At 42.9% G+C, this 115,343-nt stretch carries 93 protein-coding genes (2 of these 93 only partly in view); 38 read left to right on the top strand and 55 right to left on the bottom strand.

The window, feature by feature from the left end; translation table 11 throughout:
- Positions 1–1,599, bottom strand: partial view of a UvrD-helicase domain-containing protein gene (locus tag ACK1U4_RS01850; protein WP_419401492.1) — the 5' portion only. 3,372 nt of this gene lie to the left of the window's left edge; only the first 1,599 of its 4,971 coding nucleotides appear in the window; the start codon lies at positions 1,597–1,599; the stop codon falls past the left edge of the window.
- 49 nt (positions 1,600–1,648) lie between these two features.
- On the bottom strand, positions 1,649–6,151 hold the full coding sequence (locus ACK1U4_RS01845) for an exodeoxyribonuclease V subunit gamma (protein ID WP_419401493.1): 4,503 nt from the start codon (positions 6,149–6,151) through the stop codon (positions 1,649–1,651).
- 206 nt (positions 6,152–6,357) lie between these two features.
- Between ACK1U4_RS01845 and ACK1U4_RS01840 the strand changes: the two genes are divergently transcribed.
- Positions 6,358–6,948 (top strand): hypothetical protein, encoded by a 591-nt coding sequence (locus ACK1U4_RS01840; protein ID WP_419401494.1) that lies wholly within the window; start codon positions 6,358–6,360, stop codon positions 6,946–6,948.
- 134 nt (positions 6,949–7,082) lie between these two features.
- Entirely contained in the window at positions 7,083–7,265 is a 183-nt protein-coding gene (locus tag ACK1U4_RS01835) for a hypothetical protein (protein WP_419401495.1), read from the top strand.
- Between the two features lie 74 nt (positions 7,266–7,339).
- Here ACK1U4_RS01835 and ACK1U4_RS01830 read toward each other — a convergent pair whose 3' ends face one another.
- The 4 genes from ACK1U4_RS01830 to ACK1U4_RS01815 form a co-directional block, all read right to left on the bottom strand.
- Entirely contained in the window at positions 7,340–9,211 is a 1,872-nt protein-coding gene (locus tag ACK1U4_RS01830) for a M48 family metallopeptidase (protein WP_419401496.1), read from the bottom strand.
- A gap of 97 nt (positions 9,212–9,308) precedes the next feature.
- Positions 9,309–9,971, bottom strand: a complete 663-nt coding sequence (locus ACK1U4_RS01825) for a YoaK family protein (protein ID WP_419401497.1) — start codon at positions 9,969–9,971, stop codon at positions 9,309–9,311.
- A gap of 142 nt (positions 9,972–10,113) precedes the next feature.
- Positions 10,114–10,929: an enoyl-ACP reductase FabI gene (locus ACK1U4_RS01820; protein WP_419401498.1), complete on the bottom strand. Its 816-nt coding sequence runs from the start codon at positions 10,927–10,929 to the stop codon at positions 10,114–10,116.
- A 77-nt stretch (positions 10,930–11,006) separates the two neighbouring features.
- Positions 11,007–14,129 (bottom strand): Eco57I restriction-modification methylase domain-containing protein, encoded by a 3,123-nt coding sequence (locus tag ACK1U4_RS01815; protein ID WP_419401499.1) that lies wholly within the window; start codon positions 14,127–14,129, stop codon positions 11,007–11,009.
- A gap of 208 nt (positions 14,130–14,337) precedes the next feature.
- On the opposite strand from ACK1U4_RS01815, the gene folE reads away from it, so the two are divergent.
- On the top strand, positions 14,338–14,922 hold the full coding sequence (folE, locus tag ACK1U4_RS01810; protein ID WP_419401523.1) for a GTP cyclohydrolase I FolE: 585 nt from the start codon (positions 14,338–14,340) through the stop codon (positions 14,920–14,922).
- Between the two features lie 70 nt (positions 14,923–14,992).
- On the opposite strand, the gene ACK1U4_RS01805 is transcribed toward folE, so the two are convergent.
- Both ACK1U4_RS01805 and ACK1U4_RS01800 read right to left on the bottom strand, forming a co-directional pair.
- Positions 14,993–17,041 (bottom strand): peptidylprolyl isomerase, encoded by a 2,049-nt coding sequence (locus ACK1U4_RS01805; protein ID WP_419401500.1) that lies wholly within the window; start codon positions 17,039–17,041, stop codon positions 14,993–14,995.
- Between the two features lie 106 nt (positions 17,042–17,147).
- Positions 17,148–20,060, bottom strand: coding sequence for an LPS-assembly protein LptD (locus ACK1U4_RS01800; RefSeq protein WP_419401501.1), 2,913 nt, complete (start codon positions 20,058–20,060; stop codon positions 17,148–17,150).
- A gap of 120 nt (positions 20,061–20,180) precedes the next feature.
- On the opposite strand from ACK1U4_RS01800, the gene ACK1U4_RS01795 reads away from it, so the two are divergent.
- Together ACK1U4_RS01795 and murU are read left to right on the top strand one after the other, a co-directional pair.
- On the top strand, positions 20,181–21,224 hold the full coding sequence (locus ACK1U4_RS01795; RefSeq protein WP_419401502.1) for an aminoglycoside phosphotransferase family protein: 1,044 nt from the start codon (positions 20,181–20,183) through the stop codon (positions 21,222–21,224).
- 112 nt (positions 21,225–21,336) lie between these two features.
- The gene (gene murU, locus ACK1U4_RS01790; RefSeq protein WP_419401503.1) at positions 21,337–22,026 is read left to right on the top strand and encodes an N-acetylmuramate alpha-1-phosphate uridylyltransferase MurU; all 690 of its coding nucleotides are present in this window, start codon (positions 21,337–21,339) and stop codon (positions 22,024–22,026) included.
- Here the strand turns inward: murU and ACK1U4_RS01785 are convergent.
- Together ACK1U4_RS01785 and ACK1U4_RS01780 are read right to left on the bottom strand one after the other, a co-directional pair.
- Positions 22,018–22,785, bottom strand: a complete 768-nt coding sequence (locus tag ACK1U4_RS01785; protein ID WP_419401504.1) for a tRNA(His) guanylyltransferase Thg1 family protein — start codon at positions 22,783–22,785, stop codon at positions 22,018–22,020. The two genes, murU and ACK1U4_RS01785, sit on opposite strands and share 9 nt — an antisense overlap.
- Entirely contained in the window at positions 22,775–23,233 is a 459-nt protein-coding gene (locus tag ACK1U4_RS01780) for an AAA family ATPase (RefSeq protein WP_419401505.1), read from the bottom strand. The genes ACK1U4_RS01785 and ACK1U4_RS01780 overlap by 11 nt, the downstream gene beginning before the upstream one ends.
- Positions 23,234–23,349: 116 nt before the next feature.
- Between ACK1U4_RS01780 and uvrB the strand changes: the two genes are divergently transcribed.
- Genes uvrB through ACK1U4_RS01755 form a run of 5 tightly spaced genes read left to right on the top strand, consistent with a single transcriptional unit; the run spans position 23,350 to position 26,769 of the window.
- The gene (gene uvrB, locus ACK1U4_RS01775) at positions 23,350–25,467 is read left to right on the top strand and encodes an excinuclease ABC subunit UvrB (protein ID WP_419401506.1); all 2,118 of its coding nucleotides are present in this window, start codon (positions 23,350–23,352) and stop codon (positions 25,465–25,467) included.
- A gap of 13 nt (positions 25,468–25,480) precedes the next feature.
- Entirely contained in the window at positions 25,481–26,065 is a 585-nt protein-coding gene (locus tag ACK1U4_RS01770) for a DUF6714 family protein (protein WP_419401507.1), read from the top strand.
- A 14-nt stretch (positions 26,066–26,079) separates the two neighbouring features.
- Positions 26,080–26,370, top strand: a complete 291-nt coding sequence (locus tag ACK1U4_RS01765; RefSeq protein WP_419401508.1) for a hypothetical protein — start codon at positions 26,080–26,082, stop codon at positions 26,368–26,370.
- A gap of 2 nt (positions 26,371–26,372) precedes the next feature.
- A complete protein-coding gene (locus tag ACK1U4_RS01760) occupies positions 26,373–26,576 on the top strand; it encodes a hypothetical protein (RefSeq protein ID WP_419401509.1) in 204 nt (67 codons plus the stop codon).
- 10 nt (positions 26,577–26,586) lie between these two features.
- Positions 26,587–26,769 carry a hypothetical protein gene (locus ACK1U4_RS01755; protein WP_419401510.1) on the top strand — a complete coding sequence of 61 codons (183 nt, stop codon included), beginning with the start codon at positions 26,587–26,589 and terminating at the stop codon, positions 26,767–26,769.
- Here ACK1U4_RS01755 and ACK1U4_RS01750 read toward each other — a convergent pair.
- Positions 26,766–27,233, bottom strand: coding sequence for an MgtC/SapB family protein (locus ACK1U4_RS01750; RefSeq protein ID WP_419401511.1), 468 nt, complete (start codon positions 27,231–27,233; stop codon positions 26,766–26,768). The two genes, ACK1U4_RS01755 and ACK1U4_RS01750, sit on opposite strands and share 4 nt — an antisense overlap.
- Positions 27,234–27,565: 332 nt before the next feature.
- On the opposite strand from ACK1U4_RS01750, the gene pepN reads away from it, so the two are divergent.
- The gene (gene pepN, locus ACK1U4_RS01745; protein ID WP_419401524.1) at positions 27,566–30,175 is read left to right on the top strand and encodes an aminopeptidase N; all 2,610 of its coding nucleotides are present in this window, start codon (positions 27,566–27,568) and stop codon (positions 30,173–30,175) included.
- Positions 30,176–30,258: 83 nt separating this feature from the next.
- Here the strand turns inward: pepN and ACK1U4_RS01740 are convergent, their stop codons facing one another.
- The 12 genes from ACK1U4_RS01740 to prmB form a co-directional block, all read right to left on the bottom strand.
- Positions 30,259–31,278: an ABC transporter permease gene (locus tag ACK1U4_RS01740; protein ID WP_419401512.1), complete on the bottom strand. Its 1,020-nt coding sequence runs from the start codon at positions 31,276–31,278 to the stop codon at positions 30,259–30,261.
- Entirely contained in the window at positions 31,278–32,339 is a 1,062-nt protein-coding gene (locus ACK1U4_RS01735) for a microcin C ABC transporter permease YejB (RefSeq protein WP_419401513.1), read from the bottom strand. The genes ACK1U4_RS01740 and ACK1U4_RS01735 overlap by 1 nt, the downstream gene beginning before the upstream one ends.
- A gap of 2 nt (positions 32,340–32,341) precedes the next feature.
- On the bottom strand, positions 32,342–33,166 hold the full coding sequence (gloB, locus tag ACK1U4_RS01730) for a hydroxyacylglutathione hydrolase (protein ID WP_419401514.1): 825 nt from the start codon (positions 33,164–33,166) through the stop codon (positions 32,342–32,344).
- 20 nt (positions 33,167–33,186) lie between these two features.
- Positions 33,187–33,804 carry a hypothetical protein gene (locus ACK1U4_RS01725; protein WP_419401515.1) on the bottom strand — a complete coding sequence of 206 codons (618 nt, stop codon included), beginning with the start codon at positions 33,802–33,804 and terminating at the stop codon, positions 33,187–33,189.
- Position 33,805: 1 nt separating this feature from the next.
- Entirely contained in the window at positions 33,806–35,596 is a 1,791-nt protein-coding gene (locus tag ACK1U4_RS01720) for an extracellular solute-binding protein (RefSeq protein WP_419401516.1), read from the bottom strand.
- 225 nt (positions 35,597–35,821) lie between these two features.
- Positions 35,822–36,826, bottom strand: coding sequence for a LysM peptidoglycan-binding domain-containing protein (locus ACK1U4_RS01715; RefSeq protein WP_419401517.1), 1,005 nt, complete (start codon positions 36,824–36,826; stop codon positions 35,822–35,824).
- 71 nt (positions 36,827–36,897) lie between these two features.
- A complete protein-coding gene (gene serC, locus ACK1U4_RS01710; RefSeq protein WP_419401518.1) occupies positions 36,898–38,022 on the bottom strand; it encodes a 3-phosphoserine/phosphohydroxythreonine transaminase in 1,125 nt (374 codons plus the stop codon).
- Positions 38,023–38,168: 146 nt separating this feature from the next.
- On the bottom strand, positions 38,169–38,966 hold the full coding sequence (locus ACK1U4_RS01705) for a hypothetical protein (protein ID WP_419401519.1): 798 nt from the start codon (positions 38,964–38,966) through the stop codon (positions 38,169–38,171).
- Positions 38,967–39,005: 39 nt separating this feature from the next.
- Positions 39,006–40,109: a chorismate synthase gene (gene aroC, locus ACK1U4_RS01700; RefSeq protein WP_419401520.1), complete on the bottom strand. Its 1,104-nt coding sequence runs from the start codon at positions 40,107–40,109 to the stop codon at positions 39,006–39,008.
- Between the two features lie 18 nt (positions 40,110–40,127).
- Positions 40,128–40,544 (bottom strand): type II toxin-antitoxin system VapC family toxin, encoded by a 417-nt coding sequence (locus tag ACK1U4_RS01695; protein ID WP_419401521.1) that lies wholly within the window; start codon positions 40,542–40,544, stop codon positions 40,128–40,130.
- Positions 40,544–40,807, bottom strand: coding sequence for a hypothetical protein (locus ACK1U4_RS01690; RefSeq protein WP_419401522.1), 264 nt, complete (start codon positions 40,805–40,807; stop codon positions 40,544–40,546). The genes ACK1U4_RS01695 and ACK1U4_RS01690 overlap by 1 nt, the downstream gene beginning before the upstream one ends.
- A 61-nt stretch (positions 40,808–40,868) precedes the next feature.
- A complete protein-coding gene (gene prmB / locus ACK1U4_RS01685) occupies positions 40,869–41,876 on the bottom strand; it encodes a 50S ribosomal protein L3 N(5)-glutamine methyltransferase (protein WP_419401525.1) in 1,008 nt (335 codons plus the stop codon).
- Positions 41,877–42,487: 611 nt separating this feature from the next.
- On the opposite strand from prmB, the gene ACK1U4_RS01680 reads away from it, so the two are divergent.
- Both ACK1U4_RS01680 and ACK1U4_RS01675 read left to right on the top strand, forming a co-directional pair.
- A complete protein-coding gene (locus ACK1U4_RS01680) occupies positions 42,488–43,684 on the top strand; it encodes a L,D-transpeptidase family protein (protein ID WP_419401566.1) in 1,197 nt (398 codons plus the stop codon).
- 183 nt (positions 43,685–43,867) lie between these two features.
- The gene (locus tag ACK1U4_RS01675; RefSeq protein WP_419401565.1) at positions 43,868–44,920 is read left to right on the top strand and encodes an RDD family protein; all 1,053 of its coding nucleotides are present in this window, start codon (positions 43,868–43,870) and stop codon (positions 44,918–44,920) included.
- Positions 44,921–45,006: 86 nt separating this feature from the next.
- Here the strand turns inward: ACK1U4_RS01675 and ACK1U4_RS01670 are convergent, their stop codons facing one another.
- The 3 genes from ACK1U4_RS01670 to ACK1U4_RS01660 all read right to left on the bottom strand — a co-directional run bounded on the left by ACK1U4_RS01670 (position 45,007) and on the right by ACK1U4_RS01660 (position 48,827).
- Positions 45,007–46,563, bottom strand: a complete 1,557-nt coding sequence (locus tag ACK1U4_RS01670; RefSeq protein WP_419401564.1) for an NAD(P)H-hydrate dehydratase — start codon at positions 46,561–46,563, stop codon at positions 45,007–45,009.
- Positions 46,564–46,638: 75 nt separating this feature from the next.
- On the bottom strand, positions 46,639–47,817 hold the full coding sequence (gene prpF / locus ACK1U4_RS01665) for a 2-methylaconitate cis-trans isomerase PrpF (RefSeq protein WP_419401563.1): 1,179 nt from the start codon (positions 47,815–47,817) through the stop codon (positions 46,639–46,641).
- A gap of 32 nt (positions 47,818–47,849) precedes the next feature.
- Positions 47,850–48,827 carry a hypothetical protein gene (locus ACK1U4_RS01660; protein ID WP_419401562.1) on the bottom strand — a complete coding sequence of 326 codons (978 nt, stop codon included), beginning with the start codon at positions 48,825–48,827 and terminating at the stop codon, positions 47,850–47,852.
- A gap of 188 nt (positions 48,828–49,015) precedes the next feature.
- Here ACK1U4_RS01660 and ACK1U4_RS01655 point away from each other — a divergent pair, with 188 nt between their 5' ends.
- Positions 49,016–49,867, top strand: a complete 852-nt coding sequence (locus tag ACK1U4_RS01655) for a glycerophosphodiester phosphodiesterase (protein WP_419401561.1) — start codon at positions 49,016–49,018, stop codon at positions 49,865–49,867.
- On the opposite strand, the gene ACK1U4_RS01650 is transcribed toward ACK1U4_RS01655, so the two are convergent.
- A complete protein-coding gene (locus ACK1U4_RS01650; RefSeq protein WP_419401560.1) occupies positions 49,830–50,555 on the bottom strand; it encodes a ribonuclease HII in 726 nt (241 codons plus the stop codon). The two genes, ACK1U4_RS01655 and ACK1U4_RS01650, sit on opposite strands and share 38 nt — an antisense overlap.
- Positions 50,556–50,668: 113 nt before the next feature.
- On the opposite strand from ACK1U4_RS01650, the gene purD reads away from it, so the two are divergent.
- The 3 genes from purD (at position 50,669) to ACK1U4_RS01635 (ending at position 54,645) form a co-directional block, all read left to right on the top strand.
- A complete protein-coding gene (purD, locus tag ACK1U4_RS01645; RefSeq protein WP_419401559.1) occupies positions 50,669–51,964 on the top strand; it encodes a phosphoribosylamine--glycine ligase in 1,296 nt (431 codons plus the stop codon).
- Positions 51,965–52,303: 339 nt separating this feature from the next.
- Entirely contained in the window at positions 52,304–53,557 is a 1,254-nt protein-coding gene (sat, locus tag ACK1U4_RS01640) for a sulfate adenylyltransferase (RefSeq protein ID WP_419401558.1), read from the top strand.
- Between the two features lie 287 nt (positions 53,558–53,844).
- Positions 53,845–54,645, top strand: coding sequence for a peptidoglycan DD-metalloendopeptidase family protein (locus tag ACK1U4_RS01635; RefSeq protein WP_419401557.1), 801 nt, complete (start codon positions 53,845–53,847; stop codon positions 54,643–54,645).
- 60 nt (positions 54,646–54,705) lie between these two features.
- Here ACK1U4_RS01635 and ACK1U4_RS01630 read toward each other — a convergent pair whose 3' ends face one another.
- Both ACK1U4_RS01630 and ACK1U4_RS01625 read right to left on the bottom strand, forming a co-directional pair.
- The gene (locus tag ACK1U4_RS01630) at positions 54,706–59,409 is read right to left on the bottom strand and encodes a translocation/assembly module TamB domain-containing protein (protein ID WP_419401556.1); all 4,704 of its coding nucleotides are present in this window, start codon (positions 59,407–59,409) and stop codon (positions 54,706–54,708) included.
- 93 nt (positions 59,410–59,502) lie between these two features.
- Positions 59,503–62,532 (bottom strand): autotransporter assembly complex protein TamA, encoded by a 3,030-nt coding sequence (locus tag ACK1U4_RS01625; RefSeq protein ID WP_419401555.1) that lies wholly within the window; start codon positions 62,530–62,532, stop codon positions 59,503–59,505.
- Between the two features lie 157 nt (positions 62,533–62,689).
- On the opposite strand from ACK1U4_RS01625, the gene ACK1U4_RS01620 reads away from it, so the two are divergent.
- Both ACK1U4_RS01620 and ACK1U4_RS01615 read left to right on the top strand, forming a co-directional pair.
- Positions 62,690–63,985 carry an MFS transporter gene (locus tag ACK1U4_RS01620; RefSeq protein WP_419401554.1) on the top strand — a complete coding sequence of 432 codons (1,296 nt, stop codon included), beginning with the start codon at positions 62,690–62,692 and terminating at the stop codon, positions 63,983–63,985.
- A 349-nt stretch (positions 63,986–64,334) separates the two neighbouring features.
- Positions 64,335–64,622 carry an HU family DNA-binding protein gene (locus tag ACK1U4_RS01615; RefSeq protein ID WP_419401553.1) on the top strand — a complete coding sequence of 96 codons (288 nt, stop codon included), beginning with the start codon at positions 64,335–64,337 and terminating at the stop codon, positions 64,620–64,622.
- Between the two features lie 161 nt (positions 64,623–64,783).
- Here the strand turns inward: ACK1U4_RS01615 and ACK1U4_RS01610 are convergent, their stop codons facing one another.
- Positions 64,784–67,627, bottom strand: coding sequence for a LysM peptidoglycan-binding domain-containing protein (locus ACK1U4_RS01610; RefSeq protein ID WP_419401552.1), 2,844 nt, complete (start codon positions 67,625–67,627; stop codon positions 64,784–64,786).
- 211 nt (positions 67,628–67,838) lie between these two features.
- Complete coding sequence (locus ACK1U4_RS01605; protein WP_419401551.1) at positions 67,839–68,312, bottom strand: hypothetical protein; 474 nt, start codon at positions 68,310–68,312, stop codon at positions 67,839–67,841.
- A gap of 372 nt (positions 68,313–68,684) precedes the next feature.
- Here ACK1U4_RS01605 and yajC point away from each other — a divergent pair, with 372 nt between their 5' ends.
- The 5 genes from yajC (at position 68,685) to ACK1U4_RS01580 (ending at position 73,518) form a co-directional block, all read left to right on the top strand.
- Complete coding sequence (gene yajC, locus ACK1U4_RS01600; RefSeq protein WP_419401567.1) at positions 68,685–69,023, top strand: preprotein translocase subunit YajC; 339 nt, start codon at positions 68,685–68,687, stop codon at positions 69,021–69,023.
- A 158-nt stretch (positions 69,024–69,181) separates the two neighbouring features.
- Complete coding sequence (secD, locus tag ACK1U4_RS01595; protein ID WP_419401550.1) at positions 69,182–71,077, top strand: protein translocase subunit SecD; 1,896 nt, start codon at positions 69,182–69,184, stop codon at positions 71,075–71,077.
- Positions 71,078–71,087: 10 nt separating this feature from the next.
- Positions 71,088–72,395 (top strand): protein translocase subunit SecF, encoded by a 1,308-nt coding sequence (secF, locus tag ACK1U4_RS01590; RefSeq protein ID WP_419401549.1) that lies wholly within the window; start codon positions 71,088–71,090, stop codon positions 72,393–72,395.
- A gap of 76 nt (positions 72,396–72,471) precedes the next feature.
- Positions 72,472–73,173 carry an AzlC family ABC transporter permease gene (locus ACK1U4_RS01585; RefSeq protein ID WP_419401548.1) on the top strand — a complete coding sequence of 234 codons (702 nt, stop codon included), beginning with the start codon at positions 72,472–72,474 and terminating at the stop codon, positions 73,171–73,173.
- Positions 73,174–73,179: 6 nt separating this feature from the next.
- Positions 73,180–73,518: an AzlD domain-containing protein gene (locus ACK1U4_RS01580; RefSeq protein WP_419401547.1), complete on the top strand. Its 339-nt coding sequence runs from the start codon at positions 73,180–73,182 to the stop codon at positions 73,516–73,518.
- Positions 73,519–73,575: 57 nt separating this feature from the next.
- Here the strand turns inward: ACK1U4_RS01580 and ACK1U4_RS01575 are convergent, their stop codons facing one another.
- The 19 genes from ACK1U4_RS01575 to ACK1U4_RS01485 all read right to left on the bottom strand — a co-directional run bounded on the left by ACK1U4_RS01575 (position 73,576) and on the right by ACK1U4_RS01485 (position 95,515).
- Complete coding sequence (locus ACK1U4_RS01575) at positions 73,576–74,751, bottom strand: iron-containing alcohol dehydrogenase (protein WP_419401546.1); 1,176 nt, start codon at positions 74,749–74,751, stop codon at positions 73,576–73,578.
- A gap of 92 nt (positions 74,752–74,843) precedes the next feature.
- On the bottom strand, positions 74,844–76,379 hold the full coding sequence (gene purF / locus ACK1U4_RS01570) for an amidophosphoribosyltransferase (protein WP_419401545.1): 1,536 nt from the start codon (positions 76,377–76,379) through the stop codon (positions 74,844–74,846).
- Between the two features lie 67 nt (positions 76,380–76,446).
- Entirely contained in the window at positions 76,447–76,974 is a 528-nt protein-coding gene (locus ACK1U4_RS01565; protein ID WP_419401544.1) for a CvpA family protein, read from the bottom strand.
- A 9-nt stretch (positions 76,975–76,983) separates the two neighbouring features.
- Complete coding sequence (locus tag ACK1U4_RS01560) at positions 76,984–78,024, bottom strand: quinone-dependent dihydroorotate dehydrogenase (protein ID WP_419401543.1); 1,041 nt, start codon at positions 78,022–78,024, stop codon at positions 76,984–76,986.
- Positions 78,025–78,125: 101 nt separating this feature from the next.
- A complete protein-coding gene (locus tag ACK1U4_RS01555) occupies positions 78,126–78,647 on the bottom strand; it encodes a DUF4870 family protein (protein ID WP_419401542.1) in 522 nt (173 codons plus the stop codon).
- Between the two features lie 202 nt (positions 78,648–78,849).
- Positions 78,850–79,992 carry a hypothetical protein gene (locus ACK1U4_RS01550; RefSeq protein ID WP_419401541.1) on the bottom strand — a complete coding sequence of 381 codons (1,143 nt, stop codon included), beginning with the start codon at positions 79,990–79,992 and terminating at the stop codon, positions 78,850–78,852.
- Between the two features lie 159 nt (positions 79,993–80,151).
- A complete protein-coding gene (locus tag ACK1U4_RS01545) occupies positions 80,152–81,468 on the bottom strand; it encodes a TolB periplasmic receptor (protein ID WP_419401540.1) in 1,317 nt (438 codons plus the stop codon).
- Between the two features lie 22 nt (positions 81,469–81,490).
- The gene (locus ACK1U4_RS01540) at positions 81,491–82,417 is read right to left on the bottom strand and encodes a cell envelope integrity protein TolA (protein ID WP_419401539.1); all 927 of its coding nucleotides are present in this window, start codon (positions 82,415–82,417) and stop codon (positions 81,491–81,493) included.
- Between the two features lie 83 nt (positions 82,418–82,500).
- Positions 82,501–82,965: a protein TolR gene (tolR, locus tag ACK1U4_RS01535; protein ID WP_419401538.1), complete on the bottom strand. Its 465-nt coding sequence runs from the start codon at positions 82,963–82,965 to the stop codon at positions 82,501–82,503.
- A complete protein-coding gene (gene tolQ / locus ACK1U4_RS01530) occupies positions 82,965–83,672 on the bottom strand; it encodes a protein TolQ (RefSeq protein WP_419401537.1) in 708 nt (235 codons plus the stop codon). The genes tolR and tolQ overlap by 1 nt, the downstream gene beginning before the upstream one ends.
- A 97-nt stretch (positions 83,673–83,769) precedes the next feature.
- Complete coding sequence (locus ACK1U4_RS01525; RefSeq protein ID WP_419401536.1) at positions 83,770–84,507, bottom strand: hypothetical protein; 738 nt, start codon at positions 84,505–84,507, stop codon at positions 83,770–83,772.
- Positions 84,508–84,624: 117 nt separating this feature from the next.
- On the bottom strand, positions 84,625–84,918 hold the full coding sequence (locus tag ACK1U4_RS01520; protein ID WP_419401535.1) for a hypothetical protein: 294 nt from the start codon (positions 84,916–84,918) through the stop codon (positions 84,625–84,627).
- A 153-nt stretch (positions 84,919–85,071) separates the two neighbouring features.
- A complete protein-coding gene (locus tag ACK1U4_RS01515; RefSeq protein ID WP_419401534.1) occupies positions 85,072–87,120 on the bottom strand; it encodes a KUP/HAK/KT family potassium transporter in 2,049 nt (682 codons plus the stop codon).
- A gap of 153 nt (positions 87,121–87,273) precedes the next feature.
- Positions 87,274–88,863 (bottom strand): DHA2 family efflux MFS transporter permease subunit, encoded by a 1,590-nt coding sequence (locus ACK1U4_RS01510; protein ID WP_419401533.1) that lies wholly within the window; start codon positions 88,861–88,863, stop codon positions 87,274–87,276.
- Between the two features lie 9 nt (positions 88,864–88,872).
- On the bottom strand, positions 88,873–90,138 hold the full coding sequence (locus tag ACK1U4_RS01505) for an HlyD family efflux transporter periplasmic adaptor subunit (protein WP_419401532.1): 1,266 nt from the start codon (positions 90,136–90,138) through the stop codon (positions 88,873–88,875).
- Positions 90,139–90,303: 165 nt separating this feature from the next.
- A complete protein-coding gene (locus ACK1U4_RS01500; protein WP_419401531.1) occupies positions 90,304–91,410 on the bottom strand; it encodes a metallophosphoesterase in 1,107 nt (368 codons plus the stop codon).
- A 239-nt stretch (positions 91,411–91,649) separates the two neighbouring features.
- A complete protein-coding gene (locus ACK1U4_RS01495) occupies positions 91,650–93,086 on the bottom strand; it encodes a coniferyl aldehyde dehydrogenase (protein ID WP_419401530.1) in 1,437 nt (478 codons plus the stop codon).
- Positions 93,087–93,158: 72 nt separating this feature from the next.
- Positions 93,159–94,739, bottom strand: a complete 1,581-nt coding sequence (locus ACK1U4_RS01490; protein WP_419401529.1) for an ATP-binding cassette domain-containing protein — start codon at positions 94,737–94,739, stop codon at positions 93,159–93,161.
- A complete protein-coding gene (locus tag ACK1U4_RS01485) occupies positions 94,736–95,515 on the bottom strand; it encodes a hypothetical protein (protein WP_419401528.1) in 780 nt (259 codons plus the stop codon). Before ACK1U4_RS01485 ends, ACK1U4_RS01490 begins: the two co-directional genes overlap by 4 nt.
- Before the next feature lie 215 nt (positions 95,516–95,730).
- Here ACK1U4_RS01485 and ACK1U4_RS01480 point away from each other — a divergent pair, with 215 nt between their 5' ends.
- The 4 genes from ACK1U4_RS01480 to ACK1U4_RS01465 all read left to right on the top strand — a co-directional run bounded on the left by ACK1U4_RS01480 (position 95,731) and on the right by ACK1U4_RS01465 (position 99,807).
- The gene (locus tag ACK1U4_RS01480; protein WP_419401527.1) at positions 95,731–96,471 is read left to right on the top strand and encodes a hypothetical protein; all 741 of its coding nucleotides are present in this window, start codon (positions 95,731–95,733) and stop codon (positions 96,469–96,471) included.
- Positions 96,472–96,518: 47 nt separating this feature from the next.
- Positions 96,519–97,070, top strand: a complete 552-nt coding sequence (locus tag ACK1U4_RS01475) for an acyl-CoA thioesterase (RefSeq protein ID WP_419401526.1) — start codon at positions 96,519–96,521, stop codon at positions 97,068–97,070.
- A gap of 200 nt (positions 97,071–97,270) precedes the next feature.
- Complete coding sequence (gene queA / locus ACK1U4_RS01470; protein WP_419399914.1) at positions 97,271–98,335, top strand: tRNA preQ1(34) S-adenosylmethionine ribosyltransferase-isomerase QueA; 1,065 nt, start codon at positions 97,271–97,273, stop codon at positions 98,333–98,335.
- 104 nt (positions 98,336–98,439) lie between these two features.
- Positions 98,440–99,807: an MATE family efflux transporter gene (locus ACK1U4_RS01465; RefSeq protein WP_419399913.1), complete on the top strand. Its 1,368-nt coding sequence runs from the start codon at positions 98,440–98,442 to the stop codon at positions 99,805–99,807.
- Positions 99,808–99,954: 147 nt separating this feature from the next.
- Here the strand turns inward: ACK1U4_RS01465 and cysK are convergent, their stop codons facing one another.
- Positions 99,955–100,977, bottom strand: coding sequence for a cysteine synthase A (gene cysK, locus ACK1U4_RS01460; RefSeq protein ID WP_419399912.1), 1,023 nt, complete (start codon positions 100,975–100,977; stop codon positions 99,955–99,957).
- 191 nt (positions 100,978–101,168) lie between these two features.
- Between cysK and dapD the strand changes: the two genes are divergently transcribed.
- A complete protein-coding gene (gene dapD / locus ACK1U4_RS01455) occupies positions 101,169–102,002 on the top strand; it encodes a 2,3,4,5-tetrahydropyridine-2,6-dicarboxylate N-succinyltransferase (RefSeq protein WP_419399911.1) in 834 nt (277 codons plus the stop codon).
- 103 nt (positions 102,003–102,105) lie between these two features.
- Here dapD and ACK1U4_RS01450 read toward each other — a convergent pair whose 3' ends face one another.
- A complete protein-coding gene (locus ACK1U4_RS01450; protein ID WP_419399910.1) occupies positions 102,106–102,942 on the bottom strand; it encodes a hypothetical protein in 837 nt (278 codons plus the stop codon).
- Between the two features lie 123 nt (positions 102,943–103,065).
- On the opposite strand from ACK1U4_RS01450, the gene ACK1U4_RS01445 reads away from it, so the two are divergent.
- The 5 genes from ACK1U4_RS01445 to purB all read left to right on the top strand — a co-directional run bounded on the left by ACK1U4_RS01445 (position 103,066) and on the right by purB (position 107,365).
- A complete protein-coding gene (locus ACK1U4_RS01445; protein WP_419399909.1) occupies positions 103,066–104,283 on the top strand; it encodes an ATP-binding protein in 1,218 nt (405 codons plus the stop codon).
- A 95-nt stretch (positions 104,284–104,378) separates the two neighbouring features.
- Entirely contained in the window at positions 104,379–104,654 is a 276-nt protein-coding gene (locus ACK1U4_RS01440; protein WP_419399908.1) for a DUF333 domain-containing protein, read from the top strand.
- 2 nt (positions 104,655–104,656) lie between these two features.
- Complete coding sequence (locus ACK1U4_RS01435; protein WP_419399907.1) at positions 104,657–105,052, top strand: carboxymuconolactone decarboxylase family protein; 396 nt, start codon at positions 104,657–104,659, stop codon at positions 105,050–105,052.
- A 113-nt stretch (positions 105,053–105,165) separates the two neighbouring features.
- Positions 105,166–105,894 carry a 7-carboxy-7-deazaguanine synthase QueE gene (gene queE, locus ACK1U4_RS01430; protein WP_419399906.1) on the top strand — a complete coding sequence of 243 codons (729 nt, stop codon included), beginning with the start codon at positions 105,166–105,168 and terminating at the stop codon, positions 105,892–105,894.
- A 79-nt stretch (positions 105,895–105,973) separates the two neighbouring features.
- Positions 105,974–107,365: an adenylosuccinate lyase gene (gene purB / locus ACK1U4_RS01425; protein ID WP_419399905.1), complete on the top strand. Its 1,392-nt coding sequence runs from the start codon at positions 105,974–105,976 to the stop codon at positions 107,363–107,365.
- A 136-nt stretch (positions 107,366–107,501) separates the two neighbouring features.
- Here purB and ACK1U4_RS01420 read toward each other — a convergent pair whose 3' ends face one another.
- Complete coding sequence (locus ACK1U4_RS01420; protein WP_419399904.1) at positions 107,502–107,711, bottom strand: hypothetical protein; 210 nt, start codon at positions 107,709–107,711, stop codon at positions 107,502–107,504.
- A gap of 339 nt (positions 107,712–108,050) precedes the next feature.
- Here ACK1U4_RS01420 and alaS point away from each other — a divergent pair, with 339 nt between their 5' ends.
- Positions 108,051–110,756, top strand: coding sequence for an alanine--tRNA ligase (gene alaS, locus ACK1U4_RS01415; RefSeq protein WP_419399903.1), 2,706 nt, complete (start codon positions 108,051–108,053; stop codon positions 110,754–110,756).
- Between the two features lie 139 nt (positions 110,757–110,895).
- Entirely contained in the window at positions 110,896–111,270 is a 375-nt protein-coding gene (locus tag ACK1U4_RS01410; RefSeq protein ID WP_419399902.1) for a hypothetical protein, read from the top strand.
- 193 nt (positions 111,271–111,463) lie between these two features.
- Here the strand turns inward: ACK1U4_RS01410 and ACK1U4_RS01405 are convergent, their stop codons facing one another.
- Positions 111,464–111,697, bottom strand: a complete 234-nt coding sequence (locus ACK1U4_RS01405) for a SlyX family protein (RefSeq protein ID WP_419399901.1) — start codon at positions 111,695–111,697, stop codon at positions 111,464–111,466.
- Between the two features lie 224 nt (positions 111,698–111,921).
- Here ACK1U4_RS01405 and ACK1U4_RS01400 point away from each other — a divergent pair, with 224 nt between their 5' ends.
- Both ACK1U4_RS01400 and ACK1U4_RS01395 read left to right on the top strand, forming a co-directional pair.
- Positions 111,922–113,898 (top strand): ATP-binding cassette domain-containing protein, encoded by a 1,977-nt coding sequence (locus tag ACK1U4_RS01400; RefSeq protein ID WP_419399900.1) that lies wholly within the window; start codon positions 111,922–111,924, stop codon positions 113,896–113,898.
- A 7-nt stretch (positions 113,899–113,905) separates the two neighbouring features.
- Positions 113,906–114,040, top strand: a complete 135-nt coding sequence (locus ACK1U4_RS01395) for a hypothetical protein (protein WP_419399899.1) — start codon at positions 113,906–113,908, stop codon at positions 114,038–114,040.
- On the opposite strand, the gene ACK1U4_RS01390 is transcribed toward ACK1U4_RS01395, so the two are convergent.
- Positions 114,037–115,343 carry the 3' portion of a mechanosensitive ion channel family protein gene (locus ACK1U4_RS01390; RefSeq protein WP_419399898.1) on the bottom strand. Its footprint extends 343 nt past the window's final position, so 1,307 of the gene's 1,650 nt are visible here — the last part of the coding sequence; its start codon lies off the right edge, out of view; it ends in the stop codon at positions 114,037–114,039. The genes ACK1U4_RS01395 and ACK1U4_RS01390 overlap by 4 nt on opposite strands.

The following is a 115,343-nucleotide window of genomic DNA, read 5'->3' as shown; positions in this document are numbered from 1 at the left end:
ATCCGTTTTATCCTTATCTACCTTTTTACCCAACTCGCTTACCGCCACGGCTTCATCCAAATAAATCCGTTTAATCAACAACGCCTGTTCGGTATTGATATCTTGTGATTCATCAATCAACGCCACAGGGTATTGGTGGCGAATATAACGAGCCAACGCTTCGCCTTGTTGACTGGCAAGGGCTTGATTAAGGCGTGCCAACTGTAAGGAAAAAGTCGTCAAACGTTGGGCTTCTAGCACTTGAGGCAGTTGCTCACGCACATAGCGACCGATAAACTGGGTAAAATATTGATTAAGCTGGGTAATATGCTGTTCGATTTGCAATTTGGCTTTGGCAAGTTTTACCAAATCCTGCACCATCGGCACAGCTCGAAACGCCTCAACTTGGGCTTGTTTTTTACTGTTAAAACCGTCATCGTTTTTATCAAATTCATGGATGGCTAGTAGCAGTTTGAGCGGGTCATCGGCTAATTTTAGCAAATCCAACACATCGCCACTGGCAAGCTGTTGTTGTAATTGGGCAAAACTCGCCAGCCCTTTGTGTAGCCATTTGGCTTTTGCCATGCCTTGATTAATACGAAAATCAGCGTCCAAATACGGCTTAAATGCCTCATCGTGGCGATTGGCAATACGTTGCATTAGGGCAGGTATCGCTGATAAATCCACAGGGTGAATGCGGAGTGTGTCAATCGGTGCGGTGTAGAACGTCAACGCCTTTTCGACCACTTTGACATAGCTTGCGGTGTCGTATAGCTTGCCTGTGGCTTGCATCAGGCGATAAACTTGAGGCTCAAGCTCATCAATATGCGACCAAAACGCTCGCAACTGGTCATGTATCATGCCTGTCACCACGGCTTGCACATCATTGCTAATCTGCACCTCTGGCGAAAAGCCCGTTTCACTGCTAAACTCTCGTAGCCACTTTTGGCACAGACTATCCAAGGTACTGACAAACAGCCTATCAAGCTGATTAAGGGCAAGGCTCGTGCGTTGCAAAGCGATACGAAAATCCACAGTCGGCGGACGATTCGGCTTGTTTGATTTGCTCGATTTGGCTGATTTTTCCGTTGTATCCGTATCGGTACTTTCGGTTTGGCTTTGGTCTTGTTGGGTTTGAAGTTGCTTTTGGGGTTGCTCACTGTCGCCAATCTGAAACACCTGTTTAGCAACCCAGTCAATCAAATGATGATTAATGGGGTCATCAAGGCTTTCGGTAAGGTTCATACGTTTAGCACGTTCATTTAACCACGCCCAAAATGCCTGATAACGTGCGTCATTGCTTGTGGAATTAGTGGCGTTATCAGTGTCATCCGTTGCTTTAGCCGTGGGAGCAATAAAACCCTCGCTATGAATCAAGCGAAGCAACCGATAAAACGACTGCAATCGCTCTCGGATACGCTGACGCATTTCGGCGGCCGCACTGCGTGTAAAGGTGGTGGCGATAATTTTATCGCAAGGATAACCTGCCTCCACCAATAAGCGTAGCACCACACCAGTCAGCGTCCATGTCTTGCCCGTCCCTGCGGAGGCTTCAATCAAGTGTTGCCCTGTCAATGGTAAACTAATGGCAGGGGGTAAAACTGTGGTTTGGGTCGTCATGTATATTCCCAATCAAAAAAATATAATCGTTTAAATTTTGGTTTTGATATTATTCCGCAAAAACATCCACCAAATTATCCAATAACGGCTGATACAGCCATTCCCCTAAAATCTGCAAAAATGGCAAAATCACCGTGGGTTTTTTATCACCCAATAACGTCTGCCAAATCACATAATCGGCATTTTCGACTGTCGGTGACTGGTTATAAGCCGTGTTAAACCATGTGCTAATGGACTTAGTTAAATCGTTTAATGGTGTTGTACTGGATTTAGTATTTTGTGCTTTATCCTGTATCTCACGTTGCCCTTGTAGAAACGCCATACTGGTGCTGGGTGGCAATATCACCACTTGTTGTTGGAGCAGTTGCCACACCATCAGCCAATCTTGAAGCAGGGCTTCGGCAGTTTGCCACTCGATGGCAGGTAAATACAGCGTTTTTTGCCGACTAAACTGCCATAGCGAAAAGCCATCATCTTCCGCCACTTGTGCCAAGGTGGTGCGTCTAGCGACTTGCCATGCCAAATGATTGAGCCAAAACTGCACCCAATATTTCTCTCGCCCACTATACGGCAAATACTGAAACCAATAACTCGCCTGTTCATCCGCCACAGGCAATACCGCCGTTAATACCAGACGTTGTTGGCAATATGATTGGCTAGGCGTTGTGGTGTTAGCATCTTGTGCGTCCAACGCCAAGATATTCACCGCCAAGCGTTGTTCATGGCAAGGGGTGATAAACTCCATAAAACGCTCAAGTTGCAATTCTTCAGTCACACCGACAAACTGTGACCGCAAACGTTGTTTTAGCACGCTTAAATCATGCTGATGGTTTTCGTTAGCCTCACCATCCGTATTATCCGCACTGGCAAATTCGGCAAAACGACTGACCAACTGACGTAAATGCCCTGTCAATTGCTGTTGTTCATGGATAAGGCTTTGGTAACGATTGACCCCAGCAGGCAACACTTGACTAAATGCCAAGCTATTGACTGGCGAAGATTGGGCATCATCCACTTGGCTATCATGGCGACTGTCCAACAACTGTTCGAGTAGCAATTTATTCAACTGATAGCGAGATAAATGGTCTAACACCACAGGCTCTAATGCCGTTTCTTTGTCGATACTATTTTGATAACCGCCATCTTGAGCAGTCGGTGGAATAAAAATCTGTTGGGCTTGCACAAAGGCTTTGGCAGGGTCTTGCAAGGCTCTGACCACACGCCCCAAATGCTCATAGTGAGTCGTGACTTCTACCGTATTTGGCATATTTGATTCAGTTGAAACAGTTGACATCGCCGTCATGGACAAACGAGCCTGTTGCCAAATCGCCAGCCAATGTTTCAGAGCGGTTTTACCCCAAATCGTCACTTTATCAGTGTGGGGCGTGGTATTTTCACTGGTTAATTGTTGATACAGCTCATGCCAAATCGGTGCAGGGGGGTATAGTTTGGTTTTTGCCAGTTGAATGGTTTGGCTGACGTTCGCCTTGAGCTTGTCGAAAGGTAACGTTTCTACGTTTTGCGTTAGCCCTAATTCAAAATACTGTTTATCAAACGGCAAGGCAGGGTGATGGGTGACTAAATACTGCTCAACTTTTTGGCTAAATTGGCTAACCATTTGGTGTTTATCTTTATTATCATCGCTTTCGCTGTCGTTCTCATTAGCGGTTTCAATAGTTGGCACATTGACCGCAAATAAACCCTGTTGGTCTTGCCATGCCACTTCAGTTTGTAAAAAATCCAACAACTCTTGCACAGGGCTGGCAGGTAAATGCTCATGGGTGTCGGTGGTACTACTGCCATTATAAAACAGCCAACAGGCTTGCTTGGCACATAACAACGCATCCAAAAACGCCCCCAAATCGTCATCTTCTCGGAATCTATCGCCACGCACAGGCAGACCTGCTTGAATGAGGTTATAGCGATTAAGCGGTTCACGTTGCGGAAAGTCGGTGAGGTTTAAGTTTAGCATCACCACCAACGGATATGGCAAATTCCGCACCGCCCCCATCCGAGCAAAGGTAATCACCCCAGACGGCTCGGCACTCACTTGCTGGCTGACCAGTTGTTCGGCGATACTTTCAAGGACAAAATTCAGCTTGAGCGGTAACTGCCCAGTATCGTCACTGGCTTCATACGATAGCAGAATCTCTGGGCGTTGGCTGGCGTGTTTTTGGCTCGCCTTTTGATTGGCTTCGATGTTATTTTTGAGTTCATTGCGTGCCGAAAAAATCGCCAACCAAGCATTGGTTTGGTTAAAACTGGCAAAATTACCCTTAATCAACGCCTCAATTTCGTCCAGCCATTCGCCCACCGTGGCAGTCATTTGTCCCATATCACGTTTTTGGTGCAACGTCTGATAAATCTGACACAACACCGCCACCACACTGGCATCATTCATGCTGACGCTGTCCAATGGGGCGATACGCTCACGCTCACCATGCCGATTGACATATTCGCCAAACTGCACCCCAGACGCATGAGGCATCAGCACGCCCGCCACCAACCGCTCCAACGCAAAAGCAAAACTATAACGATAATCGTCATCGGCGGTATGCAAATTTTGTTGTAAATGGGCTTCATCAAAACCACGGATAAAGCCTGCCTGTGTCAACAGCTCACAGCCTCGGCTCATCTGCTCAAGGGTCAGCCCAAAACTTTCGTATAAAGGGGGCAACATCAACCAATCAAATACCTCGGCTTTGGCAAACCTCGCCCCTGTGCGGTTTAACAGTTGATAATAACCGACAATCGCTTGCCAAAGTTGATTGATTTCTTTACCCACCACCCCTGTGACCTTGGCAGGCAAACTATAACCATCCGCCCCTACGCCTTTGGGGAAAATCGCCTCAATCACATTTTGTTGGGCTTCGATATCAGGCACTAATACCAAAATATCGGATAATGAGCGTTTTTTTGCTTGGGCTTGGGCTTGTTCTTGATTGACACAATCCTTTGGCAAATCCGTACCATTAAGCCACCCCACCAACATCATGCGTAGCACTTCAAGTTGGCGTACCATGCCATGACAGGCGTGAATTGACAAACTACTATCAATTAATTTTTCGCCTTGCCACTGACGTTGATTGGGTTCTTTGGCAAATTCTTGTTCTAATTTTGCCAAAATCTTGTTAAAGGCTTGATTGTTTGCCAAGCCAAGTTGTTGGATTTTTTGTAACGCTTGTTGGGTGGTGTTATCCGCAGTTTTAGCCTCATTGGATTCAAAAGCTAACATCTCGTGAATTTTTTCACTGGTATTGCCTTCTTCCAACATCAAAATATCTTGTTGCAACTGGGCAAGCAAGGTCTGCGGATTGGGATTATCAATAAAATCATCCTGCCATATCACCTCGCCATATTCATTCCCCGATAAATTGGCAAGCATGGCAAACACCTCACGAGATTGTTTACCAAAGCGAGAAAGCAAAGTATGCCCATAATCTTTAAGGTATAAATTTTGCGGTTGGTCAAACTGCTGTTGCATTAGCCAATTTTTATCGACAATATCCGCCCAAAACTGCTCTGATGGGTTAAAATGCAATAGCACCACATCGGTCAATTTACCCAACTTTTGTAAATCCAACAACTCACTCGGAGGCAACTGCTGAATGGTAAATAAAATCAATTGCTTAGGCAATCTCTCTTGGCACAGCTTGGCAATTCGCTCATCGTTATCCTCAAAGGCTTGCCAAAACTGGGCTTGCAATGTCTTACGGTAGCGATAATCATCATCAAACAACGTCCGCCACAAAAACCGCTGTGCCTGCTCCAACGCTTGATAATGAGCCACCAACCACTCAGGCGTGGTCACGGCATTGTCACCAAATCGCCCCTGCATCCGATTATGAAGCGTGTCCTTCGCCTGTATCATCTCCACCACTGCAATCGGCTGATTTTGCCCCCACGCCTCTAACCACTGGGGTCGGTAAGTCATATAGCGATTGAGCATACTTGCCATATCACTCGCCAACTGCCATAGGCGTTGGTCTTGGCTACGGATATGAGCCTGCTCGCTGATGGCGTGATTTGCCACCAAGGATTGATTGTTAAAACCGCCCAGTCTTTCACTGGCAACAGAGTCAATGGGGGAAACAGGGGCAAGCCCAGCCAATTGCTGTTCGGTAAGCTTTTCTGTTGCTTGCGATGAGGCTTCCAATAACGGCGATACAAACGCATATAAAGGGTGGCTTTCATCTGCCATGATTTGGGCTTGATACCGCATCAAAAACCCAAAAATCTGCCACTGCATGACACGCCGTGACAACATCGCCACCTCTGGCACACTCAGCACACCCTCACGATAGTGGGCATAAGTGCGTAACACCCGTTGCATCAAGCCCCAATAAAACCGCCCCCAAAACTCAGTCGTCACCAACGTGCTAATCCCTGCTTGGTCAGCGACTTGTTTTTTGAGCCACTCACCCATCACCTTGGACGGCACAATCACATGAAACGGCTCAAACACTGACTGCCCTGCATTGGGTGTTTTATAATAGTCCAATAAATGAGAAAACAACTGCTCAAGCTGATTACTTTGAATAATTTTTAGCATAAATTAATCTGAACTCGGAATAAGAAGTATTAGCACTTTACATATAAGCCCCCTCTTTCGTAAAGAGGGGGTTGGGGGAGATTTAGTTGACCAAAATCTGCCTATTATACCATCTGACTTGGACAAGACGTGTCAAACCATTAGGTAAAAAACGCAAAATATGCTAAATTAAATCAAAATATCCCAATAAAAACCGAGAATCGACCATGCTACGCCCCATTGACGTTATCTTTAAACACCCTGTACAAAAATTCACCGTCATCTACCAAAACGGCAAGCTGTGGCAACTGCCACGCCTTGACTTCACAGGCAAATCATTATTGGTCAAAAAACCCTACAAAGGCAGTCGTGAACATATTTTTGTTGCCAATGACCAAACCCTTGACACAACCGACACACAACTGATTGCCGAACTCATCACCGTTGACCTACCATCCTCCATCACAGGACGCAATGTTGATGAATTTGAACATTGGTGGCGACATAATTGGTTTCATTTTAAAGAAGAGTTGGCAGTAAAAAAACAACAGCAACAACAAGCCAAAGCCTTGCTGGAACAAGCACATATTGCCAGAGTATCTCCCAATGAACTAAATAACCCAACAGTATCCAATTTAGTCACACCACCAACGACCAATCATATGAGTCCATCGCAATCGCCCAATAACGTCAGTCAACCACAACATACTGTCACGCCTGCCATCCCTGTGTCAACGCCATCTGTACCGCCAAACACCGCCAATGGCTCGACTGACCCATTTGATGATATGCTTGATGACTTGATGAAAGATTTGTAACCCAGTGGTAAAAAACTGCAAACATTCGTTGTCGAAGCATAACGCTATGTAGCAAAGTCTTGTGTTGAGGGAATAAAGTTTGTAGTATGATTTTTCAGCTTTTAATAAAACATTGAATTAAAAAGGAAATCATCATGCCTACACCAACTCAACCACTGAATCAAGACCAATTAAATGAGGCTCAAACCACCAAAGCCAATAAAGCGATGGACGGTATTCAACCCACCGATATTAACCAAGACAGCGTGCCAAATGCAAAACAAGCCAATACCGAAGATTCATTGCTAGATATGATGAAAGAGGCGAAAAGCAACTAGTTTGATGAGCAAATAGCGTGGGTCATGTTTTACTAACTCACGCTATTTAGTTTAGTGGTCAGAAAAGAGGGCTATTATTTTAGTTTTGCATTATTCAAACTTTTAAAGTTTTTGATAAAAACATTATCTTCATCTTCATCCACATTAATTAATAAAATTTCCGCCCCCACTTTGGGAAGTAAATGTTCAATTTTTTCATGTATTTCAGAAATCTTTTTACGGCTATACATTTCCATACTACCCAACACCTTATAAATAACTACATGCACTTCTCGATTCTGCCCTACTAGACGTTTGGCAACATAGGCTTGTTTGACCTGTGCAACCGATTGCAACACATAGGTTAGCCGTTGATATTGGTCTGCTGTGAGTCGATGCTCAACAAAATCATCATCCGTAGAAATCCGATGATGACGAAGATAATCCTCGTATTCTTGTTGCATTTGGTTGATATACTGTTGATGCCATTGTTCAGCTTTGATTTTATGACCGATTCGCCAATAAAAATCTCGAATGGCTTCGCTAGCATCCCCAATCAGTGCAGGATTGAGTTGCATGGCAGTTTGTAAATAGGATACCCCTTTTTCATCATCATTATTTAATAATAATCGACCATAGGTATAGTTTGCCCCAACATGGTTGCTGGCTTTATTGAGCAATGCTCGAATATGCTGTTGATATTGCTCACGATTGATTTTATCCAAACGATACGCCAGTTGTAACCGCCCAAAATGCTCATCAATGGTTAAGGTTTCACCCCTGTTAATTTTTTGTTGCAATGCCATCAGCTCTTTTTTATCTTGCTGATAGTATTCATGTTCTTGTTTCCAATTTGGCGTAACTTGTTGTTGCCAGTCTTGGTCAAAATGATTCACCAACTCATCAAGGCTAATCGCTAACAAGCTATCAGCTCGCTCACTTGTATCCATTGCCCATTGTGGTGAGCTATTTAAAGCCGTCAAACGGTCATTAAGTGATGGGTGTGTATCTGTGGTATCCGTCTTGATTGCTAAGGCAGAATTTAACCAACGTTGGCTATCATCGGCATGAATATCTTGACGATAACGGCTGACAAAATTACGATATGGTTGGCTAGTAGGGCGTTCGCTATGCTTGGTATCAGCAAACATGGCTTGCCAAAACTTCTCACTGCGATAGCTACCAATCACCTCAAGGCGAGTTAAGGCTTGCGAGGCAATTTGTGGGGATGTCAACTGTGCCGAAATACGGTCGGCTTCATATTCATTGGCACGAGCAAGCGGAAATGAATAAGCGTTAAAATAAGGAATATACCAATTCAAAAAGGGGCGTAAAATCCAATCAGCACGCCGACTGTCTTCAAAAGATGCCATAATCTGAGAAAATCGCAAACGTTGGCGATAAATCCAATTAAAAAACCGAGCATGTGACTTGGACAAATGCCCAAATTCATGGGCAAGCACCGCCTTAAACTCATCGACAGACAAGGCTTGCATCAAGGGCAATCCCAAAATCAAATAATTGGTCGTACCACCCAATAAGCCTTTTGGCACTTGCATCACGCCTGCATTTAGCTCATCTGTGATATGCACATGATGAAATTTAGGCGATTTTAGTCTATCCCTTAACTCATCAATCATCTCAAATAACGCTGGGGCATCTTCTCGCTCAATCTCTAGTCCGTCATCAGGCAATTCAGCTCGAATAAACAACGCACTACCCACCATCCATAGCATAGGCAACACACCGATAAATAATTTTGCCCATAAAATATTGACACGCAAGGTCAGCCAAATCGTCAAACCCAGCATCAGCAAGGTCACAAGCACCACGCCCCACAAGTACAAATTCCCCAGCATAGCAAGTAACATCACTCGCTTTTGATACAGTTTAGGTTGATTATGGGCTTGGATTTCTAATTGTCTGACTAAATCATCAAAATCTTGTTGGCTATTAATTCGCTTCATGCGTGATTCCATTACACTTTATTACATACAGATACTTTTGTGAAAATCAGCTTAATAGAAACATACGATTTATTCAAGAAAAATTTGGCAATGAAGATTAATCCACCACCAACCGCAATTTAAAATGGTATAAAAACGCCAAACTCAGCACAATCACAATCGGCAAAATCAACGTCAAATAATGTATTGTCAAATACCCAAACGCCCCAACGACCCCACCACCACAAAAGCTATACCAAATCATCGACTGAAACACGAACATTTTCTTATTAATTTGCCGACCTGCCAACATATTACCAATCGCCGACCCCATATCGGACGTTAACCCTGTCAAATGCGTGGTACGAATCACCGCCCCACTATAAGTCGCCACCATCGAGTTTTGCAGTCCGCACGCCATCGCCGAAAACACCTGCCCCCAAAATGAATGAAAGCTAAACAATACAAGGCTAACTGTCAATAAACACGCCTCAATCAGCAACGCCACGCCATAGCGTCTGCCTGCTTGTAAAGCGGTACTACCGACCACAAAGCCACTGATAGTCGCCCCAAATAAAAATGATAACAGCACAATACAGACCATCGCCATTTTCTCAAAATCGCCCTCAGCAAATGCCGAAGCAAATAACGTCACATTGCCTGTCACGTGCGAAGCAGACAGATGGGTAAAGCCGACCAATGCCGTGCTATTGATACAGCCTGCATTAAACGCCAAAATACAGCCACCATACAAAATCCATCGAGGTAATCTTTCAATCATGCCTGCCCCTACGCCACACATCATAATAATCGAAAAAACGATTTTATGCCGATTGGTACGGGTTGTAAACTATTAGACAATCAAAACAGGCAATAAAAAAGGGCTTATATCCTAAGCCCTTTCCTAATTATGCTAAATGTTATCATTCCACATCTTGCATCATAATTTGTTCACTCAATGCCACGGTATTAAATCCAGCATCAACGAACAAAATCTCACCTGTGATACCACTCGCCCACGGCGATAGCAAGAATAGCCCTGCATTACCGACTTCTTCGATATTAACATTACGCTGTAGCGGTGACATCTTAGCATTGGTGTCTAGCATCTTGCGGAATGACTTAATGCCACTCGCCGCCAAGGTACGAATCGGGCCTGCCGAAATCGCATTGACACGAATTCCATCTGCACCCATCGAGCTTGCCAAATAGCGGACAGAGGCTTCAAGACTTGCCTTTGCCATACCCATCACATTGTAGTTTGGCAATACGTGGATACTACCTTCATAAGTCAAAGTGAGTAATGAGCCTTGACGTTTGGCGAGTAGGCTACGACTGGCTTTTGCCAATGCCACAAAGCTATACGCACTGATATCATGGGCGATGGCAAAGCCCTCACGAGTAGTGACATCGGTAAAATCACCGTCCAACTGGTCAGCAGGGGCAAAGCCAATGGCGTGTACGACCCCATCAATCCCTGCATCGTCACCTTGCCCCCAATGTTCGGCAACTTTGGCAAAACAGGCTTCAATCTCGCTATCCGAAGCGACATCACAAGGTAGCACCATCTCCGCACCAAAGGCTTCGGCCGCCATATCGACCCGTTTTTTCATTTTTTCATTAGGGTAAGTCAAGATAAGGCTTGCTCCCTCTCGGTGTAAGGCTTCGGCGATACCCCAAGCGATAGAGAGTTTGCTGGCGATGCCTGTGACGACAAAGCGTTTTCCTGTGAGTAACATAGTCATTCCTTAAATATGGTTTTGAGTGTACAAATATACACTAAATAAAGTTGGATTGTAAAATGGTTTTGGTAGGTTTAGCCATTTTCAATGATGTTGATTTCGTCTTCATTGAGTCCGTAGAGTTGGTAGACCATTTGGTTAATTTGTTGGTCGGTTTGGTTGATTTGGGTTTGTAGGTCGGTGGCGGTTTTTTGTTGGGCGATAAAGTAGTCTTCCCATTCGGCTTCGTCTGCAAGGGTGAGTTTGATTTTCTTTTTGGCGAGTTCTTTGGTGAAGTCTTTGTAGGTGAGGGTGTGCCAGTTTTGGAGGTTTTTACTGGGGTCGGTCAGGTTGAATTTACGGTCAAGCGTGCGTAAAAATTTGCTTTGTACGTCTTGTAGTTGTTTGTTTAATCTCAACATCTCATCGGCTTTGATGGATAATTCATCTAAATTTGTTGGTACTGGAATTTGTCCAAAAGACTTCCAAATAAGTTGGTAGCCATTTTGGATTTGAGTACAGTATTTTGAGATAAGCCACCAACCCATTTTTGAGTTTAATACGGCTAACAACCCTTTATTATCTGTTGGAATAATCCACATTGAATTATTACAATACAACTCTTTGTCATCATAGATAAAACATGGGCTAACTTGGAATGTTTGATACATAATTTTTGGTTGTGCAAATTTACTATAGTAATCACACGCTCGCAATTCCCACCAATAATCCCCTTTATCAGTTCTTTTTTTCGCTTTTTCTTTATGTGGTTCTAGCCAACCAAACAGCGATGGGTAGTTTTCTTCTAAAAATAATTCCCCACTTTTTTCATCATTGATTTGCTGTAACTTTGAAAAGCCTTTTTCAATACGGATTAAGTAATTCACATCATTAGGCGTTAAATACCTTTTAATGTCACGACCTTGAACAAATGGAAAAATAAATTTTTCCGCATCATTATCCATTTGATTTTTTACATTTTCATCAATAAAGAATGCTTCGGAAAGACCTGCTTTTACACCATAATAGGCATCCCCACCTATAAATTCTTTCAAAGAAGTGAGATTGTTATTTAACTTTTCTAAAATTTCTTTGTCTTTAGTAGATGAAATAACCCATGTATTTTCATCAAAATCAGCATGGTTAAACACTTGCAAATTTTCTTGAATATTATTAATAAAATCCATTTGTAAAGCTGATTTCAAAACAGAAATTTCAATATTTTCAGTCGGTTGAGATTTTTCAGCCACAAAAATACAAGGGTAAGTCGTTGCCCCTTCAAAAATTTGCAAATCACCAAAATCAATTAATTTTTCCAAATTTCGCTCTAAAAAATACTTTCTTAATGACTTGCCATAGCCTGCCTGTAGCCATTTATTCGGCATAATAAATGAAATCAAGCCATTTTCTTTTAACAGATTAAAGCCTTTTTCGACAAATAAAACATACAAATCACCTCGTTTTTCAAAGGTTTCATAATTCATCTTGGCTAATTGTTCTGATACGGCTTTAATTTGTTCTAATTTCACATACGGCGGATTACCAATAATGACATCGAAACCACCATTGGCAAAAACTTGCGGAAACGCCTTTTCCCAATCAAACGCCCTATCCCCAGCCACCGCCACATCATCAATCAACGAATTACCACACATCAAATTCTCATTCAAATTCGACAATTTACGATGCGGTTCAGCCGTGCGTAGCCACAACGACAACTTCGCAATCTCCACCGACTCAGGGTTGATATCCACCCCAAACAAATTATGCTCCAAAATGTGATTCCGCACCTCTTGGAACACCAACCCACCGCCAAACAGCTTGCTCTCAAGCTCATCGAGATAAGCGTGTTCCGCCATCAAAAAATTCAACGCCTCATTCAAAAACGCCCCACTCCCACACGCAGGGTCACAAATCGTAATGTCGAGCAACCACGCACGGTAGGTTTTTAGACGATTTAGCAAATCCTCTTGGGTCTTTTTTTGACGCTTTTTATCGCTGATATATAGCTCATCAACAATGCCAAACTCTGCCTTTTTATCGGTACATAGCTTGCCCACCGTGTTCTGCACAATATAACTGGTGATATATTTGGGGGTATAAAACACGCCATCTTTTTTGCGTTTGGTTTGGGTCTTGTCGAGCGTTTCGCCATTCAATTCGGCTTTGATTTCATCGATTTCGCTTAGGCTATTTTCAAAAATATGCCCCAAAATATTGACATCAATTTCACTGGCAAAGTTATAATCCGCCAATTTTTTGATATGCGTATACAAAATCTCATCCGAAATCAATACATTATCTAGCACATCATCAGGTTTGAACAATCCGCCATTGTAGGCAAAAATCTCGCTATTTTCGTCCTTATAGCCTGTATTGAGATAGCCAAAATAATGCTTGAGGTGGTCATACACCGACATTTTGAGCTTGAGTTTACGAGTTTGCTCCCACTCTTGGAGCATGGTGTGGGCGGTGTTGGCATTTAGCAAACCACTGTCTTCGGCAAAAAAGATAAACAATAAACGGTCAAGGAGTTTTTGCGACTTTTGGAATAGGGTCAATGGGTCAAAACTGGGGTTTAATGTCACCAAATCATCAAACAAGGCTCGTTTAAAACGAGAATAATCTTGGTATAACGCTTGGGTGACTTTTTGTTCTTGGCTGATGGACTCAGACTTGAGTTTTAGGGGAATATCAGCAAGTAAATTTTGACAATTTAACAATAAATACAATAGCTTAAACTGCTCAAAATCCAGTTTAAACAAATCAAATTCCAAAAACTCGACTGCATTGTCAATATAAAACCGCAATTTTTGAAAATTAGATGTAATCACATAACGGCAAGTGGGATGGTTATTTTTATAGCCAAAGGCTTGGGCTTCAATGCGTGATAAATCGGTGGTATCCATGCCTTTTAATTCAATCACCGCAACGGCATTACCGTCCTTTAGCACCGCCCCATCCGCTTTTTTGCTGTTTTTGAGGTTTTTAAGTTCGGTGGTGAGGTTGTAGCCTGTGGTGGGATTTAGTGTGTAGCCAAAAATCTGCACAAATAAATCACGCAAAAATCCCTCTTGGTACTGCTCTTCTTTGCTTTGCTTGATATTGGCTTGAAAATCTAGGTCGTGAAAACGACTGGTAAAGGCATGATAAGCCGTTTCGAGGGTGGTAATATCTTGAGCGTTGATAAATTTTTCAATGATAATTGACTGAAACATAAAAATCCTTGTTAAATAACTTCTTAAATAAAAAGACGAATACCCAACCCAAAACCTATAAAATCCAGCAAATTCTACACGATTTTTCCCATACCATAAACGGCTTATTCAGCGTTACCAAAAATAATCGTAACGTTTCGCAAAAAACCCTTTACAAATATGTCTAAAAGGGTAAGCTATGCCTATTTTTTTTGACATCATAAATCCCATGACCACAGCATTAGACCCAAAAGCATTTATCACCGATAACGCCAACGCCTACCGCCAAATTATCGCCTCAACAGGGGAAGACCTTGACCGAGCAGGGCTACTCGACACGCCAGAACGTGCCAGTAAAGCCTTTGCGTTTTTGACCCAAGGCTACCACCAAAATCTCGAGGAAATCACCAATAATGCGATTTTCCCAACCGATAATAACGAGTTGATTTTGGTAAAAAATATCGAATTTTACTCAATGTGTGAACACCATATGTTGCCGTTTTATGGCGTGGCTCATGTGGCTTATTTGCCGAGTGATAAGGTCATTGGCTTGTCAAAAATGGCTCGCATTGTCGATATGTATGCCAGACGGCTACAAATCCAAGAGAACTTGACCAAACAAGTCGCCCAAGCGGTGATGGACATGACAGGAGCAAGAGGGGCTGCCGTGGTGATGGATGCGGCTCATATGTGTATGATGATGCGTGGGGTGATGAAGCAAAACTCGACCACTCGCAGTATCTCGCTATTGGGTGAGTTTAAAGACAATGCACAGGCTCGCAGTGAGTTTTTGATGGCGATTCCGCAAGCATAATACCAAAATCTAAAGTCGTAGGGCGTAATAGCTTACGCCCAGATACCTGCCCACCATCATTGTTAATTTCTTACTCGATAATTTTAATATACGCTTGTGAGCGTAATTCTTTAATCCAGTCATGTAATGCTTGTGGGGCTTGACGTTTATACAGTAGCTCACGAGCGGTGTTACGGCGAGCGGTGTCTGCAACATCTTGCTGACGTTTAGCATCAACTTTTAGAATATGCCAACCAAATTGGCTTTGAAACGGTATTGAGAAGTCATTGACTTCGGTGTTTTGCATCACTTTTTCAAATTCTGCCACCATCTCACCTTTACCAACCCACCCTAATGAACCACCATTCACCGCACTACCCACATCATTGGAGTAGGTCGAGGCAAGGGTGGCAAAATCCGCCCCTTGACGCAGTTGTTCATAGAGGTTGTCAATTTGTTGTTTGGCAAGTTCTGGGGTGACACTACTTGATGGGCTAATCAAAATATGCCGAGTTTGCCATTGGTCAATGAGTTGCTGACTGCCACCTTTTTTATCAACCAGTTTAATAACGTTCACCCCTTCAGCCGTGGCAAGCGGTGCCGTAACCTCCCCTACGTTTAACGCTATAATTGCCTGAGCAAGCTCTCTAGGTAGCTCACTAGCGACATGAAAGCCCATATCACCACCCTCAAGCTGTGGGCTGTCTTTTTCTTGGGCATTAATTAGTAGTTGCTCAATATCAACATTATCAGCGTGTAAGGCTTTGGCGATAAGTTGGGCGGTGGTATTGGCTTGTTGTTTTTGACTATCACTGATAGTCGGTATTTTATCTTTATCAAGGGTAATGTCGCCATAAGGCACACGAATATGCAGGGTATGGTATTGCGTTTGCTCTTGTTGTTGCATTTCATCAGATTGTAAAAAAGCATCAATATCTGAATCAGTGATGTTGATACGCTTGGCAAGCTGTTGCTGTTGTAAGGCTTGAATGGCTAAGTCTTCACTAACTTTTTGGCGTAGGGTTTGATAGCTACCTTGACGGCGTTTTTCAAGTTGTTGTTGTAGTGCATTTAAATTGGTCACGCCATTTTGTTTGGCAATCGCAAGCAATGCTGTGTTGATTTGTTGTTCTTCCGCTTTTAGACCTTGGCGTGTCACCAAGTCAAGTTGGAGCTGGCGAGCGATGATTTGGTCAAGGGCTTGTTGTTTAAGTAGTTGCGAATCGTTTTTGTCTTGATTTGACGATTGGTTCGCAAGCTGTTTGACCGTTTGTTGCAGTTGGCTATTTAGGACAGGGGTGTCATTGACCAGTGCCACTACCCCATCAATCATATCTTCAGAAGTCGAATCGGGCATTTCCGTGAGGGGTAAAGCTAACTCCACAGGGTCAATTGGTTGGCTAATAGGGTCTGCTTCGACCAATGCTTGCGTATTAGTTATGGTTTTTTTATCAAGCGTATTTTTTTTGTCAGTTGTGGTTTTTTTGGGTGTGACTGTGATGGGCTTGGTACTAGGATTTGGCTTGCTCACAGTGTTGGTTTTAGTCGTTGGTTGTTTTACGACTGGAGGCTTGACCGTTTGAGGCTTTACAGTTGGAGCTTTAAGGGCTTCGGACTTTGGGGCTTGTGCTTTTGTGGGGCTAGCTTGTTTGATTGACACAATGGGTTTGGTTGGGGCGATAGGTTTAGCCGTTGATGGTTTGGCTTCTAATTTTTTTGCCGTATGAGTGTCAGTCTTAGCGGTTGTCGCTGTTGGTTTGGCGGAAGGTGTGGTGAGTTTAGTCAATGTGGATTTAACCGAGCTTGACTTTGAGGTATCAGTTTTTGCAGTCGCTGTTTTTGTTAAATCAGCCTGTTTACTTTGATTGGCTTTTTGGGTAATTGTGGATTTTTGAGTTGTTTCACGCTTATTAACATTGTCAGCTTTTTTAGTTTTTTCAACTTTAGCTTTATCTGATTTGGCTTTTTCAACTTTTGTATTTTCAGCTTTCGTATTTTCAGCTTTTTGGGGTTTGGTTTCTGCCATACTAACAGGAGTAACACCCAAAGCCAATGCCCCTAATACCAAAGCAAAAGGCAAAGAATTTTGGCGAGGTTGAGGGGTTTGAATCGGTGTGGTTTTAGCAGAGTTTTTAGCCATGATAATTCCTAATTGAATAAATCAACTTATTTTTGATGAATGCTGTTTAGTTTACTATAAAGGTTTTTTTAGGGTATTGCCGATTTGTTGTTTTTTGCATAAACGCCTAAAACTTCCCAGTCGGATTAAAATTTGGGTCATAGCCTAATACCCTATCGCTAATCAATCGAGATAATTTACCACTACGGCGACTGGCGATACCGCTCAAGCTCAATTCTGCCATAATGGCATTGTTGCGTTTAGCGGTGCTATCTAGCTCATTATAATAGCTACGCCCATACACCGATAAGCCATAACAACAGCTTTCGTATGTCAGACCTGCTAAAATTTCGCTATAACGGTTTTGTAAATTATCATACTGCACTGCCCCTAAAAATTGCCAATTATCATTAATTGGGAAAACTGCCGAAACAGTGACCGCTGATAAATCACGTTGCCCCAAAGGGTTGGCATTGCGTTTGATAACGCCTACATTATATAAACTATTATGAGTGGGTGCATAGCGAAGCTGGGCGTTATAATAATTTAGCTCACCATTATCAGACAATGCCCCATCAAAATCCATCCAAAAATCTTGCCGAGGTTGGGTACTTAGTTGCACCACCGTACCAGAGCTATCAATAGAAATTGGTTGATTACTGTTATCCAAACGCACTCGAATATCATCCAAAAAGAATTGCTGTCCGATACTGCCATCAAAACGAGTTAAGCCATTATTATCAATATAGCGATAATTGATAGAAGGGGTAATATGATGGTTGTCTGGTAAGCGGTCATAGCCCAAATACCAAGAATTTTCATACAGTTGTGGAAAGTTTAATGATGCCAAACGAGTGTTAAAATTGGGGACATCACTTTGGTCACGGTAGGGTGAATACACATATTTTAGGCGAGGGCTAATCAGTTGATAACCGCCCAATGTTTGGTCAAATTTACCCAATGGCGAGCCTTTTTTATAAAAATTCAAGCCACTATCAAGGCTAAATTCAGGAACAAAAATTGACTTATTTTTATTACCTTCATCAATACCATTGGCCACCAAACTATCTTCATCATATTGGGTGTATAAATGTTGCAGACTGGCGGATGGCGTGATGTAGCCCCAAGGGCGTTCGATGGCATACGAAGCGGTCAGCTTATTATACAGCCTTGCCCCACTGCGTTCAGGGGCAGAATTGTCGGTGATTGGGCGTTTAAAATACGCAAAATCACTGACCCCAGTTAATTGCATTTTTTGTAACGCCGTTGGCATTTCCCAAGGCAAGCTCTCGGTGGGAATGCGATAATTTACGGACAACTGGGGCAACCGATAATAGGGTTTGTCTTTGTCCGCCAATATCCCATTGGTCAAATTATTATCCAATGTTTGGAAAGTTTCGACTTTGGCAAGGGCGGTCAGATAATCGTTATAATAATTGGCTTGAATACGTCTGGGTAAATTTAGCTGACTCGCCATCATGCCCAAGTCATCAAAATCATCAAAATACGCCGAATCTGACACATATTGATAAATCGCATCCGCAGACAAGGTAGGATAATCGGCTGATTGCCAATGATGATTAAAAAACACACGACTGCGGTCTTGGTCGTGATATTGACGGTCACTGGGCAAATACGAAGCAGTCAAATCGCCATAGCCATAATCTTTTGTCAAATAGCGAAATTCACCTGTCAGCATGGGATTGCGATTGGTATAAATACTGGGGGTCAGCGTGGCATCATAGTTGGGAGCAAGGTTAAAATAATATGGCACCTCTATATTAAAACCGCCATCGCTTTTAAACCCTGCACGAGGCAATAAAAACCCACTGGTGCGTCTATCATCAATCGGAAAATTAAAATAAGGTAAATAAAACACAGGGGTATTTTTGATTTTAAGGGTGGCATTATACGCCTCTCCTCGCCCTGTATCGGTGTCAATGTCGATATTTTTGGCATTGATTTGCCACATTGGATGCTCAGGCTCACACGTGGTAAACATCACATCATCAATTTCATAGCGACTTTCATCGACTTTATTGAGTTGTTTGGCATAACCATGTGCCTGTAATGGCACGCTGGCAAAGGCAACATCTTTGGCAGTGGCTTTGGTAGTGTCGGTTTGATAGGCGATTTCATCAGCAATGGTAATCAGCCCGCCTTTGCTATTTTTAGGGTTAGCGGTATTAGCAGAACCTGTAGTATTCAGTCCCTCGGATTGCGAAGCATCCACCAACATCACATTGCCTTGGGCAGCCGCCACGCCCTCTTGTAAATTGACCACCACTTTATCCGCTTCAATCTGTTGGCGACCTTGATTGACTTTGACATTACCGCTTAATTCGGCATAGTTTTCACTGTCATAATAGCCATAATCCGCTTCGGCATATAGCGGAAACGCACTGTTGGGTTTATCCGTTTTACTGGCTTCAATGGCATTTTTTTGTTGATAATCACTGCTTGGATATACCCATTGCCCTTGACACATGGGGGCGGAAAGCGGTGTATTAGCCGTTGAAGTTGAATGGTTCGTCTTGGTATTATCAGTGGCTTCGGTATTTTTTTGATAATGGGTTTTTAGACGTTCAAGGCTGGCTTGCTGTTTTGCCGTGGGTGTGTAATTGGGGCGTGTGCGTGCCGATTCTTCACTGATAATAGGCGATGGGATTGGTGTTGTCCCTTGTTTGGTAATATCTAAGGTGGTCGTGGTATCCGCTAATGCTTCTGCTTCTTTTTGGGCAAGTTGGGTATTATCCAGCGATTGAGCGGTTTGGGTGTTGTCAAACGATTGAAGCGATTGGGCAAAACCTGTTTGGCTCAAGCATAGCTCCAACACGCCCACCACACCCAAGCCTAGCATTTTTCGCCCTTTTCGCCCCATGCGTTTTTTGCTCAATTTTTTGGGTGAATGTGCGTGAGATAAACAATGATAGCCCTGTTGTAAGGCTTGCGTTAAAGGGGATAAATTGGGCAGTGAAGTGGTTTTTTTTGTCATGGTCGTTGTCATAATGGTGGCGTGATGGCGGATAGCGTGGCTCATAAGAAAACCAACAAGCAAACAGAATCGCTTCATCATATCACGATAGGCAGTTTTTTTGCAAAAAACCGCTGATAAAGGTGCTATAATTGCGATTAATTTTAACAGCAACAAGACCCTTTTATGAGCAATTTTTCAGAACGTGACCAACTGCTTCACACTTGGCTGACCCAAGTTTTCCCCAACCAAAACCTACAACATCAGCGTCTTGCAGGCGATGCCAGTTTTCGTGGCTATCACCGTCTGACGGTCGGTGACAAACAGTATATCGTGATGGACGCACCGCCTGACAAAGAAAGCGTGAAAGAATTTATCGCTGTCGATAAACTCATGGCAACCCATGTCCATGTACCAAAACTTGAAGCCATTGACGAAGCCCAAGGCTTTATCGTGATGGAAGACTTGGGGGCGACTGATTTTGCCGATGTGATAGCCAAAGATGTGAATAACAGTGAGGATATGGTAAAAACCGAACGCCACTATCAACAAGCCATGCAAGAGATTTTAGCCATTCAACAAATTGACCTTAGCGAGGCGGAAAAAATCCTACCGCCGTATGACGAGGCACTGCTCACTCGTGAAATGTCGCTATTTACCGAATGGTTTTTGCCTTACATTGGCGTGGAATTGAGCGAAAAAACCAAACAAATTTGGCAAAACTTACAAGCCGAAATTATCAAACAAGTCACCGCCCAACCGCAAGTAGTCGTTCATCGTGACTTTCACAGTCGCAATCTGATGGTGCTGGACGGCACAGATGAGTTGGGGGTGATTGACTTTCAAGATGCGGTGATTGGGGCGTATAGCTATGATTTAGCGTCATTGCTCCGTGATGCCTACATTAATTTTGATGAAAATTGGGTCAGCGAACATCTCGCCAAATTTTATCAATTGGGCAATATCGAAAGCCGTTATACCAAAAGTTTAGGTGAATTTAGCCGTGAATTTAACGTGATGAGTATGCAACGCCACTTGAAAGTATTGGGCATTTTTATCCGTCTATTCCAACGTGATGGCAAAGACCGTTATTTGGCAAATATGCCCAAAGTCATGGGCGATTTGATGACATCATTGCAAGCGGTGAAAGATGATAATCAGACATTTAGCCAATTTTATCAATGGTTAAATGATGAAGTAAAAGTGAAATTTGAGCAAAAATTCTCTTAACTATAATCACATTGGTAGGGGCGTAATGCTTACGCCCTTTATTTAAAAATGACAATTTGGGCGTATTCAATACGCCCCTACAGCCCCCTTTGTTTAATTAAAAAGGCAACCCATGATTACCCAAGCCATGATTTTATCCGCAGGCAAAGGCACTCGCTTACGCCCTTTGACCTTGACCACGCCTAAGCCCCTTGTCGAAGTCGGTGGGCAACCGCTAATTGTATGGCATATCAAAGCCTTACAACAGGCAGGTGTGACCGATATTACTATTAATGTGTCGTGGCTAGCGGATAAACTGCTTGACGCATTGGGCGATGGTAGCCAGTTTGGGGTCAAGATTCATTGGTCTATCGAGGCAGGCGAGCCGTTAGAAACCGCAGGCGGTATCAAAAAGGCGTTAGATGAGGGTTTGCTAAAAGACGAGCCGTTTATTTTGGTGAATGGCGATGTATGGACACCGTTTGATTTTACCAAGTTGGTGAATTACCAACTAACCGATGGGCAGTTGGGCTATTTGTTATTGACCGATAAAGCGACACATAATCCGAATGGCGATTTTGTTCTCGATAATGGATTAGTCAAAGTGGACGGTTCGCCCAAATATACCTTTGCAGGGATGAGTGTGATTTCGCCAAGGTTGCTAGATGCGATTAATGTGGGCGATACCGCACCGCTTGCCCCTTTGCTCAAGCAAGCGATGGCGGATAATCGGATTGGTGGGGCGTTGCTCATGGACGATTGGGTCGATGTGGGAACGATTGAACGGTTGGAAAGTTTGAATAAAAAATTAGCATTAGTTTAATCCACCGTCCAAAATTTTTTGAATCATCGCATCATATTGTTCTGCAAGCGGTAGCTCTTTGTCAATGGTAATCTCTCGGCGTGTGGTTTGTGTGGGTGTATTGGTTAGGGGGTTAAAGCCCACTTTTTCCACATCAGCCCAATATAATCCGACCCCTCGTTTTTGCCAACTGGGTAAATCATTAAAATTAATGCCATTGCTAAACAACAATTCATGTTTATCAGCCAATGCTTTACCCGATAAAAAAGCAGTAGCGGTGGCTTTATCCACGCCTTGATGACGTTGTAGCCAGTAACAATGAGCATTTAGGCTGTTACGGTGAGCATCTTCTTGTCGCCAACTAAAGTAATCTGTTACTAATTGGCGTGTGGGTAATTCACAAATTCGAGCATCAAAACTTGCTAATTCACCCATTGCCAAACTAAAAAATCCACTCGCTTCACCTGCTAATACAGAAATGATTTTACGAGTTTTGCGATTGAAAGTATCTTCATTTGGGTGAAAAAGTAATGAAATTTCATCACTTTGGGTATAGCCATAGATGATATTAAATCCGCAATTCATTAAGTGTTTGGTGGTATTCGCCATCGCTTCATTAAACCGCACATCAAATGGGGCTTCAAGTTGCCAAAGTTCTTTGGTTTTTTTGGTAAAACCTCGCCCATCCAAACGCACCACAATATATACTTGGGGCGTGATACAATAGTCGTGAGCGGTTTCAAATACCCGCATTTTGGTGTCAAGTTCTTCAAATCTCATCAAGTAATTCCTGTTTTAATTCAATCAATTCAAATAAATTATCTTGCACTTTAACATAAAAAATTTGGTCAAAGCCTTCGGAAAATTGGGGCGGTTGCAGTTTTTTAGCAGTAGATTTTACCCCAACTTCAGGTACTTTAGCTTTACCTTCTCGGTGATTGTTTTGAGCAAGGGCGATAGCAAAAGGCACATCAAAATAGTAAGCGATTACGTTAAAATGCTGTTGTTTGGCGAGTGCAATCAAGGGTTGGCGTTCAGCGATAGTCGCATTGGTTTTATCAATGACGGTGGGTGTTTTGCTAGTAAGGCAAGCATGAAACAATAGCGTTTCTCGGTGTTTTGTTTTTAACATATCGCCATTTAGCCGAATATGACTATCAACCAAATGTTGTTTATAAAAAGTCGATTTGCCCGAGCCTTGAAGACCAATAAAAATAATCAGTTGCATGGTACTACCCAAATAAATTTATCCTATCATACCACAACATTTTTACCAAACTTACCTTTTAAACCAAACCCAAAAACCCCATAAATTCCTCATACTCACAACAAAAAGACCCCAAAATGCGACTACCCGAAACCTCTCGCTCTGAACGCCAACTCAGCCAACTCGCCCGCCAAATCCAAGACACCGCCGAAATCACAGGCGTGAATGCCAGTGGCACACAAATCTCTAGCAAACCCTTTGGCATGGTCACCGAATTTGAACCCTCTGGCGACCAACCGCAAGCCATCGCCAAACTGGTCGAAGGTATCGAAAAAGGCATGGACGGTCAGCTGTTGCTTGGCGTGACAGGCTCTGGCAAAACCTACACTATGGCAAAGGTCATCGCCCAATGCCAACGCCCCACCATCATCATGGCTCATAACAAAACCCTCGCTGCCCAGTTATACGGCGAGTTTAAGGCGTTTTTTCCCAATAATGCGGTGGAATATTTCGTCAGCTATTACGACTACTATCAGCCCGAAGCCTACGTCCCTGCCTCGGATACTTTTATCGAAAAAGACTCTGCCATCAACGACCACATCGACCAAATGCGACTGTCCGCCACTCGCTCGCTACTCGAACGCCGTGATGCCATTATCATCGCCTCCGTGTCCGCCATCTACGGTCTTGGCGACCCAGAAAGCTACCTCAAAATGCTCCTGCATATCGTGGTGGGCGACCGTATCGACCGCACCGCCTTACTCAAACGCTTGGTCGAACTGCAATATGAACGCAACGAACTCGACTTTGGGCGTGGTACATACCGCTTGCGTGGCGAAGTGCTAGACATTTATCCTGCCGAATCCGAGCAACTGGCGGTGCGAATCAGTATGTTTGATGATGAAGTGGAAAAAATCACTTGGTTCGACCCTTTGACAGGGAAAAACGTGCGAAGCGTGCCACGCATTACCATTTATCCAAAATCGCACTACGTCACGCCACGAGAAAAACTCGAATCCGCCAGCGAAACCATCAAAGAAGAGTTGGCAGAACGCCTTGAATTTTTCCGTCAAAATGACAAGCTCATCGAAGCCCAACGTATCAAGGAACGCACCACTTACGACCTTGAAATGATTCAACAACTCGGCTACTGCAACGGTATCGAAAACTACTCACGCCACCTATCGGGCAGACCGAGTGGCGAAGCACCGCCTACGCTGTTTGACTACATTCCGCCCGATGCCTTGCTATTTATTGATGAAAGCCATGTCACCGTACCGCAAATCGGGGCGATGTATAAAGGCGATAGAAGCCGAAAAGAAACCCTTGTCAATTACGGCTTTCGCTTGCCGTCTGCCATGGACAACCGTCCGATGATGTTCGAGGAATGGGAGCGTATCGCCCCTGCGACCATCTATGTATCCGCCACGCCTGCCCAATACGAGCTTGAGCATAGCGAGCAAGTGGTCGAGCAAGTGGTGCGACCGACTGGCTTGGTTGACCCAGAACTCGAAATTCGCCCAGTTTTGACCCAAGTCGATGACGTACTATCCGAAATCAACATTCGCAAAGCCAAAGATGAACGAGTGCTTATCACCACGCTAACCAAGCGTATGGCGGAGGATTTGACCAGTTATCTCAAGGAATATAACATCAAAGTCGCCTATCTGCACTCGGATATCGACACGGTCGAACGTATGAAAATCATCCACGAACTGCGGACTGGCGTGCATGATGTGTTGGTGGGGATTAACCTCTTGCGTGAGGGTTTGGATATGCCAGAGGTCAGTTTGGTGGCGATTTTTGATGCGGATAAAGAGGGCTTTTTACGCTCGGAGCGTTCGCTGATTCAGACCATTGGGCGTGCCGCACGTCATGTCAATGGCAAGGCGATTTTGTATGCGGACAGCATCACGCCCAGTATGCAAAAGGCGATGGAAGAAACCGAACGCCGTCGTGCCAAGCAAGTCGCCTTTAACCTTGAGCATGGTATCACGCCTACGTCTGCCAAACGTCAAATTACCGATAAAATCGACACAGGCGAGGCGGAAGTGGTGAATGATAATCAAGTGATTGTGAAAAATAATTCGTTCCCTGATGTGGATATTGCGATTTTGCGGTCGCCTGATTTGCTCGCTAAGGAAATTAGTCGGTTGGAAAAACAAATGCAGGCGTTGTCGAGGGATTTGAAGTTTGAAGAGGCGATGAAAATTCGGGATAAAATCGTGGGGTTAAAAGAGTTTGTGTTGCAATAATTTGGGGTGAAAAATGCTTGAGCCAGTACAGTTAATAGAGCAAATTAAAATTGCTTTTGCTGATGTTAAAAAGGTTGATAAAACGCTTGAGCAGTGTTTTATTACCGACAAATGGGGTATAGGTGGTTTATCTGAAGATGAATTTGGCAAAATTTATCATGAGGCGAGCAAAAACAGACCTTATCATAACTGGACAGAAATTCCAAAAGAGCAACTGGAAAAATATGACTTGCCTTTTTGCAATATGTCGAACGAAGAATTTGCCTTTTTTCTGCCTGCTTACATGGTCTATGTGGTTGAATGGTATCTCAAAAACCCTAAAACTGATTGGTGGGAAAATAAATTTCTCGTAGGATTAGCAAGGCATTTGGGGTATGACCATGATTATGAAAGCTTTATCTATAAGTATTCAAGCATGAATGACTTGCAAAAAAGTACCATACTGGATTATGCTTGTTTTATCGTTGATTTGACCTATAAAACTGTTGATAAAAAAGATTTCTTTGAAAATGAGCGAAAGAAAAATTTACATGAATATCATTTGGAATCAGTTTTAAAGGCGAAAAATAAGCTACTAAGTTTTAGAATTTATGATTAATAAAGGAAACTATGATGACAACGGCTGAATTACTCAATCAAAGAATCCAAATTTTACCAGAATCTTTGCGATATCAACTATTGGGCTATGCTGATAGCCTAATAGAAAAATGGCAAAATCCTTTCAAAAGCGACAATCCTAGTTTTGACGTTACTGAACTTAAAAATGCAAAATCAAATCCTAAAGATGAAAAATTGACCGTTGATGAGTTGTTAAATGCCATAACTATCAAAACTGATAAAGTCGCTACCATTGAAGATATGAACGATAGTATTGCTAAAGCCTTTAAAAACTGGCAGGGTTAAAGATGATTTCATTAGATACCAATATTTTGGTGCGATTATTTGCTAAAGATAACCCAGCCCAATTACAACAAGTCGTTGATTTGTTCAATCAATTAGAAACCAACAATCAGCAAGCTTTTATTCCATTATTGGTACTGTTGGAAACAAATTGGGTATTGGGTCACTTTTATAACATTGAGCGATTGCAAATTATTGTTGCTATTTAAATCGCCAATCTTGAAAGTAGAAAATGCCGATGATGTTAAAGCAATGTTATTACAAGCACGCAATAACACCTTTGATTTGTCTGATATGTTAATAGCCTGTCGCTGTGCGGTAGAAAATCATCTGCCAGTCGTGACCTTTGATAAAAAAGCATCAAAAATTGACAAATTTATTTTGATGAAAGATTTCATTTAAGGTCTTTCACTATCATTACTAAGTGTTTCTTTTAGCGGTGTCGCAAAATAAAAAATCAAAAACGTCATCAAGCTCACCAACACCGCAATCTCAAGCCGTCCCATCGCCACCGCCACGCCCACACAACCAGCCGCCCAAATCGCTGCCGCAGTCGAAGTCCCCTCAATCGAATTATCCGTCTTCAAAATCGCTCCACCACCAATAAAACCAATCCCAGTCACCACGCCATTAATCACATTTGAAATCTGTGAATCGTCATTCCCTGACATCCCAAACCCCACAAGCGTAAAGCCACAGCTCGCAAGGCTCACCATCGGAAAGGTTCTTAGCCCCATACTGAACTTACTATTTTCACGGTTCAACCCAATCGGCAATATCAACACAAAAGCAATCAGCATCTGTCCCGTATGTATCAACATTTCTTTCCAATTAAAATCAAATAACTGCGTGACACTGGTCGACATTTTTTCACCATAAACATAAAAGATTAAACCATAAAATCATAGCAAATCTTTGGCATAAACACAGCCCATACTAACACAGTATTACTAAGGTAAAACAATCGTCCGACAATTCAACGACTAATGTCACTATATCTTTTTTAAATCATCCACGCCTATGAGGTAAGCCACTACTTGACCTGAATTAACCCACATTTTTACCTCGATGTTATGGCATAATAGCAAAGAATTTTTACTTAATATTTATTACTAACTATGCAAGAAAAAAAGAGAAAATGATGACAAACGTGACTGAAACTAGCCAGACCGAAAACCCTCAACTGCTAAACACCGAAATGCCAGATGTACCCTCTCATTTACCTATGCAAGACGCTACTGCACCACAAAAAATCTATCTAAAAGACTACACGCCACCAGTTTTTTTGGTCAATAGTATCGACCTTACCATTCAATTATTTGCCGACAATGCCAAAGTCACCGCCAATCTTGACATGACAAGAAGCACGGCAGGCGATTTGGTGCTATTGGGACGTGAGTTACAGCTTGAATCCATTAGTTTAAACGGTAAAGCGTTAACCGAAGCGGATTATCAACTTAATGATGAAATGCTTGTCATTAGCAATGCCCCCAATGATTGTCAAATCACCACGGTGGTGGCGATTGTACCACAGACCAATACCAGCCTTGAAGGCTTGTATCAAGCAGGCGAGGGGGCGGACAAGATGTTCGTGACCCAATGTGAGCCAGAGGGTTTTCGCAAAATTACCTTTTACCCAGACCGTCCTGATGTGTTATCACGCTTTACCACACGCCTTGAGGCGGATAAAACCTACCCAACGCTATTGGCAAATGGTAATTTGGTTGAAAAAGGTGATTTGGCTGATAATGGCAACCGTCATTTTGCCGTGTGGGAAGACCCCACCAAAAAACCGAGTTATTTATTCGCTTGTGTGATGGCGGATTTGGACGTGTTGAGCGACCATTATTTTGTAAAAGACAGTACCACGAGTGAAGGGCGTGAGGTGTTGCTTGAGGTATATGCCAAATCTGAGAATATCGAGCAATGTCATGTCGGTATGCAAGCCCTTAAAGACTCGATGAAATGGGATGAAGACCACTACGGACGAGCGTATGACCTTGACCGTTATATGATTGTGGCAGTGAGCCAATTTAACATGGGGGCGATGGAAAACAAAGGCTTGAATATCTTTAACACCGCCTGTGTGTTATCAAGCCCAGAAACCACCACTGACCGCCGTAATTTTAATGTCAAAGCGGTGATTGCCCATGAATATTTCCATAACTGGACAGGCAATCGCATTACGTGCCGTGATTGGTTTCAGCTATGCCTAAAAGAGGGCTTTACCGTATTCCGTGACCAGTCGTTTTCTGAAAGTCTGCATTCCCCAGCGGTGCAACGCATTGATGATGTAGCGACCTTACGAGCATTCCAGTTCCCAGAGGATGCCAGTCCGCTGGCTCATCCACCACGCCCAGACCATTTTGTCGAGATTAATAACTTCTATACCGCCACTGTGTACGAAAAAGGGGCGGAAATCGTACGGATGATTGCCAATACTTTGGGTAAAGAGAAGTTCCGCCAAGGGACGGATGAATATTTCCGCCGTTTTGATGGGCAAGCGGTGACGGTGGAAGATTTGCTGTCAGCGTTAAGCGTGGGCGGTACGAATGTCGAAAACTTTATTGACTGGTACACCCAACCTGCCACCCCTGTGCTGTCTGGGCGTTTTAGCCAAGTGGCAGATAATTTAACCATTCATCTAAGCCAACAAACACGCCAAGTCACCAATTATCCTGCCCCCAAAGCCCTGCCTATTCCTGTCAAAATGGCGATTTTTAACCGTGCGACTGGGGCATTGGTCGTTGAAGATTTGTTATTGCTGGATACAGCCGAACAAGATTTTAGCTTTAGTGGCATTGATTTTGAGCCAGTAATTTCGCTGTTACGAGATTTTTCTGCCCCTGTTCAGCTAAATTTTGACTATAGTGATGCGGATTTGTCATTTTTGATGCAATATGAAACCAATGGCTTTAACCGTTGGCAAGCCAGTCAATTATTGGTCAATCGTATCTTGATTCAAGGGGCAGATAGCACCATTTATCTGAATGCCTTAAAGCAAGCACTGCCAAGCCTGTACCAACAAGATGCCATGTTAGCGACACGTTTACTGGATATCCCTGCCGAACGTGAGCTTGGCTCTGCATTTAGCCACCATTATAACCCCAACGAAGTCAAAGCCAAACGAGATGCCTTGCTAAAACAAGTGGCAACTCACCTTGCCGACTTTTGGACAACCGCTTATCAAGCCTATCCGCTGACAGCGTATCAAGACAATGCGAAAGCGATGGGCGAGCGAGCATGGCGAAACGTGGCATTGGACATGGCGTTGACTGCCAACATCGAAGATGCCAAACAATGGGCGGTCAATCAATACCAAAATGCCAGTTGTATGAGTGAGCGATTGGGGGCGTTATCGGCGGTGGTGAATCATCAGCTTGAGCAAAAAACGGTATTATTAGCCGACTTTTATCAACGATTTAGCCATGATGATTTGGCGATGGATTTATGGTTTGGGGTGCAAGCAGGGGATACCGAAGCTTCAGTTGATGCGATTTTTGGGTTGACAGAACATACTGATTTTGACCTCAATACCCCAAACCGTGTGCGTGCGGTTTTAGGTGGATTGATTGCTCAACCAACCAAACTTTGGTCAAATCAAGGATTAAGCCAATACCTTGATATGATGGTGATTTTGGATAAACGTAATCCACTGTTAGCTTCACGTTTACTGCAAAGTTTGTCCGCTTGGAATACTTTGAGCGAACCAATCAAAAGCCATGCCAAACAGCAATTATTGGATAGTCAGCCCAAAATGACCTCCAAAAATGTCAAAGAAACCTTGGCAACGATGCTCAACCAATAATGGTTTATGTTGGGTGTCATGCTTCCACCCAACCTACAAATGGCATTTTTGCGTAAGTCCTATATAAACTATTGTCTAGGATACTATGTTCTAGGGTCAAACGCATCCCTTAACGCTTCGCCAATAAAAATAAGGAGCGACAACACCACCGTCAAACTAAAAAATCCTGCCAACGCAAGCCACGGTGCATCCAAATTATTTTTCCCCTGCGAAATCAACTCACCGAGCGAGGGCGACCCAGCAGGCAAGCCATAGCCCAAATAATCAAGCGTGGTCAATGCCGTGATATTCGCCGTCAAAATAAACGGCAACTGCGACAAACTAGATGACATCGCATTCGGCAAAATATGGCGAAACATAATCTTGGCATCGCTCACGCCCATCGCCTTTGCCGAGCGGACATAATCAAAATTCCTCGCTCGCAAAAACTCCGCACGCACCAAGCCCACAAGCCCCATCCAACCAAACAACAACATCAGCCCAAACAGCACCGTCACACTGGGGCTAAACAAACTCACCAAAATAATAATCATAAAGAGTTGTGGCAAACCGCCCCACACTTCCATCAATCGCTGTCCGCCCAAATCCACCCAACCGCCATAATAGCCTTGCACCGCCCCCACGATAATGCCAATCAGCGACCCTGCCAACGTCAATGCCAGCCCAAACAACAACGACACACGCAAGCCATACAGCACCCTCGCCAGCACATCTCGCCCTTGGTCGTCCGTACCAAGCCAGTTTTGGGCGTTGGGCGGTGCAGGAAACGGCACATCACGGCTGACGCTTGGGGTTTGGTCAGCAAAGCCAATCATCGGCTCAATCATATAGCCGTGTTGGTTAATCAAGTCTTTGACCACAGGGTCTTGGTAATTGGTTTCGGTCTCGAACACACCGCCAAACGTGGTTTCTGGATAGGCTTTGGCAACTGGGAAATAATAGCTGTCTTGGTATTTCACCATGATGGGCTTGTCATTGGCAACGACATTAACACATAGGCAAATGCTAAAAATAATACTGAATAAAATCAATGAGTAATAGCCGATTTTATTGCGTTTAAAGCGTGCAATACGGGCTTGCCAAATGGGGTTTTTTGCGTGCATTAACGACTCTCAAAATCAATTCTAGGGTCAATCCAATGATAAGTGATATCGCTAATCAGTTGCAACACCAACCCCATCAGGGTAAAAATAAACAACGTCCCAAAAATCACAGGATAATCACGCTGTTGTATCGCCTCAAACCCCAACCGCCCTAACCCATCCAAATTAAAAATCACCTCAATCAAAAAATTCCCAGTAAAAAATATCCCCACAATCGCAGACGGCAAGCCAGCAATGATAATCAACATCGCATTCCGAAACACATGACCGTATAGCACTTTGTTTTCAGTTAGCCCCTTACTGCGAGCGGTCAGCACATATTGCTTATTCAACTCTTCCATAAAACTAAACTTAGTCAAATACGCAAGCCCTGCAAAACCGCCCAACGTACTTGCGGTGAGTGGCAATGCCAAATGCCAAAAATAATCTTTGATTTTGCCAAACATCGACAGCTTGTCAAAATTCTCTGACACCAAACCCTGTAGCGGAAAAATCTGCCAATAACTGCCCCCTGCTAACAGCACAATCAGCACCACCGCCAACACAAATACAGGCACGGCATAGCTGACAGCCAGTAGTAATGCCGTACTTTTATCCATCAAGGAATTATGACGTACTGCCTTGGCAATGCCGAGTGGCACGGCAATCAAATAAATTAGCAAGGTACTCCACAGCCCAAGCGAAATCGACACAGGCATTTTGTCCAAAATAAGCTGTCCGACTGGCTTACCCTTAAAAAATGACGTGCCAAAATCGCCTTTGGCATAACTGGTGAGCATCAGCCAAAACCGCTGTGGGGCGGATTTATCAAAGCCATATTGTTTTTTAATCGCCTCGACCATATCAGGTGACAAACCCCTACTACCTTGGTAACTGCTTTGATAATTGGTCGGCGTGGTAAATTGTCCGTTTTGACCGCCTTTTTGGGCTTCTTGGATTTGGGCGATTTTCTGCTCGACTGGGCCACCGGGGGCGGATTGGATAATGGCGAAGTTGGTGAGCAAAATCAAAAATAGGGTGGGAATAATCAGCAATAGCCGTTTGAGAATATATTTACCCATCATCAAAACCTATTTTTCAATTCACGCAACGCACTAAACACCGCTAAGGGCTCATCACCTGTATTTGGCAATTGCTGATTAACACTGGCAATCAGTTCATCACAATGTGGCTGATAAATGATTTGCATAAACGGATTGATTAATCGCTCATCCGCCAATGTGGTTGGCAAAGTCGGCTGATTGTTGTCACGTTTTTTGCTATCCATCTCGATAGCATGGGCGATATCCGCATTATTTGGCTGGATACTTTGGGCAAATTTCAGATTTGACAAGGTATATTCGTGAGCAGGATAAAACAAGGTTTTATCATCGTGTAACTCATTAAAACGGTCAAAACTTTCAAACAACTGCTCAATCGTGCCTGTAAACACTCGCCCACAACCCCCTCGAAACAGCGTATCACCACAGAAAATATGCAATCGTTTGTCAAAGGTCAGCAAAAACGCCAAATGATTGTCAGTATGCCCTGCGGTTTGCCATACTTGCAGTGGTAAATTTAACGTATCACCCCAAGCCTTCAATTCACTACCCTCACCCACGGTAACGCCTTGATTGGGATTCTTTAAGCCGATTTGTGGCAATACATCAGCATGGGCGAACACTTGAGCATTGGGGAAGTTTTGAGCCAGTTCCGCCACGCCACCAATATGGTCATTATGGTGATGGGTGACCCAAATTTGGCGAATGCTTAGGCTATTTTGATGAACAAAATCCAGCACAGGTTTGGCATCCCCTGCATCGACAATAATCACTTCTTGGTTCTGCTCATTGATAATCGCCCAAATATAATTGTCATTAAAGGCTGGGATTGGGTGGATTTTTAGCATGATTAATCCTTTTTGGTAATTTAACTCTCAATTTGAACCAATTTTTCTATTTTGGTAATCAGTTTTAGTAGCCCTTCTCGATTTTTTGCAGATTTTATCCAAAGTGGTAAACGGGACATTAGGCTACCATTGCCTGAGTTTTTGGTACGCTCTCGCAAGTCCGCTTGGATAAAGGCTTTCAAATCCTGTAAATGTTGCCAATTATACGCCCACAATATCCCATGTGAACAAGACATTTGTAGCAATAATGGCAACCCAAAATAATAGTCTTCACCTTGATACTTGTGGATAATCATTTTTTGTAACGTGACTGAGTTTTGTTTTTGGCATTTCTCACATTCAAGTGTTATTTTTTTTGAAAAATTATCATGTGGTGCATGAATAACATTTTGATAAAATAATGGTGAGCCACAATGATAACAGCTTTGATTAGATTTTGTGGTAAGCTGTAAATCGCCATACCAATGAAATTTATCACACTCATTTAAATGCAAATGGCAATGTAAGCAATAAAATTCTGCATTTTCTACCTTGCTTGCCTTATTGCAACGAGGACAAACAACAAGTTCATGGTCACAGATATATTGCCAAAGAAATACATTCTTATATTCAACATAGCGATTTTGTGATTCACTCATTTTAACGCCCCAAATAACGCATCACTTCGCTATATTTTTGCGGATTGACCCACCAATAATCTATCCCAATTGCATTACTCGGCAACTGCCCATGCTCATAAAATCGCCAATACGCCACATTATCCGTGGTCTTACCATAAGTCGGCACGACATAATACCCTGCTCGAAGCAGACGGTCTAACACATGGGTATATAACACGATATCCTCACGATTTTTGGCTTTGGTGAGTTTATCAATCACACTATCAATCGCCTTATTTTTAATCCCTGCTGAGTTTTGATTGCCTGCCTCATCCGCAGATTGCGACCCCCACATATAGGCTTGTTCCGACCCTGGTGAAAGACTTTGCATAAACATATCAATAATCATGTCATAATCATATTTGCGAGTTCGCTCCAAATACTGCGGTACATCAGCTTGGCGAAAACTGGTGTCAAAGCCCAAGCGTTGCAAATTGCGTAAATACGGCAAGATAATCCGAGCATTTTTTTCATCGGCAGTCAAAAACTCGATTTTGGCTGGCTGACCGTTTGGCTGATACAGCTTCATATTGCGATATTGAAAACCTGCCTGCAACAGCAATTCACGAGCCTTGAGTAAATTATCTCGATTAAAACCATCGCCATTGGATTTTGGGGCTTGCCAATTACTAACGACTGCGTTACGTTGAATCGGCTCAAGGCTTGGTAATAACGGATTTAATATATCCATTTCGGCAGGGCTTGGCGTGCCTGTGGCTTGCAATTCTGAACCATGAAAGAAGCTTTGCAAGCGTTCATACTGCCCATAGAACATGGTTTTATTCAGCCATTCAAAATCATACGCCAGTGTCAAAGCTTGACGCACTCGAATATCTTGAAAAATCGGACGGCGAAGGTTCATCACGATGGCTTGCATGGGAACAGGATTTTTATTGGCGATTTTTTCCTTCATCACCATATTGGCAGTCATCGCAGGGAAATTGTAGCCAGTCACCCAAGTACGGGCTTTATTTTCGGCACGAAACAGGTATTCCCCTGCCTTAAAGCCTTCAAATGCGACTTCGGGGTTTTGGTAATACACATATTTGATTTGGTCAAAATTATTGCGACCTACATTCACCATCACGCCTGCCTCGGGTTTTGCCCCCCAATAGTTTGGGTCACGCACATAGGTGATGCTTCGCCCTGCCTCGATATTGCCGACTTTATACGCCCCACTCCCCATCAACGGCACAAGCCCTACTTTGTCAAAATAGGCATCAATGGTTTTTTTTGACCAAATCGGCATTTGAGCAACGGTAAGTTTGATTTCTTGATTATCTTTGGATTTAAAAATAAATTTAACCGTTTGTTTATCAATCACTTGGGTTTCTTTGACATCACCCAAATAACTCCGCATACTCATCAAACCTTTGGTGAGCATCGCATCCATACTAGCTTTGACATCATCAGCGGTGACAGGCGTACCATCCCAAAATTTGGCGTGCGGATTGATATGGTAAATCACCCAACTGGGGTCGGCAGGGTCATAGGTGACTTTGTCCGCAAGTAGCGGATACTGGACAAACGCCTCGGACAGCGAACTGGTCATCAGACTTTCAAACAGATAATCCGTGCCTATCACAGGCGTACCGACATCTATCCATTTATTGATACTGTCAAAAGTACCAATTGCCGATAGGCTTAACGTACCACCTTTGGGGGCGTTGGGATTGGCATACGGCAGATGGCTAAGATTGTTAAATTGAGCGGTACTATTGTGAGCAAGGGTGGTCGAAGTGATGGGGGTCGCATTGGCTGGATTCACCATCGTATCAACAACTGTATTAATAAGCTTCTTAGTAAATGGACTATCATGCTGATTTGTGAAGCACAAACTAGCCATTATTAAAGCAACAGGGAGCAAAACCCTTGCTTTTGTGGCGTTTTTTTTCATCAAGCCAAACTCTCTATCTCACATAAAAAAAGCTTGGATTCACCAAGCCTTCTCTCAATACGCTTCTGTTAAAGCCAATACTAGCCACCATCATAGCAATTAATCATAAGTATTTCTATCATTCATTTTAGTGGTACTAATTGGCTTGATAGGTTGAATGTTAGGTACAGTCAAAATCTTACCAGCAACTAAACTAGCAGTTGGCTCTATATTATTAATTTTAGCCAAACCTGCTACTGTCGTATTATAACGCTTTGCCAAAACAATCAGTGAATCACCTTTTTGTATTTGATAGGTAGTAAAATCTAATAAATTTGAACGGGTTTCGGTGGTTGGATTTTTAGTGGCTGATTTAGCAGGTGTTTTGGTACTCGTTGAAACGGCATTGCTAGATTTTACAGTTATTGGTGTGATAGCTGTAGCTTTCGTAGTAGCAACGGTTTTGGCTTGAGATGATAACCGATCATTTTCAACTATTTTAAGGCGAGCAGGTGTTGAGGGTATCAATAGTCGCTGATCACGATAAATCAAGGACATAATATCCAAATTATTCAATTTAGCTAGCTCTCTAATACCAATATCAAACTTATTGGCAACACCTCTAAGGGTTTCATTAGATTGAACAACATACGTAAACGTTTTAACATTACTAGCCGTAGCAGGCTGTGCTTTTACTTCATCTGTTTTAATAGTCTGCATTGGCACTGTTAGTTTTGTTCCAATCCGAAATTGGCTCAAATCACCATCATTTAGCTCAGATAACGTTGAGGTAGTAGTATCAAATTTTCGTGCAATACTGCTGATACTATCACCAGATTGCACAACATAAGTCATGGTTTTCCCTTGGTAATAGATAGCTCTAGTATCATTAAGATAAATCAAATCACCAATTTTAACATCATTAGCATTTTTTAAATTGTTTATTTCTATCAATTTTTGCAAGGTAGTATCATACTGTTTGGCAATACTCGATAGGGTGTCGCCATCCTTGACACGGTAAGATGTCGCAGCGGTTGCCACCGTTGATAAGGTCATTGCCAAAATAGCAATCATACCTTTTCTTATCAGTGAAGGGTTATCCATCAATTTATTTATGATACGCATTGTTAAACTTACCTTTTTATCGTTGTATGAAATGTAACATTACGTTAACTACCTTGCTCATTGTAATGTTTTTATGATGTGGATGAAAGGGTAGATTGTCCAAATTGTTCAAATTGTTGCATAAAACCCACTAAATCATTGACAATTTGTAAATCAACTGCGTTATAAATACTAGCACGCATACCACCCACACTGCGATGCCCTTTAAGGTTTAAAAACCCCCTTTTGTCGGCTTCTTGTAAAAACTGCTTATCCAAACTACCATCCATAATGGTAAATGGTACGTTCATAATAGAACGATGGGCAGGTTTGATAGGGTTATGATAAACATTACTACCATCAATAAAATCATATAGGGCTTGGGCTTTGGCAAGATTTTGCTGATAAATAGCTTCTACCCCACCTTGGTCTAGCAACCATTCAAACACCAAACCTGACAAATACCATGCAAATGTCGATGGTGTATTTAACATCGAATCATTATCAGCTTGATTTTTATAATCCAAAATACTAGGACAAACGGCATTGGCATGACCGATTAAGTCCTCACGCACAATCACTAAGGTCAACCCAGCAGGTCCAATATTTTTTTGAGCCCCTGCATAAATTAAGCCATAATCACTAACATTAATCGGCTGTGATAAAATGCAAGATGACATATCCGCCACAATCGGTGCATCGACTTTCGGCACATCAAACATCGCCAAACCACCAATGGTTTCATTCGGGCAATAATGAAAATAATCTGCATTATCAGACAGTTGCCATGTGTCAATATCAGGCACATCGGTATAGTTACTGTCTTTGGCAGAAGCAACGACATTGATTTTACCAAGACCTGCTTTCTCATAACGCTTTGCTTCACTGATGGCTTTTTTTGACCAAATACCAGTATCCAAATAATCCGCTGTACCTTTTAACAGGTTTAACGGAATCGCAGAGAACTGTAAACTCGCCCCACCTTGTACAAATAACACCTTATAATTATTAGGAATATTCATCAAAGTGCGTAAATCCTGCTCTGCTTTACTGGCAATTGCCACAAACTCATCACTGCGATGGCTCATTTCCATCACCGACATGCCTGTACCACGCCAATTGAGCAATTCACTTTGGGCTTTTTCAAGCACTGCTGTAGGCATCGTAGCTGGGCCTGCACAAAAATTGGCGACACGATGGTCAAAATTTGATTTCATAACATTTCCTTTGGTTTTACATCAATGATGATAATTAACTCAACTAAAAACGGCACTATTATCAAAGGGCGTATGCCATACGCCCCTACAAAAACGTTTCTTATTACTATTTCAAATTAGTCATAATACTAAACCGTATATTAAAATTACTCAACTGATTGGCTTAAAATAGCCCAAAATTCACGTTTTTTTTGTGGATTGACTAACATCTCCGCCAAACTAGGGATGGTTTGTGGGATAAACTGAGCGGATATTGGCTGATGAAACAAGTCTGGCAAAGGGGTCAAATATGCCAACTTAGTGACTCTGCCTTGAGTCAAACCGTACACACCCCCCAAGAAGCTGGCTTTTGCCACCGTAGCACTTAAATGCCCTCGCATGGTAGCTCTATGATTAAATTGCTCATTGGTTTGTTGTAACAAAGGAAAATTAAATGACTGTGTTGTCAGCTTGAGTGCCATTTGGATTTGTTGCCATAAGTGGGCTTGACGAGTATCTTGTTGTAAAACCTGTTGATTAACCAATAAAAGACAATCATTCATCATGCCAATATCAATGCTAAATCGTGAAACAATCGGTATATTTCGCTCATCAACAGGCGTGATTGCCACATGAAAATTATTTGTTGATGAGGCGGTAAAAGCAGGATTAATAAAGCTTGATGGCTGATCAGCCAGTGATGCCATAGGCTCAAGCATAACAAGTGGTGCAACGATATCGTTATCATTATAAACGGGCGGTTTAAAATCAGCCTGTAATTCAAGATCAGCTTGTGGCTCAGTGATAATAGGCTGAACCGTATCGAATGATACATCAGCCGTGGTTTGCCACTCGTGAGGCACATCAATCACTGGGCTATCTTGATTCACCCAACGAGTGATGCCGATCTCGGCTAGTAGCTGATTGCGTTGGTATTGCTCAAGGCTGACAGCCATATCGGTCATTGATTACTTCTTTTGGTTTTATTTTTTAAGTTGATAAAACTAAACAATTGGTTGCAACGGTGGCACGACATCCGCATTTTGCCCACGATGGCGTAGATAATGGTCAAGTAGCACAATCGCAAGCATCGCCTCGGCAATCGGTGTCGCACGCACGCCCACGCATGGGTCATGGCGACCTTTGGTCAGCATCTCGATAGCATTGCCATGAACGTCAATACTTTGCCCTGCGGTGGTGATACTGGCAGTCGGCTTTAGGGCAATCGTAACGACAATACTTTGCCCTGTCGAAATACCCCCTGCGACACCGCCTGCATGGTTGGCTTTAAAGCCAGTTGGCGTGAGTTCATCACGGCTTTGGTGTCCAAACTCGCCTGCCACCGCCATGCCATCCCCAATCTCTACACCTTTGACCGCATTAATCCCCATCATCGCATGGGCAATATCAGCATCCAGTCGGTCAAATACAGGCTCACCCAGTCCGACTGGCACGCCAGTAGCAATAATGGTCAATTTCGCTCCACAGCTAGTGCCTTGCTCTCGACATTGGGTAATGAGTTGCTCCATTGCTGGTATGGCGTCTTTGTCAGCACAAAAGAACGGATTACTATTAACAAATTCCCAGTCAATCTCGTTTTCGTTGATGTCTTCGGCAATCACATTGCCAATTTGGGTGACATAGCCACGTACTTCAATACCCAGTCGCTCACGCAAATACTTCTTGGCAATCGCCCCTGCACCGACACGCACTGCCGTTTCACGAGCAGACGAACGCCCACCGCCTCGATAATCTCGAAAGCCGTATTTCATGGTATAGCCATAGTCGGCATGGTTGGGGCGGAAGGTGTCTTTGATATCGCTGTAGTCTTTGGATTTTTGGTTGGTATTGCGAATCAGTAAGCCTATTGGTGTGCCTGTGGTCTTGCCCTCAAACACGCCAGAGATGATTTCGACAATATCATCTTCTTTACGTTGGGTAGCAAATTTGCTTGTACCGGGTTTACGGCGGTCAAGGTCGATTTGGATATCGGCTTCGGTGAGTGGCAGGTTGGGCGGTATACCGTCCACGATTGCCATAAGCCCTGCACCGTGCGATTCGCCACAGGTGGTGACGGTAAATACTTGTCCGATGGTGTTGCCTGCCATGATTTCACCTTTCTATGTTTAATTAAATGGATTTAACAATTTAACAGGCATTTCTGCAAAATCATCAACATTACGAGTCACCACAATCAAATCATGTGCAATCGCCGTTGCCCCAATCCATGCGTCATTTTCAGGTTTTGGATTCGGTACAAACAATTTTGCACACACCTTCGCAACCGCAGTATCAATAATCAAAATACGATTATCAAACATTGGATAAACCTTGTTTAACACCCAATTTTCCAAGATGTCCGCTTGCACTTTATCTTTTCTTGCTTTTAGCAAATACCATTTTTCAAGCTCCATCAATACCACTGTATTGACATATAAATCGCTAATGCTAATGGTTTTAAACCAATTATTAAAGCCTTGATTCGCTTTGCCTTGACTGATTTTGCGAATTTCAGAAACCGCATTGGTATCTAATAAATACATCAGTCTAACACCTCTGGTGGGTAAAGGGTTTTATTACGTGGCGGTAAATCAAACTCAATATCCGCTAACCGCTCATCCATATCAAGGCTCATAACATAATCATAGGCACTAATTGGATAATCATTGGTATTATTTAAAATTTTCGCTACAGTAGGATTAACTGTCGCAACAACTTTGCCATTATTGATAATATCAACAGGCATTTTCTTTTGAATAATTTGCTGTTGCACAACTTGTGGCAATTGACTAATTTCAACAAACATAATTACCTCCCAATTTACATTGAATTGAATAAACAAACGTTATTCATAGGCAACCCTATTTTTAAGCATTCACATACTCAGCAAATAACTCACGATTTGCCATCAACTCATCAAAGTCCATCGCAAACACACCATTACCGCCCTTCGCAAACTCAATCCAATCAAACTGAATATCAGGATACGCTTGACGTAATGCCCACTCACTATCACCCACTTCACACACAAGCAGACCATCACGGGTCAAATAATCTGGGGCGTTATACAAAATATGATGCACCAAATCCAAACCATCTTGCCCAGCCGCTAACGCATGGTCAGGCTCATGCAAAAACTCTGGGGGCAAATCCGCCATCGTGGCAGCATCGACATACGGTGGATTGGTGACGATTAAATCATACTGATTTTCCGCAGGTATTTTTTCAAATAAATTCGACTCAATCAAATTCACTTGATGACCCATATCATGATGGTCAACATTCACTGATGCCACTTCCAACGCATTTTTATCAATATCACTACCATCGACCATCGCATCAGGGAATCGGCTCGCCAATGCAATCGCAATACAACCCGACCCTGTACAAAGGTCTAGAATCCGCTCTGGCTGTGCCAACTGTTTATCGTATAACCCATGATTGAAAAATTGCGAATTTGAGCCGATACGCTCGACCAAATCATTATTTTCAAAATATGGATAAAACTGCTGACGAATCATCTCGCCAATCGGTGAACGAGGAATCAGCACTCGCTCATCCACATAAAATGGCAAATCACAAAAATACGCCAAATTAATTAAATAGCTCAATGGCTTACGCTCAACAATTCGGCGTTGTAGCAAAGTCAAAACTTCTGAGCGTTCACTGGCAGTCAAACGACAGTCCAAAATCTGCTCATCTGCCGACCAATCCAGTGATAAGGTATGCAACACAATTGCCGCCGCTTCCGCAAACACATCATTCGTACCTTGAGCGACCACCACATCATACTCACGCAGTTTGGTCACGCAAAAACGGATAAAATCTCGAATTGACTTGAGTTCTTGTTGGGCTTCAACAAATTCTGCCGTCATCACTTGCCATTGCTCATCTTCAAGCATTGGCTCATGTTCAGTATGATGGCTATCATCAAAATCATTATCGTTGTCAAAAACCATTGGCATCGGATTATCGGTTTCAGTAATGTTACGCATGAATTGGCTCATTGTTAAAAATTAGACTTCCTTCCAACCTATAAACTAAATATAGTTGTTTAAACTAGAAATAAGACAGTTTCGTAGGGGCGTATTGCATACGCCCAAAATTTTACAGTCTGATTTTTGATTTAATTCACTATAAATAGCATGGGTTAACAAAGTGTTAACCACGATATATTGGGTCAAGAAGTAGGTTTAAAAAAGTTTTATTGGGAAATTATGATTTAGAAAATTAAACTAACAGGGATTATAATATAAATCACTGGTTTTTAGAATGACTTTTGCACTGATACTTTTGATTAGCAATATCCTAACCTATCTTTATGGTTATGCAAATTGCCTACTTTTTACTCTCAAGTTTTACCACCTATTACATTAGGTTGCATACCTGCAACAAATGTCATAAATTTTACTTGTCTAATCATCCCTTAACATTTATCATTGCGTTATTTATTGATTCATTTTTTAGGTTAAATTGGACTGTAAGCATGAAAAAATTAATGCTCTCTAGCCTTGCATTCGTCATGGCAAGTACCAGCTTTGCAACCACCTCTACTACTACACCTAGCAGTAGCCCTACTAAATCAGCAAAGGCAACTGCCACGGCTTCGTCAACTCCTGCAAAACCTGCCTCAGCCATTGATGAAACCACAGGGATTGACAATGATTATACCGCAGGGGCAGGTGTGGCAGGCAAAAACTCAGAAGAAATCACCGATGAGGCATCTAAAGTTCCAACCTTTGACCCTACCGCTGTTGGCACAGACCATACCGCTACCACAGGTTTTAGTAATCTTGAGGTATCGCAATATGCCAGCACGGTGAACAAAGCGACTTGGAAAGCAGGGCAAAATATCAACGCTGCCACCACCATCAAGCTACAAGCCTTGCTTGACTGGAATCAAGCATCACCTGGCCCTATTGATGGCGGTTGGGGAATGAATGCCAAAAAAGCCCTTAAAAATTTCCAATTAATGAACGGTTTACCTGCTGATGGTCGTATGAGTCAGCAAGTTTGGGATTTATTAAACCAAAATATTCCTGCAAACCAACGGGTATTGGTCGGCTACACCCTAACAGAAGAAGATGTTAAAGGACCTTTTCAAGCCACACCCAGTGGTAGTGAAGCCAAGTCTAAAATGAAAGGCTTATACTATCAAAACATTAGAGAAATGTTGGCAGAACGTTTTCACATGGATATCCGTTATCTTGAGAAACTCAATGCCAATAAAAAATTCACTGCTGGCGAAACCATCACCGTATTCAACCCATCTAAGCCTCTTGACCAAAAAATCACTCGCTTAGTCGCCAAAAAAGCAGAAAATGTGCTGTATGCCTATAATGGTGATAAGCTCATTGCTACCTACCCAACCACTGTTGGTAGTAGTGACACACCATCACCGACTGGTACTTTCAAAATTGTCAATCGTGTCAAAAATCCTTGGTATAAAGCCACCCAAGGCGAAGGCAAAGATAAAAAAGTCTTTATGTTACCACCGGGCCCAAATGGTCCAGTGGGTGTCGTATGGATGGGTCTGAACAAACCTTCATATGGTATTCATGGCTCGCCTGTACCAGAAGGCATCAGCCGTCAAGCTTCTCATGGCTGTGTGCGTCTGACCAACTGGGATGTACTTGAAGTTTATGCCAATGTGGATACAGGTACAACGGTTGAGTTGCAGTAAACGATAATCTTATCATTTAAATCTCTCCCAACCCCCTCTTTCGTCAAGAGGGGGCTATATCGCCATCAATTAGACGGAAGGTTTCTGTTTAATTCATGCCTTTCCTGCTTGTAAACTTTACAATGCACCCCAAAATACGTTACATTGACGCTAATTTTAATTTAACTATTTTGAGTGCTTGATATGTATATTTTTCTTGCTCGTGATAACGTCCAAGCAGGGCCTTACTCATTAGAACAACTTAACTATATGCTTGCTTCGAATCAAGTATATTTGACCGATTTGATGTGGCACGAGGGTATGGCAAACTGGCAAACTGTTGCCGAAATGACCCAAGGGCAATTCGTCTATCATCCGACCATTGTCGTCACTCATCCAGATAATGTCGCTCAACCATCCCCCACCGTCAATCAACCAATTATTGATGATGAACCCGATTATATTATCAATAACACGCCTGAAAAACTCAAGGCAGAAGCCGAAGCCAAGGCTCAAGCACAGGCGGAAGCCAAAGCTAAAGCAAAACCCAAAGTGGATGATAAAAAATCCCAAAGTGTGTGGGATAAATATACCGCCAATAATCCGCATAAAACTGAAAAATCAGACAAACCTAGCACTGGCTTATTTGGTAAAAAAAACCAAGGTATGGATGTCAGCCATACCAATAAACAGCTTGAGCTTGCCAGTATTGGTGGGCGTATCGTAGCAAAGCTGATTGATGCTTTTTTGCTATTTTTACCAACTTTTATTGTGTTTATTAGCGTGGCGAATAGCCCAGTCTTTGATAAAATTGTCAAACTTGCTGAGTCTAATCAATCACCTATGCTGGCTTCACAACAAATGAACCAGTTGCTACTCGAAGCCGTGCCACCACATATTTTGACCTTGACCACGTTATTGTTTTGGGCAATCATCATTACGCAAATGGTATTGATGAACCGCCGTGGACAAACCCTTGGTAAAATGGCAATGCGAATCCGTGTATTAGACAAACAATCCAATGCCATTCCGAGTTTTTCTCAAGGCGTGCTATTGCGTTCGATTGTGTTAATTGCGATGGTGTTGACGTTGGGATTAGGGCTGGCTCAGTTGCCGATTTTTATTTTAGCCTTTGATTTTATTACATTATTCACCAACCCTGACCGTCAAAGTTTGCATGATAAAATAGCAAGAACCTATGTCGTACGTGCCGATGATACCCAAACCACACCGCTTGAATTAACGCCTGATGCTTAGGTAAACGTAATTTTAAAGTAGCAATAAAACAGCTTGGTAAGGGTGTATGCTATACACCCTTACAATTAGATATTATGATGCGAGTCCTAACCCATTGTTTCGCTAATCATCATTGCCATCTCATTCGCAGATAACGCATATTCGCCCATCTTTCTTGCCAACTCATCCCCCACCCTTGCATGAAGTAAAACTGACCACAATAGGGGATAATCCATATTCAGGTTGTCAGATTGTGCCAACAGCCCTGCTACCACCCCACTTAGCACATCACCCATCCCTGCCGTTGCCATCCCTGTATTACCAAGCCCACAGATATGTAAGGCTTGATGTTCTAATACCAAGGTTTGTGACCCTTTAATCAACCATGTACCGCCATACTGCTCAGTTAATTGCTGAATTGCACCAATTTTATCATTATCAATGGCTTGGTAAGTGGTATTTAACAATCGCCCTGCTTCACTGGCATGGGGCGTTAGATAGACTTTTTGAGGGTTAAATTTGCTTAGGCTATTTTGATTTTGGGACAGTGTAACCAAATGATACAAGCCGTCCGCATCAATGACACAAATTTTGTCATGTGAAATAGCACATTGCAAATACTCACAGAATAGCGAAAAACTTGCCTCATCTCGTCCTAGCCCCATACCAATGGCGACCACATCAACATTCTTGATAAGTTCGCACACTGAGTGTTGATGGTGTAAATCAGCCGTCATCGCATTCGGCAATGCGGTGATAATGGCATTATGAAAATTGGCGTAACACGCTACCGTCACCTTGCCTGCTCCGACCGCAAACGCACTTTTGGCAGATAATAGGCTTGCTCCTGCCATGCCGTTGCCTTGGTTTTTACCAATTTCCAATTGGTTGCCACCAATAATCAAAACATGACCATAGTCACCTTTATGGCTGTTATTTAGGCGTTTGGGTAAAGTAGGGAATTGGGTATGATAAAAAATGTCAGCTTGTTCATCTATAGGAATCATCGGCAAATCAACAACTTGCCCTACATAATCCTTCGCATCTTGTAAATGTAAACCAACTTTACGAGCGATTAAACAAAGTGTGATATCAGCTTTGACAGCGAGTTTATCATATACTTTACCATCAGTGGCATTCAACCCACTGGGGACATCTATCGCAATGACCTGGCAACCATTGAAGCGACTTTTATAACCATTTATCCAATCAATCATATTGGCAAAATCACCGATTGGGGTTTTATTTAACCCAATGCCAAACAAGCCATCAAGGATGATATCCACATGAAAAGACAACGTTTTTTGAGAGTTTAAAAAATCACTCAATTGAACCACTTTACCATTAAAAAGGGCTTTGGCTTGTTGAGCATTATCCGTGGTCGGTGGGGCGACCTCAATCACACAAATTTGCCAATTCGGACAAAGTTTTGTCAGAAAATACGCCACTCCCCAACCATCACCGCCATTATTACCACGACCGACTGCTATTAGCACGGATTGTTGAGCGTTTGCAAAATTTGATTTTATCCAATGTGCCATTTGCCAACTGGCTTGTTGCATTAAACCAAAGCTATCATTGGTTTGAAACCAGTTTGTTTCCAATTCATAAATTTGGGTGGGGCTGTAGCATGGAATAGCAGTAGGGAAATTTTTGGGAATCATAGTGTTTGCTAACAAAACAAAGCCCCCTCTTTCACAAAGAGGGGGTTGGGGGAGATTTAAATAAGCATTAACAATCTAAAACGCATCAGCTGGTACAAATACTTCGCCAACCATTAATCGTCTAGCCGAACGGCTCATGGATACTTTTTTGGCTTGCCATTTACCATCGACTTGTACCGATTCGCCACCCACCAATAACGTACCTGATGGATGACCAAAACGTACTTCGCTCAAGTCTTTACCACCTGCCACATCATTGACTAGCGTGCCTTTGATGGTGGCGGCTGTGCCAATCGCTACGGATGCTGTTCCCATCATGGCGTGGTGCAACTGACCCATACTCATGGCACGAGCCAACAGGTCAATCTCTGACCCTTGTACAGTTTTGCCACTTGATGCTGTGTAGTCAGCTGGACTAGCAACCCATGCAATTTTTGGGGTATGTTGGCGAGTTTCGGCTTCTTTGATATCGCTAATCAAGCCCATTTTAACCGCCCCATACGCACGGATTTTTTCAAGTTTTGCCAAAATTTCAGCATTGCTATTAATGTCTTTTTGTAGCTCTGTGCCTGTAAAGCCCAAATCTTTGGCATTGAGAAAAATCGTGGGAATCCCTGCATTAATCATGGTAACTTGAAAGTCGCCCACGTCTGGCACGCTGAGGGTATCGACCAAATTACCTGTGGGGAACATATCGCCATCGCTGTCAACAGGGTCAATAAATTCGATTTTGACTTCGGCGGCAGGGAACGTCACACCATCCAGCTCAAAGTCGCCTGTTTCTTGGACTTGACCATCGGTCATTGGCACATGAGCCACAATGGTTTTGCTGATGTTTTGTTGCCAAATACGCACTTCACAAATGCCATTGGCTGGGACTTTCGCAGGGTCAACCAAGCCATTGGCAATGGCAAATGACCCCACAGCAGCAGTCAAGTTACCGCAATTACCACTCCAATCAATCATGGCTTTATCAATTGCCACTTGACCAAACAGGTAGTTCACGTCATGGTTCGGTACGTCAGTTTTGGATAAAATCACCACTTTAGAAGTCGATGAGCTACCATTGCCCAAACCGTCAATTTGTTTACCATAAGGGTCTGGGCTACCGACCACACGCAATAAAAAGTTATCTCGGGCTTCACCTGCCTGTTGGCAACGCTCTGGCAGGTCGTCCAGTTTAAAAAACGTACCTTTTGATGTACCGCCACGCATATAAGTGGCTTTAACAGCAGTTTGGGGGGCAAAATTCATCATCATATCCTTATGTGGGTCTAAATTAATAATTAATACTGCTCATTTTTTTCTTCAATGGTTAATTTTAAACCATCATCAACAGGGTTGGTAAATTTATCTTCACCACTATGTGCTTTTGGCTTAGTATCCGCTTTATTGCCACTTGACTCGCTAGGCGTAGAAGTTTTCGCTGTGTCTTTTGGTGTTTCCGCAGGGACTTCTTTTGGCTTTTCAGTCGATGGTGATGGCGTGGTTGTGGTGTTGGTCGATGTTGTGACTGTTGATGTTGTAGCTGTGGTATTAGTCGTTGGCTTTGGTTTAGGTGTCACATGAGCTTTTGTCGTGTTGACTTCACGATGCTCAGTGCGTTTGGCAGGTGAGGCTGGCGTTAGGGTCACGGTATTACGCTGAGTTTGACTTGTGCCATTTTGCCCCGCTTGGGTTAAAGCAGAATCTGCAAACATTTGCCCTGCTGTAGCAAATAAGGCGTTGGTATTTAAACCCTCAACTTGTAAGCCTGCATCCGACTGCTTCACGCTAAATTGTTGATTGTCCGCAACCAAGGTATTACCTTCCAAACGATAGCCTTTTGACATCAATTGGTTGGCAAAGTTCGGTTGGTGAAGACGTTCATAAATACGATTGGCATTGTCGATATCGCCTTGTGGTAGCGTGATTGCCACTTGCGATTGACATTGTCCGTTGCCTGCTTTACTGGTTTGTAGGCTAACGCTGGCTTGCACAATCGCATTTTGTAGATACGTGGTATTCGGCTGAACCCCTGCTTGTTGGGCAACTTGCTGGGCTTGGGTAAGTGCCGTTTGGGTCAATTGTTGGGTAACATAGTTGCTAATGGCAGTGTTAACAGGTGTCGCAACACAGTCCACATCTGGCTGGGTTTGCATTTGTGTTTGTGCAGGTTTTGAGGCAACTTTTTCTGCTTCGGCAGGCTTTTCTGAGCGACTACAACCGACCACACCAAAAATAGAACAAGCGACAGCAATTGATAAATACGTTGTTTTTGACATAAAAAATGATTTTGACAGCATAACATTTTCCCAAAGGATTCGTTTTTTTACAAAAATTTAGCATATAATTTTGGCATTATAAAGCATAATTTTATCAAATGGCGAGGTATTGATAAGATTTTTGTAGTCATTTTTTACTGATTAACATTTTTCCAATTTAAAATCATCACTGCTGTCAAGGACTTAGCATGGAAAGCAAGAAAAATACCGCCTATTTACTCGGACATCGAGGGGCAAGAGCCGAATGGTTAGAAAATAGCCAGATGGGCTTTGAATATGTGCAAACATTACAAAATCAAGGCTTGGATGGCGTTGAATTTGACGTGCAAATGACGGCTGATGGCGAATTTGTAGTGGTACATGACGAAACGTTAAGACGTTTGGTGGGTGAACAAAGTTGGGTGATGGATAAAGATTTGGCTGAATTAGGTCGATTTAAGCAATCGGATAATGCACGTTTTCAAGCGACTTTTGACAAAAAATTTTGGGGTCAACCGATTTTATCATTACAAGATTTATTGCCGTATTTGCATGGCTATCGCCATATTGAATTGGAAATCAAAACCCATGCCAAAACCAATCCGCAAGCTTTGGTAAAGAATCTACTTGACTTGTTATTGAATAAAAAGTTGTCAAATACAGATTGGCAAAATTTACCCATCACATTGACCAGTTTTGACACAGATATTTTAGTTGAATTACAAAATCAACAGCAATTTAATGCTGTTAAATTCCCCATTGGGCTATTGCTTGAACACAATGCCCCACTTGCTAGCCAAATTAAGTTTTTGCCGTTGCCAAATCCACAAGGGAAAAAATTGATAAATGATACGTTTAATTTTGCCTGTCAATTGGGCTGTGTACAAGTGGGGGTTTATTATGCGTTAATTACGCCAAAAATGGTCGAAACCGCCCATCGCTTTGAGCTAAAAGTGACGGCTTGGACGGTGAATGATATTGAAGTGGCAAAAAAACTGATAAATATGGGCGTGGATTGTGTGATTACTGATTTTCCAACGGAATTTCTATCAAGTTTTTAACAGGAGCAAAACTTTTACGGTGCATTGGCAAAACCCCATGACTTTCAATCGCTTGCACATGACTGGCAGTCGGATAACCCTTATGCTTATCCAAGCCATAATTTGGATAAAGCTGTGCCAATGCCACCATATCACGGTCACGAGTGACTTTCGCAAGGACACTCGCCCCACTGATGGTAGCGTGCTTACCATCGCCTTTGACAATCGCTTGCTCAACCGTAATCGCCTCAAACTGCGGTAAATCCGCCAAATACGGCAATTTATTACCATCGACCATCACGCTAAACGTGGCAGTTGGGTCGGTCTGTAACACCTTTGCCATCACGCCTACCACCGCTTGGCTCATGCCCCATAAGGTCGCTTGCAAAATATTAAGCTTATCAATCATAATTGCCGATACTTTGACAATTTGTGAAGCGACAGCGGTCTGTAAAATGAGCGGAAATAAGGCTTCTCGCTTTTTTTCAGTAAGCTTTTTAGAATCGGTCAATGCGGACAAGGCATGATTGGGAATCAGTCCAACGTTATCGGCTTTGGCAAGTTCAATAAATTCTACAGACGTATCATTGCTTAGGCTATTTTGTTCAACGGTTAAAATATCATTGGGTAAAACCAAAGCACACACCACCACGTCACCAATCAAGCAACCTCGTCCGACTTCATCGACACCGATAATAAAATGCGACATTATGTATCACCCCAATTTTTCCAAGATTTCACCACAAAATAATCAACCGCATTATAGCCAAATTTTGCTACAATAACAGCATTTTCACCCAATTGATACTAAGAGGAAACCCCATGAACATTCTAGTCATCGGCACTGGCGGACGTGAACACGCCTTAGCATGGCAATGTGCCAAAGATAGCAAAGTCAACACCGTATATGTCGCCACAGGCAATGCAGGTACAGCCCTTGAGCATAAATTGCAAAATGTTGATATCAATGTCAAAGACCACCAAGCGGTAATTGAGTTTTGCCAAACCAATGACATTGCCTTTGTCCTTGTAGGCCCTGAAGCCCCATTGGTCGCAGGTCTAGTCGATGATTTGAGTAAAGCCAATATCAAAGCATGGGGGCCGACCGCTTATTGTGCCCAGCTTGAAGGCTCAAAAGCCTTTGCCAAAGACTTTATGATTCAACACAACATCCCAACCGCCAAATACCAAACCTTTACCAATGCTGATGAGGCGATTGCCTATGTCAAAGCTGAAGGTTCACCGATTGTCATCAAAGCGGACGGCTTGGCAGCAGGCAAAGGCGTGATTGTGGCAATGACCGATGATGAAGCCATTGATGCGATTAACGATATGTTATCTGGCAATAAATTCGGCGATGCAGGTAGTCGTGTGGTGGTTGAGCAGTTTTTACAAGGTGAAGAAGCCAGCTTTATCTGTATGATTGATGGCGACAATATTTTGCCGATGGCGACCAGCCAAGACCACAAACGCATTGGCGAGGGCGATACTGGGCTAAACACAGGCGGTATGGGGGCTTACTCTCCTGCCCCAGTCGTGACCCAAGACGTGCATGATAAAGTCATTGAACGAGTGATTCGCCCTGTCGTGGAAGCGATGAAAGCCAGTGGCAATCCTTATACGGGTTTCTTGTACGCAGGGTTGATGATTGATGAAAAAAATGACCCGTATGTGATTGAGTTTAACTGTCGTTTTGGCGACCCAGAAACCCAACCAATTATGATGCGTCTAAAAAGCTCTATGGTGGAATTGATTGAAGCAGGTCTTGCAGGAAATTTACCAAGCCAAACTGAATGGGACAGCCGTCCTGCCCTTGGTATTGTGTTGGCAAGTAAAGGCTATCCAGAAAGCTCAAGCAGTGGCGATGTGATTCGTGGTTTACCGACATTTGATTCGCAGTTTAACGCAACAAATGCCGATGTTAAAGTATTCCATGCAGGCACAAAAACTGGCGAAAATGGCGAAATCCTAACCAATGGCGGTCGTGTGCTATGTGTAACTGCTCTAGGCGATGATGTGCAAGATGCTCAAGTTAAAGCCTTGTCAGCGTGTGGCACGATTAGCTTTGATGGATTGCAATATCGCCGTGATATCGGTTGGCGAGCGATTGTAAGGTAAATGTTTTCTCTTTTAAGCAAGGAGAAAAATGGGGGCTATCAGATATCAAAGGCAAAATCCTTTATCGTGCTAAGGTTGATGAATTGTATATTCCAACGATACAATTCAACTCTTTGAAGATACTGCTGACATAGAAATCAATGGCAAAAAACATCTAATTAATAGACAAGGCAAAATTATCAAATAAACTTATATCATTCGTTTGAGCATTGGAATTTATCTGATAAATTCCAATTTCTCATAATGATAACACAAATAATCATTTTCTATTCATAACCCAAATCACCTAGCATAGCCAAAATAGCATAGCTTATTTCAACCCTTATCTAGGTGATACCCATGACCCCTTTATCAAAACCCACTTCCCAACTCGTCCCACCACACGGTAGCCCTGTGTTAAAAGACAAACTACTTAAAGGTGAAGAATTAAAAAACGCTTTAGAAAAAGCCAAAACCCTACCAAAAATCCAAATCAGCTCTCGTGAGGCAGGCGATTTAATCATGCTCGGTATCGGTGGCTTTACCCCACTGGACGGCTTTATGAGCCAAGCCGACTGGCACAGTGTTTGTGACAATATGCACCTCACTAGCCAAAAAAATGCTCACGGCAAAGGCGTATTTTTCCCTATTCCGATTACCCTATCTACCGACACAGCCACCTCAGAAACGCTACAAATCGGTGACGAAATTGCCCTTGCCTACAATGGCGAGGTGATGGGGATTTTGACGTTAAGTGACAAATACACCATTGATAAAGCCTTTGAATGCGAAAAAGTCTTTGGCACTACTGAAAACGCCCATCCGGGGGTAGCAATGGTCATGGCTCAAGGCGAGGTGAATTTGTCAGGGGATGTGGTGGTATTAAGCGAAGGCGAATTTCCGTCTAAATATGGCGAAATCTACCTGACGCCCGCCCAAACTCGTGAGATTTTTGAGCAAAAAGGTTGGAAAACCGTGGCAGCGTTCCAAACTCGCAACCCAATGCACCGCTCACATGAATATTTGGCAAAAATCGCCATTGAAATCTGTGACGGTGTGCTGATTCACTCGTTACTGGGTGCGTTAAAACCGGGGGACATCCCTGCTGATGTCCGCCAACAGGCAATTGGTACGCTGATTGATAATTACTTCCGCAAAGACACCGTGATTCAAGCAGGTTATCCGCTTGATATGCGATATGCTGGCCCTAGAGAGGCATTGCTTCACGCCTTATTCCGCCAAAACTACGGTTGTAGTCATCTGATTGTGGGGCGTGACCATGCAGGCGTTGGCGATTATTATGGGGCGTTTGATGCCCAGCATATTTTTGACACGTTAAGCGATGATGATTTAATCACCAAGCCACTCAAAATCGACTGGACATTTTGGTGTGATGCCTGTGATAGCATGGCTTCGACCAAAACCTGTCCGCATGATGAACGTTTTCATGTCAAAGTATCTGGTACTAAGCTACGCAAAGCCTTATCCGAGGCCGAAGAAGTACCAAATAACTTTAGCCGTCCAGAGGTATTAGCGGTATTGCGTGAGTATTATCAAGGGCTTGAAGAACATGAAAAACATAAAGTAGAATTAAAGGGTCATTCGGCTAAATAGCAATCATTTTATCGTTATTTAAACGAGAAATAAGCCAGTTTAGTAGAGGCGTATTGCTTACGCCCAAAATTTCAGAGCCTTATACCTAACTGAATTCATTATAATATGATTGTTGCAAAATGTTGTTTTTTGTCAAAAAGTGTGAGTATGGTAAAGTTTCATCTTGTTATTGGGTTATTTTTAGTTAGTATAGGTCATGGTAAATTTTTTTACCAAACATTTTTATACTAAAATACGACTTGGCATGATTATCACTTTCATCATGCTCACGATATTAAGGCAATTTTATGACAACCTTGACGACACTTGCTAAACGCTCCCAATATGCTGAAACTAGACTGACCAACACCCCTACCTTACGGCTTTTAGCAAGCATGGCACTGGCTACGGTTGTATTGACCGCTTGCTCGACCACCCCTAGCAATCATCGACCTGTGGTTGTCAAAGGTGTACCCAGCTATTATGTGGTGCAAAATGGGGATACGTTAAGTAAAATTGCCTCTCGCTATAGCTTAGACTATCGCCGTATTGGAGCGATGAATGGACTCGATAGCAACTATACCATTTATAAAGGTCAACGCTTGGTACTGGTATCTAATGCCAATAGACCTACCCAAACACCAACACCTAGCCCAACAATCAATACATTTCCCATTAATACTCAACCTGTCAACCACGCTAGCACAGTCAACCCCAGCGTACCAAATATACCCTTACCTACCTCACAAAACTGGCGAGTACCTGTGAATGGTAGTGTATTAAGCACCTTTAATCAAACCACTGGCATTGTTGGTACATGGTATACCGCCCCAGAAAATAGCCCTGTGATGGCAAGCCAAGCAGGAAGCGTGCTGTATGCAGGAAGTGATTTGCCCGAATATGGCAAAATGGTGATGATTCAACACACCGATGGCTATGTATCTGCCTATACACATTTGGGAAATATCAACGTACGAGAAAGCCAAGTGGTTCAAAGTGGGCAACAAATTGGTAGTATTGGTATCGTTCCTACCCTCAAACAACCTGCCATGCAGTTACAAATCCGCCATCAAGGTGTGTTAGTCAATCCTAACTTGTTGATTAAATAAACGTCAACAAGTTAATTCAATCAACTTTATCAAAAATTTTTGAAAGGATTTTAGGATAAATCAATACCGCCAGTTATAAATCAAATCCACCGAGTTATTCACCGCTGATTTGGCTTCGACATACAGTCGGCGTGTGAGTTGATACCGCATACTTAACTCTGGCTGTGCGGTGAATACCCCCACCCCATAGCGAATAAACAAATCTGGGGTAATGTAGCCTGTGATGCTGACCAGTGTGTCATTCCCTGTCCCATTGGCATCGAGGGTGAGGCTTTGTAGACCAAACGCTCGCCCAATTTGGTTGGTCAATCGGCGAGTACCACTCAAACCATAACTTAACCCTGCCGCTGCTAGAGTGTTATTGACTCGATTGCTAAATTCTTGCTCGTTGGTGTTTTGTCCTGTGGTGTTATTTAGGCTACCTGTGACCAACGCATTCATGGCTTGTTGTTCGGACAGCCCCCCATTGTTAAACACCAATATGTCAGGTTTACTGGTTTTGCCTTTGACTTTTAGACCCACTTGCACGCCTTGTACTTCTTTGACAGCTTGAATATTGAGTGTGGGTTGGGCAACATTGCCATTAAACCGCACTTGGGCAAAGTCAAGGTTTAGGCTTTGACCAAAGATTTCGACTTTAGAGCGTTTGGCAACTTGTACCACCCCTTGAGCCTGCATACTGCCCTGCCCTTGTTGGGTCAAATGTAATGCCCCTGCCAATGGCAACCTTGCCCCAAAGCCTTGAAAACTAATATTATCGCCCAAATCCACACCAATATCTGCATTAATCGACCAAGGCTGTGCCACTCGCAAGACTTCATTAATCTGTCCCAATAGACGGCGGTCGATGACATTGACATCACTGGATTTGGTGATGACATTGGTGGTGGCTTCAGGCGGACGAATGGTGGCTCTTGGCACGTCAATCACGCCCACGATATTGACATAACGCTGGGTCGGACGCACAATCACATCAAAAATCGGATTGATTTCTGCGGTGACGGTGGGCGGTTGGCTAACAAGCAGTCGCTCGCCTTGTAGTTTCAGTTTGGCTTGCAACTCGCCTGCCCAGTTCACTGTGCCTGTGATAATGCCCTTACCATCACCTGCACTGACAAAGTCGCCTGTCACTTGGGCTTGGTTGCCTTCGACATGGCTTAACACGTTAATTTTGTCAAACCGCATGGGTACGCCTGTAATCCCCAGTGAGGCATCCAATAATTCGATATCCCCAACAAACTTGGGTTGGTCAAGCGTACCATCAATTTTACCTGCCACCAAACCTGTGCCTGTCAGACGCTCAAATGAGGGGAAAAACGGCTTTAGCACGGCAAGGTTAATATCTTGGAACACCACCGTGCCACCGATGGGTTTGTTTTGACCATACGGATTGATGGTGGCATCAAGGTAGCCATTGCCTGCTCCATTGGGGGTTTTGACATCGGCACGCAGTTTTAGTCCATCTGGCATCGAGCGAGCGATGATACTGATACGCTGATACGCCACGGTGGTTGGGTCTTCTTGTGGGTCTTGAGCCGTTGTGCCAATAATCCCATTATCACTATAAAAACTGGCGTTGACGGTGGGGCGTTGGTTCTTTTTCCAGTTGATTAGGGCATTGCCATTAAGCGAACCTGACCATACGATATCGTTGGGCATGACCACGCCAAAAATACGGCTATCCAGATTTTTTACCACCAAATTCACTTGCCCTTGGCTAGCGGAAGCGACAAGGTTATCTTGTAGGCATAAATTGCCTTGTTGACCGACCATTTGCCAACAATGAGATGCCAATTGGATGTGCTGTTTTTGCCAATTTAACAATAATTGGGCAGGTTGAAGCTGTTGGAGTTTGGCATATTTTGTGCCGATTTGCCCATTACCGACCACGCCTTGCCATTCAGACTTATTCAAGTCAATGCGTCCTTTGAGGGTGGCTTGTAGCTGACCTCGACTGCTGTCGGTTTTGACGGTCATGGTATGGCTGGCTTGCGTCCCATCAAAATACAGTTGCAACGCTCGTAACGGCTGATTGGCGATATTGAGTCCTGTGGCGTTAAGTTGCAATTGGCTAGGCGATTTTGCCATATTAACCAGTTTGCCCTTGAGTGTGGCATCAAGTACCACAAAATTTGGCAATGCAATATTACGTGCAACTAAATCAACATAGATATCTGGCAAGGCTTGGGATTGATTGGGTTGACTCAGCACCAATCCGCCTTTTAGCGTGCCTTTTAGCTTGGCATTAAGCTGATTGAGGGTGCTAATATCAACACTGGTAATCAATTGGTTTTGATTGCCATTGGCGGTAAGGCGATTATTGCCCCATGCCATCACCAAATTATTGGCTTGCAGTTGTTCAATAAAGCGTTTGACTTGGTTATATTGTTGATTTTTTGGGCTATTGAATAAACTTTGTCGCACCGTTTGCAAGTCTTTGGGCAAATGTAAGCGTGCGGTCAACTGTCCTGTGGCAGAGAGTGGTTGATTTTTTAGCACCCCTTGCAAATTCATGTCATTGATATGAATGTATTGCTCATCATCACGCCAATGACCATCGGTATTGATACGCCCAGAGATACGACTGGGCAGGCTTGGCACAAAATAACTGGCATCAAAGTTATTCATATTGGCATTGATTTGCCATGCAACCCCACGTGTCAAATCAAGTTTACCCTTCGCATCAATATTGCCTGTCGCACCTTGATGGCTAAATTGGTTGATTTGTAGATTTTTTGGCGTGCCTGCGATGTCAACTTTAAATGCCCCTGCTGGGACATTGGGAGCGTTTAAATTACCGTTAAATTTGGCAGTCATATAGCTCAGTTGATTTGCCACCACATCCAGTGTCACGTTTCCAGTACCTTTGATGGCAAGGTTTTTATTGCTGTTATTTTCGCCCAACAGTGTGCCTGTCATGTCCACTTGACGAATCTGAATCTGATGCTTGGTGAGTCGTACGCCTTTAGCTTGGCGGACATGGTGCATTGTACCATTGGCATTGAGCGTGCCTTTGAGGTGGTCAAAGGGGATATTATCCAATATTTGATGGGCATTTAGACCGTGGGTATTGGCGTTAAGTTGCCAGACCAAAGGGCGATTGGCATACGCCAGTTCGATTTTGCCTGTGCCTGCCAAATCCCCTGCTTTACCTTGGTAATTGACCTGTTCAAGGTTGATAATTTGCCCCAATTTATTGAGTTTAACTTGATAATCGCCTTGCGGTGCAATGTTAAGCTGTAAGATATTGGCTCGACCGTCCACTTGTAAACGAGGCGGTTGTTTACCATTTGATGGATAATAGTTGACCTTGGCATTACCATTGGGGCTGTTCAAATCGCCGACATTCGGCAAGTTTTTACGAATCAAATGTTGCCAATTGGCGGTGATTTGATAAGGGGCGGTATTGGCTTTGGCTTTGCTGATGTCGGCATTCACCACTTCGCCATCATTTTGACGCAGATTGGCACGCAGTTGCATGGGCAGTTTATCAGTGGCGACATCATACACCACGGCTAGCTTACCATTTAGCACCGCAGGGGCATAAGGGGCGATATCACTCGACAATAATTTTCTAATATGAAAGTTTTGACTGGTATTGGTCAAGGCGATGCGAGTGTGATTTTGCCAATCAATCGTACCTTGGCTGACCAACTGCCCTTCTGGTAGGGTCGCCACCAGTTCTTGAATGTCCAATTTTTTGCCGTTGGTACTGGCTCGCCCTTGATAATGCCCATCTGGAATATCTTTGGCAGTCAAATCGGTGTCGACCTGCAATTGAATATCATCAATCGGGCCAGAGGCAATCAGTTCGCCTTGTTTTAGGTGAATATTTTGCTCACTGGCGTAAGGCAATAGCACATCTTGCCATTGAACTTTAGCATCAAATGGCACGCCTTTTTCCAGTGGTCTGGTGGTCAAATGCCCTGAAATATCGGCATGATTATAGCGACTTTTTAGTTCAGCGTTTAACTGCTTTAAGCTACCTGTGACTTTGGTGTTAAGCGTGTCAAAATGCACTTTATTAAGGGCGTGAATCGCAAGGTCACCTTGGGCGGTCAGTGGATAATCATGTTGTAAATCAATTTTGCCCTTGAGATTATCAATGGTGAATAATTCGTTATAGCCGAGTTTTGCATAGCCGACCTGAATTTCACTATCCTGCCAACTAAAATCCTTGATATCCGCTTGTTTAAAATCAATGGGTTCACGAGTAACTTGCTGATAACGCACCAAATTTGCTGTGGCTTTGTCCACGGTCAAATTGACAGGCAAGGCGATTTTTTTATAATCAAACGGGCGGTTTGAAGGCGGTTTTTTGTAAGTAATCACCATGTTGTGAATGGTGGCTTCTCGCAAATGCACCTGTTTGGATAAAATCGCTTTCCAACCCACTTTCACATAGGCTTGGTCAACCGTCACTTCAGTATAATTTTTGGGTGGGGTGGCAGGAATTTTGAGGTCATAAACCCACAGCCCATCACGTACATTACCTTTGCCATATTTTAGGCTAATGCCTGTTTGGTCAGTAACCGTCTTGATTAATAACTGCGTCCCCCAAGGCGTGCCAAGGGCGTAATAGATGGCGATGACTGCCAAAATCAATAATAAGACAATCACCAAGCCAATTTTGGTGACAAACCCCAGTGGATACCAACGGCGAAGCCAACGTGCATCACGTTCAGCAGGGTCTAACCCATCCACGATTTCGGTATTATCGTGGTTTTTTGGGTCATCTTTGTTGGGGTCTGTTTGATGGGTCATATTTTTTTAATAAGGTTAAGTGTCACAATAGCAGGCATTTTAACAAAAGTTTGACGAGAATAGAAATAATGTTGTGGGAGATTTGGATATCTTTTATAAAGGCGACCCAATAAAGAAGTGAATCCGTATCGGATTGCCCTCTTCATTAATCCCTGATGCCACATCCAACCGCACCGTCCCAATCGGTGAAGCCCACCGCACGCCTGCCCCCACACCGAATTTGGTGGAATTTTCGCTATCGCTGTTGGCAAAATCATAGGCGTTCCCAAAATCGGTAAATATCGCCCCTCGCAAGCCCTCACGAAACTCATAATTATACTCCAATGAGCCAACTGCCAAGGTATCGCCACCCACCAAAAACCCACCATTGCCCACGGTTGGCGATAAGGTGTCATTGCCATATCCTCGAATACTTTGGTCACCGCCTGCAAAAAAGCGTAACCGATATGGCACATCATTAAAATGGTCGCTATAAATATAGCCCAAATCAGCACGCCCTAACACTTGGTGTTTTCGCTCATCGCCAAAGCTGTACAGCCCTGTGAACCCTGCCCGCATAATTGCCATATTGGCATCACTTAACAAACCATCTGCCCCTAGCTCTAGCGAATAGCGTTGACTATAGCCATAACTGGGGGTTAGCCGATTATCAGCGATCGTTTTATTGAGTGCATAGCCCATCAATAAAGCTTGTTGATTAAAACTTGTGCCATAGCTGTTAAATGGATAGGGCAAGGTCGTGACATCATAGCGACCGTCCGCAAAGGTCAGCTCATCATTGCGATAACGTAGCGAATACGTACGATTCCAGCCACTATCTCGATAGATATTGCGAGCGACATTGGCATACAGTGTTTGGGTCTCAAAGGTATTGGCAAGATCGGCATAATTTCTATGTTGATACCCCAGTGACCCTGTGATTTTATCATTCAATGGGTGCTTATAAGGGATACTGCCTGTGACTTCTACAGATTGGTCAACTTTGGAAATAGCAGTGCTAATCCCTGCTTGATAGCCATTACGATTGACAAGGTTATTATTGACCTTACCAATGACACGCACCCCAACATCCGTTTCATAACCAATCCCCACCTGTGCTTCACGAGGCTTGGTGGCATTCAGCACCACATAAGTTGGCACGGTTTTTTGTTGATAAACCTCACTAGGGGTCAGCTTATCAATGGCTTGACCATCCCTCGGCTGAATCGGCAGGTCTTTATGATTGTCAATTTTTTTCGCCACATCACTGATAGCATTGGCGACTTTGACCAGTGGGTTTTTGCTATTATTTTTTTGATTGGGGGCAAGCTCGATATCTTCTGGGGCTTGTAGTAAATTTTGGGCTTTACGTTGAATCGCCACCAAACGCTCTTGGGTGGTATCATCAACGTTAAACTCAAGTGGGGCGATATCTTGAGGGTTTTGCACTTGATTGGTAGGCAGTTGGGTAGAGCTATTTACATCACTGGTAATATTGTTAACATTAGCATTTTCTTCCAAACTTTGAGGGGTCAACGTTGGCAACAGACTTGGGGTTGTGGCTTTGTTAGTAGCGGTGCTAGCTGTGGCATTGGTCGTATTGTTAGTATCAGCAGTGGCAATCTGCGTGGGATTTTGATTGGCAAATTGTAGCGGATTGCTCACCCCTTGACTCGGCAAAATCACGTCCACATCAATCCCATTAAAATAACGAGTGGTGGACAGATTATTGGCAAATTCCGTGACAAATGGCTGATAATAGGGGTCGCCTTTTTGGTAGGGCATCAGTTGTTGTAGTAATTCTGGCTTGATGGGTAATTTATCAGGGTCATCGCTTAAATTACCTTGTTTATCAATCGTATAAACTTTGACATCACCAAAGTGATAACGTTGTTGGGTATCATACACCAAGTCTACTTCTGCCGTTTTATCTGGTAAAATAATATCGACTGAACTGTCTAGCCATTTGGCATCAAAAAATCCATTGGTTTGTGCGACCCCTTCAATGGTGGCTTTGGCATCCTTATATGTGCCATGATTAAAAGTATCATTCAGATTCGGCGGTAATGAATTTTCAAGAATTGGGTAAATCGGCAGGGTTTTATCCCCTTTCCCACCCTCACCTCGCACATCAACAATGCGATTTTTCACCGTCACAGGTTGCCCTGCATCAAGGGTGACTTGAATATTATCACCACCCAAATGTTTAAAGCTCATTTTGGCATCATAATACCCCACCGCTTGTGAGGCTTCGAGGGCAATTTGACGCAGTTTATTGACACTGGCATTAAAATCACTCACCGAGTCAACCGTGACTTGCTCAAGTGCGGATTTGATATTTTTGGCAGGTTGCTGTGTAGCATCGGCATTGGCAAAACTAACATCAATATAATCCGCCCCATCCATACGATTCATAAGCTTATTATATAGTTGCTTCACGGCATTTTTTTTATCTGCTGTGACTGTAGAATTTTGTTTTGTAATTATCTCATCGGTATCTTGTTGTTGATAAGCAGGCAAATAATCATCAGGATTGATAACGTCACTCACTTTGATATCTTGATTGGCTTTAACCTCTTGGCTGATTTTAGCGTCTTGATTAACCTTAGTATCTTGATTAATTTTAGTGTCTGGATTCACATCTTGATTAACTTTGCTATCGGGGTTTTGGGTAATCAGATTTTGCTGTTGTAGCGTGGCAATTGGCTGATGAAAATTGTCATAATCGGTCAAGGTTTGATTATCAAGTTGCAAGCCAATTTTATCTTGGATGGTTTGATTAGTATCAAGGCGATACTGATAAGGGGCGGATGGTGCTAATGATGGCTCATTTTGTGAGGGTAAAGTTGGCACTGGTGATGCTAAAACTTGGGCTTGTGAAACTTGCATCTGTGAAGGTTGAACTTGCGAAAATTGGGCTTGTAATTGAGCTGGTACTGCCACCGAAGTTTCTGCCCATGCCATGGTTGGCATCACAATGGCTGTCACGCCTGCCATACTGGTCATCAGCACCCAGCCAATGGCTTGGTGTAGCGATGAAATGGCAAACAGGGGCTGGGCATGATTTTGACACACCATTTGATGATGATGACTTATCTGATGACCCACTATTGGCATCAAAAATGGCACAAACAAAGGTTTCATTTTCCAATCCTTACCGCATTACCTAGCATATCGCCTAATTTGACTAAAAATGTCATCTTAACATTTTCTTCAGCATTATTTTCATCAAAGCAACGCATTTTTTTGTTAAGTTTGTTAAGATAACCCTCAACGTGCTGTTTGCCCCATAGGTCGATTTATGAGTAACCAATTTGCCCTTTTTAAAACCAAACGCTTTGCCCCCATGTTTGCCACCCAGTTTTTGGGGGCGTTTAATGATAATGTCTTTAAACAAGGTCTGATTCTCGTCATTACCTTTATGGCGGCAGCCAAGCTTGGTATGGCAGTCAGTTTGCTCAATAATTTGGCGGCCATGTTGTTTATTTTACCCTACTTTTTATTTTCAGCATTGGCAGGGCAACTGGCGGATAAATATGACAAAGCCCAATTAACACGTCTGATTAAAGTGTTAGAAATCGTCATCATGTTGATTGCCAGCGTGGGGTTTGTACTGGAAATTTATTGGTTATTATTTGTAGCATTATTTTTGATGGGGGTGCATTCGACTTTTTTTAGTCCTATCAAATATGCCTACCTACCCCAAGCCATGCACGAGGATGAATTGGTTGGGGCAAATGGGCTGTTTCAAATGGGGACATCACTGGCGATTTTGACAGGAATGATTTTGGCAGGCGTGTTGACCCAACAGACGCACATGCTATGGTGGCTATCTGGGGCGGTGGTGGTGGTCGCTTGTTTGGGGTATTTGACCTCACGCTTTATCCCAACCATGCCTGCCCCACAACCTGAACTTACAGTGGATTGGAACATATTTCGCACCAGTTGGCAGACCATTGCGTATTTGCACAGCTTACCATTGATGTGGTTTACCATCATGGGGGTGAGTTGGTTTTGGTTTTATGGGGCGACTTTTTTGACCCAAACCCCGGAATTTAGCAAAACCATTTTGCATGGCAATGAATCCGTGGTGATTTTCTTGCTAACTCTGTTTTCGATTGGTACGGCACTGGGGTCGGTACTATGTAAGACGCTCACCAAAAACCAAGTCAGCCTAAAGCTGTTACCCTTTGGTATTGCAGGATTAACGATATTTGCCGTGGATTTATGTTTGGCATTGTCTGGCTTGCATATTGACGTAGCCAATGACGTACATTATGGCATCGCTGAATTGCTAAAAATTAACGGCTCAATTCGTGTATTTATTGATTTATTCTTGCTTGGGTTTAGTGGTGGTATTTATATCGTACCTTTATATGCCTTTATGCAAGCCTATGCCCCCGAAAGCCACCGTGCAAGAATCATCGGGGCAAACAATATCTTTAACTCGCTATTCATGGTCACCTCCGCTATTATGGCAATTGTGCTATTAACCGTGATAAAAATCAGCTTGCCCATGCTATTTGTGGTGGTTGGGGTGATAAACCTAGCATTTGGAGCATGGGTATTTGTGAAGTTGAAAAAACATCAGCAATAGGACTTTTACCCTAGGAAATGTTGTTGTTTGGTGAATATTCACCCACTTTTTGCAAACACAAGTGTAAATTACGTATCTTAGTGGTAGAAAAACACCTAAAACCCCCTAAAAACCGCATAAAACCGCTTGTTTACTGGGTTAAGTTTACTTATAATCAATCACATATTAAAAACAGCTGGATTATATCGTATTATTTGTTAATACAGCGTCTTACGCTCAACCAAAGCCAATCATGCGATACCCATTTGACTGTTTTATGATATGACACTAACCTGTCAAGATATGAAGTATTACTTAATTAACTAATTATTTAATATAAAATATCAACTATACTAACCATCCATTTCTTTTGAAGGAATTTACCATGAATAAATCAGAACTTGTAGACAGCATTGCTAAAAAAAGTGGTTTAACCAAAGCCCAATCAACTGAAGCCCTAAATGCCTTTATCGCTACCATTGGCGAAGCCATGAAAGCCAATGACACCGTATCATTGGTTGGTTTTGGTACTTTCAGCGTGAAAGAGCGTCAAGCACGTGTTGGTCGTAACCCACAAACCAAAGAAGAAATCCAAATCCCAGCTAGCAAAGTACCTAGCTTCAAAGCTGGTAAAGGTCTAAAAGACATGGTTAACTAATTTGCTCTGCAATGAGAGAGTGATTTAAAAAACCATACGATTTGGTAGTCGCGTATTGCATACGCCCTTTACCCAAGATATTCAGTATTTTGAATCAAGCTCACTATAAACCATAAAAAACGCACTAAATTTAGTGCGTTTTTTATTGCCTGTGCGTCCGATTATCGCATCGGTACAGTTACCGTTTGTCCAATTTTGAGTTGCGTTGACCCAGTCATGTTATTTAGACTGGCAAACTCTTTTGTAGTAATGCCATAGCGACTTGCTAATGAAATCACAGTATCACCCGATTTGACTTTATAGGTGGTGGTTAATTTTGGCACTTTAATGCTTTGTCCACGTTGCAGGCTTGCCCCTGCTTTGAGGTTATTGATACCTGCTAGCTCATTACCTGTAATACCGTATTTACCTGCAAGACTATTTAAGCTTTCACCTGCTTTTACTTCATAGCTTTCGGTCGCACCACGATATTTACTCACTGGTTTATCTTCTTTTGTAGATTTAGTGTCAGTTTTGTTATCAGCTTTGTTGGTAGATTTATTGTCGGTCTTGGTATCCACTTTGGTGTTCGTACTAGTTTTAGCCACGCTACCTGCTTGAGGGATGGTGAGCTTTTCATTGGCTTTAACCCCTGCAGTAGGTTTGAGATAGTTGGCTTTGGCAAGCTCGGCGATGGTAATACCATAGGTATTGGCGATGCTATTGAGGCTTTCACCAGATTTCACCACATGAATCACATCTTTGCCATTCAGGGCATAACTGACTTTATTGGGTGTGGCTGGCACAGTAATAATTTGCCCACGTTGTATACGGTGAACTTCGTCCAAGTCATTCAAATCAGCAATATCATCAACCGATACGCCCAATTTAGTAGCAATGAGAGTTAAGGTATCACCAGCTTGTACAGTATATTTACTGGTTGCCCCTTGATATTTACGGTAATTGGTGGTTTTGGGTTTTAGATAACTGACTTTATCAGGAATCAGCCATAAGGTTTGTTTGGCTTTGACTTGATAGTCGGTCGATAAATTGTTGTATTTGGCAAGCTCACTGATACTTAGGTCAAATTTATCAGCAATACTGCTCAAAGTATCGCCAGATTGTACGGTGTAACTATCTGGATGTTTGGTTTTTTCGACTGGTTTAATTGGTTCGACAGGCTTGGCATTGTATAAATACAGCACTGAACCTGCTAATAAAGGCGAGCTTGGGTTAATTTGATTCCACTCTGCCACATCTCGCCAGTTCACTCCCATACGGCTTGAAATACTTGCCAAAGTATCACCACGTTTGACTTGATAAGTGGTACGCACCCCTGCTGGACGTGGTTTTTTGACCACAGGTTTGTCAACACTCGCCGTGGTTGGGGCTTTGGTATTTTTTGGTGTAGCAGGAGCATCTTCATAGGTGAGCTTTTTGGTTTCACCTTTGGCAGCTAACACACTTTGTTGAGTTTGAATCGCATCTAACTTAATATTACCATCGGCTGGATTAATGGCTTGTTGGACTTGTGGTGAGGTTTGCTCGATTTGTTTGGCAATCAAGTCACGTTCTGCTTGACTTAGTGGTGGTTCTTGAACGATGGTTTTATTAGAAGTTACGACAACTGATGTCGTTGGCAATGTATTAGCAGATTGCATTTCAGCGTTGACTTGTGCGGTCACTTGACGCTGTTCAGCAGGACTTAATGGCGGTTCTGTGCTGTTAGTAGCGGTAACAACAGGGGCAACATAGGTAGTGGTTTGGTTTTTCACCATACTTGATGCCATATTGGCAAGTTCAGCACTGTTATTGGGTAAAGTAGTATTTTGTTTTTGGTTAATGGCTTTTTGGATAGCTGTTAACGCTGGATTAGTGGTAGTCGCAACAGGAGTATTAGTATTGGTGGCAGTATACATTGAGGAGCGATAGCCATCGCCTTTTAGCTGACCGATTTTTTTATCAATGGTTTCATTAACATCATTGGGAATCAATAGTCGGCTAGGGCCTGACATATCAACCGTACCTGCTGTTAGTCCGCCATTTAACGCACGCAATTCATCATAGCTCACGCCTGTTAAACCACTGACTTCATACAAACTTACGCCCACATTGGCAGGTACACTGCGGAAATGCTGACGGTTAGCAATCGCTGGTAGGTAAACATTATAAGTGCTAGGGTTTTTAACAATTTGAGCCACTGCCATAAAACGAGGCACATAGTTCATGGTTTCAGTGGGTAATTTTAATGACCAATAATCCGTTGGCAAGCCTCTGGCTTCATTATAATTAATCGCTGACTGAACACGCCCTGGCCCTGCATTGTAGGCTGCCAATGCTAATTCCCAACTACCAAATTGATTATACAATGTCGTCAAAAAGTCATAGGCTGCACGGGTCGATTCAATCACATCACGGCGACCATCAAAGGTAGACGTTTGGTTCAAACCATAAATACGCCCTGTACTTGGAATAAATTGCCAAAGCCCTGCCGCAGCGGCATTACTGGTGGCATTTGGGTCGTATGAGCTTTCAATCACAGGCAATAAGGCAAGTTCGGTGGGAATATTACGGCGTTCTGCCTCACGGACAGTATGGTATAAATAACGGCTGGCACGAGCGGTCAAACGATTGAGATAATCTTGGCGACTGATAAACCAGCTTTTTTGGGCTTCGATGCGTGGGTCATACACATTGCTATTCATCTTGAAATTAACCCGCATTCTATCCCACAAGTTACCATAACGTTGCACCAATAACGCATTGTTTTCTACCATGGTCATATCTGTGGCTTCTAACAAGCCTTCCAATTCATCCAAACTATCCATATCTAATAAGGCAGGATTATCTTGAGCTGAAAGGGCTGGTTGAGAAGAAGATTGAATGGTGCGAGTGGGTGCTTTTTGGGTAGTCGTAGGGGTACTGCTACACGCCACTAATAAAGCACTCGATACAGCCACAGATAAACTGGTTAATGGTAGTCTTATTGTTGCACGTTGGCGGTCTTGTAGGTTAACATCTGACATAAGCCTTCCTATTATTTTTAGCAAATATTTGTTAGATTAATAAAATTATGTCAAAAACCTGCTAATATAGACTGGACTCAAAGTCAACCTATAGCGGTTTTGTTGAATAATTGATAGTTAACTTCAGTTATTTTAGCAAACTAAAATAATTAACCCTTCCAGTTTACCTCAAAATAGTCAAGATATAAACGTAAATATTCTCAGTGGTAAATTAATGTTGCTCAATTGCTAATTGACTGATGGCACGTGTCAACACAACCCCTGTGGATTCTTGCTTAAAAGTTGCCCGAGAAGTCGTCACCAAGCTTATGGCTTGCCCTTGTTCGGTCAGCATCTCAATAGTCACCACATCGGCTTTGGCTTGATTGCCTGCCACCACCACATTATTAATTTCGACTTGATAATTGTAATTACTGGCTTTTGACCAGTTGTTTTGTAGTAAATTAAGGTAGCTTGTCTTATTAAGTGTACTTGTTTTACCTTTTCTAGATACCGATACCAGTGCGTCATCTGCCACCAACTTACTGACCTGTTGGATGCTTTTGCTATTCGCTGCCACACTCATACGAGTCGCAAAATCTTGAATATCTGCCATATTGACGTCAGCTTGAGCCATCATGGGCAGAGCTAGCCCAATATTGGCAAGGAATATACTAATAAAAATTTTGGGAATAAAGCGTTTCATAACATGTCCTATGCACAACCTCAAAGGGGCTTTAACTAATGATTGAAATACTTTGTTACAAGTTTAGCATACCATATTTCTCAAAATTTGCGTTGCAAAAATGTAACACCCCTGTGCGTCATTGGTGAATATGACAAAAATTCATTGAAAATCATATCCGCTAACCACCAATTGCAATAAAATCCCTACCACTAAGCGTTTAACGATTTATTAATACGCCCAAATCGGTTATCATAATAAGTTGATTTTTGAACGATAATGAATTTGTTTGAGGATAAAACTTGATTTTATCGGACAAATCCCCCATTTTGAGGGGATTTTAGGTGTTTATTCTGATTAATTATATTTTTTTTAAAAGGGTTGATTGTTATGTTGCCATTATTTATCCAAACCGCTTATGCTGCCGAAGCCCCTGCTGCCGCTTCACCAAGCTCAGTATTTATGCAATTATTATTGCCTGTTGCATTTTTTGCGATTTTTTATTTTATGGTAATTCGTCCTCAAAGTCGCCGTGCCAAAGAACACCGCAATATGATTGACTCAATTAAAGAAGGCAATGAAGTGGTATTTGCAGGGGGACTGATGGGTAAAGTCAAAAAAATCCAAGGCGATTATGCCGTGGTCAACCTCAACGCCTCACAAGAAGTCATGGTACAACGTGCCTCAATTATTTCGGTATTACCTGCTGGGACAATTGATAGTTTAAAATAACCTATCATCGTATAAATTAGAAATAAAACATTTTTGGAGGGGCGTATTGTATACGTCCAAAATATAAAAGTATTATGCCTAATGTCATTCACTGTAACATTTAAAATAATGCCCAAATCTAAAACTCACCAACCATTGCGATAAAAGAAGTCAATATTATGCAATATCCTGCTTGGAAATATGTTTTAATTGCGATTGTGTTATTGTTTAGCACAATTTATGCGTTACCCAATCTTTATCCTGACAAGCCTGCAGTGCAAATTACAGGGGCTTCGGCAGGTACGACTTTGACCAATGATGTGTTGGTACAAGCCCAAAATATCCTACAAGCTCAAGGCATCGCCACCAAAAACAACAGCGTCACGGATAAATCCGTGTTGCTTCGGATTGGCGATGAAAGTAGCGAAACCCAAATTAAAGCCCAACAAATTTTGCGTGAGCAATTGGGTGATAATTATGTGGTGGCGTTAAACCTTGCCCAAACCACCCCACAATGGCTTCGTAATATCAGTGCCAATCCTGTCAAACTAGGGCTGGACTTGCGAGGCGGTGTGCGTTTTGTGCTTGAGGTGGACATGAGTAAAACTGTGGGGCAACGCCTTGAGTCATTGACCACCGAAGTCCGTAATGAATTGCGTAACCAAAAAATTGCAGTCACTGGGCTACAAAAACAAGACAATGGCTTACAGTTGGGTTTTGCAGACAATGCCTCTCGTGATCAAGCATTAAACGCCCTTCGCAATCGCTATGGTACGGTGTATGAGTTTCAACCTGTGTTGACCCAACAAGGGGCTTCACTGAATATGAACATGACCCAACAAGCCATTAGTCAGATTTCCCAAGATGCTGTGACCCAAAACTTGACCACTTTGCGTAACCGTATCAACGAATTAGGCGTGGCAGAAGCCGTGGTACAAAGCCAAGGGGCTAACCGTATCGTGGTCGAGCTACCCGGTGTGCAAGATACCGCAGAAGCCAAACGGGTCATCGGTCGTACTGCAAATCTTGAGTTTCGCATGGTATCTGAACAAAATGGTGCATATCAAACCAATCCAACAGGTGTGCTACCTGCTGGTACAGAAGCCTATCCATTTAAAGACTTAAATAATCCACAACAAACCTTGGTCATGCGTACCCCAGTCGTCACAGGTCAAAACGTACAGAACGCCCAATCAGGGCTTGACCAAAACGGCATGCCACAAGTGAGTATTACCCTTGACAGTGCAGGCGGTAAACTCATGCAAAATACCACTGCTCAATCAGTTGGCAAACAAATGGCAGTGCTATTTATCGAAAATAAACAACGTGTGACCTTTGAAAAAGACCCAACTACAGGGCAACCCAAAGAAGTACGTACCCCCTATGCTGAAAGCCGTATTATTAACCAAGCCACCATTCAAGGTGTGTTTGGCAATAATTTCCAAATCACAGGGTTAGACAGCAATGCCGAAGCCTCTGAGTTGGCTCTATTGCTACGCTCTGGTGCATTGGCTGCTCCAATGTATTTTGTCGAAGAACGTACCATCGGGCCGTCACTTGGACAAGACAATATCAAAAAAGGTATTTTCTCTACGCAAGTTGGTTATTTATTGGTTTTCTTATTTATGTTGGTGTTCTATCGCTTATTTGGTTTGATTGCCAATGTTGCGTTAGCATTTAACTTGATGATGATTTTAGCAGTGATGTCATTGATTGGCTCTGCTTTGACCCTTCCTGGTATTGCAGGGATTGTATTGACCATTGGTATGGCAGTTGATGCTAACGTGTTGATTTTTGAGCGGATTCGTGAAGAACTTGCCAATGGTGCAAGACCCAAATCAGCGATTGTGGCAGGTTTTAACCGAGCCTTTACCAGTATTTTTGATGCTCAAATTACCACATTATTGGTCGCCTTTATTCTATTCGCCATCGGTACAGGCCCAATTAAAGGCTTTGCGGTCACGCTTGCCATTGGTATTGCCAGTTCGATTTTCACCTCGGTCACTGTGACTCGTGCCTTGGTACAACTGGCTTATGGCTATCGTAAATCTGTCAAACGTTTGAGTATTGGTTAAGGAGCTGACAATGCGTGATAAACATGATATCGACAATGCAGAGGACAGCTTAGAGCCAATCGACCCTCAGCAAAAATTAAGTGAGCTGGGTGTTGCTCAAACCTCTGACCATCAAAGTGTCAAAAAAAATCGCCGTACCCCACGCCGTAATGGTCGAGGGGTCAATCAAAATTTACAAAAAACACCCCGTGTTACCACGGCTGACAATATTAGCAATGCTAACACGACCTCAGTGCCTGCCTTAGCCACCAGTCATATAGATAACCTTGGCGGTGAAAATTTAAATAGCGATAGCTTTGGCGGTGAAAAACAGTTGGCTGGCAGACGTATCATCGACTTTATGAAATTTGCCAAGCCATTTGCGATTTTCTCGGCAATTTTGACCCTCGTTGCCTTAATAGCGATTGTCGCCAAAGGGCTAAACCTTGGTCTAGACTTTACAGGTGGGGTATCTGCTACCGTAGTATATGACCAACCTGTACAACAAGTTCAAGTACAAAACACCTTGACCTCACATAAGATTGATGACAGCGTGGTGCAATACCTTGGTAGCAATAAAGAAATCTTGGTACGCCTACCACCCCAAGAAAAAATCGAAGGGTTAAGTGATACGCTAGATAAAGCCTTAGACCTACCTAACAATAACGCCACCATCAAAAATATTGATGTGGTGGGTAGCCAAGTCGGTAATGAGATTTATCTCAGCTCATTTGGAGCGACTGCACTGGCGTTGTTTTGTATGTTTATATATGTCACGATACGCTTCCAATCAAAACTTGCCCTTGGTGCGGTATTGGCATTATTCCATGACAGTATCATTACCGTGGGGTTATTTGCCCTATTTGGCTGGCCGTTTGATTTGACGGTGTTGGCGGCAGTATTATCTTTGATTGGTTATTCGATTAATGATACCATCGTGGTATTTGACCGTATTCGTGAAAACTTCCGCCGTGTACGTGGCATTAGTCCTCGTGAGATTGTGAATTTATCTTTGACCGAAACCTTACGCCGTACCATTATGACCATTTCTACCGTATTATTGGTGGTATTGGCGATGATTTTCTTGGGTGGCCCAAGCCTATATTGGTTTGCGGTGGCGTTGTTTATCGGTCTGATTTTGGGAACATTCTCATCGGTGTATATTGCCAGTGCGATTCCACTATGGATGGGTATGAGTCGTAAAGACTTTATTGTCGAGGTCAAACCTGAGTTTGTCGAAGAAGAAGTGCAATTCCACGACCGCAATGCTCCAGTGTATGAAGATGACTTAGAGGAAGCGGTGACAAATCTACCGAATACGACTTTGGTTAAAAAGTAATATTCAGTCAGTTAAATTTACCCTGTCGCTTGATGGGGTATTTTTATGGCTGTGTTAAAAGCTAAAAGGGAACGCTATGACAACCCACCCAACAATTTGGCAACAAGCCTTTAAATTATCGCTACCTGTGGCGATGGGCTATATCCCAGCAGGGCTTGCCTTCGGCGTGCTATGGGTCGCAGGTGGACTACCTGTATGGGGGGCGATTTTCAGTAGTATGTTGCTGTATGCAGGGGCGGCACAGTACGCTTCAATTCCGCTATTAGCCAGTGGTACAGGCTTGATGACCTTAGCGAGTAATACCCTTGCGATTAATTTACGCCATATGTTTTATGGCTTGCCCTTATTGCATGAACTTCGAGCGTTACCTGTGTGGGTACGCTGTTATTGTCTATTTGCCTTGACGGATGAAACGTTTTCGGTATTGACCACCCTTGAGCATGAACAACGCCAAACCTTATTTTTACCGATTAGCCTGTTTAACCAAAGTTATTGGGTGATTGGCACATTATTTGGGGTCGTAATTGGGGCAGGGTTAAATCAGCTTGTACCACACCTTGATTTTGCCCTTGTGTGTTTGTTTGCGATATTGGCGTATGAGCAGTTTCGTAGTTTGACACAATGGTATCCCATCATCATTGCGGTGATTACCTTTGCTGTGGCGATGGCATTTTTTGGGCAATGGGTATTATTATCTGCGATTGCGTTGAGTATTTTATTGATTATTGGGCATTTTTGGTTGCAATCATCTTCACTTAAATCTATAAATAAGGGCTAATGCTTTATGATAACCAATAGTTATTTAGTCATAGGTGTATTGGTAATGGCAGGGGTAACGATGGCAACTCGGTTTATGCCCGTGATGTTGCCAAAACGCTGGTTAAATTCACCTTTGCTATTGGCAGTGAATAAAGGGCTACCGCTTACGGTGATGAGTTTGTTAATTTTAACGTCATTACAATGGCTGGATAAAGAGCAACACCTTGCGATATCGCCATTATTGCTATCACAAATTTTGGCATTGGGCGTGGTGTTGGTAAGTTATCATATTTGGCGACAGTTATTTGTCAGTATGGTAATTGGCATTGCTTGTGTAAATGGTTTTTTGTATTTGTTAAGCTAATGAATCCCTTCCAACCCCCTCTTTTAGAAAGAGAGAGCTTTGTGCTATCAGACAAAATCAAAGAGCCTGCATTAAAATATGCTCTGACACCGCCAAATCATTACGGCGGTATTCACCCAACTGGGTCATGCCATGTTCTTTAAGTTGAATCACTACCGCTTGCACTGCCTCTTGACCTAGCTCCACATCCGTCAAACTCACTGGTAAATCCATTGACTTGAAGAACTCAACGGTTTTGGCAATTGCTTGCTCAATAATCTCATCATCTGTACCTGTCAGACCCCATACTTTTTGACCATATTGCACCAACTTGGCATGCTTGCTGTCTTTTAGCACCGTCATCACCGCAGGTAACAAAATCGTCAAAGTGCGTGCATGGTCGATACCATATAGCGAGGTCAGCTCATGCCCGACCATGTGGGTCGTCCAATCTTGCGGTACACCTGTGCCAATCAAGCCATTAAGTGCCATGGTCGCTGTCCACATAATATTTTTGCGAGTGTCCATGTCGTTGGGGTTTTTTAACACTGCTTCACCCTCTTCAATGAGGATTTTTAGCAGACTTTCGCTAAAGGCATCTTGCACTTTGGCATTCACAGGATAGGTCAAATATTGTTCCATTACATGAACAAACGCATCCGCCACGCCATTCACCACTTGGCGAATTGGCAAGGTCAAAGTTTTGGCTGGGTCAAGAATCGAAAACACAGGATAGGCATTGGGGTTGCCAAATGGTAGCTTGGCTTGTCGCTGAGTGTTGTTAATCACACCGCCACTGTTCATTTCTGAGCCTGTGGCAGGAATGGTCAACACCGTTCCCATTGGCAAGGCAGTGTGGATATCTTTGGTACGATTGAGCAGGGCTTGCCATGCTTGCTCGTGGTCGGTATCGTCTTTGAGGGTGGCTGTCAAAGCGACAAACTTCGTGCCGTCTAGCACCGAGCCACCGCCCACCGCCAATAAAAAATCAATGTTATGGGCGTGCACCATGTCCACCGCTCGCATAAGGGTATCAAATTCTGGGTTGGGTTCGATACCACCAAACTCAAACAAGGTGCGATTCTCGTCTTGCAGGGCGTTTTTGACTTCATCGAGTGTACCTGTTTTTTTGGCAGAACTGCCCCCATAAGTAATCAAAACCTTGGCATTTTTGGGGACAAGGTTGGCAAGTTCTTGAATTTGCCCTTCGCCAAATACAATACGCACAGGATTATAATATTGGAAATTATTCATGTTATGACCTTTTCATTAAGAAACTAGTAAATTTTTACATTATCAAAAAGTTCATAAAAAAAGCAACTTACGAAAAGTTGCTTTTTGTGTCACTAGGCTTCGGCTTGCACGCCCACCATATCCACAGAGGTATCGGCTATCACTTGCACCCCAGATGTTTTTTGTTTGGCTTTATCACTGCGTTTACGTTGTAGCTCGTCTAGATAGGCTTCATCAATGCCACCAGCGACATATTTACCATCAAATACTGAGCAATCAAATTGTTTAACCAAGCTATGCTTATCTTGCACGGCTTCAATCAAATCGGCTAAGTCTTGGAAAATCAGGCGGTCAGCACCAATGATTTGGCACACTTCTTCAGTAGTATGCCCTGACGCAATCAATTCTTTTTTGGCAGGCATATCAATGCCATATACATTGGGGAATTTGACAGGTGGGGCGGCACTGGCAAAGAAGACGTTTTTCGCCCCTGCATCACGTGCCATTTGGATAATTTCATTACAAGTCGTGCCACGTACAATCGAATCATCCACCAACAAGACGTTTTTATTTTTAAACTCCAGTGGCACGGCTGAGAGTTTTTGACGCACGGATTTTTTGCGTTGTTGTTGCCCTGGCATGATAAAGGTGCGTCCGATATAGCGGTTTTTCATAAAACCTTCACGGTATTTTACGCCCAAATGCTGTGCCAACTCCATCGCTGAGGTGCGAGATGTATCAGGAATCGGAATGACCACATCAATGCCATGGTCTTCGCCCCATTCTTTGATGATTTTTTGAGCCAATGTTTCACCCATTCGCATACGGGCTTTGTAAACAGAAATATTGTCGATGATTGAGTCTGGGCGAGCAAAATACACATATTCAAAAATACAAGGGGCAAATTCTTTGGATTCAACACATTGATGGCAAAATAATTGGTTATTTTCATCAATAAAAATTGCTTCCCCCGGTTTGACATCACGCACGATGCTAAAGCCAGAAGCCGTCAATGCCACCGACTCTGAAGCGACCATATATTCTGTGCCACCGTCTTCCGCCAAACGCTCACCATAAATCAATGGACGAATGCCGTTGGGGTCACGAAACGCCAAAATCCCGTTACCAGTAATCATGGCAACGACTGCATACGCCCCTTCAATACGCTGATAGACAGCCGTCACGGCTTTAAAAATATCATCAGGAGTCGGATATTGAATACCTAAGTTTTGCATTTCATGTGCCAGCACATTGAGCAATACTTCCGAATCCGAATCAGTATTGATATGACGCATATCTTCTTTATACAAGGCTTCGGCAATGGTTTCGGCATTGGTCAAATTGCCATTGTGAGCCAAGGTAATACCATACGGTGAGTTGACATAAAACGGCTGGGCCTCGGCACTGCTAGACGTGCCTGCAGTCGGATAACGGACGTGACCGATGCCTTGATTGCCCACCAATCGCATCATGTGACGTGTCATAAACACATCACGCACCATGCCATTTTCTTTGCGTAAAAACAACCGCCCATCTTGACAAGTGACAATACCTGCCGCATCTTGCCCACGGTGCTGTAGCATGGTCAGTGCGTCATACAACATTTGATTGACTGGCGTATGAGCAGCAATACCGACAACTCCACACATATAAAACCCCTTCGTGCTGTGAAATAGAATGTGTTATAAAACTTTAAACCTAATACACCACCAACCCCTACGGCTTGGCGACTTTATCCAATTGATTAACACCCTCATGGGTGCTTTCGCTGACACCACTGGCAATACGTTTGGACAAATTCACCGCAAATGGCATATAAGGCACAAGGGCTTGGGTGATGGCGGATTTTTGCCAAAAATCACGTTGGGCAACAAATGGCATGATTAAATTTAACATTAACATCACGACCAATAAATTTTTGCCACAAGCGAACACCGCCCCTGCTAATTTATCAACAAAGCTTAATTTTAGCCCTTTTAGCGTGCTATTTAACACCCATAGCACCACTTGCAAAATGACAATCACGGTCAATGCCACTGCCAAAAATGCGATTACCACGCTCAAAATCGGAGAATTGACCACACCCAAAAACATGGGAGCTAACGGCTTGGCAAACACACTGGCACACACCAACGCAATCAACCACCCAAATAGCCCAACCAACGAACGCATTAAGCCATTGTTAAAGCCTTGCCACAGCCCAATAACCAAGGTGGCAAGAATGATAATATCCAAACCTGACATACGTTTGCCCTATGCTGAGGGGTGGGTTTGGCTAAAACGATAGCCGTCAATCGCCTCAACGCATTGATGAATCAAGGCAGGGCCTTCATAAATCAAACCACTATAAATCTGCACCAAACTCGCCCCAGCTTCGATTTTATTGACCGCTCGCTGACCATTGTCAATGCCCCCTACCCCAACCAACGCCACAGATGGTGGCAGACGCTCGGCAAACTGGGCAAGCACTTGGGTACTCATGTGACTCAGCGGACGACCCGATAAACCGCCTGCTTCTTGGCTTGTGGCATAATCCTCTACCCCTTGACGGCTCAACGTGGTATTGGTGGTAATCAACCCATCAATATCAAAACGCACCAACTCTTTGGCAATATAATCAATTTGCTCTTCATCGAGGTCTGGGGCGACTTTTAGCACCAATGGCACATAATATTGATGTTGGGTGGCAAGCTGGGTATGGCGATTTTTAATGCCGTCAAGCAAGCGAGTTAAGGCTTCGCCACTTTGTAAATCACGCAAATTTTTGGTATTTGGTGAAGAAATATTCACCGTAATATACGAGGCATACGGATACACTCGCTCAAGGCAATACACATAATCATCAAGGGCGTTTTCGACTGGGGTCACGGCATTTTTGCCAATATTAATCCCCAAAATACCTTGATATTTGCTACGTTTGACCTGTTGAATCAGATAATCCACGCCTTTATTGTTAAAGCCCATGCGATTGATAATGGCATTGGCTTCTTTGATACGAAACAAGCGTGGTTTGGGATTGCCGTCTTGCGGTTTTGGGGTAATCGTACCAATCTCAATAAACCCAAAGCCCAATGCCGATAACGCATCAATATACTCACCGTTTTTATCCAGCCCTGCCGCCAAACCCACAGGATTGCTAAAATTTAGCCCCATACATTCGGTCGGCAGTTCTTGTTTGCCATAGACAAGCCCTAAAACCCCCATTTTTTGGGATTTTTCGAGCATGGATAAGGTCAGTTCATGGGCTTTTTCGGGGTCGGTGTGCAATAAGAAAGGGCGAAGTAAAGCATACATAGGCGAATTGCTACTCACTTAGACTTGATAAGAATGATAACAAAAACGCATTATACCAGTGTATCCGCCAAAAAACACTCAAAATCATGCTAAAGCCATGTTTATGGCACTGGCTTACGATTGGCTAATGCAATCCAGCCCCGAGCCATACGGTATAAATGCCAAAATAAAGTAAAAGCTAACACCACACCGCCCAACACACTCAGCAACAAACTACCGCCCATCGCCCCATTACTATCTGCCATCGCCCCAACCAATATTCCCCCTAAGCCAAAAAACAGCATCACACCGCCAATCACACCAAAAAAGATACTGTACCAAAAGGTCTTAATTTGCCAATCAAAATGACTATATAGCCATGTTCCTCTTGCCTCATCACGCTTGAGGTAATTCATCACAATCGGCACAATCCACGTCAACCCTGCGGTAAAATAGCTAAACACCGCCAACGCATAAGTAATATGATTATAGCTAATCAAACTATCACTCACACCATCAGTACGGCTCAACGCATGATTGCTACTGGCTTGTGGTGCGGTATAAGGATTGTGTGAAAAAGGGGGCAAATCCATCGTGGGTGGTTGTGGATTGGGATTTGTCAAATCTGGTTTTTCTAAATTCATGGCAATCCTCAGAATAGCTAAGTCATGGAGCTGTTTGAAAATGGTCTTAATGTAAGGTGCGTCATACGCACCCATGATACACATTTATTTTAAATGGTGCGTAGAACGCACCTTACGAATACAAATCTATTTAATATCAAACTTAGGTTAAATATGGTGCAAGCCACCCAATTTTTAAAGCCATCGTTACCATTAAATAACGTTAAAACAATAAATACGGCTCTCGAATGACCCATTTTTGATGTTTATCATCACTTCCTTTATCTAACCCAAAAATATCTTGCATCGCTCTATCCGAAAAATTTAGGCTAAACGCAGGCTTAGGCAATGCTAAGGTATCAGCAGTTTTTTCAACATTAACTAACTGGGCGACAGGTATCGCATCAATCGTTTGGATTATAGCATTGCTATTGGTATTTTTGTCTGTGTTAACACTGGCATATACTAGCCATTGACCATCCGCAGAAAAAGTCATGGCATCGGCATAGCCATCATTTCGCCATGCGTTACCCTGCCCTGTTGCAAGCGACTGCACACGATACACAATATCACCTTGGGCATCTTTGGCGATATAGCTTATCCATTGTCCATTGGGGCTGATTTTGGCATTACTACTATATCTATTTTGGGTAAGGGCTTTGATTTTGCCAGTGCTGGTTACGGCGGATTGATTAGGTTGGTTAGTTTGGCTAGATGATTGAACCACCTTGTCAAAGGTATATTGATACAACTGCGGTCGCAACTTGCCTGCCCTATCCGAAGTAAAAATAAACCCACTGGCATCAGGCAACCACACTGGGGCGAAGTCGGCAGCCGCATCATGGGTCAAGCGTTGGGGGTCATTGCCTTGGTTATCGGTAAGGTAAATTTCTGGGTTATCGTCCAAACTGCTTGAGATTAACAGTTGTTGATTATTTGGTGACAGATTACCGCTAAAATGATTGTGCCGTTGGGGGGTAATCAATGTGGTACGCCCTGTGGCAATCTCAAGGGTAAAAATATGCGGAAAATCATTCGGTGATTGGGCGGTAAAGGTGGCATAGCGTCCATCACGACTGGGCGATAGGCTAAATATCGTGCCAGTGCGTTGGGTCAAAATCTTACTATGTTGACCATTCATATCCGTCAGCACCAAAGAACTAATACGAGATTTACCAGTGCCTTGCTCGACAATAAATAGCCACCGCCCTGCCTGTATTTTGGCGGTCGGTGAAGTAACTTGTGTTGGTTGGGTGAGTTGGGTAATAGGGGCAAATGGCGAACCTTTTGAAGCCATCGGCAAGGTGCTACATGCCGTAACGCTGACGCATAGCACACTTAGGAGAAATAAAGGGGAAATGGACATTCTAAACAATTCTTTAGTAGGGTGGATTAGCGATAGGTTATTTTAAGAAACTGTATTCAAAATAAAAAATATCACTGTAGGGGCTTATTGCATAAGCCCAATTACTAAAATTTCAAACAGGGCGTAAGCATTACGCCCCTACAACCCAATAAAATTCAATTATTTCACCATACTATTATTGGCATCTGGATTAAGCCAAATTGGACCATATACCGTGCCTGCTGGGACACCGTTTTGGCTAGGGCTAATACTTACCGATTTACCATTGGTCACGATGGTGACGACATTCCGCCCCGAATAGATATAATGCTGTCCATTGGGCGAGATGCTAGGGGCTTCGCTCATGCCGACATTGTTGACCCCTGTGCTACTACGAGAAGCCAAATCCATCACCATGCCTTGATTTGTTCCTGATAAAAAGGACATTTTTTTGCCATCATTGCTGATACGTCCCATTGAGTTGAGTCCGCCATAGGTGAGTTGTTGCTCACTACCAGTCGATAAGTTATAACGGTAAATTTGTCCACGGTTACCACCTTTTTTGCCCCCTGCTCGGTCTGAGGTATAAACGAATGAATTGCCATCTGGCGACCAGCTGGGATAGTACGCACCCACAGGGTCATTGGTCAAACGTTGGGGCTTGCCACCACTACGAGATAGGTAGATTTGGTTGGTGTTGGTTTCAAAATCGCTACTAAACAGCACGCTTGAGCCGTCTGGCGAAATCGCACCACCTAAGTTATTGGCTTTAAATGGGGTTAGTAGGCTACTTGTACCACTCACCACATCTGCCATATAGATGACAGGTTTGCCATTGGTTTGTTGCACCATATAGCTAAAGGTTCGACCATTGGCAGAGGGGGTCAATGCACTGATACTGCCATTGACTTGTTGGACAATTTTTGGGTTATAGCCATCAACATCCGACACCACAAGATGCGATACTCGGTTTTTGCTTACCCCTGTTTGTACCACATAGGCGATTTTGCCCGAAAAGTCGCCTTTTATCCCTGTCAAAATCTCATAAATACGGTCAGCGACTTTATGCCCTGCCATGCGTAAACTTTGTGGGTTGTTTTTGGTGATGACTTTTTGTGAGCCTTGCATGACTTGCCCTGTCGTTACATCAATGACATCAAAGTTAATTTCAACATCGCCTTTGTTACTACGAGTATTGCCCACCACAAGGTAAGGGACGGCGTTGTGTTGCCATACTGGAAGCGTCACTTCTTGGTAGCTGTGTGGGCGTTCTGGCAAGTTGCTATCGAGGGTGTATTGTCCAAGGTTGGTCAAATCATTGGTGATAATATTGGAAATACTTTCCGCCCCTGCAAACGGCACAAGGGCAATCTGTAAATTAGAACGTGGGGCTTTTTTGACCAACGTAAAATCAACGTCTTGGGCATGAGCCAAATTCGATAAAGGTAGGCTTGCCATCAATGCCATCAGCACGGTTTGGAAATAGATTTTATTCATATTATGACCTATATTTTTAAGTTTAATCGGCTTTAAAATTACCTGTAAATGTTCTTGTACCATTGGGTGGTGGCGGTAAAGGACTGGAAGATTGAATGGCTTTGACCAAACTGGCTTTAAAAATCTCATCACCTGCACTTTTAATGCTAATATTACTAATACTACCATCACTTGCCACAGTAAAGGATGCAATCAAAGATTTGCCCATGCTATTTGTTGGGGGTCGCCAGTTGGCATCAATGATTGACATAATTTTATTAATATAACCCGCCGAATCACCCCCTGTCGCCCCCCCTTGCCGTGGGCTACCATTGCCCCCTGTGCGAGCTTGACTGGTACTGGTGCTAATCCCTTTGCCATGCGTTGCCAAATCCAAATTTTGCCCCACATTGTTATCTGTTTGTTTGGGTTTTATGTCTTTTTTATAGGCTTCGCTCGTGGCTTGAATTTCAGCACGTATTTCATCAAGATTGTCTTCGGCATGGCGATAATCTTGTAAGGTTTCTTGTTCTTCGGCTTGCTGTTGGTCAAGTTGCTCAACCACTTGTTGTTGTTCGGCTTCGACTTCACGGTCGATTTGTTCGGCAAATTTGGCTTGCTGTTTGAGGTATTGCTGTTGTTTATTGGCAATATCATTCATCATGGCTTTGGCTTGTGGGCTAGGCTGGTGACTGGATTTGGTGGTGGGCGAGGTCATGCCCCCACCTGCCATTTCACCTGCCATCATTGCATTATTTTGTTGGTTGGCTTGGATTTGCCCTTCAATGGCAGAAAACTGCTCTGGGGTAATTAAGGTGGTTTCCATTGGTATGGGCGGTGGTGTGCCACGATAAAACCATAACCCACCCAACAACACCCCATGCCCAATCAAGCTTAGGATAATTGCCCATGTTTTGTAATCTGGGGTTTCGACAGGGACATAAACAGATGTAATCTGACCTGATGTCACAATGGGGTTTCCTCTTGAATGGTTTATGTTGGGTGTCATTCTTCCACCCAACCTACAAATGGCATTTTTGCGTAAGTCCTAACTTAATGCTTACTTTTGGGCGGTGCGGTCAGTAGTCCGACTTTTTCAATGCCTGCTTGTTGCAAATTTGCCATTAGTTGCATGACTTGACCATATTCATTATTTTTATCCGCATTAATCATCACATTGACATTGGGTTTGCCGTCCAGTTGGTATTCTGGTAGCCCTTGCAACGTATGTAAGGTGTCAATCAACTGCGATTGATTCATCGGTTCATCGGTTTTATCTTGATAACTCAGATAAAGATTACCATCGGCTTTGAGTGACACAATCACAGGCAGTTGTGTGCCTTGGCTCAATGCCTTGGCTTGGGCTTTGGGGAGGTCGATATCCACACCTGTGGTCAGCATGGGGGCAGTGACCATAAAAATCACCAACAACACCAACATCACGTCAATATAGGGAACGACATTCATATTGGCGTTGACTTTACGGTTTGTGCTACGGCTATAAGGATTGGCTTTCATCACACTGAACCTGCTACCGCATTGGATAACGACTCATGTTCACCACGTGTTTCACGCATCAGCATCCCTGTCATCTCATCACAAAATAACGCACGGCTTTGATAAACCTTGTCACTTTTGGCAGTAAAATGGTTAAACGCCAACGCTGCAGGAATGGCAGCAAACAAGCCCAATGCCGTGGCAATCAATGCCTCAGCAATCCCCGGTGCGACTGCCGATAGCGTGGCTTGACTGGAGGTTGACAGCCCCATAAAAGCCGTCATAATTCCCCACACTGTCCCCAATAAACCAATATAAGGCGACACGGACGCAATACTGGCTAATAAAGGCAAACCTTGCTCCAGCTCCAACTGCTGACGACCCAAGCCAACACGCAGTTTTCGCTCGACACCATCCAATACATCGGCTTTGGGCTGACGATTACGCAATAACTTCAAAAACTCGGTAAAACCAATAAAAAATATCTGCTCAAGCCCACTGCGGTCTGGGTTGCCTTGCACGCCTTTATACAGCATGGGCAACTCAATCCCTGACCAAAAGGTCTGCTCAAAATGATTATCCGATTTATTGGCACTACTCAAACGGCTACTCAAACGAAAAATCGTCACCCAACATAATAATGACGCCAAAAACAATAGCCCCATGATAATTTTGACAAAAATACTTGCTTGTGTCACCAAGCTCACGATATCGACTGAGCCGTCCATATTTTTTCCACATTAATAAAGTCATAAAATTTGGGCATATTGTACCTAACTGTGACCCAAAAGTGATAGCGTCACTGAGCAATTAATAACAAAATCACTATAATTCTGCCAAATATTGCCTTGCTTCGTCCATCGCCATATCTTGCATTTGCTCAAGCCACGGTTTTATCAAGTCATCTTGATCACGCAAATACCGCTGAATCCGCACCGCAATCGCTGTCGGCAAGGCCTCAAACCCTTGATGAGTCGACTGTTGCCATACATTTACTAATGGATGCGGATTATCAAGTGTCAAATCCGATGCGGTATTGGCTTCGACTAACTCAACTAGACTGGCAAAGAGGCTGACATTGGGATTTTTATTGACCACTTCCACCCCATCTACCCATTGCCAATGGCGGAATGCCTGTGTCACAGCGGTTTCAAGGTCAGACTGATAACCCAATTCAAATGCCTTGGCGGTGTTTGTCCAATGCAATCGCAAGGCAATTTCTGGCTGATGGCAAAACACCACCAATTTACCGCTAAATTTTAATTGCCACGGCATTGCCACTTGGGTCATATCTAGCCCAAGCAACTCAGCAAACTGTTGGCGTGTCAATAGACGGTCAAAATGCTGGAGCAATGCCCCTTGCAATGGGTGGGCAAGTTTTAACGTATCAGTAAGCGTTTCATAATGGTAAAGAAATTTTATGGGGGCGTGTTGGTCAATGATTGACGTGGTTAATTGACAGCGGTGAACTTGCCATGTTGGCAAAGTCGTACCGATACAAGTCAATAAATCGCAGGGTTGTGAGGATTGTGTTGATGAAAGGTGGTTTATTAAATTTGACAAAATCACTCCAAAAATCATCGGTCGCAAAGTGCGTAATATAACATGATTTCGGGTGGTGAGATATGTCAAACAGAATATTAACTATTCTTTAAACAGTTATTTAGGTTAAGCAGTTATTTAGGCGGTATAAATAGACGTAATCAATAAACCCATCGCCACCAAAAAACACACGATAAATACCATGCCAAGCCATTGGCGATTTTTTTGCCAAGGGTGTTTACAAGGGTCAGATTCAGATGATGGCGTGTTATCCGCTTTTTTTGACTCAGTGGTATTTTTAGATAGTTTAGATGGTTTGGTCGTTGGTTCATTAATAAAGCTAAATGACAGCGGATTCTGCTCATAAATTGGCACACCCACAATGCGAGCAGTGGGCAAACAAGCTTGGGTGCTATGCCGTGATGGTTTCATAAGAGATTCCTTGGGATTTGATAGCCTACATTATAAAAAATCCCTTAGTATCATTGTGCTATTTTTCACGGTGTTTTTGTTATCAAACTAATAATTAGTTTAGTTTTTGTACAAGGTTGCAAGATTGGGTAACCCATTCTTACCAACTTACTGCTAAATCTCCACTTTCGCTCCCATTTCCACCACATTGTTACTGGGTAGTTTGAGGAATTCCGCCGCCGTGCCTGCATTGCGGTGCATATGGGCAAACAGTTTTTCACGCCATAACGCCATACCTTTGACCGTTTCACTGGCGACAACCGCTTCATGCGACAAGAAATAGCTCACTTTGGCAGGGTCAAAGTCTAAATTAAACTGCTGAATATGCTTGAGTGATTCTGGTACATCAGGGTCGTTCTTAAAGCCAAAGTTTAATACTACTTTCCAACAGTTATGCCCAAGATAGGTGACATCACTGCGCTTATTCATGCCAATCCAAGGCGTTTCATGGGTATTGACGGTCACAAACACATTGTATTCATGTAGACATTTGTTATGTTTTAGATTTTGTTTAAGGGCAACAGGTACGATATCCTGTTCTGCCACCAAAAAAACCGCAATACCTTTGATTTTTTTGATATTTTCAAATAATAATTGGCATTTTTGTTGGCGAATGAGCTGGTCTTGTAGCACTTGATGTTGTTTTTGCAATTCAGCACTGGTTTCACCAATTTGCTGTTGCATATCTTCGCTGACCGCCTGAAGTTTGGCTTGGGTCGCTTCAAGGGCATTCTGTAGTTTTTTGGTGTTAAAACTGCCAAACAAATCATCCAAAAATGACTTCAACCCCATTTGCCCTGTGGTATGTACGATATGTACCAAGTTTTTGCCATCACGCCATGTAATCATAATGATAAACATGATTGCCCCTAGCATCAGCGGAAACCAACCGCCTTTGAATAGCTTGAGCAAATTGGACGACCAAAATAAAAAGTCCACCACAAAAAACACGCTGGTCACGCCAAAGCAGATATACAGCGGATATTTCCACGCATATCGCACCACAAAATAGGTCAAAATCGTGGTAATCAGCATATCAGTACACACGGCAATCCCATAGGCGGCCGCCAAAGCTTCGGAGGATTTGAACATCACCACGGCAAAGGCAATGGCAATAAATAGCCCCCAATTAATCGCAGGAATATAAATTTGCCCCACTTCTTTGACATTGGTATAAATAATCCGCATCCGAGGTAAAAAGCCCAATTGTACCACTTGTTTGGTGATACTAAATGCCCCAGAAATCAAGGCTTGCGAGGCAATCACTGTCGCCAAAGTCGCCATTACCACCATTGGGATTCGCATGATTTCAGGAATCATTAAAAAGAACGGATTCGCCTTGCCTGCTGGATTCGCCAGTAAAAATGCCCCTTGTCCAAAATAATTAAGCAATAATGCAGGCATCACGATGGCAAACCATGCAATACGAATCGGGGTTTTACCAAAATGCCCCATGTCTGCATACAATGCCTCACCGCCTGTCACACACAGCACCACCGCCCCAAGGATGATAAATGCCAACGTGGGATTAGTCATAATAAAATCAAAGGCATATAAGGGATTGACGGCTTGTAAAATCTCGACATTATGCTGAATATGATAAATGCCAATGCCTGCAATCAAAATAAACCACAACACCATCACAGGTCCAAACAGCTTACCAATGCCTTTTGTGCCGAATTTTTGGGCAAAAAATAACACAAATAAAATCGTCAAAGTGGCAGGGATTACCACACCGTGCATGGCAGGTGACACCACAGTCAGACCTTCAACCGCAGACAACACCGAAATGGAAGGCGTAATCACCCCATCGCCATAAAATAGACACGTCCCAAAAATCCCCACCAATAAAATCAGTGAGTGTAATCGTGGGCGATGACGTACCGCATTGGATGCCAATGCTAACATAGCAATCAGACCGCCCTCGCCTTTATTGTCGGCTCGTAGCACAAGTGAGATATATTTGACACTGACAATGATGGTAATTGTCCAAACAAATAACGACAAAACCCCAAAGATATTGGCAGGATTGAAGGCGACATGACCTGCATTGAAAACTTCTTTCATGGAATACAGCACGCTTGTGCCGATATCGCCATAGACGACCCCAATTGCCCCTAACGTCAAAGCAGGCATTGAGGTTTTGGTGTGTGATTGACTCATAGCATCGCTAGATTGATAAAGATGCCCTATTATAAAGCTTATTACATTAAAGTAACATATAAATAATTTTTGTAACAAAGCGTGATTGTTATTGTAGTCCTATCATTTTTGTATTATAAACCAATGCGTTGCTTGATTGATAACTGTCTAAAATCAATGATGAAATGGCGGTTTTGCCAACCAAATCAAGCCAATTAACAATAAAAAAAGCATCCCAAACCCATAAAACACATCATTTGAGCCAATAATCATGGATTGTTGGGTAATTTGTTGGTTTAATAATACCAATGCCTGCTCTTGACTCATGCCAGATGCCTGCATTTGAGCCAACCATGCTTGAGCATTTGAGCCTAATGTCGCTGTTTCACTCAAATACGCATGATGCTCAATGCTTCGCCGTTCCCACACCGTCATCACCAATGAAGCACCGATACCCCCTGCCAATGTACGAACAAAAGTAAACAAACCTGTTGCCGATGCCATTTTTTGTGGTGGGACATTGGATAAAGAAATGGCGGTCAATGGCATAAAAAACATCGCCGTGCCTAGACCTTGCATAAATTGAGGCCAAAACACATCCCAATAATCCATCTGTGGGTTAAAATGACTTCGCCACCAAAAAGTTGACCAATACACCAAAAAGCTCAGTGTCACCAAGATTCGCATGTCCATATTACGAGCATATTTACCGATGATGGGGGTCAATAATACAGGGAAAAATCCAATCGGAGCGGCTGCCAAGCCTGCCCATACCGAGGTATAGCCCATCGTCTGTTGAAGCATCACAGGCAACAACACAATCGCTCCCATATACACCAAAAATGCCAAGCTAATCACCAATGTACCAATGGTAAAATTGCGGTCTTGAAATAACGATAAGTCCACAATGGGATGGGTTTCGCCTCGCTCCCAAATCACCAAATAACCTAGGCACAAGATGCTAACTGTTGCCAAAACAATGATTTCAGGGGAGGCAAACCAGTCTAACTCTCGACCTCTATCCAGAAAAAACTGCAATGCTCCCACCCCAATCACCAACAACATCAGCCCAATTTTATCAATATCAGTTTTGACAATAGGAGTTTCTCGGTCTTTAAGCTGTTGCCATGCCAAAATAATTGCCACCACACCAATCGGAATATTAATAAAGAAAATCCAACCCCAATGATAATTATCAACCAAATAACCACCCAAAATTGGCCCTAAAATTGGGGCTGTCACCACCACCATCGAAAACAAGCCCAAGGCAAGGGCCCGTTTTTGCAGAGGAAAACTCTGCATCAGTAGGCTTTGGGACAAAGGAATCATCGGGCCTGCCACCGCCCCTTGAGCCATACGTGCAATAATCAACATCGGCAAACTATGCGATACCCCACATAGCCATGAGCAAAAGACAAACAAACTGGCTGACCATAAAAATACTTTCACCGAACCAAATTGCCTTGCCAGCCAGCCTGTTAGGGGAATCGAAATTGCATTTGACACGGCAAACATGGTAATCACCCATGTGCCTTGTGAAGTCGCCGCCCCCAAATCACCTGCGATGGTGGGTAATGCCACATTAGCAATGGTCGAGTCCAGTACCATCATAAACACTGCCATCGACAGGGCAAAGGTGGTAATCGCTAACGGCATACCTGACATGGGTTGCAGGTGTTGATGAGGCGATTGGGCAGGTTTTGCCTGTTTGGGGGATGCGGACGCTGTATCAGACGGCACGCTGGGGTTTATTGCTTCTGCCACGGTCGCCCCTTATGATTGATTTTCTTGGAGAATTTGTTGGATGATTTGTTTTGCCCCTGTCATGTTGGGGGTCAAATCAACTGAGGCAACAGGCTTGGCATTGGCGGTGGTGGTAGCGACTTGAGGCTTGCCTGCTTGGTCACGACTGTCAATGGATGCGTGCATACTCAAGCCGACTCGTAAAGGATGTGCCAACAATTCTTTACTATCTAAGGCGACACGTACAGGGACTCGCTGGGTGACTTTAATCCAGTTACCTGTGGCATTTTGGGCAGGTAGCACCGAAAATGCACTGCCTGTACCTGCGGATAAGCCGACAACTTTGCCATGATACACCACGTCTTCCCCATAAATATCTGAGATAAGTGTGACCGTTTGCCCCAATCGAATATCTTTGAGTTGGCTTTCTTTAAAATTGGCATCGACCCATAATTCATGTAATGGCACAATGGTCATCAAAGCCGTGCCTGCATTGATTTTTTGTCCAAGTTGCACACTGCGTTTGGCAATTTGTCCATCAATGGGGGCGATGATTTGGGTGCGATTGAGATTTAGCCACGCATTTTCGATATTAGTGATGGCGGTCTGCACCACAGGTTGGGACAGTACATTTCTATCCCCCAAATTGGCAATCGTGGTATTACGTTGGGCTTTTGCAGTATCGACAGCGGTTTTGGCAGTGGCTTGACGTGCCAATGAGGCATCCAGTTGAGTTTTGGCTTTATTGACCGCATCCATTGCGTGTTGCACTTCTTCTTTGGATACCGCATTTTGGCTCAATAAGGTGGCTCGGCGTTGATAATCCGCTTGTGCTGATTGTAGTGCCACTTGTGAGGCTTTGATTTGGGCATCCACTTCATTCATGGCGGTTTGGGCTTGAATGATAGATGTGTCCGCTTGGGTGACGTTGGCAGATTGGGTTTTGAATTGGTGAATGGCGGTTTTGAGTTGGGCTTTGGCAGTTTCGAGGGCTAGGGCATTATCGGCTTGATCAAGTGAGATTAATAACTGACCTGCTTTCACCACATCGGTGTCATTTACGCCAATAGCTTGCACCGTGCCTGTGATTTGTGAGGTAATTTGCACCTGATTACCATTGACATAGGCATCTTCGGTTGCCACTTCGTATCGCCATTGCGTCAGATAAAAAAAGGCTAAAGTCGCCATGATAGCCAAAACCAACAAGGTAAATATCAGTAAGTTTTTACGGCGTGATGATTTTTTTTGGCTATCATCAGTGGTGGTGGGTACGGTCGTTGAAGGCATATCAGACATGAATTATTCCCTAAGGTCTAAGCCAAAAAATCCGTCTGAAAAACAGACGGATTTTTGACTTAACACAACATACAAAAGCATCTAAAGCGTTATTTGACAATATAGGGGCTATTATAAGACATTCTAAAGATTAAAACCATGTGTGATATGAGGAATTAACCAAAATCATTGACCCACCAAATCAATCACCCAAATTTCTGCCTGTGACCCCAATCGCAACGGCACGCCCCAAAAACCGTAGCCAGAGCTGACAATCACATCTGTATCATTGATACGTTCATGCCCATAACCCAACCGATTGATGGCTTGCACAATAAAATTAGCAGGAAACATTTGCCCATTATGGGTATGCCCAGATAGCTGTAAATCAATGGGTAATTGAACATTTTCATCAATGCCATTGGGTTCATGGTCAAGTAAAATAATCGGTTTATCAATCACTTGAGGCAATAAATCTTTGGTGTCTTTGCGATGACTGGCATGATTATCCAACCGCCCAATCAACCAAAACCGCTCATCCACCAATACCCCACTATCTGCCAATAAAGTGATATCCGCCTGTTTAATCGCTTCACGAATCGCAGACTCATGCCCATACATATCATGGTTGCCCAACGAAGCATAAATCCCCATCGGCACAGCTTTGGCAAGCTGTTGTAATGCAGGTTGCATTTTTTCGCTCTCATAATAGTCGGTGTTATCATCCATCACATCGCCTGCCATCAGCAATAACTCAACGCCTTGGGTTTTGACCAACTCCGTCAATTTAGTCAACTGACGATTACCGACCAATACCCCCAAATGCAAATCTGACACCATACCCAAGCGAATCGGCTTGGCTAGTGGTTGATTAGTATGCACTGTGACATGACGTACCACAGGCGTATAGGCATTGTAGACACTCAGCCCAATCAACCCTACCCACAGCAAGGGCAATAGCACTCGCACGCCCCATTGAGCAAAGCCGATTTTGATGGATAATTGAGAAAATAAGTGCGTCATCCCCCAATTTAGCAAGCCGACCACTGCCATTGCCATGATAAATAGCCAGAGCAAGGTCAGCCAAGTCATACTCACTTTTAGCCAACCACTGCCTAGCCGTACCATCGCCAGCACTAACAAGCCATTACCAATGGCAAATAGCGTCCATTTTAGCCAATCAATGGTCTTGAGCGACAATAAATCCCTACCCCACCACGCCAGCCCACGCCACACGCCATAGGTCAGTAATTCAAATAAAATGATAATGACCGCTAAAAACAACCAACGCATAGAGCAACCTTTTGATAAAAATTGATTTTATAATCTAAAGGATTAGATATAATGGTTTAATTTTATTTTACAATATTGTAGATTGGCTTAAATTGTTACTGATAGGTAAAGTTTTTATGCATTAAAAAACCCAGTTGCGAGAACAACTGGGTTTTTGGATATCGGCTCATCCGATGGGCGGTATTTTGACAGGATTTTGGGTTTTTAACAAGACTTAATTTTAACAAACTGATAATTAGTTAACGCCATTTGATAATCAGTCCCATCATCCGCCAAAATAATTTGCCGTAAGGTGGTTGTAATAGATTGGTAAAATTAGGACGTACCTGCTTAAATACCGCTTGGGCATGAGAAAACGTATCAAAACTATAATGCCCATGATACCGTCCCATCCCTGATGCCCCTACACCACCAAAAGGTAGACTTTGTTGAGCAATATGATATAACGTTTCATTGATACACGCCCCACCACTCACCGTTTGGGTCAGCACCTGTTGTACCTCAGTATGATTTTCCCCAAAAATATACAATGCCAAAGGGCGGTCACAAGCATTAATATACGCCACTGCGTCATCAAGCTGATGATAACTGACCAAGGGTAAAATAGGGGCAAAAATTTCCTCATTTAGCAATTTGGCATGTGGGGGTAAATCCGTCACAATCATCGGTGGAAAAAAACCTGTATTAATGTTCACATGATGAGTCGTCAGCGGATGCAAGGTTGCTCCTAAACTTTGGGCTTCCTCCAAATAACCTTTCACACGTAGGGCTTGCTTGCGATTCACCATAAAACTATAATCTGAATTGGTCTGTAAATTAGGATAATGCTCATTGAACCACTGTTTTGATTGGTCGATAAATAACGCTTGTTGTGATGGGTTAATCAGTGCATAATCTGGGGCAATGCAAGTCTGTCCTGCATTCAAGCTTTTACCTGTCCACACTCGCTTGGCGGTATAGGCAATATCCGCACTTGGCGTAATCACCACAGGGGATTTTCCTCCCAATTCTAGAGTAACAGGGGTGAGATTGGCAGAAGCGGATTGCATAATCTGCTTGCCTATGGCAGTCGAACCTGTAAAAAATAAATGGTCAAATGCCAACTGGCTAAAGGCTTTGGCAACCTCAATATCACCTTGTATCAAAGTCACCTCATCCGCCGAGAAATACTGAGGCAATGCCATCGCTAGCCACTGCTCAAAATATGGGGTTGCCTCAGACACCTTGAGCATGGCTCGATTGCCTGCGACCAACGCCCCAGCCAAAGGGGCAATCACCAAATACAACGGATAATTCCAAGGGGCAATAATGCCCACTACCCCCAAAGGTCTAGGCTGAACATAGCTGGTAGCAGGTAAAAACCACTTACCTGTCCGCACACGCTTAGGTGCTAACCATGCTTTGCCATGACGGATAGCATGTCGTACCGCTTCTAAACTGGGAAAAATTTCTAGCATGGTGGTTTCGGCAGGCGAGCGAAAGCCAAAATCTTGACTGATAGCCTCAATAATAGCCGATTGGTTGTCGGCAACAAGTTTTTCAAGCTGATTCAGCCGTTGCAAGCGAACCGCCCAAGTGGCTTGTGGGTATTGGCGACTAGCGTTACGCATAAGGGAGAATTGCTTATCAAGCATTGTCAATGGCGTATTGGCATTGGGACTAATATCATTTGGCATGCGTATTCCTTGCATATTTCAAGCACATTGGTAAATATAGACGGAAAACCATATTGAATCTTGCTCACTGACTTATAAAAAATCCTGTGTTGGCAAATAGGCTTGGCATTGTCCGTCTTTTAATATCAAAATATGTTGACATAATGCCTTCACCACTGCCAAATCATGGCTAATAAAAATATAGCTTAAGCCAAACTCGGCTTGAATTTCCCTAAGTAATTTTACCACCGCAATTTGGGTACTGCTATCAAGGGCGGAAGTCGGCTCATCCAATAACAAAATCTTCGGCTTCATCACCAACGCCCTAGCCAATGCCACACGCTGACGCTGACCACCTGACAATTCATGCGGATAACGATGAATAAAATCTCGTGGCAACCGTACCGTGTCCAATGCGTTTAGCACCGCTTGCTCTCGCTCTAGCTTGCCAATGCCTTGCACCATCAAACCTTCTTCAATGATTTCAAACACGCTAAAACGAGGATTGATACTCGCATATGGGTCTTGGAAAACCATTTGGATTTGACTGCGATACGGCAAAAAACCTTTATTTGACAAGGGTAAAATATTGGTAAAATCTTGCGTTTGCTCTGAGCTTGTCGAAGGATGATTAGCATTGGCAACGTCATGGTTCGATAGGCTTACCACAGACGTTGATAAATGCGGATTCAACAAAATTTCGCCTGTCACTTTGGCAGAATTACCCAATAATTTAATCAAGGCTAACGCAGTCGTGGTTTTGCCAGAACCACTTTCACCAATAATTCCCAAACTTTGCCTTTGTCGCACCGCAAACGATAACCGATTAACGGCGGTAAAATACTGGGTAACTTTGCCAAAGAGATTGGTTTGCGTGGGGAATTGTAGGGTTAAATCATTGACTTGTAGCACAGTAGGGGCATTGTCAAGCGTTGGCAGACTTTTGCCAAAATCTTGATAAATCAAGGATTTAGTATATTCATGCCTTGGATTGTCAAAAATCGCTTGGGTCGTCCCCTGCTCCATTACTTTGCCTTGTTGCATGACGATGATATGGTCGCTGTAGCGTTTGACAAGGTTTAAATCATGGCTAATCAATAGCATCGCCATGCCACGCTCACGCTTGAGGTGGTCAAGCAAGCCCAAAACCTCATGGCGTAAGCTGACATCAAGGGCAGTGGTTGGCTCATCGGCTATCAAGATTTGCGGATTTTGTGCTAATGCCATGGCTATCATCACCCTTTGGCGTTGTCCGCCAGACAGTTCATGCGGATAGCGACCGAGTTTGTTGGCTGGGTCTGGGGTATTGACTTGGGTGAGTAAGTCAATGGTTTGCTGTCGCCAGTCTTTTTTTGCCACGCCTGCCATAGCAAGCGATTCAGCGATTTGTTTGCCAATGTTGTGCAATGGGTTTAAGGCGGTCATTGGTTCTTGGAAAATCATACCAATGCGTTTGCCTCGGATTTGTTGGAATATAGTTTCGTTAGATTTTGATTTGCTTAGGCTATTTGGTAATAATCCTAATAAGGCAAGGCTTGAGAGGGATTTGCCAGAGCCACTTTCACCGACAATGGCGAGGGTTTCGCCTTTTTGTAAGGTGTAAGACAAATTGTCCACTAGGGTTTGGGTAGTGGATTTTATGGTGAGGTTTTGGACGGTTAGCAATTCACTCATTCAACATTTCCTTGAATGGTGGAATCGCCAACTAAAACGCCTAAATTTCCCACAAAATAATTATGATTGTCTGCAATTTCTAATTGATAAGTTGTAGTAGTAAAAAACCCTTGTCGCTGTTGGCTTTTACCATCAATAAAATTTTGAATAAATTTAGCAACTAAAGGATATTTATCAAACTTGAAATCATTGTTATAAATATAGCCACTTTCTTCAATGTCATCGCCATCAACGTAGATTGTACCTTGTGCCATTGTCGGAAAATTTTGAGCAAAATAAACTTGGTCAAATAAATCAAACATAAAATAGCTTTGATTGTTTGCATTAAAATCAATCAATAATTCAGGCGTGCTATCCCAAGTATCGACAGTAAAGGCGACATTTTTCAAATGTGTGTTAAATGTAGGCGTAGTATGGCTAATCACACCTATGTTCACCCCTATTAAATTTACGCTACTGGAAGTTTGCATTTCATCATCAGCTTTTGTCCAACCAATTTTCGTGCCTTCATAGCCTTCTGCATCGCCATTCACCCAAATATAAGTATCACTACCCACAAATAATAAATACTCATCTTCTGAACCCACACTTGGTAAATACTCAACTTTCCAAATTTCAGCATTTTGAATTGTTGAAACATTTTGAATGGCTTTTAAAGATTCCGTATTTTCTTTTAGCGATTTCGACCAAACCAAATCCCCAACTTGTAAATTTTGGATAGGAACTAAGCCTCTATCCGTATGCACCAACGTCCCTGCCACAAAACCTGCATTCATATTTTATCCTTTAACCAAATCAATAACTGCACTCAATTATAGCTAATTAGCATCTTTTATCGCCATTTAAACCAAAAATAACACAGGTTTTGTCTTGATTATTGTAGTTTTTTGCTAAAATTCATCACCAACGCTAGAGTAATCCGTAGCCAACAGGTATTATAAGCCCCATTAGCCGTCTTTCAAAAACAATAAGGTAATTTTTGGACTTATCCATGCGTGATGATACCACAACAACTCGCCCAAGCATTGACTCAACTCCCAATGCCAATGCCAACATCAACCCAAACAACAGTATTGACCAAAACCTAAACCACTTGAGTCAAAATGCCCTCAGCGTACTGTTAGTCATCATCGAAACGTTACTGACCTTGTTATTACGTTTTGATAGCGAATTGCGTCAAACCGTCTACCCACTAGCCCAACAAAATACCGTGGTAGCCATCCGCTCGTATGTGCCTCACACCACATTTTATGCCACATTTACGGTCAATGGGATTCTACTCGATAGCCAGTTACAGCCTAGCCAACAGGTCGATGTCACTATCAATGGCTTTACTTGGGAGTTGGCACAGGCGATTTTTACCCATAAAGTCGCTGGGGTCGAAAAGCTACAACTATTGGGTGAAATGGAAAAAGTCGCTCAAGTCAAACAATTTTTATTGACCGTGGGTATCAGCAAAATTGTGCAAAATATCCTACAATCCGTGAGCGGTAAAAAACCCAACAGTGACAAGTCTGACAGTGAAAAAACTGCCAAACCCAAAACCACGGTTGCCGAATACCGTCAACGCATAGATGAGCAAAAATCCCAAATCGCCCAATTTGGTATCACTGAAGCCGAACTCAAAGCCCAAGTGAGCGAATTGACCAGTAAAAACAAGCTATTAAAAAACTGCCTACTCATCGCCATTGTACTATTTATTGTGTGTTTGGTGGGATGGATTATCAAATAAATAAGCTTTAATTTGACCAAGTTTTAATTTAACTTCACAGAGAACTTATGTACCCTTTTTTACGTCTTGGCACGCACGCCATCAAAAGCCTTGTAAAACACCAACAAGGGCAAAACCTCACCCTTACCGATACAGGTGAAATCACCCTTACCGCCAATATCAATGACATGGACAATTTTTTGGAAATGAATAATGGGCGGATTTTTACCCTATTTGATTTGGGTCGCAATGACTTTGCCATCCGTTCAGGATTGGCAGGGAAACTGATAAAAAATCGTTGGGGATTGGTAGTGGCAGGTAGTACCATCCAATATCGCAAACGCATCCGCTTGATGGATAAAGTCACAATTAAAACCAAAATCGTAGCAATTGATGATAGATGGATTTATGTTGACCAAAGTATGTGGGTCAAGGGTCAGCCAACTTGCCATGCCCTACTCCGTACAGGCGTGACCAATATCAAGACAGGCAAGGTTATTCCGACTGTCGATGTGCTTGAGGCGATTGGGGAAAAGGACTTTGTGCTACCACCAAATGAGTGGGTCAAAGCATGGGCTGAGGCGGATAAATTACGTCCGTTTCCACAAGCTGAAAAATAAACATTTAGGACTTACGCAAATTTTTAATTTATCCTGTTAAATAAAGACGCTAGACCCCTGCCTACGCAGGGGTGACGAGTAAATTAAAAATACTCAGTCATTCCTGCGAATGCAGGAATCCAGTGTCTTTTGCGTAAGTCCTAACATTTACAAGGGCGTATTCAATACGCCCCTACCATTATACAAGCATTGCAAAAACTATGAAATTATCCGATTTTGATTATCATTTACCCGAAAATTTAATCGCTCGCTATCCACTTGCCGAGCGGTCTGCCTCTCGTTTGCTGTATGTGGCAAAGGGTGGGCAAATCAGCGATAAACTGTTTACCGACTTGCCAAACCTGTTAAATCGTGGCGATTTAATCGTTTTTAATGACACCAAGGTGATGAAAGCCCGCCTATTTGGACAAAAACAAAGTGGCGGTGCGGTCGAAATTTTGGTTGAACGAATTTTGCCAGATGACCCCACAACTCAGCAAACAAACACTGCTCTTTGCCATGTGCGAGCCAGTCGTAGCCCAAAAGTCGGACAGACCTTGAGCGTTGGCGATGGGTCGATTACTATCACTATGTTGGGGCGTGAAGAAAATTTGTTTGTGTTGCAATTTGACCGAGCGATTTTACCGATTCTTGAGCAATATGGCGAATTACCGATTCCGCCCTATTTTGAACGCCATGCCGATGACAATGATGAAAACCGCTATCAGACGGTATTTCACGACCCTGCCAAACTCGCCAGTGTCGCTGCTCCTACCGCAAGTCTACATTTTGATGAGAATATTTTGGCACAGCTTAATGCTAAAGGTGTAAACACCGCCTTTGTCACGCTCCATGTTGGTGCAGGGACATTTGCCCCTGTCAAAACGGACGATATTTTGAGCCATAAAATGCACTCTGAATATGCAGAGTTACCACAAGCTACCGCAGATTTGATTAACCAAACCAAAGCCAATGGCGGTAAAGTGATTGCGGTGGGAACGACTGTGACTCGGGTGTTAGAAACGGCTTATTTGGCGGTAAAAAGTGGCGATCAAAGTCAGCTTGGAGCATGGCAGGGCGATACCGATATTTTTATTTATCCATCATTTCAATTTGGCGTGATTGACCGTTTGATTACCAATTTTCATTTACCCAAATCGACCTTATTGATGCTCGTTTCGGCATTTGCAGGGACAGATGCGATAAAACAAGCCTATCAACACGCCATCGAGCAACAATATCGGTTCTTTAGCTATGGCGATGCGATGTTATTGGATACTTGGTAATGTCAAAAACTGTTTAATCATTTGCCAGCCCTGTGAATACAAGGGGCTAGTGTCTTTATTCATAGAGCTTAAGCATGTTGTCCAATTACTGATAAGAGTGTTTTATGTTATCACTGCCCGTTCGGCAAGATTTACGTCAATTATTTATGCTGACGATTCCCATTTTGATTACCCAAATTTGCCAGTCTGGTCTAAGCTTGGTTGATACACTGATGGCTGGGCAAGTGTCTGCGTTGGATTTATCTGGGGTCGCAATTGGGGCTGGGCTGTGGATGCCTGCATATTTGTTGGCAATTGGGGTATTGATTGCAACTACGCCTCTATTGGGCGAAGCCATTGGACAACAACGTCCACAAGATATTCCTTTTATTACTCAGCAGTCATTATGGTTAGCGTTATTGACAGGAATAGTCGGATTTTTGTTGATTAATCAGCTCCATTATCTGTTTGATTATATGGGCGTACCTGGTAATATTCAGCCAATTGCCAAAGAGTTTATTTTTGGTATTTCATTGGGTTTCCCTGCAGTTTGTATTTATACCAGTCTACGGTGCTACACCGAAAGCCTTAAACAGCCTGTAGTAGTGATGGTGATTAGTATTATTGGGTTGCTATTGAATATTCCGTTTAATTATGCATTTATTCACGGTGTGCCTAGCATTGGGCTACCTGCTTTGGGTGGTGCAGGCTGTGGCTATGCGTCTGCTTTGACATTATGGGTGGATTTTTTATTATTAATGGGCTATTTAATTGGGTCAAAAAATCCGATTTTTGCCAAGCCACGATTTTTTCACCAGTTTAGTCGACCTAGTTTATCTCAATTATCCAATCAGCTAAGAGTAGGTATTCCGATTGGGATGGCGATATTTTTCGAAGTCAGTGCATTTAGTCTGGCATCATTGATTATTAGTCCGTTTGGTGAGATTGCGGTGGCGAGCCATCAAGTGACACTGACGATTTCGTCACAGATGTTCATGTTACCATTTTCGGTATCCATGGCACTGACAATTATGGTCTCCAATCGTTTTGGGGCAAAAGATTATCAAGGACTTCTGCGTATCAAGCTATTGGGCGTCATGGTCGCTAGTGGGTTGGCGTTGATGACCATTTGTCTAACAGTGATTTTTCATCAGCAAATCCCTCGTTTATTCAGTGATAATGCGGAAGTAATTGCCCAAGCATCTGTGTTATTGTGGTTTGCTACGCTCTACCAACTGTTTGATGCATGGCAAGTGAATTTTGCTGGGATGTTGCGTGGTATCCAAGATACAACTTTACCGATGTTTATCACACTGTTTTGTTATTGGTGCGTGGCAATTCCGCTTGGAACATATTTGGTACGCTTTGTTGGTATGGGGTCAAAAGGTGTATGGATTGCCTTGGTAATGGCACTGGGATTGGCATCTGTGCTATTAGGTGCAAGGGTTTTACAACAGCAAAAAATACTCAAGCAAAACTGGAACATCATTTGACAAATAATATAGCGAAACGGATACGCTTTCAAAATAGGACAAATTGTAGCGTGGGAATGTTGGGTTTCGGTTTCGCACGCTCAACCCAACTTACATGTTATGAAAATGCGTAAGTCCCAATGTACTTTGACTGGTCAATCAATAGCATTAACTAAAATTTTCCCCATCAAATACCCCATCAAACAACACACTCGACAAATACCGCTCCCCACTGTCTGGCAAAATCACCACGATGGTTTTGCCTTGCATTTCTGGACGGCTTGCCAATTCATAGGTTGCTTTCAGTGACGCACCACATGAAATCCCCACCAACAAGCCCTCTTCGGTCATCGCACGTCTTGCCCATGTCATCGCATCGTCACTGGTCACACCAATCACTTCATCCAGCAAGTCCAATGCCAAATTTTTAGGGATAAAATTCGCCCCAATGCCTTGAATTTTATGCGGTGCAGGGGTCAAAGTTTCGCCTTTTAGGGCTTGGGCAATCAGTGGCGATTCGGCAGGTTCGACTGCAACGGTATAAAGTGACTGTTTTTTGTTTTGTTTAAAATAACGGGCAATCCCAGAAATCGTGCCACCTGTCCCCACGCCTGCCACCAGTGCATCAATCTTGCCACCCAGTGCCTTATCAATCTCTGGGGCGGTGGTTTGGACATGGGTTGCAGGGTTAGCAGGGTTATCAAATTGTTGTGGTAAGAAGTATTTGCTAGGGTCACTGTTGCGGATTTCTTCGGCTTTATCGACTGCCCCTTTCATGCCTTTGGCAGGTTCGGTCAATACCAAATTTGCCCCCAATGCCGTCAAAATTTTACGGCGTTCCATACTCATCGAAGACGGCATGGTCAGCGTAATCGGATAGCCTTTGGCGGCCGCCACAAATGCCAATGCAATGCCTGTATTGCCACTGGTCGGCTCGATGATGTGCATACCTTGTTTAAGCTGTCCTGTTTTTTCGGCATCAGCCACCATGCCTGCCCCAATGCGGTCTTTGACCGAGCCTGCCGAATTACGGCTTTCGACTTTGGCAAGCACCGTCACGCCTTTTGGCATGATACGATTGAGGCGTACCAATGGCGTGTTGCCGATTGCGTCAGCGTTATTGGCATACACATTGGTACTGGTGTGAGGGTTGGCATGGGCGGTAAATTTTGGATCGGTTTGTTGTAGCATGGTTGTTCCTTTAAGATGTTATATTTTGCATAAATCATTATCAATCATATTAATCAACTTACTATACGATGTCTAATGATAATCATTACTAAGTTTATGCGTTTTTTGTAAAAATGAATTTGCTAAATATCCCCAAATTAGCGACAATAGGCGATAATTGACGCAATCTGATATAACAGGAAGGAATTTTTATGTCAAACTTACAAAATTTACAGCAAATTATCGAAGATGCTTTTGAAAACCGCACCACCCTCAACCCCAATGATGCCAACGACCACGTTCGCACAGCCGTTAACGATGTATTAGCTCAATTGGACAACGGCACATTGCGTGTTGCCGAGAAAAAAGATGGTGAATGGGTCGTTAATCAATGGGTCAAAAAAGCCGTATTATTATCATTCCGCCTCAATGACAACCGTATTATGAATGGCGGTCGTGACGTACAATTCTTTGATAAAGTCGATACCAAATTTGCTGACTGGGGTGATGAACAGTTCGCTCAAGCTGGTGTGCGTGTCGTACCGCCTGCGGTCGCTCGCAAAGGCTCATACATTGCCAAAGGTGCGATTTTGATGCCTTCGTATGTCAATATCGGTGCGTATGTCGATGAAGGTACGATGGTCGATACTTGGGCGACTGTTGGTAGCTGTGCGCAAATCGGCAAAAACGTGCATCTATCTGGCGGTGTCGGTATCGGTGGCGTACTTGAGCCATTACAAGCCAATCCTACGATTATTGAAGATAATTGCTTTATTGGGGCAAGAAGTGAAATCGTTGAAGGTGTGATTGTTGAAGAAGGTTCGGTGATTTCGATGGGCGTGTATATCGGTCAATCCACCAAAATCTTAGACCGTGAAACAGGCGAAATCACTTATGGTCGTATCCCTGCTGGCTCGGTGGTAGTGTCTGGTAACTTGCCAAGCAAAGATGGCTCACATAGCTTATATTGTGCGGTGATTGTGAAAAAAGTCGATGCTCAAACTCGTTCAAAAACGTCAATTAATGAATTGTTAAGAATGGATTAGTTTTTCTAATAAAAAACCAATCTTAGTTCGTAGCGTGGGTTAGCGAAGCGTAACCCACGACAATTGAGATTATAATTTAAAATTGTTCAGCTACTTAGCTTTTTCAATTTAGATTCTTTTTGATTTTTGGAATACAGGCTACAGCATTGAATACATAGTCTTTTTCTACTTTAGATACAAGTATTATTTCATCGTTATTTTCATTTACAGTAATGACTTTGCTTCCTATAGGTACATTACTACAGCGTGAATAAGTTTTAGCCTCAAAGTTATAAATAAAAAATTTCGCTGTATTCGTTACAAAATCTTCGTATGGCTTTTGCATATTATGATAAGTGTTATTTAAAACACTCAAAGTAATAGCATAGATTATTATCCTTGTAACTATAGAAAATACTGGGTATTTCTCATGAGAGATAGATTTGATTCCAAATCTTTTCAAAACATCAAGAACCATATGAAAAATTAATGCCAATAAAGGTGAAATTATCAATACTACATATAAAACAATCCCTAAAATAAGAAATAAAAACGGAGTTAATAAAATTGCAGTAAAAGCAACTGAATAATTCAAGCTTGACGAATCGAAACCAACAATTTGATTGATAGTCTGACTAGACAAAGCATAACCTATTGTCGTTATTAGCGGTGTTATCACTATTAATGCAATTTTTCCAATTAATGTTGCTATAATTTTATGAGTAACATATAGCATATCTGAAATAATACCAAAAACTATCAGCAACAATCCAAAATAAAATAAAACTGGGTTACTAAACAGCCTAAAAACAACATAACCTACGAAGCTAATAATTATACCAAAAAAATAATATCGTTGGCTTCCATTCAACTCCGATATAAAATCCATAAAATTGATTTTTCGTATTTTACCAATAAAATTTTTTAACTTATCATTGAGTTTGGATTTCAAATCATTCATTTTACTTCCCTTAATTATGTCAGAAGACTTGCTCATTCATTATATAATAAAATCTATTTTTACTATGAATTTTTAGTTTAATTCCATATACTATATTGAATTAAACTAAAAAACCTAAAAATCATGTATATTTATCGCCACCTTCAACCCCTTATCAACCAACTCAAACAACAATTCCCTGCCTTACTGATTACAGGGGCAAGGCAAGTCGGCAAATCCACCTTGCTACAACACATCGCACCCGATTACCAATATTTGACTTTTGACGACCCTTTGTTACTTACCCAAGCCAATGACGACCCACGGCTATTTTTCTTAAACCACCCCAACCATGTCATTTTGGATGAAGTGCAATACGCCCCCAACCTATTTCCACTATTAAAACTGGAAATTGACAGACAGAAAGGCTCAGGGTTATTTCTGCTCTCTGGCTCACAAGCCTTTGAACTCATGCAAAACGTCAGCGAAAGCCTTGCAGGGCGAGTGGCGATTTTGCAACTAAAGGGCTTATCACTGCGAGAGATTCATCAAGTTGAATTTTATCAGCCATTTTTACCCAATCGTGACTATATCACCAACCGTGAAGCCAAACTTACCAATTATCCTAATATTTGGCAACGCATTCATCAAGGCGATATGCCGAGGCTTTATGAGCGAGAAATGAATTGGGATGTGTATTATACTTCATACTTGGCAACTTATATCGAGCGAGATGTAAGGACATTGTTAAATGTCAATGATTTGCAAGCCTTTACTCGCTTTATGGTAGCGGTGGCATCACGCAGTGGCGAACTGGTAAATTTTAGCAATATCGCCCAAGAAGTCGGCGTGTCATCCGAAACCATCAAACGCTGGCTTGGCGTGTTGCAAGCCTCTGGTATTGTGTATTTATTAGCCCCATTTCACAATAATCACCTTAAACGTGCCATCAAAACGCCCAAGTTATACTTTATGGACACAGGGCTAATGGCATACCTTACCAAATGGCTGACCGCAGACACCATTCAGCATGGGGCAAAAAGTGGACAGTTTTTTGAAACACTGGTGGTATCAGAAATCATTAAATCCTTTACCAATCAAGGCATTACCCCACCCTTGTATTTTTATCGAGATACTAACCAAAAAGAAATTGACATCATCATCGAACATGGACAAAGTCTATATCCGATTGAAATCAAAACCACTGCTAGCCCTAATAAGGCAATGGCAAAAGCGTTTGGGGTATTAGATGAATTGGCTGAAACAGGGCAAACTATTGAGCAAGGAACGATTATCTGTCAATATCCTAATAAATTGTATTTAACCGAAAATTTGGTTAGCTTACCGATTGATTTTATTTAACCGAAATTTTGTGTAAAAAATATGGGTTGGTTTATAATATCAGTTTTGATTATTTATCGCTTAATATACCGCTTTTACAACTTTTTGGATAAAACATGAAATCACTTTTTTTAATCATATCTGCGTCAATAACTTTAATTGCCTGTACTCAGCATACCAAACCTATGCCATCAATTTCCAAAATAGCCAATCCTGCCAGTGAATTTTGTGTCAAGGTAGGTGGAAAATCTGCTATAAAAACAGATACCAAAGGCAATCAATATGGTGTTTGCCAATTCAGCAATGGACAAGAAGCCGATGAATGGGAATTTTACCGAGAATCAGCAAAAATTATCGTTGAAGGCGATACCATACACAAGGGAAGCAAATAAAAATGCCACAACAAGATTACCAAAACGGCTTAACCGTCCGCAAGCAAGTGATGGGCGAGGCTCATGTTGAGCGTTCCATGTCGCAAGTCACCCCTTTTACCGCCCCACTACAAGACTGGATTAACGAACACGCTTGGGGGTCAACTTGGCAACGAGAGGGCGGAAATGGTGAAGGCATTGACCGCAAAACTCGCTCATTGGTGACGATTGCGTTTTTGATTGCCCAAAAATCGCCAACAGAGCTAAAAGGTCATATCCGTGGGGCGATTAATAACGGTGCTACTGTGTCAGAAATCCAAGAGGTGTTATTGCATAGCCTACCTTATTGCGGAGCACCAGCGACCCAAGAAGCCTATCGCTCTGCAGTGGAAATTTTGACGGAAATGGGGCTGATTTAACAAACTAAATAACTTTAAACCACGCAAACCATCACCAAAGTTTGAAAAATTAAAATCCCAAAGTTCCAAATAGATTTGTTAAAATTGACTTTTCATACTAAATAAAAATTCCTATGCCAATTAATCATCAAATTCCTTTAAGAAACACCGCCATTCCCACCACCGACCCGGAGGCGGGGCTAAAAGTCACCGAGATTTTTTACTCCCTGCAAGGTGAAGCATTGACCGCAGGGCTACCCACCATTTTTATTCGCTTGACAGGCTGTCCGCTTCGCTGTGTGTATTGCGACACCGAATACGCCTTTATGGGTGGCGAACGCATGAGCCTTGATGAGATTTTGGCAAAGTGTCAAACCTTTAACTGCAAACGCATTTGTCTGACTGGTGGCGAACCCCTTGCCCAACCCAATGGCATTGCCTTGATGAAAATATTACTGGATAAAGGTTATGAAATCTCATTAGAAACCGCAGGGGCATTGTCGGTGGCAGATGTGCCAGTCGCTGTGTCCAAAGTCATGGATATCAAGACCCCAAGCTCAGGTGAAGCGGATAAAAACCTATGGGAAAATATCGCCCACCTCACCCAACATGACCAACTCAAATTTGTGATTATGAACCGAGTGGATTACCAATGGTCAAAGCAAATTTTGGTGGACTATCAACTGGATAAAAAAGTCGGTGTGGTGTGGTTTTCACCGATGTTTAATATTGACCAAGCCCATAAAGGCGATGTGCCAAGCCTTGCGACTGAGTTGGCAGAATGGATTTTGGCGGACAATTTACCTGTGCGATTACAGTTACAGCTACACAAAATCATTTGGGCAGATGCCAAAGGTAAATGACTTTTCGCCCCCTTTTCGCTATAATGCGAGCAATTTTTTATTGGTTTTTTGGTTTATCCGTTTAATTTAAGGAATTTTTATGAATACCCTGACTGCCCTTTCCCCCATTGATGGTCGTTATTCGTCAAAAGTTGACAGTTTACGCCCATTTTTATCTGAATTTGGCTTAATTAAAGCCCGTGTTACCGTTGAAATTCGTTGGTTACAGTCACTTGCCAATAACCCTAATATCCAAGAGCCTGCCCCTTTTGATGCCGAAACCAATCAATTTTTGAATGCAATTGTTGATAATTTTAGCGAAGCCGATGCCCAAGCGGTCAAGGATATCGAAAAAACCACCAATCACGATGTGAAAGCAGTGGAATACTTTATCAAAAATAAATTCAAAGACAATGCCAAATTGGCAGATAGCCTAGAGTTTATCCACTTTGCCAAAACCTCTGAAGATATCAATAACTTATCGTATGCGTTAATGTTAAAAGACAGCCGTGATGTGATGGTCAGCACCATGCAAACCATCATTGACGAAATCGCCAAACTTGCCAAAACTTACGCCAGTCAGCCGATGTTATCACGTACCCACGGACAAACCGCCAGCCCAACGACTTTAGGTAAAGAAATGGCAAATGTTGCCTATCGCCTTGCTCGTCAGCTTAAACAAATCAAAAATGTTGAGTTATTGGGTAAAGCCAATGGGGCAGTGGGAAATTACAACGCTCACTTTTCTGCCTATCCAAGCATTGATTGGCAAGCCCATTCGCAAGATTTCATCGAAAATAGTTTAGGTTTAAGCTTTAACCCTTACACCACCCAAATCGAACCGCATGATTATATCGCCGAATTATTTGACGCATTTAAACGTTACAACACGATTTTAATCGACTTTAACCGTGATGTTTGGCAATATATCTCACTGGGATTCTTTAAACAAAAACTAAAAGATGGCGAAGTTGGTTCATCGACCATGCCTCACAAAGTCAATCCGATTGACTTTGAAAATTCAGAGGGTAATTTGGGCGTTGCCAATGCGGTGATGGCTCATTTGGGCGAAAAATTGCCGATTTCTCGGATGCAACGTGACCTATCTGACTCAACGGTATTGCGTAACATTGGCGTGGGTTTTGCACAAAGCTTAATTGCTTATGAAGCCTGCCTAAAAGGTATTGGCAAACTTGAAGTCAATCCAAACCGTCTAAACGAAGACCTTGACAATGCCCAAGAAGTGCTTGCCGAGCCGATTCAAACGGTAATGCGCCGTTACCGTGTGGCAAATCCTTATGAAAAATTAAAAGCCCTTACTCGTGGTAATGCCATGACTCGTGAGATGATGGTGGATTTTGTCAATGGTGATGAGCTTGATGCGGTCAGTGATGCTGACAAAGCTCGCCTGCGTGAGATGACCCCTGCCACTTATACAGGTAATGCCGAACAGCAAGCCTTGGCAATTGATGAATGGATGGCGAAAATTTAATTTTAAGGCTTACGCAACATGTTATTTATGGCATGTTTGCGTAAGTCCAATAAAATTGCAAATGTTGGACTTAAAAAAAGAGATAATGTATTGCTCATTATCTCTTTTTTTAGTTATTATTATTAATATTTATTTTTTATGAAGCTTTATTACCTGCAATCCCAAGGGTTTGCATTTTTTTGGCAACAAAATAAGCAATTGGTACAGATAACACAAGTCCTGCAATACACACCATGATAATTTGTGGAATTTCATCGAATCCTAATACCAACGCAATGGTCATTAATACACCAATCGTTGTCCCTGATGCAATAGTAAATACCATGCTAAATAATGGCCAATTCATACTAACTCCTTAACCTCAATCAAATGTAATATCTTTAGGTATAGTTATACGCCAATTCCACATTGATAACAAGGAAAAAATATATTTGACTTTTGTCAATTCCAAAACCTTTTTTTATGAGTTTTATTGCTGTATTTATGTTAAAATGTAACGTTACGTTAAAAAAGCATCTACTATTATTCCAACTGCAAAGTATTATCTTTTTTGCCCCATTTCTGCTAAAATTTTGGCATTTCAAAAAGGGCGTAAGCATTACGCCCATACGGTATTAAACCTTGAATTTGATATAATTTTTTTGTTGTTTACAACTATGTAAAACCTTTAATTTAGGAATTTCCTATGACGCTACCTTCTCAAAATAAGCCTTTCTCTAACCCCAAATACGCCACTGCCAATCAACTTCGCCAAGGCTTTATTGATTTTTTTGCCTCAAAAGGTCATACCCCAGTTGCCTCAAGTTCGCTTGTACCGCACAACGACCCTACGCTACTATTTACCAATGCAGGGATGAACCAGTTTAAAGACACTTTTTTGGGCTTAGAAAAACGTGATTATAACCGTGCCGTGACTTCGCAAAAGTGCGTGCGTGCAGGTGGCAAGCACAACGACCTTGATAATGTCGGCTATACCGCCCGTCATCATACATTCTTTGAGATGTTAGGAAATTTTTCGTTTGGTGATTATTTTAAAGAGCAAGCGATTCCGTTTTGTTGGGAGTTCTTGACCTCTGAGCAATGGCTTGGTTTGCCAAAAGATAGACTGTACGTCACCATTTATCATACCGATGATGAGGCGTTTGACATTTGGCATAAAGTGGTCGGTCTTGCCCCAGAACGCATTATCCGCATTGGCGATAATAAAGGCGGTGAGTTCCAGTCAGACAACTTCTGGGCGATGGGCGACACAGGCCCTTGTGGTCCTTGTACCGAGGTCTTCTACGACCACGGCGACCATATTTGGGGCGGTTTACCAGGGTCGGCTGAAGAAGATGGCGACCGCTTTATCGAGATTTGGAACAACGTGTTTATGCAGTTTAATCGCCAAAAAGATGGCACGATGGAAAAACTGCCTGCCCCAAGTGTCGATACAGGCATGGGGCTAGAGCGAATCAGTGCGATTATGCAGGGCGTGCATAGCAACTATGAGATTGATATTTTTAGCCAACTCATGACCCAAGCCGTTGCTATTATCGGTATGCCAAGCGATACTGATGTACAGAATCAACCGTCTTTAAAAGTGCTTGCCGACCATATCCGTTCGGTGGCATTTTTGATTGCCGATGGCGTGTTGCCAAGCAATGAGGGGCGTGGCTATGTACTTCGCCGTATCATCCGCCGTGCGGTACGTCATGGTAACAAACTGGGAGCGACTGAGGCGTTCTTCTATAAACTGGTCGCACCGCTTGCCGACATCATGGGCGAGGCGTATCCACAACTGCGTGAGCGTCAAAGCCATATCGAACAGGCGATTTTAAAAGAAGAAGAACAATTTGCCAAAACCCTATCGCAAGGCTTACGCCTACTGTCGCAAGAGCTTGAGGGGCTAAAAGCAGGTGATACATTGGCTGGCGAAACTGTGTTTAAACTATACGACACTTACGGTTTCCCTGCGGATTTGACTGCCGATATTTTGCGTGAAAAAGACATTGCCATTGACGAAGACGGCTTTGAAGTCAGCATGAATGAGCAACGTAGCCGAGCCAGAGAGGCAGGCAAATTTGGCATGGACTACAATGTCTTGATTCAAATTGACAGTGCTACCGAATTTTTGGGCTACGACACTGACAACGACAACAGCACCATTACGCATTTGTACCTTGAGGGCAAAGCGGTTGAAAGCTTAAACGAAGGCGATGAAGGCGTGTTGGTACTTGCCAAGACCCCATTCTATGCCGAAAGTGGCGGTCAAGCAGGCGAATTGGGCGAAATCCAAACCGAGTCTGGCGTATTTGAAGTATTAGACACTAAGAAATCTGGACAAGCGATTATTCATCATGGCGTGGTCAAAATGGGTACGATTACCCAAGGTCAAGCCAGTGATGCCAAAGTCGCTACCCAAGTGCGTGCCTCAAGTGCCAAAAACCACTCCGCCACTCACCTACTTCACGCCTCATTGCGTCAGTTATTGGGCGATGGCGTGACCCAAAAAGGCTCATTGGTGACCAGCGATGTGTTGCGTTTTGACTTCTCTTATGACAAACCTTTGACCGAAGCCGAAGTTTTAGCCGTTGAAAACCTTGTCAATCAACAAATCCTTGCCAACCAACCTGCCACCGCAGAAGTATTAAGCATGGACGAAGCCAAAGCCAAAGGGGCGATGGCATTGTTTGGCGAAAAATACGGCGACACCGTGCGTGTGCTGTCGATGGGAACAGTCGATAAAGACGGCAAACCGTTCTCAATCGAGCTGTGTGGCGGTCTGCACGTGCAACGCACTGGCGATATTGGCTTGTTTAAAATCATCAGCGAACAAGGTATCGCCTCTGGGGTTCGCCGTATCGAAGCCGTGACTGGCATGGGTGCGGTAAAATATGTGCAACAGGGCGATAAACAACTGAATCACCTTGCCAATCAGTTTAAAGCCAAACGCCATGAAATCGTGAGCCGTGTCGAGCAGTTAAATGATAAAAACCGTGATTTGGAAAAACAACTGGAACGCCTTAGCCAAAAAATGGCAAGCTTACAAGCCCAATCCTTGACCGACAATGTGCAAGATATCAAAGGTCAAAAAGTGCTGATTGCTACGCTACAAGGCATGGATGGTAAGGCATTACGCACGCTATCGGATGATATGAAGTCTAAACTGCACGATGGTATCGTGGTGCTTGCGAGTGTCGATGGCGATAAAATTGCGATGACCGCAAGTGTTGGTAAGGATTTGATGGGTCAAGTGAAAGCTGGCGATATCATCAAGCATTTAGCCGAAAGCTTGGGCGGTAAAGGCGGTGGTAAGCCTGACTTTGCTCAAGGTGGGGCGAGTGATGTGGCAGGATTGCCGAAAGTGATGGATGAATTAGGGAATTGGATTGGGGATAAGTTGGCGTAAATTAACTGCTAATTTTTGAAAAAACTGGATAGCGACAAGTTATCCAGTTTATCCCTGTTATTTTAAAAGGAAATCTATTGAAAATATTTTCACCTGATAATGAACAACCAAACACGTTAAAAATTGGTGTCCTAGGCTTATGATTTCAAGAAATGATGCCCTTGATTTTTTGCAACGATTAAAGGGCAATTATTCAAACCAAGAAAAAAACATCAACTTAAACATTTATGGTTTAGGTCACGGTGTAATTTTAGAAGCTAATCAAAACAGTAAAACTATCTTATATGGAATGATTGCACTCAAAAACCAACATTTAGAAGGTTGTTTTTTAATTGGATTTCCCAATATTATTCATTCAATGGGTAAAATGGAAAATACAACAAGTTTGAACTTTATTTCCCTTTCACCTGCTATTGAAATTAAACTTTCAGCAGAAAAAAACAATCAAATATTCTTATCATTTTTACTAGAAGATAAAAACTGTCTTGAAGCTAACCTGTTAAAATTATTATAAATTTAACTAAAAAGTTACATTTAATATCACAACCTAATTAAATATCAATTCCTCATACCAATAAACACCAATTCTGGATGATTAAAGAAGCGTGGGATTTTGGTACTTTCCCTCGCCAGCCCTCGGCTGACGATTAAATGCGTGGTTTTACCTCATCCTTTTACAAAAGCCCTAATATACCAGTTTCTTTAAATCAATAATGTGGCGGTCTATCACTCAGCAAGTCAAACGGCTGAATTTGCGAGCCATTGGTTTGGCTTTCTAGCTTTTGATAAACTAATTGTAATTGGCGTTGTTGGTTGGCAATCAACTGGCTCTGCTCCGTCACAATCGTATCCAGTTTTTCAATGTTATCTTCCATAAATGCCACTTGGGTTTGTAAATCCACCAATTGCTGTACCAATTCCGCTATTTTTTCTACCGTCATTTTTCTTCCCCCACCCGTCAAGTTTTGCCCAAATTTCTGCTACAATAGGCTCAATTTTTCTTTGCACATTAGACCTCTTTCCAAATTACGAAACTTAATCAGAAGTTTTATTTTACCCCTCCCCAACCCTCCCCTTAACAGGGGAGGGAGTATTTCTCCCCCTGACAAGGGGGAATTAGAGGGGGTATGGAAAGAGGTCTATTATAACCTTTATTGAGAATTTTATGGCGTTAATTCATTTACGAGATATTCATTTGGCATTTGGGATTGCACCGATTTTGGACGGTGTCGATTTTAACATCGAGCAAGGCGAGCGTGTGTGCTTGATTGGTCGCAATGGCGAGGGCAAATCGACCCTATTTAAAGTCATTAGCGGACAGGTCAAGGCAGACAGTGGCGAGTTTCAAATCAGTGGTGATATCAACATCGCCATGCTTGAGCAAGACATTCCCGAAACCACAGGCAAGGTCGCCGATATCGTGATGGCAGGGGCAGGCAATGTCGCCAAATGGCTCAAGGACTACGACACCGCAAGCATGGGCTGTGCCAACGGCAATATGCAAGCCTGTGAATTGATGGCGGATTTACAGCACAAAATTGATGACGCACACGGTTGGGATTTACAACGTGAAGTGCAGACTTTGCTGTCAATGATGGGACTGGATGGCGAGGCGGATATCAGCGAATTGTCTGGCGGACGTAAACGCCGTGTGTTGCTGGCTCGTGCGTTGGTGAACAAGCCTGACGTTTTATTATTGGACGAACCGACCAACCATTTGGACGTTGAAAGTATCGAATGGCTTGAGCAATTTTTGCTGAGTTCACAGGGTTTGACCTTGCTATTTATTTCGCATGACCGCCAATTTATTGACAAAATCGCCAATCGCATTGTCGAGCTTGACCGTGGCGAATTGCGGAGCTATGACGTAACGCAAGGGGTCAAAGGTTACGCACGCTATCAAGAACTCAAAGAAATGCAACTGGTTGCCGAAGAAAAAGCCAATGCCAATTTTGATAAAAAACTTGCCGAAGAAGAAGTGTGGATTCGCCAAGGTATCAAGGCTCGCCGAACTCGTAATGAAGGGCGAGTGCGTGCGTTAAAAGCATTGCGAGAAGAACGCAAGGCTCGCCGTGAGCAAGTCGGGCAAGTCAATATCAGCATGAATGATGGCGATAGCAGTGGTAAATTGGTCGCCAACGTCAAGCATTTAAACTTGGGCTATGGCGGTAAAACTTTAGTCAAAGACTTTAATGCCAGTATCATTCGAGGCGATAGAATTGGGATTATTGGTAAAAATGGTGTGGGAAAATCAACCCTCATTCATGCCATCTTTTCACAAGAGCTGGGCTTAGACCAACCCGATATCACCAAAACTGGCTCGGTAAAACTTGGCACAAATTTACAAATTGCGTTTCTTGACCAACTGCGTGACCAACTTAACCTTGAGGCGACAGTGGTACAAAACGTGGCAGAAGGCTCAGACTTTGTCGAAGTGGGCGGTAAAAAGAAACACATCATTGGCTATTTACAAGACTTTTTATTTGCCCCAGAGCGAGCCAGAACCCCAGTCAAAGCATTGTCAGGCGGTGAGCGTAACCGTGTATTGCTTGCCAAACAACTGCTAAAACCTGCCAATATTTTGGTACTGGACGAACCGACCAACGACCTTGATATGGCGACCCTTGAGCTACTTGAAGAGGCGGTTGATAGCTTTAATGGTACGATTTTGCTTATCAGCCATGACCGTGCCTTTATGGACAACGTGGTAACCTCGACTTGGGTATTTGACACCGACAGCGAGGGTAATGGTATTGTTAAAGAATATGTCGGCGGTTATCAAGATTACCTTGAACAAAAAGCAAGAGAAACTGCCAATAAACCCAAGGAAACCAAAGCCGACAAAGCAAAAGCTGAAACGCCAAAAACAGCAACGTCAACCAGCGAAACCGCCACGCCTACCCCAACGTCAGATAGCAATACCAAGAAAAAGCTAAGTTATAAAGAACAACGTGAACTAGAAAATCTACCCAAGGAAATCGCCCAACTCGAAGCCGAACAAACCGAGTTGCATGATAAATTAGCCGATGGCAGTTGGTTTACCACTGACCTTGAGGGGGCGACCAAAGCCAGTGAACGCTTGAGCGAAATTGATGATATATTGATGGAAAAATTAGAGCGATGGGAAGAATTGGGAAACTAAAAACACCATGAAATCAATCTGTTATATTTTTATCTTATTATCCTTAAATGCCTGTACCACTGTCCATAACCAGTGGTACGACAGCCCTATTCCTGTGGCTGTTACCTTATCCGATGCCAATCATGTTCAGTATTCGCCTTAAATACTATATTCATCGCCCAATTCTGGTGCATGATTGGCGTTATGCACGGTAATATGGCGTGTTGGTAACGCATTATTTAGCCCAACTTCGCTCATCATCTCCGCAATTTTCAAAATTAATTCCGTTTGTTTATCATTAAAATCAATCACCCCTTTCGCCTCCATATAACATTTGACCTCCACCAGATACGCATCTTGTTGTGTGCCTGCGATACGCACTTGATTTAGCACACTATTGGTAGCGGGATGATTGGTGATAAAAATCTGTACCTGTTCGATAAATTCACGAACTTTTTGGGTATCACTGTCACGAGAAACAAAAAAATTATGATTAAAATAAAACATATCACGGCGACTGAAATTCTCAATGCTCATTGATGAAAAACTACCATTGGGAATTGTGACAATGGTGCGGTTCGAGGTACGAAGCCGAGTCGAGCGAATACCAATATCTTCTACTGTGCCTTCTTGCGTACCGAATTTACAATAATCGCCCACACTGACGGGCTGATCTGCCACCAACGACACACTGCCGACCAAGTTTTCGATGGTTTTTTGAGCCCCTAATGCCAATGCCAAACCACCAATCCCCAACGCAGCAACCCCAGTGGTTAAATCAAACCCCATATTGCCCAAAATCACAAAAATCGCCAATGCCAAGAACAGCACTTTGAGGACTTTTTTAAGCAAGTTAAGAACAGACAAGCGTTCTGGGTGATTGTTTTTACTGGCATATTCTTCAGCACGGCTAAACGTCAAATCCAAAATTCGCAATAATAACCACGCCAACGCCACCCATGATAAAATATCTGCCAAGCGTTCGACCAAACTACGCACAACAAGATTTATGCCGACTAATAGCATTAACTCCTTAATAATCACACCTGTGATAACCATTGCCAATGGTACAATTACTCGCCCATCAATCGGTAGCTTACTCTCAGCAGTTTTATCCTTACCAACCAAACGATACAGCAATTGTGCCAATGCATACAACAGCCAGCTAATAACCAAAGACATCAGATAAGTAGCGATTAACAACACACACACTGCCACCAAATGCCCAACACTATAGCCCTTGATATCTTTATCCAGCAAATCACTTGGCAAATATTCATCTACTAAAGTTGGTCTATCACTGGTTTGGATATGATTAATCTTTTGTAACGTTGCACGAGAAAACAACCAAATTTGACTATTATCCGATTGTTTAATACGCTCTAAGGTAATATCAATTTTGCCATCTAGCCCTTGAATTTCACCAACTTTATCAATATTGGGTGAAAGCTTGTCATCCAAATCCC

This window comes from Moraxella sp. TY6, from assembly GCF_048551375.1.
Lineage (GTDB): Bacteria > Pseudomonadota > Gammaproteobacteria > Pseudomonadales > Moraxellaceae > Faucicola.
The sequence above is the reverse complement of the archived record's forward strand: the minus strand, read 5'-3'. Positions and strand labels throughout refer to the sequence as shown.

What these genes read in the sequence shown, in the direction of transcription:
- ACK1U4_RS01845 (WP_419401493.1), bottom strand. Translation starts at nt 6,151, where the DNA reads ATGCTAAAAATTATTCAAAGTAATCAGCTTGAGCAGTTGTTTTCTCAT.
- ACK1U4_RS01840 (WP_419401494.1), top strand. Translation starts at nt 6,358, where the DNA reads ATGCTACGCCCCATTGACGTTATCTTTAAACACCCTGTACAAAAATTC.
- ACK1U4_RS01835 (WP_419401495.1), top strand. Translation starts at nt 7,083, where the DNA reads ATGCCTACACCAACTCAACCACTGAATCAAGACCAATTAAATGAGGCT.
- ACK1U4_RS01830 (WP_419401496.1), bottom strand. Translation starts at nt 9,211, where the DNA reads ATGAAGCGAATTAATAGCCAACAAGATTTTGATGATTTAGTCAGACAA.
- ACK1U4_RS01825 (WP_419401497.1), bottom strand. Translation starts at nt 9,971, where the DNA reads ATGATTGAAAGATTACCTCGATGGATTTTGTATGGTGGCTGTATTTTG.
- ACK1U4_RS01820 (WP_419401498.1), bottom strand. Translation starts at nt 10,929, where the DNA reads ATGTTACTCACAGGAAAACGCTTTGTCGTCACAGGCATCGCCAGCAAA.
- ACK1U4_RS01815 (WP_419401499.1), bottom strand. Translation starts at nt 14,129, where the DNA reads ATGTTTCAGTCAATTATCATTGAAAAATTTATCAACGCTCAAGATATT.
- folE (WP_419401523.1), top strand. Translation starts at nt 14,338, where the DNA reads ATGACCACAGCATTAGACCCAAAAGCATTTATCACCGATAACGCCAAC.
- ACK1U4_RS01805 (WP_419401500.1), bottom strand. Translation starts at nt 17,041, where the DNA reads ATGGCTAAAAACTCTGCTAAAACCACACCGATTCAAACCCCTCAACCT.
- ACK1U4_RS01800 (WP_419401501.1), bottom strand. Translation starts at nt 20,060, where the DNA reads ATGAGCCACGCTATCCGCCATCACGCCACCATTATGACAACGACCATG.
- ACK1U4_RS01795 (WP_419401502.1), top strand. Translation starts at nt 20,181, where the DNA reads ATGAGCAATTTTTCAGAACGTGACCAACTGCTTCACACTTGGCTGACC.
- murU (WP_419401503.1), top strand. Translation starts at nt 21,337, where the DNA reads ATGATTACCCAAGCCATGATTTTATCCGCAGGCAAAGGCACTCGCTTA.
- ACK1U4_RS01785 (WP_419401504.1), bottom strand. Translation starts at nt 22,785, where the DNA reads ATGAGATTTGAAGAACTTGACACCAAAATGCGGGTATTTGAAACCGCT.
- ACK1U4_RS01780 (WP_419401505.1), bottom strand. Translation starts at nt 23,233, where the DNA reads ATGCAACTGATTATTTTTATTGGTCTTCAAGGCTCGGGCAAATCGACT.
- uvrB (WP_419401506.1), top strand. Translation starts at nt 23,350, where the DNA reads ATGCGACTACCCGAAACCTCTCGCTCTGAACGCCAACTCAGCCAACTC.
- ACK1U4_RS01770 (WP_419401507.1), top strand. Translation starts at nt 25,481, where the DNA reads ATGCTTGAGCCAGTACAGTTAATAGAGCAAATTAAAATTGCTTTTGCT.
- ACK1U4_RS01765 (WP_419401508.1), top strand. Translation starts at nt 26,080, where the DNA reads ATGACAACGGCTGAATTACTCAATCAAAGAATCCAAATTTTACCAGAA.
- ACK1U4_RS01760 (WP_419401509.1), top strand. Translation starts at nt 26,373, where the DNA reads ATGATTTCATTAGATACCAATATTTTGGTGCGATTATTTGCTAAAGAT.
- ACK1U4_RS01750 (WP_419401511.1), bottom strand. Translation starts at nt 27,233, where the DNA reads ATGTCGACCAGTGTCACGCAGTTATTTGATTTTAATTGGAAAGAAATG.
- pepN (WP_419401524.1), top strand. Translation starts at nt 27,566, where the DNA reads ATGCCAGATGTACCCTCTCATTTACCTATGCAAGACGCTACTGCACCA.
- ACK1U4_RS01740 (WP_419401512.1), bottom strand. Translation starts at nt 31,278, where the DNA reads ATGCACGCAAAAAACCCCATTTGGCAAGCCCGTATTGCACGCTTTAAA.
- ACK1U4_RS01735 (WP_419401513.1), bottom strand. Translation starts at nt 32,339, where the DNA reads ATGGGTAAATATATTCTCAAACGGCTATTGCTGATTATTCCCACCCTA.
- gloB (WP_419401514.1), bottom strand. Translation starts at nt 33,166, where the DNA reads ATGCTAAAAATCCACCCAATCCCAGCCTTTAATGACAATTATATTTGG.
- ACK1U4_RS01725 (WP_419401515.1), bottom strand. Translation starts at nt 33,804, where the DNA reads ATGAGTGAATCACAAAATCGCTATGTTGAATATAAGAATGTATTTCTT.
- ACK1U4_RS01720 (WP_419401516.1), bottom strand. Translation starts at nt 35,596, where the DNA reads ATGGTGAATCCAGCCAATGCGACCCCCATCACTTCGACCACCCTTGCT.
- ACK1U4_RS01715 (WP_419401517.1), bottom strand. Translation starts at nt 36,826, where the DNA reads ATGCGTATCATAAATAAATTGATGGATAACCCTTCACTGATAAGAAAA.
- serC (WP_419401518.1), bottom strand. Translation starts at nt 38,022, where the DNA reads ATGAAATCAAATTTTGACCATCGTGTCGCCAATTTTTGTGCAGGCCCA.
- ACK1U4_RS01705 (WP_419401519.1), bottom strand. Translation starts at nt 38,966, where the DNA reads ATGACCGATATGGCTGTCAGCCTTGAGCAATACCAACGCAATCAGCTA.
- aroC (WP_419401520.1), bottom strand. Translation starts at nt 40,109, where the DNA reads ATGGCAGGCAACACCATCGGACAAGTATTTACCGTCACCACCTGTGGC.
- ACK1U4_RS01695 (WP_419401521.1), bottom strand. Translation starts at nt 40,544, where the DNA reads ATGTATTTATTAGATACCAATGCGGTTTCTGAAATTCGCAAAATCAGT.
- ACK1U4_RS01690 (WP_419401522.1), bottom strand. Translation starts at nt 40,807, where the DNA reads ATGTTTGTTGAAATTAGTCAATTGCCACAAGTTGTGCAACAGCAAATT.
- prmB (WP_419401525.1), bottom strand. Translation starts at nt 41,876, where the DNA reads ATGACGGCAGAATTTGTTGAAGCCCAACAAGAACTCAAGTCAATTCGA.
- ACK1U4_RS01680 (WP_419401566.1), top strand. Translation starts at nt 42,488, where the DNA reads ATGAAAAAATTAATGCTCTCTAGCCTTGCATTCGTCATGGCAAGTACC.
- ACK1U4_RS01675 (WP_419401565.1), top strand. Translation starts at nt 43,868, where the DNA reads ATGTATATTTTTCTTGCTCGTGATAACGTCCAAGCAGGGCCTTACTCA.
- ACK1U4_RS01670 (WP_419401564.1), bottom strand. Translation starts at nt 46,563, where the DNA reads ATGATTCCCAAAAATTTCCCTACTGCTATTCCATGCTACAGCCCCACC.
- prpF (WP_419401563.1), bottom strand. Translation starts at nt 47,817, where the DNA reads ATGAATTTTGCCCCCCAAACTGCTGTTAAAGCCACTTATATGCGTGGC.
- ACK1U4_RS01660 (WP_419401562.1), bottom strand. Translation starts at nt 48,827, where the DNA reads ATGTCAAAAACAACGTATTTATCAATTGCTGTCGCTTGTTCTATTTTT.
- ACK1U4_RS01655 (WP_419401561.1), top strand. Translation starts at nt 49,016, where the DNA reads ATGGAAAGCAAGAAAAATACCGCCTATTTACTCGGACATCGAGGGGCA.
- ACK1U4_RS01650 (WP_419401560.1), bottom strand. Translation starts at nt 50,555, where the DNA reads ATGTCGCATTTTATTATCGGTGTCGATGAAGTCGGACGAGGTTGCTTG.
- purD (WP_419401559.1), top strand. Translation starts at nt 50,669, where the DNA reads ATGAACATTCTAGTCATCGGCACTGGCGGACGTGAACACGCCTTAGCA.
- sat (WP_419401558.1), top strand. Translation starts at nt 52,304, where the DNA reads ATGACCCCTTTATCAAAACCCACTTCCCAACTCGTCCCACCACACGGT.
- ACK1U4_RS01635 (WP_419401557.1), top strand. Translation starts at nt 53,845, where the DNA reads ATGACAACCTTGACGACACTTGCTAAACGCTCCCAATATGCTGAAACT.
- ACK1U4_RS01630 (WP_419401556.1), bottom strand. Translation starts at nt 59,409, where the DNA reads ATGACCCATCAAACAGACCCCAACAAAGATGACCCAAAAAACCACGAT.
- ACK1U4_RS01625 (WP_419401555.1), bottom strand. Translation starts at nt 62,532, where the DNA reads ATGAAACCTTTGTTTGTGCCATTTTTGATGCCAATAGTGGGTCATCAG.
- ACK1U4_RS01620 (WP_419401554.1), top strand. Translation starts at nt 62,690, where the DNA reads ATGAGTAACCAATTTGCCCTTTTTAAAACCAAACGCTTTGCCCCCATG.
- ACK1U4_RS01610 (WP_419401552.1), bottom strand. Translation starts at nt 67,627, where the DNA reads ATGTCAGATGTTAACCTACAAGACCGCCAACGTGCAACAATAAGACTA.
- ACK1U4_RS01605 (WP_419401551.1), bottom strand. Translation starts at nt 68,312, where the DNA reads ATGAAACGCTTTATTCCCAAAATTTTTATTAGTATATTCCTTGCCAAT.
- secD (WP_419401550.1), top strand. Translation starts at nt 69,182, where the DNA reads ATGCAATATCCTGCTTGGAAATATGTTTTAATTGCGATTGTGTTATTG.
- secF (WP_419401549.1), top strand. Translation starts at nt 71,088, where the DNA reads ATGCGTGATAAACATGATATCGACAATGCAGAGGACAGCTTAGAGCCA.
- ACK1U4_RS01585 (WP_419401548.1), top strand. Translation starts at nt 72,472, where the DNA reads ATGACAACCCACCCAACAATTTGGCAACAAGCCTTTAAATTATCGCTA.
- ACK1U4_RS01580 (WP_419401547.1), top strand. Translation starts at nt 73,180, where the DNA reads ATGATAACCAATAGTTATTTAGTCATAGGTGTATTGGTAATGGCAGGG.
- ACK1U4_RS01575 (WP_419401546.1), bottom strand. Translation starts at nt 74,751, where the DNA reads ATGAATAATTTCCAATATTATAATCCTGTGCGTATTGTATTTGGCGAA.
- purF (WP_419401545.1), bottom strand. Translation starts at nt 76,379, where the DNA reads ATGTGTGGAGTTGTCGGTATTGCTGCTCATACGCCAGTCAATCAAATG.
- ACK1U4_RS01565 (WP_419401544.1), bottom strand. Translation starts at nt 76,974, where the DNA reads ATGTCAGGTTTGGATATTATCATTCTTGCCACCTTGGTTATTGGGCTG.
- ACK1U4_RS01560 (WP_419401543.1), bottom strand. Translation starts at nt 78,024, where the DNA reads ATGTATGCTTTACTTCGCCCTTTCTTATTGCACACCGACCCCGAAAAA.
- ACK1U4_RS01555 (WP_419401542.1), bottom strand. Translation starts at nt 78,647, where the DNA reads ATGAATTTAGAAAAACCAGATTTGACAAATCCCAATCCACAACCACCC.
- ACK1U4_RS01550 (WP_419401541.1), bottom strand. Translation starts at nt 79,992, where the DNA reads ATGTCCATTTCCCCTTTATTTCTCCTAAGTGTGCTATGCGTCAGCGTT.
- ACK1U4_RS01545 (WP_419401540.1), bottom strand. Translation starts at nt 81,468, where the DNA reads ATGAATAAAATCTATTTCCAAACCGTGCTGATGGCATTGATGGCAAGC.
- tolR (WP_419401538.1), bottom strand. Translation starts at nt 82,965, where the DNA reads ATGAAAGCCAATCCTTATAGCCGTAGCACAAACCGTAAAGTCAACGCC.
- tolQ (WP_419401537.1), bottom strand. Translation starts at nt 83,672, where the DNA reads ATGGACGGCTCAGTCGATATCGTGAGCTTGGTGACACAAGCAAGTATT.
- ACK1U4_RS01520 (WP_419401535.1), bottom strand. Translation starts at nt 84,918, where the DNA reads ATGAAACCATCACGGCATAGCACCCAAGCTTGTTTGCCCACTGCTCGC.
- ACK1U4_RS01515 (WP_419401534.1), bottom strand. Translation starts at nt 87,120, where the DNA reads ATGAGTCAATCACACACCAAAACCTCAATGCCTGCTTTGACGTTAGGG.
- ACK1U4_RS01505 (WP_419401532.1), bottom strand. Translation starts at nt 90,138, where the DNA reads ATGTCTGATATGCCTTCAACGACCGTACCCACCACCACTGATGATAGC.
- ACK1U4_RS01500 (WP_419401531.1), bottom strand. Translation starts at nt 91,410, where the DNA reads ATGCGTTGGTTGTTTTTAGCGGTCATTATCATTTTATTTGAATTACTG.
- ACK1U4_RS01495 (WP_419401530.1), bottom strand. Translation starts at nt 93,086, where the DNA reads ATGCCAAATGATATTAGTCCCAATGCCAATACGCCATTGACAATGCTT.
- ACK1U4_RS01490 (WP_419401529.1), bottom strand. Translation starts at nt 94,739, where the DNA reads ATGAGTGAATTGCTAACCGTCCAAAACCTCACCATAAAATCCACTACC.
- ACK1U4_RS01485 (WP_419401528.1), bottom strand. Translation starts at nt 95,515, where the DNA reads ATGAATGCAGGTTTTGTGGCAGGGACGTTGGTGCATACGGATAGAGGC.
- ACK1U4_RS01480 (WP_419401527.1), top strand. Translation starts at nt 95,731, where the DNA reads ATGCGTGATGATACCACAACAACTCGCCCAAGCATTGACTCAACTCCC.
- ACK1U4_RS01475 (WP_419401526.1), top strand. Translation starts at nt 96,519, where the DNA reads ATGTACCCTTTTTTACGTCTTGGCACGCACGCCATCAAAAGCCTTGTA.
- queA (WP_419399914.1), top strand. Translation starts at nt 97,271, where the DNA reads ATGAAATTATCCGATTTTGATTATCATTTACCCGAAAATTTAATCGCT.
- ACK1U4_RS01465 (WP_419399913.1), top strand. Translation starts at nt 98,440, where the DNA reads ATGTTATCACTGCCCGTTCGGCAAGATTTACGTCAATTATTTATGCTG.
- cysK (WP_419399912.1), bottom strand. Translation starts at nt 100,977, where the DNA reads ATGCTACAACAAACCGATCCAAAATTTACCGCCCATGCCAACCCTCAC.
- dapD (WP_419399911.1), top strand. Translation starts at nt 101,169, where the DNA reads ATGTCAAACTTACAAAATTTACAGCAAATTATCGAAGATGCTTTTGAA.
- ACK1U4_RS01450 (WP_419399910.1), bottom strand. Translation starts at nt 102,942, where the DNA reads ATGAATGATTTGAAATCCAAACTCAATGATAAGTTAAAAAATTTTATT.
- ACK1U4_RS01445 (WP_419399909.1), top strand. Translation starts at nt 103,066, where the DNA reads ATGTATATTTATCGCCACCTTCAACCCCTTATCAACCAACTCAAACAA.
- ACK1U4_RS01440 (WP_419399908.1), top strand. Translation starts at nt 104,379, where the DNA reads ATGAAATCACTTTTTTTAATCATATCTGCGTCAATAACTTTAATTGCC.
- ACK1U4_RS01435 (WP_419399907.1), top strand. Translation starts at nt 104,657, where the DNA reads ATGCCACAACAAGATTACCAAAACGGCTTAACCGTCCGCAAGCAAGTG.
- queE (WP_419399906.1), top strand. Translation starts at nt 105,166, where the DNA reads ATGCCAATTAATCATCAAATTCCTTTAAGAAACACCGCCATTCCCACC.
- purB (WP_419399905.1), top strand. Translation starts at nt 105,974, where the DNA reads ATGAATACCCTGACTGCCCTTTCCCCCATTGATGGTCGTTATTCGTCA.
- ACK1U4_RS01420 (WP_419399904.1), bottom strand. Translation starts at nt 107,711, where the DNA reads ATGAATTGGCCATTATTTAGCATGGTATTTACTATTGCATCAGGGACA.
- alaS (WP_419399903.1), top strand. Translation starts at nt 108,051, where the DNA reads ATGACGCTACCTTCTCAAAATAAGCCTTTCTCTAACCCCAAATACGCC.
- ACK1U4_RS01410 (WP_419399902.1), top strand. Translation starts at nt 110,896, where the DNA reads ATGATTTCAAGAAATGATGCCCTTGATTTTTTGCAACGATTAAAGGGC.
- ACK1U4_RS01405 (WP_419399901.1), bottom strand. Translation starts at nt 111,697, where the DNA reads ATGACGGTAGAAAAAATAGCGGAATTGGTACAGCAATTGGTGGATTTA.
- ACK1U4_RS01400 (WP_419399900.1), top strand. Translation starts at nt 111,922, where the DNA reads ATGGCGTTAATTCATTTACGAGATATTCATTTGGCATTTGGGATTGCA.
- ACK1U4_RS01395 (WP_419399899.1), top strand. Translation starts at nt 113,906, where the DNA reads ATGAAATCAATCTGTTATATTTTTATCTTATTATCCTTAAATGCCTGT.